The organism is Bacillus sp. FSL R7-0646 (assembly GCF_037969865.1).
GTDB classification, from domain to species: Bacteria; Bacillota; Bacilli; order Bacillales; family Bacillaceae; genus Bacillus; species Bacillus licheniformis.
Genome location: NZ_CP150217.1, coordinates 40,001 through 153,825, shown reverse-complemented (window position 1 = coordinate 153,825; position 113,825 = coordinate 40,001). Strand labels below are relative to the sequence as shown.

At 45.9% G+C, this 113,825-nt stretch carries 120 protein-coding genes, 11 tRNA genes, 6 rRNA genes and 2 other annotated features (1 of these 139 cut by a window edge); of the genes, 1 reads left to right on the top strand and 136 read right to left on the bottom strand.

What is annotated here, in order from left to right; genetic code table 11:
• Positions 1-9: 9 nt before the first annotated feature.
• From rplQ to metG, 124 genes are all read right to left on the bottom strand, one after another.
• Positions 10-372: a 50S ribosomal protein L17 gene (gene rplQ / locus MKY62_RS00885; protein WP_003178384.1), complete on the bottom strand. Its 363-nt coding sequence runs from the start codon at positions 370-372 to the stop codon at positions 10-12.
• A 77-nt stretch (positions 373-449) separates the two neighbouring features.
• Complete coding sequence (locus tag MKY62_RS00880) at positions 450-1,394, bottom strand: DNA-directed RNA polymerase subunit alpha (protein WP_003178382.1); 945 nt, start codon at positions 1,392-1,394, stop codon at positions 450-452.
• A 174-nt stretch (positions 1,395-1,568) separates the two neighbouring features.
• Positions 1,569-1,964 (bottom strand): 30S ribosomal protein S11, encoded by a 396-nt coding sequence (gene rpsK / locus MKY62_RS00875; RefSeq protein WP_003178380.1) that lies wholly within the window; start codon positions 1,962-1,964, stop codon positions 1,569-1,571.
• A gap of 20 nt (positions 1,965-1,984) precedes the next feature.
• Positions 1,985-2,350 carry a 30S ribosomal protein S13 gene (gene rpsM, locus MKY62_RS00870; protein WP_003178378.1) on the bottom strand — a complete coding sequence of 122 codons (366 nt, stop codon included), beginning with the start codon at positions 2,348-2,350 and terminating at the stop codon, positions 1,985-1,987.
• Positions 2,351-2,372: 22 nt separating this feature from the next.
• The gene (rpmJ, locus tag MKY62_RS00865) at positions 2,373-2,486 is read right to left on the bottom strand and encodes a 50S ribosomal protein L36 (RefSeq protein ID WP_003156543.1); all 114 of its coding nucleotides are present in this window, start codon (positions 2,484-2,486) and stop codon (positions 2,373-2,375) included.
• Between the two features lie 33 nt (positions 2,487-2,519).
• Complete coding sequence (gene infA, locus MKY62_RS00860; RefSeq protein WP_003178377.1) at positions 2,520-2,738, bottom strand: translation initiation factor IF-1; 219 nt, start codon at positions 2,736-2,738, stop codon at positions 2,520-2,522.
• A complete protein-coding gene (locus MKY62_RS00855) occupies positions 2,716-3,045 on the bottom strand; it encodes a KOW domain-containing RNA-binding protein (protein WP_003178375.1) in 330 nt (109 codons plus the stop codon). The genes infA and MKY62_RS00855 overlap by 23 nt, the downstream gene beginning before the upstream one ends.
• Before the next feature lie 10 nt (positions 3,046-3,055).
• Positions 3,056-3,802 (bottom strand): type I methionyl aminopeptidase, encoded by a 747-nt coding sequence (gene map, locus MKY62_RS00850; RefSeq protein WP_003178373.1) that lies wholly within the window; start codon positions 3,800-3,802, stop codon positions 3,056-3,058.
• Positions 3,799-4,452, bottom strand: coding sequence for an adenylate kinase (locus tag MKY62_RS00845; protein ID WP_003178371.1), 654 nt, complete (start codon positions 4,450-4,452; stop codon positions 3,799-3,801). Before MKY62_RS00845 ends, map begins: the two co-directional genes overlap by 4 nt.
• Before the next feature lie 53 nt (positions 4,453-4,505).
• Positions 4,506-5,801, bottom strand: coding sequence for a preprotein translocase subunit SecY (gene secY / locus MKY62_RS00840; RefSeq protein WP_003178368.1), 1,296 nt, complete (start codon positions 5,799-5,801; stop codon positions 4,506-4,508).
• Between the two features lies 1 nt (position 5,802).
• On the bottom strand, positions 5,803-6,243 hold the full coding sequence (rplO, locus tag MKY62_RS00835) for a 50S ribosomal protein L15 (protein WP_003178364.1): 441 nt from the start codon (positions 6,241-6,243) through the stop codon (positions 5,803-5,805).
• Between the two features lie 30 nt (positions 6,244-6,273).
• Entirely contained in the window at positions 6,274-6,453 is a 180-nt protein-coding gene (gene rpmD / locus MKY62_RS00830) for a 50S ribosomal protein L30 (RefSeq protein WP_003178363.1), read from the bottom strand.
• Positions 6,454-6,466: 13 nt separating this feature from the next.
• A complete protein-coding gene (gene rpsE, locus MKY62_RS00825; RefSeq protein WP_025805814.1) occupies positions 6,467-6,967 on the bottom strand; it encodes a 30S ribosomal protein S5 in 501 nt (166 codons plus the stop codon).
• A gap of 24 nt (positions 6,968-6,991) precedes the next feature.
• Positions 6,992-7,354: a 50S ribosomal protein L18 gene (rplR, locus tag MKY62_RS00820; RefSeq protein WP_003178358.1), complete on the bottom strand. Its 363-nt coding sequence runs from the start codon at positions 7,352-7,354 to the stop codon at positions 6,992-6,994.
• A gap of 31 nt (positions 7,355-7,385) precedes the next feature.
• Entirely contained in the window at positions 7,386-7,922 is a 537-nt protein-coding gene (gene rplF, locus MKY62_RS00815; RefSeq protein WP_003178356.1) for a 50S ribosomal protein L6, read from the bottom strand.
• A gap of 29 nt (positions 7,923-7,951) precedes the next feature.
• On the bottom strand, positions 7,952-8,350 hold the full coding sequence (gene rpsH, locus MKY62_RS00810; protein WP_003178355.1) for a 30S ribosomal protein S8: 399 nt from the start codon (positions 8,348-8,350) through the stop codon (positions 7,952-7,954).
• Between the two features lie 31 nt (positions 8,351-8,381).
• Entirely contained in the window at positions 8,382-8,567 is a 186-nt protein-coding gene (gene rpsN / locus MKY62_RS00805) for a 30S ribosomal protein S14 (protein WP_003178353.1), read from the bottom strand.
• A gap of 22 nt (positions 8,568-8,589) precedes the next feature.
• Positions 8,590-9,129, bottom strand: coding sequence for a 50S ribosomal protein L5 (gene rplE / locus MKY62_RS00800; protein ID WP_003178352.1), 540 nt, complete (start codon positions 9,127-9,129; stop codon positions 8,590-8,592).
• Between the two features lie 25 nt (positions 9,130-9,154).
• Complete coding sequence (gene rplX, locus MKY62_RS00795) at positions 9,155-9,466, bottom strand: 50S ribosomal protein L24 (protein WP_003178350.1); 312 nt, start codon at positions 9,464-9,466, stop codon at positions 9,155-9,157.
• A 35-nt stretch (positions 9,467-9,501) separates the two neighbouring features.
• Positions 9,502-9,870 carry a 50S ribosomal protein L14 gene (gene rplN, locus MKY62_RS00790; protein ID WP_003178347.1) on the bottom strand — a complete coding sequence of 123 codons (369 nt, stop codon included), beginning with the start codon at positions 9,868-9,870 and terminating at the stop codon, positions 9,502-9,504.
• A 40-nt stretch (positions 9,871-9,910) separates the two neighbouring features.
• Positions 9,911-10,174 (bottom strand): 30S ribosomal protein S17, encoded by a 264-nt coding sequence (gene rpsQ, locus MKY62_RS00785; RefSeq protein WP_003178345.1) that lies wholly within the window; start codon positions 10,172-10,174, stop codon positions 9,911-9,913.
• A 24-nt stretch (positions 10,175-10,198) separates the two neighbouring features.
• Positions 10,199-10,399, bottom strand: a complete 201-nt coding sequence (gene rpmC, locus MKY62_RS00780) for a 50S ribosomal protein L29 (protein ID WP_003178343.1) — start codon at positions 10,397-10,399, stop codon at positions 10,199-10,201.
• Entirely contained in the window at positions 10,389-10,823 is a 435-nt protein-coding gene (rplP, locus tag MKY62_RS00775; RefSeq protein ID WP_003178341.1) for a 50S ribosomal protein L16, read from the bottom strand. Before rplP ends, rpmC begins: the two co-directional genes overlap by 11 nt.
• Position 10,824: 1 nt before the next feature.
• Positions 10,825-11,481 (bottom strand): 30S ribosomal protein S3, encoded by a 657-nt coding sequence (gene rpsC, locus MKY62_RS00770; protein ID WP_003178339.1) that lies wholly within the window; start codon positions 11,479-11,481, stop codon positions 10,825-10,827.
• Positions 11,482-11,484: 3 nt separating this feature from the next.
• Positions 11,485-11,829, bottom strand: coding sequence for a 50S ribosomal protein L22 (gene rplV, locus MKY62_RS00765; protein WP_003178337.1), 345 nt, complete (start codon positions 11,827-11,829; stop codon positions 11,485-11,487).
• A 17-nt stretch (positions 11,830-11,846) separates the two neighbouring features.
• Positions 11,847-12,125, bottom strand: coding sequence for a 30S ribosomal protein S19 (gene rpsS, locus MKY62_RS00760; protein WP_003178334.1), 279 nt, complete (start codon positions 12,123-12,125; stop codon positions 11,847-11,849).
• A 57-nt stretch (positions 12,126-12,182) separates the two neighbouring features.
• Entirely contained in the window at positions 12,183-13,016 is an 834-nt protein-coding gene (gene rplB, locus MKY62_RS00755) for a 50S ribosomal protein L2 (RefSeq protein ID WP_003178332.1), read from the bottom strand.
• Between the two features lie 31 nt (positions 13,017-13,047).
• On the bottom strand, positions 13,048-13,335 hold the full coding sequence (rplW, locus tag MKY62_RS00750; RefSeq protein WP_003178328.1) for a 50S ribosomal protein L23: 288 nt from the start codon (positions 13,333-13,335) through the stop codon (positions 13,048-13,050).
• Positions 13,335-13,958, bottom strand: coding sequence for a 50S ribosomal protein L4 (rplD, locus tag MKY62_RS00745; protein ID WP_003178327.1), 624 nt, complete (start codon positions 13,956-13,958; stop codon positions 13,335-13,337). The genes rplW and rplD overlap by 1 nt, the downstream gene beginning before the upstream one ends.
• Before the next feature lie 27 nt (positions 13,959-13,985).
• Positions 13,986-14,615: a 50S ribosomal protein L3 gene (rplC, locus tag MKY62_RS00740; RefSeq protein WP_003178324.1), complete on the bottom strand. Its 630-nt coding sequence runs from the start codon at positions 14,613-14,615 to the stop codon at positions 13,986-13,988.
• Positions 14,616-14,653: 38 nt separating this feature from the next.
• A complete protein-coding gene (rpsJ, locus tag MKY62_RS00735; protein ID WP_003156464.1) occupies positions 14,654-14,962 on the bottom strand; it encodes a 30S ribosomal protein S10 in 309 nt (102 codons plus the stop codon).
• Positions 14,963-15,283: 321 nt separating this feature from the next.
• Positions 15,284-16,474: an elongation factor Tu gene (gene tuf / locus MKY62_RS00730; RefSeq protein WP_003178321.1), complete on the bottom strand. Its 1,191-nt coding sequence runs from the start codon at positions 16,472-16,474 to the stop codon at positions 15,284-15,286.
• Positions 16,475-16,593: 119 nt separating this feature from the next.
• Positions 16,594-18,672, bottom strand: a complete 2,079-nt coding sequence (gene fusA, locus MKY62_RS00725) for an elongation factor G (RefSeq protein ID WP_003178319.1) — start codon at positions 18,670-18,672, stop codon at positions 16,594-16,596.
• 49 nt (positions 18,673-18,721) lie between these two features.
• Positions 18,722-19,192 (bottom strand): 30S ribosomal protein S7, encoded by a 471-nt coding sequence (rpsG, locus tag MKY62_RS00720; protein ID WP_003178317.1) that lies wholly within the window; start codon positions 19,190-19,192, stop codon positions 18,722-18,724.
• A gap of 165 nt (positions 19,193-19,357) precedes the next feature.
• Complete coding sequence (gene rpsL, locus MKY62_RS00715; protein WP_003178315.1) at positions 19,358-19,774, bottom strand: 30S ribosomal protein S12; 417 nt, start codon at positions 19,772-19,774, stop codon at positions 19,358-19,360.
• 104 nt (positions 19,775-19,878) lie between these two features.
• Positions 19,879-20,127, bottom strand: coding sequence for a 50S ribosomal protein L7ae-like protein (locus tag MKY62_RS00710; protein WP_011197481.1), 249 nt, complete (start codon positions 20,125-20,127; stop codon positions 19,879-19,881).
• Positions 20,128-20,246: 119 nt separating this feature from the next.
• Positions 20,247-23,846, bottom strand: a complete 3,600-nt coding sequence (gene rpoC / locus MKY62_RS00705; protein ID WP_003178311.1) for a DNA-directed RNA polymerase subunit beta' — start codon at positions 23,844-23,846, stop codon at positions 20,247-20,249.
• Between the two features lie 59 nt (positions 23,847-23,905).
• Complete coding sequence (rpoB, locus tag MKY62_RS00700) at positions 23,906-27,487, bottom strand: DNA-directed RNA polymerase subunit beta (protein WP_011197480.1); 3,582 nt, start codon at positions 27,485-27,487, stop codon at positions 23,906-23,908.
• 250 nt (positions 27,488-27,737) lie between these two features.
• Positions 27,738-28,343 carry a class I SAM-dependent methyltransferase gene (locus tag MKY62_RS00695; RefSeq protein ID WP_003178307.1) on the bottom strand — a complete coding sequence of 202 codons (606 nt, stop codon included), beginning with the start codon at positions 28,341-28,343 and terminating at the stop codon, positions 27,738-27,740.
• A 139-nt stretch (positions 28,344-28,482) separates the two neighbouring features.
• Positions 28,483-28,854: a 50S ribosomal protein L7/L12 gene (gene rplL / locus MKY62_RS00690; protein WP_003178305.1), complete on the bottom strand. Its 372-nt coding sequence runs from the start codon at positions 28,852-28,854 to the stop codon at positions 28,483-28,485.
• Between the two features lie 44 nt (positions 28,855-28,898).
• Positions 28,899-29,399 carry a 50S ribosomal protein L10 gene (gene rplJ, locus MKY62_RS00685; RefSeq protein WP_003178304.1) on the bottom strand — a complete coding sequence of 167 codons (501 nt, stop codon included), beginning with the start codon at positions 29,397-29,399 and terminating at the stop codon, positions 28,899-28,901.
• Positions 29,400-29,468: 69 nt separating this feature from the next.
• Positions 29,469-29,610, bottom strand: a sequence feature (ribosomal protein L10 leader region).
• Between the two features lie 50 nt (positions 29,611-29,660).
• A complete protein-coding gene (gene rplA / locus MKY62_RS00680) occupies positions 29,661-30,359 on the bottom strand; it encodes a 50S ribosomal protein L1 (RefSeq protein ID WP_003178302.1) in 699 nt (232 codons plus the stop codon).
• 101 nt (positions 30,360-30,460) lie between these two features.
• Positions 30,461-30,886 carry a 50S ribosomal protein L11 gene (gene rplK / locus MKY62_RS00675; protein WP_003178300.1) on the bottom strand — a complete coding sequence of 142 codons (426 nt, stop codon included), beginning with the start codon at positions 30,884-30,886 and terminating at the stop codon, positions 30,461-30,463.
• Positions 30,887-31,055: 169 nt separating this feature from the next.
• Entirely contained in the window at positions 31,056-31,589 is a 534-nt protein-coding gene (nusG, locus tag MKY62_RS00670) for a transcription termination/antitermination protein NusG (protein ID WP_003178298.1), read from the bottom strand.
• A 177-nt stretch (positions 31,590-31,766) separates the two neighbouring features.
• Positions 31,767-31,946, bottom strand: coding sequence for a preprotein translocase subunit SecE (gene secE / locus MKY62_RS00665; RefSeq protein ID WP_003178291.1), 180 nt, complete (start codon positions 31,944-31,946; stop codon positions 31,767-31,769).
• 35 nt (positions 31,947-31,981) lie between these two features.
• On the bottom strand, positions 31,982-32,131 hold the full coding sequence (gene rpmG / locus MKY62_RS00660; RefSeq protein ID WP_003178289.1) for a 50S ribosomal protein L33: 150 nt from the start codon (positions 32,129-32,131) through the stop codon (positions 31,982-31,984).
• 82 nt (positions 32,132-32,213) lie between these two features.
• Entirely contained in the window at positions 32,214-32,885 is a 672-nt protein-coding gene (gene sigH / locus MKY62_RS00655) for an RNA polymerase sporulation sigma factor SigH (RefSeq protein WP_003178288.1), read from the bottom strand.
• Between the two features lie 63 nt (positions 32,886-32,948).
• Complete coding sequence (gene rae1 / locus MKY62_RS00650; RefSeq protein WP_003178286.1) at positions 32,949-33,461, bottom strand: ribosome-dependent mRNA decay endonuclease Rae1/YacP; 513 nt, start codon at positions 33,459-33,461, stop codon at positions 32,949-32,951.
• 5 nt (positions 33,462-33,466) lie between these two features.
• Complete coding sequence (rlmB, locus tag MKY62_RS00645) at positions 33,467-34,216, bottom strand: 23S rRNA (guanosine(2251)-2'-O)-methyltransferase RlmB (RefSeq protein ID WP_003178285.1); 750 nt, start codon at positions 34,214-34,216, stop codon at positions 33,467-33,469.
• Entirely contained in the window at positions 34,213-34,629 is a 417-nt protein-coding gene (locus MKY62_RS00640; protein ID WP_003178284.1) for a Mini-ribonuclease 3, read from the bottom strand. Before MKY62_RS00640 ends, rlmB begins: the two co-directional genes overlap by 4 nt.
• Positions 34,630-34,631: 2 nt before the next feature.
• Positions 34,632-36,035, bottom strand: a complete 1,404-nt coding sequence (gene cysS, locus MKY62_RS00635) for a cysteine--tRNA ligase (RefSeq protein ID WP_011197476.1) — start codon at positions 36,033-36,035, stop codon at positions 34,632-34,634.
• Entirely contained in the window at positions 36,032-36,682 is a 651-nt protein-coding gene (gene cysE / locus MKY62_RS00630) for a serine O-acetyltransferase (protein ID WP_003178282.1), read from the bottom strand. The genes cysS and cysE overlap by 4 nt, the downstream gene beginning before the upstream one ends.
• 69 nt (positions 36,683-36,751) lie before the next feature.
• Positions 36,752-36,983, bottom strand: a binding site (T-box leader).
• A complete protein-coding gene (gene gltX, locus MKY62_RS00625; RefSeq protein ID WP_003178281.1) occupies positions 36,984-38,441 on the bottom strand; it encodes a glutamate--tRNA ligase in 1,458 nt (485 codons plus the stop codon).
• Between the two features lie 81 nt (positions 38,442-38,522).
• Positions 38,523-38,999: a 2-C-methyl-D-erythritol 2,4-cyclodiphosphate synthase gene (ispF, locus tag MKY62_RS00620; RefSeq protein WP_003178280.1), complete on the bottom strand. Its 477-nt coding sequence runs from the start codon at positions 38,997-38,999 to the stop codon at positions 38,523-38,525.
• A complete protein-coding gene (ispD, locus tag MKY62_RS00615) occupies positions 38,992-39,687 on the bottom strand; it encodes a 2-C-methyl-D-erythritol 4-phosphate cytidylyltransferase (RefSeq protein WP_003178279.1) in 696 nt (231 codons plus the stop codon). Before ispD ends, ispF begins: the two co-directional genes overlap by 8 nt.
• 16 nt (positions 39,688-39,703) lie before the next feature.
• The gene (locus MKY62_RS00610) at positions 39,704-40,792 is read right to left on the bottom strand and encodes a PIN/TRAM domain-containing protein (RefSeq protein ID WP_003178278.1); all 1,089 of its coding nucleotides are present in this window, start codon (positions 40,790-40,792) and stop codon (positions 39,704-39,706) included.
• 131 nt (positions 40,793-40,923) lie between these two features.
• Positions 40,924-42,000, bottom strand: coding sequence for a DNA integrity scanning diadenylate cyclase DisA (gene disA / locus MKY62_RS00605; RefSeq protein ID WP_003178277.1), 1,077 nt, complete (start codon positions 41,998-42,000; stop codon positions 40,924-40,926).
• Between the two features lie 3 nt (positions 42,001-42,003).
• Positions 42,004-43,383, bottom strand: coding sequence for a DNA repair protein RadA (radA, locus tag MKY62_RS00600; protein ID WP_003178276.1), 1,380 nt, complete (start codon positions 43,381-43,383; stop codon positions 42,004-42,006).
• 79 nt (positions 43,384-43,462) lie between these two features.
• Positions 43,463-45,895: an ATP-dependent protease ATP-binding subunit ClpC gene (clpC, locus tag MKY62_RS00595; RefSeq protein ID WP_003178275.1), complete on the bottom strand. Its 2,433-nt coding sequence runs from the start codon at positions 45,893-45,895 to the stop codon at positions 43,463-43,465.
• Entirely contained in the window at positions 45,892-46,983 is a 1,092-nt protein-coding gene (locus MKY62_RS00590; protein ID WP_003178273.1) for a protein arginine kinase, read from the bottom strand. The genes clpC and MKY62_RS00590 overlap by 4 nt, the downstream gene beginning before the upstream one ends.
• Positions 46,983-47,537 (bottom strand): UvrB/UvrC motif-containing protein, encoded by a 555-nt coding sequence (locus MKY62_RS00585; protein ID WP_003178271.1) that lies wholly within the window; start codon positions 47,535-47,537, stop codon positions 46,983-46,985. The genes MKY62_RS00590 and MKY62_RS00585 overlap by 1 nt, the downstream gene beginning before the upstream one ends.
• Positions 47,538-47,551: 14 nt before the next feature.
• Positions 47,552-48,016 carry a CtsR family transcriptional regulator gene (locus MKY62_RS00580; RefSeq protein ID WP_003178269.1) on the bottom strand — a complete coding sequence of 155 codons (465 nt, stop codon included), beginning with the start codon at positions 48,014-48,016 and terminating at the stop codon, positions 47,552-47,554.
• Positions 48,017-48,192: 176 nt separating this feature from the next.
• Positions 48,193-48,308 (bottom strand): 5S ribosomal RNA (gene rrf, locus MKY62_RS00575).
• A gap of 132 nt (positions 48,309-48,440) precedes the next feature.
• Positions 48,441-51,371: ribosomal RNA gene (locus MKY62_RS00570) — 23S ribosomal RNA — on the bottom strand.
• A gap of 174 nt (positions 51,372-51,545) precedes the next feature.
• A 16S ribosomal RNA gene (locus MKY62_RS00565) occupies positions 51,546-53,095 on the bottom strand.
• Positions 53,096-53,251: 156 nt separating this feature from the next.
• A tRNA-Ala gene (locus MKY62_RS00560) sits at positions 53,252-53,327 on the bottom strand.
• Positions 53,328-53,333: 6 nt separating this feature from the next.
• Positions 53,334-53,410: transfer RNA gene (locus MKY62_RS00555), tRNA-Pro, on the bottom strand.
• A gap of 10 nt (positions 53,411-53,420) precedes the next feature.
• Positions 53,421-53,497, bottom strand: a tRNA-Arg gene (locus MKY62_RS00550).
• Positions 53,498-53,506: 9 nt separating this feature from the next.
• A tRNA-Leu gene (locus MKY62_RS00545) sits at positions 53,507-53,592 on the bottom strand.
• Between the two features lie 9 nt (positions 53,593-53,601).
• Positions 53,602-53,676, bottom strand: a tRNA-Gly gene (locus MKY62_RS00540).
• Positions 53,677-53,692: 16 nt separating this feature from the next.
• Positions 53,693-53,775, bottom strand: a tRNA-Leu gene (locus MKY62_RS00535).
• A 6-nt stretch (positions 53,776-53,781) separates the two neighbouring features.
• Positions 53,782-53,857: transfer RNA gene (locus tag MKY62_RS00530), tRNA-Lys, on the bottom strand.
• A 35-nt stretch (positions 53,858-53,892) separates the two neighbouring features.
• Positions 53,893-53,968, bottom strand: a tRNA-Thr gene (locus MKY62_RS00525).
• Between the two features lie 21 nt (positions 53,969-53,989).
• Positions 53,990-54,065, bottom strand: a tRNA-Val gene (locus MKY62_RS00520).
• 20 nt (positions 54,066-54,085) lie between these two features.
• Positions 54,086-54,201, bottom strand: a 5S ribosomal RNA gene (gene rrf, locus MKY62_RS00515).
• A gap of 132 nt (positions 54,202-54,333) precedes the next feature.
• Positions 54,334-57,264 (bottom strand): 23S ribosomal RNA (locus MKY62_RS00510).
• 174 nt (positions 57,265-57,438) lie between these two features.
• A 16S ribosomal RNA gene (locus MKY62_RS00505) occupies positions 57,439-58,988 on the bottom strand.
• The 16S, 23S and 5S rRNA genes sit together here with 9 tRNA genes alongside, the layout of an rRNA operon.
• A 297-nt stretch (positions 58,989-59,285) precedes the next feature.
• Positions 59,286-60,785, bottom strand: coding sequence for a lysine--tRNA ligase (gene lysS / locus MKY62_RS00500; protein WP_011197475.1), 1,500 nt, complete (start codon positions 60,783-60,785; stop codon positions 59,286-59,288).
• 84 nt (positions 60,786-60,869) lie between these two features.
• Complete coding sequence (gene dusB, locus MKY62_RS00495) at positions 60,870-61,871, bottom strand: tRNA dihydrouridine synthase DusB (RefSeq protein ID WP_003178264.1); 1,002 nt, start codon at positions 61,869-61,871, stop codon at positions 60,870-60,872.
• Positions 61,872-61,887: 16 nt separating this feature from the next.
• Positions 61,888-62,097, bottom strand: coding sequence for a helix-turn-helix transcriptional regulator (locus tag MKY62_RS00490; protein WP_003178262.1), 210 nt, complete (start codon positions 62,095-62,097; stop codon positions 61,888-61,890).
• Positions 62,049-62,549 carry a 2-amino-4-hydroxy-6-hydroxymethyldihydropteridine diphosphokinase gene (gene folK, locus MKY62_RS00485; RefSeq protein WP_003178260.1) on the bottom strand — a complete coding sequence of 167 codons (501 nt, stop codon included), beginning with the start codon at positions 62,547-62,549 and terminating at the stop codon, positions 62,049-62,051. Before folK ends, MKY62_RS00490 begins: the two co-directional genes overlap by 49 nt.
• The gene (gene folB, locus MKY62_RS00480; RefSeq protein ID WP_025805876.1) at positions 62,546-62,908 is read right to left on the bottom strand and encodes a dihydroneopterin aldolase; all 363 of its coding nucleotides are present in this window, start codon (positions 62,906-62,908) and stop codon (positions 62,546-62,548) included. The genes folK and folB overlap by 4 nt, the downstream gene beginning before the upstream one ends.
• Complete coding sequence (gene folP / locus MKY62_RS00475; protein WP_003178255.1) at positions 62,901-63,758, bottom strand: dihydropteroate synthase; 858 nt, start codon at positions 63,756-63,758, stop codon at positions 62,901-62,903. The genes folB and folP overlap by 8 nt, the downstream gene beginning before the upstream one ends.
• Before the next feature lie 12 nt (positions 63,759-63,770).
• A complete protein-coding gene (pabC, locus tag MKY62_RS00470; protein ID WP_003178253.1) occupies positions 63,771-64,631 on the bottom strand; it encodes an aminodeoxychorismate lyase in 861 nt (286 codons plus the stop codon).
• Positions 64,628-65,212 (bottom strand): aminodeoxychorismate/anthranilate synthase component II, encoded by a 585-nt coding sequence (gene pabA / locus MKY62_RS00465; protein WP_003178252.1) that lies wholly within the window; start codon positions 65,210-65,212, stop codon positions 64,628-64,630. Before pabA ends, pabC begins: the two co-directional genes overlap by 4 nt.
• A complete protein-coding gene (locus MKY62_RS00460) occupies positions 65,209-66,642 on the bottom strand; it encodes an anthranilate synthase component I family protein (RefSeq protein ID WP_003178250.1) in 1,434 nt (477 codons plus the stop codon). The genes pabA and MKY62_RS00460 overlap by 4 nt, the downstream gene beginning before the upstream one ends.
• 196 nt (positions 66,643-66,838) lie before the next feature.
• Complete coding sequence (gene cysK, locus MKY62_RS00455) at positions 66,839-67,762, bottom strand: cysteine synthase A (protein WP_003178247.1); 924 nt, start codon at positions 67,760-67,762, stop codon at positions 66,839-66,841.
• 75 nt (positions 67,763-67,837) lie between these two features.
• The gene (locus tag MKY62_RS00450; RefSeq protein ID WP_003178246.1) at positions 67,838-68,728 is read right to left on the bottom strand and encodes a peptidyl-prolyl cis-trans isomerase; all 891 of its coding nucleotides are present in this window, start codon (positions 68,726-68,728) and stop codon (positions 67,838-67,840) included.
• A 52-nt stretch (positions 68,729-68,780) separates the two neighbouring features.
• Positions 68,781-69,650, bottom strand: a complete 870-nt coding sequence (gene hslO, locus MKY62_RS00445) for an Hsp33 family molecular chaperone HslO (protein WP_003178244.1) — start codon at positions 69,648-69,650, stop codon at positions 68,781-68,783.
• Between the two features lie 11 nt (positions 69,651-69,661).
• A complete protein-coding gene (locus MKY62_RS00440) occupies positions 69,662-70,438 on the bottom strand; it encodes a type III pantothenate kinase (protein WP_003178242.1) in 777 nt (258 codons plus the stop codon).
• Between the two features lie 202 nt (positions 70,439-70,640).
• The gene (ftsH, locus tag MKY62_RS00435; RefSeq protein ID WP_003178238.1) at positions 70,641-72,560 is read right to left on the bottom strand and encodes an ATP-dependent zinc metalloprotease FtsH; all 1,920 of its coding nucleotides are present in this window, start codon (positions 72,558-72,560) and stop codon (positions 70,641-70,643) included.
• A gap of 96 nt (positions 72,561-72,656) precedes the next feature.
• The gene (gene hpt / locus MKY62_RS00430) at positions 72,657-73,196 is read right to left on the bottom strand and encodes a hypoxanthine phosphoribosyltransferase (RefSeq protein WP_003178236.1); all 540 of its coding nucleotides are present in this window, start codon (positions 73,194-73,196) and stop codon (positions 72,657-72,659) included.
• Positions 73,180-74,610, bottom strand: coding sequence for a tRNA lysidine(34) synthetase TilS (tilS, locus tag MKY62_RS00425; RefSeq protein WP_003178234.1), 1,431 nt, complete (start codon positions 74,608-74,610; stop codon positions 73,180-73,182). Before tilS ends, hpt begins: the two co-directional genes overlap by 17 nt.
• Positions 74,611-74,712: 102 nt before the next feature.
• A complete protein-coding gene (locus MKY62_RS00420; RefSeq protein WP_003178233.1) occupies positions 74,713-75,747 on the bottom strand; it encodes a serine/threonine-protein kinase in 1,035 nt (344 codons plus the stop codon).
• Entirely contained in the window at positions 75,716-76,453 is a 738-nt protein-coding gene (locus tag MKY62_RS00415) for a VWA domain-containing protein (RefSeq protein WP_003178231.1), read from the bottom strand. Before MKY62_RS00415 ends, MKY62_RS00420 begins: the two co-directional genes overlap by 32 nt.
• 76 nt (positions 76,454-76,529) lie before the next feature.
• Positions 76,530-79,019, bottom strand: a complete 2,490-nt coding sequence (spoIIE, locus tag MKY62_RS00410) for a stage II sporulation protein E (RefSeq protein ID WP_003178229.1) — start codon at positions 79,017-79,019, stop codon at positions 76,530-76,532.
• Between the two features lie 209 nt (positions 79,020-79,228).
• Positions 79,229-79,300, bottom strand: a tRNA-Glu gene (locus tag MKY62_RS00405).
• 10 nt (positions 79,301-79,310) lie between these two features.
• Positions 79,311-79,384, bottom strand: a tRNA-Met gene (locus tag MKY62_RS00400).
• Positions 79,385-79,534: 150 nt separating this feature from the next.
• Positions 79,535-79,933 (bottom strand): S1 domain-containing RNA-binding protein, encoded by a 399-nt coding sequence (locus MKY62_RS00395; protein WP_003178226.1) that lies wholly within the window; start codon positions 79,931-79,933, stop codon positions 79,535-79,537.
• A gap of 79 nt (positions 79,934-80,012) precedes the next feature.
• Positions 80,013-80,390, bottom strand: coding sequence for a septum formation initiator family protein (locus tag MKY62_RS00390; RefSeq protein WP_003178224.1), 378 nt, complete (start codon positions 80,388-80,390; stop codon positions 80,013-80,015).
• 16 nt (positions 80,391-80,406) lie between these two features.
• A complete protein-coding gene (gene yabQ / locus MKY62_RS00385) occupies positions 80,407-81,033 on the bottom strand; it encodes a spore cortex biosynthesis protein YabQ (RefSeq protein WP_003178221.1) in 627 nt (208 codons plus the stop codon).
• Positions 81,030-81,338 (bottom strand): sporulation protein YabP, encoded by a 309-nt coding sequence (gene yabP / locus MKY62_RS00380; protein WP_011197470.1) that lies wholly within the window; start codon positions 81,336-81,338, stop codon positions 81,030-81,032. The genes yabQ and yabP overlap by 4 nt, the downstream gene beginning before the upstream one ends.
• 76 nt (positions 81,339-81,414) lie before the next feature.
• Positions 81,415-81,678: an RNA-binding S4 domain-containing protein gene (locus tag MKY62_RS00375; protein WP_003178218.1), complete on the bottom strand. Its 264-nt coding sequence runs from the start codon at positions 81,676-81,678 to the stop codon at positions 81,415-81,417.
• A 6-nt stretch (positions 81,679-81,684) separates the two neighbouring features.
• On the bottom strand, positions 81,685-83,154 hold the full coding sequence (gene mazG / locus MKY62_RS00370; RefSeq protein WP_003178217.1) for a nucleoside triphosphate pyrophosphohydrolase: 1,470 nt from the start codon (positions 83,152-83,154) through the stop codon (positions 81,685-81,687).
• A complete protein-coding gene (locus MKY62_RS00365; RefSeq protein WP_003178215.1) occupies positions 83,144-84,736 on the bottom strand; it encodes a polysaccharide biosynthesis protein in 1,593 nt (530 codons plus the stop codon). The genes mazG and MKY62_RS00365 overlap by 11 nt, the downstream gene beginning before the upstream one ends.
• Before the next feature lie 213 nt (positions 84,737-84,949).
• Positions 84,950-85,486 carry a stage V sporulation protein T gene (gene spoVT, locus MKY62_RS00360; protein ID WP_003178213.1) on the bottom strand — a complete coding sequence of 179 codons (537 nt, stop codon included), beginning with the start codon at positions 85,484-85,486 and terminating at the stop codon, positions 84,950-84,952.
• A gap of 137 nt (positions 85,487-85,623) precedes the next feature.
• The gene (gene mfd / locus MKY62_RS00355) at positions 85,624-89,157 is read right to left on the bottom strand and encodes a transcription-repair coupling factor (RefSeq protein ID WP_003178212.1); all 3,534 of its coding nucleotides are present in this window, start codon (positions 89,155-89,157) and stop codon (positions 85,624-85,626) included.
• Between the two features lie 64 nt (positions 89,158-89,221).
• Positions 89,222-89,452 carry an anti-sigma-F factor Fin family protein gene (locus MKY62_RS00350; RefSeq protein WP_003178210.1) on the bottom strand — a complete coding sequence of 77 codons (231 nt, stop codon included), beginning with the start codon at positions 89,450-89,452 and terminating at the stop codon, positions 89,222-89,224.
• A gap of 56 nt (positions 89,453-89,508) precedes the next feature.
• Positions 89,509-90,075, bottom strand: coding sequence for an aminoacyl-tRNA hydrolase (pth, locus tag MKY62_RS00345; RefSeq protein WP_003178208.1), 567 nt, complete (start codon positions 90,073-90,075; stop codon positions 89,509-89,511).
• Positions 90,076-90,191: 116 nt separating this feature from the next.
• Positions 90,192-90,818: a 50S ribosomal protein L25/general stress protein Ctc gene (locus tag MKY62_RS00340; protein WP_003178205.1), complete on the bottom strand. Its 627-nt coding sequence runs from the start codon at positions 90,816-90,818 to the stop codon at positions 90,192-90,194.
• Positions 90,819-90,898: 80 nt separating this feature from the next.
• A complete protein-coding gene (locus MKY62_RS00335) occupies positions 90,899-91,849 on the bottom strand; it encodes a ribose-phosphate diphosphokinase (protein ID WP_003178203.1) in 951 nt (316 codons plus the stop codon).
• Positions 91,850-91,869: 20 nt separating this feature from the next.
• Complete coding sequence (gene glmU, locus MKY62_RS00330; protein ID WP_003178200.1) at positions 91,870-93,240, bottom strand: bifunctional UDP-N-acetylglucosamine diphosphorylase/glucosamine-1-phosphate N-acetyltransferase GlmU; 1,371 nt, start codon at positions 93,238-93,240, stop codon at positions 91,870-91,872.
• A 304-nt stretch (positions 93,241-93,544) separates the two neighbouring features.
• On the bottom strand, positions 93,545-93,838 hold the full coding sequence (spoVG, locus tag MKY62_RS00325; protein WP_003178198.1) for a septation regulator SpoVG: 294 nt from the start codon (positions 93,836-93,838) through the stop codon (positions 93,545-93,547).
• 179 nt (positions 93,839-94,017) lie between these two features.
• Positions 94,018-94,395 (bottom strand): 2-iminobutanoate/2-iminopropanoate deaminase, encoded by a 378-nt coding sequence (gene ridA, locus MKY62_RS00320; RefSeq protein WP_003178196.1) that lies wholly within the window; start codon positions 94,393-94,395, stop codon positions 94,018-94,020.
• A 17-nt stretch (positions 94,396-94,412) separates the two neighbouring features.
• A complete protein-coding gene (gene purR / locus MKY62_RS00315) occupies positions 94,413-95,246 on the bottom strand; it encodes a pur operon repressor (protein ID WP_003178194.1) in 834 nt (277 codons plus the stop codon).
• Positions 95,247-95,302: 56 nt separating this feature from the next.
• Positions 95,303-96,172 carry a 4-(cytidine 5'-diphospho)-2-C-methyl-D-erythritol kinase gene (ispE, locus tag MKY62_RS00310; RefSeq protein ID WP_003178192.1) on the bottom strand — a complete coding sequence of 290 codons (870 nt, stop codon included), beginning with the start codon at positions 96,170-96,172 and terminating at the stop codon, positions 95,303-95,305.
• A 297-nt stretch (positions 96,173-96,469) separates the two neighbouring features.
• Positions 96,470-96,655 carry a small, acid-soluble spore protein, alpha/beta type gene (locus MKY62_RS00305; RefSeq protein WP_003178189.1) on the bottom strand — a complete coding sequence of 62 codons (186 nt, stop codon included), beginning with the start codon at positions 96,653-96,655 and terminating at the stop codon, positions 96,470-96,472.
• A gap of 156 nt (positions 96,656-96,811) precedes the next feature.
• Positions 96,812-97,072, bottom strand: a complete 261-nt coding sequence (locus MKY62_RS00300; protein WP_003178187.1) for a Veg family protein — start codon at positions 97,070-97,072, stop codon at positions 96,812-96,814.
• A 224-nt stretch (positions 97,073-97,296) separates the two neighbouring features.
• The gene (yabG, locus tag MKY62_RS00295) at positions 97,297-98,178 is read right to left on the bottom strand and encodes a sporulation peptidase YabG (RefSeq protein ID WP_003178184.1); all 882 of its coding nucleotides are present in this window, start codon (positions 98,176-98,178) and stop codon (positions 97,297-97,299) included.
• Positions 98,179-98,337: 159 nt separating this feature from the next.
• A complete protein-coding gene (gene rsmA / locus MKY62_RS00290; protein WP_003178182.1) occupies positions 98,338-99,216 on the bottom strand; it encodes a 16S rRNA (adenine(1518)-N(6)/adenine(1519)-N(6))-dimethyltransferase RsmA in 879 nt (292 codons plus the stop codon).
• Positions 99,209-99,769: a ribonuclease M5 gene (gene rnmV, locus MKY62_RS00285; protein WP_003178180.1), complete on the bottom strand. Its 561-nt coding sequence runs from the start codon at positions 99,767-99,769 to the stop codon at positions 99,209-99,211. The genes rsmA and rnmV overlap by 8 nt, the downstream gene beginning before the upstream one ends.
• 167 nt (positions 99,770-99,936) lie before the next feature.
• Positions 99,937-101,262 carry a G5 and 3D domain-containing protein gene (locus tag MKY62_RS00280; RefSeq protein ID WP_003178178.1) on the bottom strand — a complete coding sequence of 442 codons (1,326 nt, stop codon included), beginning with the start codon at positions 101,260-101,262 and terminating at the stop codon, positions 99,937-99,939.
• A gap of 116 nt (positions 101,263-101,378) precedes the next feature.
• Positions 101,379-102,146 carry a TatD family hydrolase gene (locus MKY62_RS00275; protein WP_003178177.1) on the bottom strand — a complete coding sequence of 256 codons (768 nt, stop codon included), beginning with the start codon at positions 102,144-102,146 and terminating at the stop codon, positions 101,379-101,381.
• Between the two features lie 84 nt (positions 102,147-102,230).
• The gene (gene metG / locus MKY62_RS00270; protein WP_003178175.1) at positions 102,231-104,219 is read right to left on the bottom strand and encodes a methionine--tRNA ligase; all 1,989 of its coding nucleotides are present in this window, start codon (positions 104,217-104,219) and stop codon (positions 102,231-102,233) included.
• 507 nt (positions 104,220-104,726) lie between these two features.
• Between metG and MKY62_RS00265 the strand changes: the two genes are divergently transcribed.
• Positions 104,727-105,017, top strand: a complete 291-nt coding sequence (locus MKY62_RS00265) for an AbrB/MazE/SpoVT family DNA-binding domain-containing protein (RefSeq protein ID WP_085959887.1) — start codon at positions 104,727-104,729, stop codon at positions 105,015-105,017.
• 48 nt (positions 105,018-105,065) lie between these two features.
• On the opposite strand, the gene rsmI is transcribed toward MKY62_RS00265, so the two are convergent.
• The 12 genes from rsmI to MKY62_RS00205 form a co-directional block, all read right to left on the bottom strand.
• Positions 105,066-105,941, bottom strand: a complete 876-nt coding sequence (rsmI, locus tag MKY62_RS00260) for a 16S rRNA (cytidine(1402)-2'-O)-methyltransferase (protein WP_025805862.1) — start codon at positions 105,939-105,941, stop codon at positions 105,066-105,068.
• Positions 105,916-106,209 carry a GIY-YIG nuclease family protein gene (locus MKY62_RS00255; protein WP_003178169.1) on the bottom strand — a complete coding sequence of 98 codons (294 nt, stop codon included), beginning with the start codon at positions 106,207-106,209 and terminating at the stop codon, positions 105,916-105,918. The genes rsmI and MKY62_RS00255 overlap by 26 nt, the downstream gene beginning before the upstream one ends.
• A complete protein-coding gene (locus tag MKY62_RS00250) occupies positions 106,196-106,939 on the bottom strand; it encodes a tRNA1(Val) (adenine(37)-N6)-methyltransferase (RefSeq protein ID WP_003178166.1) in 744 nt (247 codons plus the stop codon). Before MKY62_RS00250 ends, MKY62_RS00255 begins: the two co-directional genes overlap by 14 nt.
• 64 nt (positions 106,940-107,003) lie before the next feature.
• Positions 107,004-107,366 carry a DNA replication initiation control protein YabA gene (gene yabA / locus MKY62_RS00245; RefSeq protein ID WP_003178164.1) on the bottom strand — a complete coding sequence of 121 codons (363 nt, stop codon included), beginning with the start codon at positions 107,364-107,366 and terminating at the stop codon, positions 107,004-107,006.
• Positions 107,367-107,380: 14 nt separating this feature from the next.
• The gene (locus MKY62_RS00240) at positions 107,381-108,208 is read right to left on the bottom strand and encodes a stage 0 sporulation family protein (protein ID WP_003178162.1); all 828 of its coding nucleotides are present in this window, start codon (positions 108,206-108,208) and stop codon (positions 107,381-107,383) included.
• Between the two features lie 2 nt (positions 108,209-108,210).
• A complete protein-coding gene (holB, locus tag MKY62_RS00235; protein ID WP_003178160.1) occupies positions 108,211-109,200 on the bottom strand; it encodes a DNA polymerase III subunit delta' in 990 nt (329 codons plus the stop codon).
• Between the two features lie 11 nt (positions 109,201-109,211).
• Positions 109,212-109,652 carry a YaaR family protein gene (locus MKY62_RS00230; protein ID WP_003178158.1) on the bottom strand — a complete coding sequence of 147 codons (441 nt, stop codon included), beginning with the start codon at positions 109,650-109,652 and terminating at the stop codon, positions 109,212-109,214.
• Positions 109,653-109,663: 11 nt separating this feature from the next.
• A complete protein-coding gene (locus tag MKY62_RS00225; RefSeq protein ID WP_003178156.1) occupies positions 109,664-109,993 on the bottom strand; it encodes a cyclic-di-AMP receptor in 330 nt (109 codons plus the stop codon).
• A gap of 75 nt (positions 109,994-110,068) precedes the next feature.
• Positions 110,069-110,707, bottom strand: coding sequence for a dTMP kinase (tmk, locus tag MKY62_RS00220; RefSeq protein WP_003178154.1), 639 nt, complete (start codon positions 110,705-110,707; stop codon positions 110,069-110,071).
• Positions 110,704-112,146, bottom strand: coding sequence for an aminotransferase class I/II-fold pyridoxal phosphate-dependent enzyme (locus MKY62_RS00215; protein ID WP_025805857.1), 1,443 nt, complete (start codon positions 112,144-112,146; stop codon positions 110,704-110,706). Before MKY62_RS00215 ends, tmk begins: the two co-directional genes overlap by 4 nt.
• A 140-nt stretch (positions 112,147-112,286) precedes the next feature.
• Positions 112,287-113,480: a toxic anion resistance protein gene (locus MKY62_RS00210; protein ID WP_003178150.1), complete on the bottom strand. Its 1,194-nt coding sequence runs from the start codon at positions 113,478-113,480 to the stop codon at positions 112,287-112,289.
• A 15-nt stretch (positions 113,481-113,495) separates the two neighbouring features.
• Positions 113,496-113,825 carry the 3' portion of a 5-bromo-4-chloroindolyl phosphate hydrolysis family protein gene (locus MKY62_RS00205; RefSeq protein WP_003178149.1) on the bottom strand. Its footprint extends 288 nt past the window's final position, so only the last 330 of its 618 coding nucleotides appear in the window; its start codon lies beyond the right edge, outside the window — the gene reads right to left on this strand; the stop codon is at positions 113,496-113,498.

Here is a 113,825-nt window from a genome sequence, read left to right as displayed (position 1 = left end):
AATATGTGATTAAACCAATTCGATGATAGCCATTGGTGCTCCGTCACCACGGCGAGGACCAAGCTTCATAATACGTGTGTATCCGCCTTGGCGCTCTTCATAACGAGGTGCTACATCAGAGAAAAGTTTTTGAAGTGCATCTTGGTTTTTCTCTGCATCTGCAACCTCATTGCGGATGTATGCAGCTGCTTGGCGGCGTGCGTGTAAATCTCCGCGCTTGCCAAGTGTAATCATTTTTTCTACAACAGAGCGAAGTTCTTTCGCGCGAGCTTCTGTTGTTTCAATTCTCTCGTTGATGATCAAGTCTGTTGTAAGATCACGCAGCATTGCTTTACGCTGTGCACTAGTGCGTCCTAGTTTTCTGTATGACATGTGGTGTCCCCTCCTTTATTGAAATACTCTATCTGAAATAAAAAACACACGAAAATCCTAGTTCACATGGAAACTAGTCAATCGTCTTTGCGAAGGCCAAGTCCAAGTTCTTCAAGTTTCGCTTTTACTTCTTCAAGCGACTTGCGGCCCAGGTTGCGAACTTTCATCATATCTTCTTCAGTTTTGTTCGCAAGTTCTTGAACTGTATTGATTCCTGCACGCTTCAAGCAGTTGTAAGAACGGACTGAAAGATCGAGTTCTTCAATAGTCATTTCAAGAACTTTTTCTTTTTGATCCTCTTCTTTTTCTACCATGATTTCAGCGTGCTGAGCTTCGTCGGTCAAACCGACAAAAATATTAAGGTGTTCAGTCAAAATCTTTGAACCAAGTGCAATAGCTTCTTTTGGTCCAGTGCTTCCATCTGTCCATACGTCAAGCGTAAGTTTGTCATAGTTTGTAATCTGACCCACACGAGTATTCTCAACTTGATAAGATACGCGAGAAACAGGTGTAAAGATGGAATCAATCGGGATGACGCCAATCGGCTGATCGTCTCTTTTATTCGCGTCAGCTGGTGTATACCCGCGACCTCTTTGAGCAGTTAAGCGAACTCGAAAACTCGCATTTTGGCCAAGAGTCGCAATGTGAAGATCAGGATTCAAAATCTCAACATCACTGTCGTGGGTAATATCAGCAGCTGTTACAACTCCTTCACCCTGAACATCAATCTCAAGCGTCTTCTCTTCTTCAGAGTAGATTTTCAGTGCAAGTTTTTTAATGTTTAAGATAATCGTTGTAACATCTTCAACAACGCCTTCGATCGTCGAGAATTCATGCAGTACACCATCTATTTGGATCGATGTTACAGCGGCACCAGGGAGTGAGGATAAAAGGATACGACGTAAGGAGTTACCCAAAGTTGTACCATATCCACGCTCAAGTGGCTCTACGACAAATTTACCATACTTGGCATCGTCGCTGATTTCAACCGTTTCGATTTTTGGTTTTTCAATCTCGATCATTTCATAAAACCCTCCTTCAAAACGTCGAAACCCCGGAAAGAATTTCTCTGATTCTATCCGAAATTCCCCATTGTTTAGTCCCGTATGTGCTCAGGCAACGAGTGTGCATTCGTTTTATAAATTAACTGTATCATAACCCATTATTGACAGGGACACAAAATCTATACAAACAAATTACACGCGGCGACGTTTTGGCGGACGGCATCCGTTATGAGGAACAGGCGTTACGTCTCTGATCGCTGTAACTTCTAGTCCAGCAGCTTGAAGTGCACGAATTGCAGCTTCACGGCCGGAACCTGGTCCTTTTACAGTAACTTCAAGAGTTTTAAGTCCATGTTCGATAGAACCTTTAGCAGCTGTTTCAGCAGCCATTTGTGCAGCGAATGGAGTGGATTTTTTAGAACCTTTAAATCCTAAAGCTCCGGCACTTGACCAAGAAAGAGCATTGCCATGAACATCTGTGATAGTAACAATCGTGTTGTTGAAAGTTGAACGGATATGAGCAATTCCAGATTCAATATTCTTTTTCACGCGACGTTTACGCGTGTTTGTTTTACGTGCAGCAGCCATTGTTTAATTACCTCCCTTGCTTATTTTTTCTTGTTAGCTACAGTACGACGCGGACCTTTACGAGTACGCGCGTTATTTTTAGTATTTTGACCGCGAACAGGCAATCCGCGACGATGACGAATTCCGCGGTAGCTTCCGATTTCGATCAGACGTTTGATGTTAAGAGACACTTCACGGCGAAGGTCACCTTCTACTTTCAATTTGTCGATCACGTCACGGATTTTACCAAGTTCTTCTTCAGTCAAATCACGAACGCGAGTATCTTCAGAAACTCCAGCTTCTTTTAAGATTTGCTGAGCCGTTGTACGACCGATTCCAAAGATGTATGTTAATGAAATAACAACACGTTTATCACGTGGGATATCTACACCAGCAATACGAGCCATCTCTCTCGCACCTCCTTAAAAATTATCCTTGTTTTTGTTTATGCTTTGGATTTTCACAGATCACCATTACTTTTCCTTTTCTGCGAATGACCTTGCATTTTTCACAGATCGGTTTAACTGATGGTCTCACTTTCATGTGTTTCCAACCTCCTTCAATTTCCGGAGTGCTTTATTTGTAACGGTACGTAATTCTACCACGAGTTAAGTCATATGGAGATAATTCTACCGTAACTTTGTCTCCAGGTAAAATGCGAATGAAGTGCATGCGGATTTTACCAGATACGTGAGCCAAAACCGTGTGGCCATTCTCAAGTTCAACTTTGAACATTGCGTTTGGCAGCGTTTCGACTACAGTACCTTCCACTTCAATTACATCGTCTTTCGCCATTCAAGTGTTCTCCCTTCTTCAAATCAGTAACTTGCTCTCTGACAAATTTCAAAAGAGAAAATCTCAATTTTCCGTTTGTCACACGCCCTGTTTCGTTTATACTGTTCTGAACTTCCGGAGATACGCAATCATAAAAGGTTAAATGATTGATATTCTTTTTCTTAGGAGAATGAAATTTACGCTTTTCTCCGTCTGCTACCAGCACATGATGATGATCGACTATATCAATAACAACTGCGTATTGGTTCATTTCGCGGCCTCTTGTCATGCGTACGAACTGTCCAATTTCAGGTGTTTTCCGATACATCTCATTTCACCTAGGCTTTTGTCAGTATCTCAAAACCGGCATCCGTAATGGCAATCGTGTGTTCAAAGTGAGCACACTTCTTCCCGTCCACAGTTACAACCGTCCAGTTGTCAGCCAATGTTTTGACATAGCGTGTACCTGCATTGACCATCGGCTCAATGGCCAAGACCATGCCAGGCTTTAAACGCGGGCCTTTGTTCGGCGGACCGTAGTGAGGAATTTGCGGATCCTCATGCAGATCCTGCCCTACCCCGTGTCCTACATATTCCCTGACGACTGAAAATTGTTCGCTTTCGACATACGTTTGTATTGCGTGGGAAATATTCGACAAACGTTCTCCCGGTTTTGCTTCCTTCAAGCCTCTATATAAAGACTCCTCTGTCACATCCAGCAGCTTCTGATCATCATCGCTGATCGTACCCACTGGATAAGTCCAAGCGGAGTCACCATGATAACCGTTTAGCTTCGCACCGATATCGATGCTGATGATGTCCCCGTCGCGAAGGACTCGTTTTCCCGGAATACCGTGCACGAGTTCTTCGTTGACCGAAACGCAAATGCTCCCGCGAAAACCATTATACCCTTTAAAAGATGGGATTGCACCTTGCTTTGTAATAAAACGTTCGGCAATTTGATCCAATTCTTTTGTCGAGATGCCGGGTTTAATGTGCTTTTTTAGCTCCTGATGAGTTAAAGCGACAATTCGTCCGGCCTCCCGCATGATTTCGATTTCTCGGGGAGTTTTACAAATAATCATTTGTCCCGGCCTCCGAGAAGCTCCTTTATATCAGCGTAAACTTCATTGATGTGCTTCTGCCCGTCAATGTTTACGAGATATCCTTTATCTTCATAGAAATCGAGTAAAGGCTGGGTTTGCTTCATGTTGACCTCTAACCGCGTGGATACGGTAGCTTCATTATCGTCTTCACGCTGATAAAGCTCTCCTCCACACTTGTCGCATACATTTTCTTTTGCAGGCGGATTAAAGACTAAATGATAAGTTGCACCGCAGTTTTTGCAGATTCTGCGTCCTGTCAGACGTTCCATCAATGCATCTTTATCGACTTGAATGTTGATGACATGGTCAATCGACTTGCCAAGTCCTTTAAGAATTTCCTCAAGTGCTTCAGCTTGAGCGACTGTTCTCGGAAATCCGTCCAGAAGAAAACCTCCGTCACAATCATTCTTGCCAAGTCTCTCCCTGACAATACCAATTGTCACTTCATCCGGAACAAGCTCACCTTTATCAATGTATGATTTGGCTTCGAGTCCCAGATCCGTTTCTTCTTTCATCGCAGCGCGGAACATGTCTCCTGTTGAGATATGAGGTATCCCAAAATCTTCAACAATCCGTTCAGCCTGTGTCCCTTTACCGGCTCCAGGCAGTCCCATTAAGACTAAGTTCATTTCGGATTCCCCGTCCTCTCTATTTTAGAGGGAATGGGCGCGCCCCATTTCCTCTAGTGCTTCATAAATCCACGATAGTTTCGTTTTACCAGCTGGCTTTCAAGCTGCTTCATTGTTTCAAGTGCAACCCCGATGACAATCAGCAAACTTGTTCCACCAATTTGTGCAGAAGAAGGCAGCCCAGCAATATTAACGAACAAGACAGGAAGAATGGCAATCACGGCCAAGAATATGGAGCCTACAAATGTAAGTCGATACAAAATGCTCGTAATTCTATCTTGAGTCATTTTTCCTGGACGAACTCCCGGAATATAGCCACCTTGTTTTTTAAGATTATCGGCCATTTGCTCAGGGTTAACCTGCACAAATGCATAGAAATAGGTAAAGGCGATGATCAATGCTGCATAAACTCCCATTCCGACCGGATGCGTGTAATCAAACGTTTTTTGAATCCAATTCGTGACGTCATTGGAGCCAAAGAATGTTGCCACGGTCCGCGGAGTGGTGATAAATGCTACGGCAAAGATAACCGGAATAACTCCCGCCGGGTTAACCTTCAGCGGCAAGTGTGTAGACTGGCCGCCAGGAACCGGTGAACGGCCTGAACCTTTCGCATATTGAATTGAGATTTTTCTAACCGCCTGTTGGATGAAAATAACGCCAACGACAATCGCTAAAATCGCAACCAATATAACGACAACCTTTATGATTTGCAAGAATAACTGATCTCCAGCATCTACAAACTGCTGAGCGTAGATCTGATTAATCGTCTGCGGAATACCGGCAACGATACCGGCGAAGATGATAATGGATATTCCGTTACCAACTCCATGAGACGTAATTTGTTCTCCCAGCCACATTAAAAAAGCAGTTCCAGCAGTTAGTACAATCGCAATAAGCAAATAAGTACCGACTCCCGGGTCTGTAATCAACGCGCCGCCGGCCATGTTGTTAAACCCGTAAGACATACCTAAAGCCTGGATAAATCCAAGAACGATCGTGAAGTACCTTGTGAACTGAGCTAGTTTTCGGCGACCAACTTCCCCCTGCTTAGACCATTCGGTAAACTTCGGCACAACATCCATCTGCAGGAGCTGGATGATGATAGAAGCTGTGATGTAAGGCATGATTCCCATCGCAAGAATGGAGAAGTTGAACAATGCACCGCCGCCAAATGTGTTTAGAATCCCAAATACGCTCATTTGATCCTGTGCCTTTAAAACTTCTGTGTTTACGTGCGGCACAGGAATGAACGAACCGAGACGAAAGACGATAAGCATTAAAAGAGTGAAGATAATCTTATTCCGAATATCCTTCACACGCATAAAATTGGAGATTGTCTTAAACAAGTTAGATCACCTCAGCTGTACCGCCAGCAGCCTCAATTGCTTGTTTAGCAGAAGCGGAGAATTTATTGGCTTTAACAGTTAATTTCTTTTCTAATTTACCGTCGCCAAGAATTTTCACTCCAGATTTCAACTTGCTGATTACACCTGTTTCTAAAAGAAGTTCAGGAGTAACTTCCGTCCCTTCTGCAAAGCTGTTGAGTTTGTCTAGGTTGACCACAGCGAATTCCTTGCGGTTGATGTTTGTGAAACCGCGTTTAGGAAGACGTTGGAATAAAGGCATTTGTCCACCCTCGAATCCAGGACGTACACCGCCGCCAGAACGAGCGTTTTGACCTTTATGACCTTTACCAGCTGTTTTACCGTTACCAGAACCAATACCACGACCTACGCGGTTGCGCGTTTTACGTGAACCTTCTGCGGGCTTTAATTCATGAAGTTTCATTTGGACACCTCCTTAGCCTATCGTTTATTTTTAAAGTTCTTTAACAGAAACTAAATGAGATACTTTGTTAATCATACCGCGGATTGCAGCGTTGTCTTCATGAACGACAGTTTGGTTTGTTTTCTTTAAACCAAGCGTTCTTACAGTAATGCGCTGATCTTCCGGGCGTCCGATTACACTGCGTTTGAGGGTAATTTCTAATTTAGCCATTAATGTTCCCTCCTTATCCTAACAGTTCTTCTACAGATTTTCCACGAAGCTTCGCAACGTCCTCAGCGCGTTTCAGCTCGCTTAAACCTTGGACTGTTGCACGGATCATGTTGATCGGTGTGTTAGAACCTAAAGACTTAGAAAGGATATCAGATACACCTGCAAGCTCAAGTACCGCACGTACTGGGCCTCCAGCGATGACTCCCGTACCTTCAGAAGCAGGTTTTAACAAGATGTTTCCTGCACCGAAACGTCCGATGATTTCGTGTGGAATTGTAGTTCCAACCATTGGTACTTCGATCAAATTCTTTTTCGCATCTTCAACAGCTTTGCGAATCGCTTCCGGAACTTCTTGTGCTTTACCAGTTCCGAAACCAACGTGACCGTTTTTGTCACCGACAACGACTAGAGCTGCGAAACGGAAACGACGACCACCTTTAACAACTTTCGCTACGCGGTTAACGGTAACTAAGCGTTCTTCTAACTCTAATTTGCTTGGGTCAATACGACGCATATTCATATGTCCCTCCTTCTTTTATTAAAATTCTAATCCAGCTTCGCGTGCAGCATCAGCCAATGCTTTTACACGTCCATGATAAAGGTAACCGCCACGGTCGAACACGACATTTGTGATACCTTTTTCAGAAGCGCGCTTTGCAACAAGCTCTCCAACTTTTGCAGCCGCAGCCGTATCGCTGCCATTTTCAGCGTTAAAGTCTTTATCAAGAGTAGATGCACTCACAAGTGTAACACCGTTCACGTCATCGATCACTTGTGCGTAAATATGTTTGTTTGAACGGAAAACATTTAGACGAGGTCTTTCAGGGGTTCCTGAAAGCTTCGCACGAACACGAGCGTGTCTTTTAAGACGTGCAGCATTCTTGCTTGTTTTCGTAATCATCTGGGTCACTCCTTTCTCACATTAAGCGGTTTTACTTAGCAGATTTACCTTCTTTACGACGAACCATTTCTCCTTCATAGCGGATCCCTTTGCCTTTGTAAGGCTCTGGAGAACGTACAGCGCGAATGTTTGCAGCAGTAGCTCCAACACGTTCTTTATCTGTACCTTTTACAACCACTTTTGTTTGAGATGGAACTTCGATTTCAATTCCGTTTTCAGGAACGATTTCTACAGGGTGAGAGTATCCAACGTTCAAAACAAGTTTGTTTCCGGATTTAGAAGCACGGTAACCGACACCGACTAATTCCAAACCTCTTTCAAAACCTTTAGATACACCTTCAACCATGTTTCCGATGATGCTGCGAGTTGTGCCATGCAGCGCACGGTGTTCTTTATTATCTGAAGGACGTTCTACAGTAAGTACATTGTCCTCAATTTTAATCTTCATATCAGGATGAAACGTACGAGTTAATTCTCCTTTTGGTCCTTTCACGGTTACAGTGTTGTCGTTCAGAGTAACTGTAACGCCTGAAGGAATCTCAAGTAGCTTCTTACCTACACGAGACATACCAAACACCTCCATTCATGTTAAACTTCTTACCAAACGTATGCTAATACTTCTCCGCCAGCCTGTTTAGCGCGGGCTTCTTTATCCGTTAACACACCTTGTGATGTAGAAAGAATTGCGATTCCAAGTCCGTTAAGCACGCGAGGCACTTCGTTTGACTTAGCGTAAACGCGCAGACCTGGTTTGCTGATTCTTTTAAGGCCAGTGATGACACGCTCGTTGTTTTGTCCGTATTTCAAGAAAACACGGATGATGCCTTGTTTGTTATCTTCAATGAATTCTACGTCACGGATGAAACCTTCTCTTTTCAAGATTTCAGCGATCTCTCTTTTCAACTTAGAAGCAGGAATTTCGAGCTTCTCATGACGTACCATGTTTGCATTACGAATACGAGTCAGCATATCTGCAATCGGATCTGTCATAACCATTATTTAATAACCTCCTTCCCATAAACGGGGATTACCAGCTGGCTTTTTTAACGCCAGGAATTTGTCCTTTATATGCAAGTTCACGGAAACAAATACGGCAAAGTTTAAATTTACGAATAACAGAGTGCGGACGGCCGCAGCGTTCGCAGCGAGTGTACTCTTGTACTTTAAACTTCGGTGTGCGTTTTTGTTTCGCAATCATTGACTTTTTAGCCACGATTTCGCCTCCCTTTCATTGATTATTTCTGGAATGGCATACCTAATTGAGTTAACAGTTCACGAGCTTCTTCATCAGTGTTGGCAGTCGTTACAATAACGATATCCATACCGCGAACTTTAGTTACCTTATCATAGTCAATTTCAGGGAAGATCAGCTGTTCTTTGATTCCTAGTGTGTAGTTTCCGCGACCGTCAAAAGATTTTTTTGAAATTCCGCGGAAGTCACGTACACGCGGTAAAGAAACAGAAATTAGTTTATCAAGGAAATCGTACATGCGCTCTCCGCGAAGAGTTACTTTCGCACCGATTGGCATTCCTTCACGAAGACGGAATCCAGCAATAGATTTCTTCGCACGAGTAACGACAGGTTTCTGACCAGCGATAAACGTTAGTTCTTCAACAGCGCTATCGATAGCTTTAGCGTTTTGAACAGCGTCACCAACACCCATGTTGATTACGATTTTTTCGATTTTAGGCACTTGCATCACAGATTTGTATTCGAACTTTTTCATTAATGCAGGTGTAATTTCTTTATTGTACTTTTCTTTAAGGCGGTTCATGAGATAGACCTCCCTTCCTTTATTACTAGTTATCTAGAACTTGCCCAGATTTTTTTGCAATACGAACTTTTTTGCCATTTTCTACTTTGTATCCTACGCGAGTCACTTCACCTGTTTTAGGATCGAGCGGCATTACGTTTGACACATGAATTGGCGCCTCTTGATTTAAAATTCCGCCTTGAGGGTTTGCTTGAGTCGGCTTTGAGTGCTTCTTCACCATGTTGACACCCTCAACGATTACGCGGTCTTTTTTAGGGAAAGCTGCAAGAATTACACCTTGCTTCCCTTTGTCTTTACCAGAGATAACCATTACTTTATCGCCTTTTTTAACATGCATCCTGATCGCACCTCCTTAGTCCGGCATTGATATCATTAAAGTACTTCTGGAGCTAGAGAAACAATTTTCATGAAGTTGTTATCACGAAGTTCACGTGCTACAGGTCCGAAGATACGAGTTCCGCGCGGGCTTTTGTCGTCACGGATGATAACACATGCATTCTCATCGAATTTGATGTAAGATCCGTCATTTCTGCGTGCACCGCTCTTAGAACGTACGACTACAGCTCTCACGACATCACCTTTTTTGACAACGCCTCCTGGTGTTGCTTGTTTAACCGTGCAAACAATGACATCACCAATGTTAGCTGTTTTGCGTCCAGAACCACCAAGCACCTTGATTGTTAACACTTCACGGGCACCAGAGTTATCAGCTACTTTTAAACGAGTCTCTTGTTGAATCATTATTTGTTACCTCCCTTCGGAAAAAAGTTTCCGAACTTTATTAGATAATAACAGCTTCTTCGACAACTTCAACTAGACGAAAACGTTTAGTCGCAGATAATGGACGAGTTTCCATGATCTTTACGATGTCTCCGATTTTAGCTTGGTTATTTTCATCATGTGCTTTGAATTTTTTAGAGTACTTTACGCGTTTACCGTAGAGTGAATGCTTTTTGTATGTTTCTACAACAACAGTAATGGTTTTATCCATTTTGTCAGAAACAACACGTCCTTGGTAGACTTTGCGCTGATTGCGTTCGCTCATGTTTTAGAGAACCTCCCTCCGGAATTATTTGTTGGCAGCAATTTCTCTTTCCCGAATCACAGTTTTCATGCGCGCGATTGACTTGCGCACTTCACGAATGCGAGCAGTGTTTTCAAGTTGTCCTGTCGCTAATTGAAAGCGAAGATTGAAAAGTTCTTCTTTAAGAGACTTTACTTTTTGTTCAATTTCAGCAGTGGTAAGGTCACGAATTTCATTAGCTTTCATTTGATTCACCACCAATTTCTTCACGTTTTACGAACTTCGTTTTAATTGGCAATTTGTGAGATGCAAGACGAAGAGCTTCGCGAGCGACTTCCTCAGACACACCAGAAATTTCAAATAAAACTTTGCCCGGTTTTACAACAGCTACCCATCCTTCAGGAGCACCTTTACCGGAACCCATCCGAACCTCTAGAGGCTTAGCTGTATAAGGCTTAGAAGGGAAAATTTTGATCCAAACTTTACCGCCACGTTTCATGTAACGAGTCATCGCAATACGTGCTGCTTCGATTTGGCGGTTTGTGATCCAAGAAGATTCTTGAGCTTGGATACCGTATTCACCGAAATGCACTTCAGTGCCGCCTTTCGCACGGCCGCGCATTTTTCCGCGATGCTCTCTGCGATATTTAACGCGTTTTGGCATTAACATATTATTTTCCTCCTTCCTCAGTTTTCTTCTTAGTAGGAAGAACCTCTCCACGATAGATCCAGACTTTTACACCAAGCTTACCGTAAGTTGTGTCAGCTTCAGATGTAGCATAGTCGATGTCTGCACGAAGTGTGTGCAATGGAACAGTTCCTTCACTGTAGTATTCAGAACGAGCGATGTCAGCGCCGCCAAGACGACCGGAAACCATTGTTTTAATTCCTTGTGCACCAGCGCGCATTGTGCGTTGGATTTGTTGCTTTTGCGCACGACGGAAAGAGATACGGTTTTCCAATTGACGAGCAATGTTATCAGCAACTAGCTGAGCATCAAGATCAGCTCTTTTGATTTCAAGAATGTTAATGTGTACACGCTTGCCAGTAAGGCTGTTAAGGGCTTTGCGAAGCGCTTCGACTTCGGAACCGCCTTTACCGATAACCATACCAGGCTTAGCTGTGTGGATCGTAATATTTACACGGTTTGCCGCACGCTCGATTTCTACTTTAGAAACTGAAGCGTCAGACAGGCGTTGATTAATAAATTCACGGATTTTCAGATCTTCGTGAAGGAAGTCAGCGTAATCTTTGCCAGCGTACCACTTAGATTCCCAATCACGTATAACCCCAATACGAAGACCGACTGGATTTACCTTTTGACCCACGAGTTATCCCTCCTTCTTTTCTGATACAACGATAGTAATGTGGCTCGTACGTTTGTTGATTTGGCTTGCACGTCCCATAGCGCGCGGACGGAATCTTTTCAACGTAGGGCCTTCGTTCACGTAAGCTTGAGTAACAACCAGGTTGTTTGCATCCATTTCGTAGTTGTGCTCAGCGTTGGCGATAGCAGATTTTAAAACTTTTTCAATAATCGGGGAAGCAGCTTTTGGCGTATGGTTTAAGATCGATACTGCTTCACCTACTTGCTTGCCTCGAATCAGGTCCATTACTAGACGTGCCTTACGAGGAGCAATACGGACTGTTCTTGCGACAGCTTTAGCTTGTTGCATTTAAAAGCCTCCTCTCATTAGCGTCTTGTTTTCTTGTCATCACTAGCATGACCTTTGTAAGTGCGAGTCGGTGCGAATTCACCCAACTTGTGACCTACCATATCTTCAGAGATGTAAACAGGCACATGTTTGCGTCCATCATAGACTGCGATTGTGTGACCGATAAATTGCGGGAAAATAGTAGAACGGCGAGACCAAGTTTTCACAACTTGTTTCTTATCCGCTTCATTTAATTTCTCGATTTTTGTCATTAGATGATCATCGACAAATGGTCCTTTTTTTAAGCTGCGAGCCATTTTGGAACCTCCCTTCGTGATTGCACTACGGTCCGATATGAACCGTAGACAACCCCGTTATTTATTTTTACGACGACGTACGATGAATTTATCTGATTTGTTCTTTTTCTTACGAGTTTTGAATCCAAGAGTTGGTTTACCCCATGGAGACATAGGTGATTTACGTCCGATTGGAGCGCGTCCTTCACCACCACCGTGCGGGTGATCGTTAGGGTTCATAACAGAACCGCGAACTGTAGGGCGAACGCCTTTCCAGCGAGAACGTCCGGCTTTACCGATGTTGATCAGTTCATGCTGTTCGTTACCCACTTGACCGATTGTTGCGCGGCAAGCAGAAAGAATCATGCGAACTTCACCGGAGTTAAGACGTACAAGAACGTATTTACCTTCTTTACCAAGAACTTGAGCAGATGTACCAGCTGAACGTACAAGCTGTCCGCCTTTTCCAGGTTTTAATTCAATGTTGTGCACAACTGTACCAACAGGGATGTTGATCAGTGGAAGTGCGTTACCTACTTTAATGTCAGCTTCTGGACCTGACATGATTTCAGTGCCTACTTGAAGCCCCTTAGGAGCTAGGATGTAGCGTTTTTCTCCGTCTACATAGTTAATTAGAGCAATGTTAGCTGAACGGTTTGGATCGTACTCAACTGTAGCAACGCGTCCAGGTATACCATCTTTATCGCGCTTGAAGTCGATAATACGGTATTGGCGTTTATGTCCGCCGCCTTGATGACGTACAGTTAATTTACCTTGGTTGTTGCGTCCGCCTTTTTTGTGAAGCGGGGCAAGCAAGGATTTTTCCGGCTGATCTGTCGTGATTTCCGCGAAATCAGAAGAAGTCATGCCGCGACGTCCGTTAGAGGTCGGTTTGTACTTTTTAATCGCCATTTTGAATTTCCCTCCTTCTTTTTACAAGTGATTAAGCTTCAAAAATTTCGATTTCTTTGCTGTCTTCAGTAAGCTTAACAATCGCTTTTCTGCGTTTGTTTGTCATACCAGAGTAGCGGCCGACACGTTTGAATTTCCCTTTGTAGTTCATGATGTTGACTTTTTCAACTTTCACTCCAAAGATTTGTTCAACAGCGTCTTTCACTTCTGTTTTGTTGGCTTTTACGTCAACTTCAAACGTATATTTTTTTTCAGTCATTAAATCAGCAGAACGTTCAGTAATGACGGGGCGCTTTAGAACATCACGAGGATCTTTCATTATGCAAGCACCTCCTCTACTTTTTCAACCGCTGCTTTCGTCATCACAAGCTTCTCGTGACCGACAACATCGAGGACGTTGATTCCGTTAGCTTCAACAACAGTAACTCCTGGAAGGTTGCGAGCAGATAGTTCAACTGTCTCGTTTGCATCCGCAGTTACGATTAAAGCTTTCTTCTCGATAGACAGACCTTTAAGGATAGCTGCCATTTCTTTTGTTTTAACCGCATCAAGATTAAGATCTTCAAGAACGATCAAGTTGTTGTCATTCACTTTAGAAGACAATGCTGATTTGATAGCCAAGCGGCGAACTTTTTTCGGTAATTTATATGCATAGCTGCGTGGTGTAGGACCGAATACGATACCACCTCCGCGCCATTGCGGTGAACGGATAGATCCTTGACGAGCACGGCCGGTACCTTTTTGACGCCAAGGTTTGCGACCTCCGCCACGTACTTCCGAACGATTTTTTACTTTATGAGTTCCTTGACGCAAGGAAGCTCTTTGCATAAGAATAGCGTCGAATACTACGCTCTCATTTGGCTCGATTCCAAATACAGAGTCGTTTAATTCGATATCACCAGCAGTAGAACCGTTTTGGTTATATAAAGCTACTTTTGGCATGATCAATTTCCTCCTTTCCTAAGAGAATTATTTAGATTTAACAGCACTTTTAACAGTGACTAGTGATTTTTTGGCACCAGGAACGTTACCTTTAACTAAAAGAAGGTTGCGCTCTGCATCTACTTTTACGATTTCAAGGTTTTGAACAGTGATTTGCTCTCCGCCCATACGTCCAGGCAACAGCTTTCCTTTGAATACACGGTTAGGGTCTACCGGTCCCATTGAACCAGGACGGCGGTGGTAGCGTGAACCGTGAGACATTGGTCCGCGAGATTGTCCGTGGCGTTTGATAGCGCCTTGGAAACCTTTACCTTTCGATGTTCCTGTTACATCTACGATTTCTCCGTTAGAGAAAATATCAACTTTGACTTCCTGACCAACTTCATACGCATCCATATCCACTCCGCGTAATTCCTTAACGAAGCGCTTAGGAGCAGTTTCCGCTTTTGCAACGTGTCCTTTTTCTGGTTTGTTGGCAAGCTTTTCACGCTTGTCGTCAAAACCGATCTGAATCGCTTCATAGCCGTCGTTTTCAGAAGTTTTCTTCTGAAGCACAACGTTAGGAGCAGCTTCGATAACAGTTACCGGAATAAGATCACCGTTTTCTGCGAAAACTTGCGTCATACCAATTTTTCTTCCTAAGATTCCTTTGGTCATTCGTCACACCTCCTATAAAGATCATTCTATATTTTAGATTAAAGTTTAATTTCGATATCGACACCAGATGGTAAATCTAATCGCATTAGAGCATCAACAGTTTGTGGTGTTGGGTTCACAATGTCGATCAAACGTTTATGTGTACGCATTTCGAATTGCTCACGAGAATCTTTGTATTTGTGCACCGCACGAAGGATTGTGTAAACTGATTTCTCAGTTGGCAACGGAATCGGACCAGAAACGCTGGCTCCGGAACGTTTAGCCGTTTCAACAATCTTCTCAGCAGATTGATCAAGGATTCTATGATCATACGCTTTTAAACGAATACGAATTTTTTGTTTTGCCATTATTTTCCCTCCTTTTCGCCTACTTACATTAGACAATTCTCCGTGAGAAAAACCTGAATCACCTTGCCATGGCAAAGCGGCCGGGTGTGTCAGCAACCTCTCACTTCATCGCAGTCAAAGACCAACATGCACTATTATACAAAATTTATAGGCATGTTGCAAGGTAATATTGAATATTACCGGCTTTTGCACACTTTTTTTATTATACAGATTCAAGCAGTGTTAATCAAGGACTTACAGGCGGAAAATAAATCCCTTTAGCATAGCGGCTCAAAATAAAAAACGAGACCCGGCTGGATCTCGTTTTTTATTTTATAAGTATTATTCGATGATTGAAGAAACAACGCCAGAACCAACTGTACGTCCGCCTTCACGGATAGAGAAGCGAGTTCCGTCTTCGATCGCGATTGTTGAAATCAATTCAACAGTCATTTCGATGTTGTCTCCAGGCATAACCATTTCTACGCCTTCTGGAAGCTGAATGATACCAGTTACGTCAGTTGTACGGAAGTAGAACTGAGGGCGGTAGTTAGAGAAGAATGGAGTGTGACGTCCACCCTCTTCTTTAGAAAGAACGTAAACTTCAGCTTTGAATTTTTTGTGCGGAGTGATTGTACCTGGTTGAGCAAGTACTTGACCGCGTTGGATTTCTTCACGAGATACACCGCGAAGAAGTGCACCGATGTTGTCTCCAGCTTCTGCATAGTCAAGAAGCTTGCGGAACATTTCAACACCTGTAACAGTTGTTTTCTTGTTTTCTTCTTGAAGACCGATGATTTCAACTTCGTCACCGACTTTAACTTGTCCGCGCTCTACGCGTCCAGTAGCAACTGTTCCACGACCTGTGATTGAGAATACGTCCTCAACAGGCATCATGAATGGCTTGTCAGTTTCACGCTCTGGAGTTGGGATGTACTCGTCAACAGCAGCCATCAGTTCAAAGATTTTTTCTTCGTACTGAGCATCTCCTTCAAGAGCTTTAAGAGCAGAACCTTTGATAACTGGTACATCGTCACCAGGGAACTCATACTCAGAAAGAAGATCGCGAACTTCCATTTCAACTAGCTCAAGAAGCTCTTCGTCGTCTACCATGTCGCATTTGTTCAAGAATACTACGATGTAAGGCACACCTACGTTACGAGAAAGAAGGATGTGCTCACGAGTTTGTGGCATTGGGCCGTCAGCAGCAGAAACAACAAGGATCGCACCGTCCATTTGCGCAGCACCAGTGATCATGTTTTTAACATAGTCAGCGTGTCCTGGGCAGTCAACGTGTGCATAGTGACGGTTGTCAGTTTCGTACTCAACGTGTGCAGTAGAAATTGTGATACCGCGCTCGCGCTCTTCTGGAGCACCGTCGATTTGGTCGTATGCCATAGCAGTACCTTTACCAGATTTCTTATGAAGCACAGTAGTGATAGCAGCTGTTAATGTAGTTTTACCATGGTCAACGTGTCCAATTGTACCAATGTTGGCATGTGATTTGGAACGGTCGAATTTTTCTTTAGCCATTCTGAAAATCCTCCTTAAAAAGGTTAGTTTTTGTTATATAGAGTGATAGAAAGTGAAAGCAATGTTTCACTTTCTCATCTTACAATAGTAGTTATACTTTAATGAAGAGGCAAAATCAATTATTCACCTTGATTTTTTTTGATGATCTCATCAGCGATGCTCTTAGGCACTTCTTCATAGTGGTCAAAGACCATTGTGAACGTACCGCGTCCTTGTGTGTTTGAACGGAGAGCCGTAGCGTAACCGAACATTTCAGAAAGTGGAACCATCGCGCGAACGACCTGAGCGTTTCCGCGTCCTTCCATACCTTCTACGCGACCGCGGCGTGACGTAATGTCGCCCATGATGTCTCCCATGTATTCTTCTGGGATAACGACTTCAACTTTGGAGATCGGCTCAAGAATAACTGGGTTACACTTGCTTGCCGCGTTTTTAAGCGCCATGGAAGCAGCGATTTTAAACGCCATTTCGTTAGAGTCGACATCGTGGTAAGAACCGTCAAAAAGTTTCGCTTTGATGTCGATAACAGGGTAACCTGCGACTACACCGTTTTGAAGTGCATCTTCAAGTCCTGCTTGAACAGCCGGAATGTATTCACGAGGAACGACACCACCGACGATTGCGTTTTCGAACTCAAAGCCTTTTCCTTCTTCGTTTGGAGAGAATTCGATCCAAACGTGTCCGAACTGTCCGCGTCCACCAGACTGACGTACGAATTTACCTTCAACTTGCGCGCTCGCACGGAATGTTTCACGATACGCAACTTGAGGAGCACCGACGTTGGCTTCAACTTTAAATTCGCGTTTCATACGGTCAACGATGATATCAAGGTGAAGCTCACCCATACCGCCGATGATCGTTTGACCTGTTTCAGGGTCAGTATGCGCACGGAATGTCGGATCCTCTTCAGCCAATTTAGCCAGTGCAGTAGACATTTTGTCTTGGTCAGCCTTAGATTTAGGCTCGATTGCAACGTGGATAACAGGCTCAGGGAATTCCATTGATTCCAGGATAACAAGGTTTTTCTCGTCGCAAAGCGTGTCCCCTGTAGTCGTGTCTTTCAAACCTACAGCAGCAGCGATATCCCCTGCGTACACAGTAGAGATTTCTTCACGGCTGTTGGCGTGCATTTGCAGGATACGGCCGACGCGCTCACGTTTGCCTTTTGTTGAGTTTCTTACGTATGAACCGGAATCAAGTGTTCCTGAGTACACACGGAAGAACGTCAATTTACCAACGTAAGGGTCAGTCATAACTTTAAATGCAAGCGCTGAGAAAGGTGCATCGTCAGAAGACTCACGAGTAACCTCTTCATCAGAATCAGGCAGAGTACCTTTGATTGCTGGTACGTCAGTTGGAGCTGGCAGGTAGTCAAGAACTGCGTCAAGCACTAATTGAACACCTTTGTTTTTGAAAGCTGAACCACATAGAACCGGATAGAACTCAACGTTACAAGTTCCTTTGCGGATTGCTGCTTTCAGCTCGTCAACTGTGATTTCTTCACCTTCCAAGTACTTCATCATAAGCTCTTCATCAAGCTCAGCAACAGCTTCAATCAAGCTAGCGCGAAGCTCTTCAGCTTTGTCTTTGTACTCAGCAGGGATTTCACGCGCTTCAGAGCGTGTTCCAAGGTCATCTTCATAGTAGTACGCAACGTTTTCTACAAGGTCGATGATCCCTTCGAAATTGTCTTCGGCGCCAATCGGTAATTGGATCGCGTGAGCGTTCGCCTCAAGACGGTCTCTAAGAGTTCCTACAGAGTAAAGGAAGTCCGCACCCGTTTTGTCCATCTTGTTGACAAATACGATACGAGGTACTCCGTAAGTTGTCGCCTGACGCCAAACTGTTTCAGTTTGCGGCTCAACGCCTGATTGTGCGTCAAGAACGGCAACGGCACCATCAAGTACGCGCAGGGAACGTTCAACCTCAACTGTGAAGTCTACGTGTCCTGGTGTGTCGATGATGTTTACGCGGTAGCCTTTCCACTGTGCAGTTGTTGCAGCAGATGTGATTGTGATACCGCGTTCTTGTTCCTGCTCCATCCAGTCCATTTGGGAAGCCCCTTCGTGAGTTTCACCAATTTTATGGATACGGCCTGTGTAGAACAAGATACGTTCAGTTGTTGTCGTTTTACCGGCATCGATGTGAGCCATGATTCCGATATTACGAGTTTTTTCTAAGGAGAACTCTCTTGCCATTGGGTCTTTTCTCCTTCCTTCTTAGGGAATAATATTTTGTCGTGTGAGATTACCAGCGATAGTGAGCGAACGCTTTGTTTGCTTCAGCCATCTTATGAGTATCTTCACGTTTCTTAACAGCAGCACCAGTGTTGTTAGCTGCATCAAGGATTTCGTTAGCTAAACGCTCTTCCATCGTTTTTTCTCCGCGAAGACGAGCGTAGTTTACTAACCAGCGAAGTCCAAGAGTCGTACGGCGTTCAGGACGAACCTCTACAGGTACTTGGTAGTTCGCACCACCTACGCGGCGTGCTTTAACTTCAAGCACTGGCATGATGTTCTTCAATGCTTGTTCGAAAACCTCCATTGCATCGTTGCCGGTACGTTCTTTAATAATATCGAATGACTTGTATAGGATTGTTTGAGCTTTACCTTTTTTACCGTCGATCATCATTTTGTTGATCAAACGAGTAACCAGTTTAGAGTTGTAAAGCGGATCAGGTAAAACGTCTCTTTTTGCTACAGGACCTTTACGTGGCATCTGATTATCCTCCCTTCTCTTGTTACGGGTTTACAGCAAGCAGAGGGATTTCACGGTTCAGCTGCCGGGATCAAACTGACGCTTGGCGCGAAAAGCCCGACGCCCTTAACAGCATTGCCAGAACTCCTTGCTTTTAAAAACCCTTTTATTTGTATTCAAACGGAATTATTTTTTCTTAGGACGTTTTGTACCGTATTTAGAACGGCCTTGTGCACGGTTTTCAACTCCGGCAGTATCAAGTGCGCCACGCACGATGTGGTAGCGTACCCCCGGTAGGTCTTTTACACGTCCACCGCGGATCAATACGACACTGTGCTCTTGCAGGTTGTGTCCGATACCAGGAATGTAGGCTGTAACCTCGATTCCGTTAGTTAAGCGAACACGGGCATATTTACGAAGCGCTGAGTTCGGCTTCTTCGGTGTCATTGTACCAACACGGGTACATACTCCGCGTTTTTGTGGTGAAGATACGTTAGTGTGCTCTTTCTTGAAGCTGTTGTATCCTTTGTTAAGTGCTGGAGACTTAGAAGTTTCAACTTTGCTTACGCGTCCTTTGCGGACTAGCTGATTAATTGTAGGCATTTTGTATTTCCTCCCTTCATTACGTTTTATAACCCACATACCCAGGTGGTTCATTTAAAAGCAAAAAACAATGCCTTTGCATAAAAGCAAAAACAACGAGTACGTTATTGAATAATGGCAACAGCTGCAGCTCCGACTTCAATTCCGCAGGCTTTGCCGAGCTTTTTCATGGACTCTGCCATTGAGACTGGAACCCCTTGTTCATTTGCCAGATTGATAACACCTGACGTCAGACAAGGATCAGCGTCCTTTGCTACGACGACTTCCTTAACAGAATTGCGCTTCAGTGCTTTGACTGTCTGCTTCGTACCGATAATAATAGATTGAGCCTGTGATACTTTATCATAAGACATCATATATCCTCCAAAGTAACAGGTTTAAATTGAGCACCTTGGTTATATTATCATCCTGAAAGAAGGATGTCAACATATGATGACAATTTTTAGTGACATCCTTCTTTAGGATTTTTTATTTATTCAGCCGGAACCATTTCATCAGATGATTGGACTTGCAATACCGGCTTCACTTTACGATAGTTCAGCATACCCGTTCCAGCAGGAACAAGCTTACCGATGATAACATTCTCTTTCAGGCCGAGAAGCTCGTCACGTTTTCCTTTGATCGCTGCATCTGTCAGGACACGTGTTGTTTCCTGGAATGACGCGGCAGACAGGAAGGAATCCGTTTCAAGCGATGCTTTGGTGATACCGAGAAGCACCGGACGGCCAGTTGCAGGGCGTTTGCCTTCAAGCAGAACTTTTTTGTTTGCTTCTGTAAACTGGTGAATATCGAGCAGCGTGCCTGGCAGCACTTCCGTGTCGCCGGCATCGATGACGCGCACTTTGCGAAGCATCTGGCGAACCATAACCTCGACGTGCTTATCTCCGATTTCAACCCCCTGCATACGATAAACCTTCTGCACTTCATGAAGCAGGTATTCTTGGACCGTGGTGATGTCAGTGACTTTCAGAAGCTCTTTCGGATCAACCGAACCTTCTGTCAGCACTTGACCACGAGAAATCTTCTCTCCTTCAGTGACTTTCAAGCGCGCGTTGTAAGGCGCCGTATATGAACGGCTTTCGACTTCGCCCTGAACGACGATTTCCTGCTGTTTATCGCGAACCTCATTGATTTCGGCCACGACACCGTCAATTTCAGAGATCGTCGCTTGACCTTTAGGGTTTCGCGCTTCAAACAATTCCTGGATACGCGGCAAACCTTGTGTAATATCGTCTCCGGCAACCCCGCCCGTATGGAAGGTACGCATCGTTAACTGTGTACCCGGCTCACCAATGGACTGGGCAGCGATGATTCCGACTGCTTCTCCGACTTCGACATCGGTTCCTGTTGCCAGGTTGCGGCCGTAGCATCGTTTACATACACCATGTGACGTATTACATGTAAATGCGGAGCGGATCCACACTTCTTCAATGCCTGCTTCGACAATTTCAATCGCTTTATCTTCGTCGATCAGCTCGTTTTCATTCACGAGCACTTCACCTGTTTCCGGATGTTTAACAGGCTTTCTCGCGAATCGGCCGACAAGACGCTCTTCAAGACGCTCGATCACTTCTGTGCCTTCCGTGATGGCTTTGGCAAGAATGCCTCGGTCTGTGCCGCAGTCAGTCTCACGAATGATGACGTCTTGGGCTACGTCTACGAGACGGCGTGTCAGGTAACCTGAGTCGGCTGTCTTAAGGGCCGTATCCGCAAGACCTTTACGCGCACCGTGAGTAGAGATAAAGTACTCGAGTACCGTTAAACCTTCACGGAAACTTGACTTGATCGGAAGTTCGATGATCCGTCCGGCCGGGTTGGCCATCAGACCGCGCATACCCGCAAGCTGCGTAAAGTTTGATGCGTTACCCCGGGCTCCGGAATCACTCATCATGTAGATCGGGTTGATTTCATCCAAGGATTTCATCAGCTTGCCTTGGATCGTATCCTTAGCTGCACTCCAGATGGAAATGACCCGTTCATAACGCTCTTCTTCAGTAATCAGACCGCGTCTGAACTGCTTCATCACGTTATCGACTTTTCCTTGCGCTTCTTCAAGGATTTCCTGTTTGTCGTCCAATACGACGATATCGGAAACACCGACCGTAATTCCGGCTTTTGTAGAGTATTTAAAGCCGAGGTTTTTCATGCGGTCAAGCATTTTTGATGTTTCTGTAATATGGAACCTTTTGAAGATCTCCGCAATGATTTTACCCAAAATGCCTTTTTTGAACGGCGGGTTGATTTCTTGGTTCTTAATGGCTTCTTTAACATCTGCACCGTAATCCAAGAAGAAACGGTCAGGCGTTTTTTCTTCAATGTTGCTCTTCGTCGGTTCGTTCATGTATGGGAACGACGGCGGAAGAATTTCGTTGAAGATCAGTTTTCCGACAGTTGTAATGAGCAGCTTGGAACGCTGTTCTTCGGTAAACGTTTCATTTTTCAATGAGTTAACCGCGACGGCTACTCTCGTATGCAAATGAACATATCCGTTTTGGTAAGCAAGCAGCGCTTCATCCGTATCTTTGAAAATCATACCTTCGCCGACTGCACCAGGGCGTTCTAGCGTCAGATAGTAGTTTCCAAGTACCATATCCTGAGACGGTGTAACAACCGGTTTTCCGTCTTTAGGGTTCAGGATGTTTTGCGCAGCAAGCATAAGGATGCGCGCCTCAGCTTGCGCTTCTGCTGATAAAGGAACGTGAACCGCCATTTGGTCACCGTCAAAGTCAGCGTTGTATGCCGTACATACAAGCGGATGAAGACGGATGGCACGGCCTTCAACAAGCGTTGGTTCAAACGCTTGAATACCTAATCTGTGAAGCGTAGGTGCACGGTTGAGAAGCACAGGGTGTTCTTTGATAACTGATTCAAGGACATCCCAGACTTCCGGCTGAACGCGCTCAATTTTACGCTTCGCGCTCTTAATATTGTGGGCAAGGCCCTTTTCAACAAGCTCTTTCATGACGAATGGCTTGAACAGTTCCAGCGCCATTTCTTTCGGAAGACCGCATTGATACATTTTCAGGTTCGGACCTACGACGATAACCGAACGTCCTGAGTAGTCAACACGTTTACCGAGAAGGTTTTGACGGAAACGGCCTTGTTTACCTTTCAGCATGTGAGAAAGGGATTTTAACGGTCTGTTTCCTGGACCTGTAACAGGACGTCCTCTGCGTCCGTTATCGATCAATGCGTCCACGGCTTCCTGAAGCATGCGCTTTTCGTTTTGAACGATAATGCTTGGCGCTCCAAGGTCCAGAAGACGTTTTAAACGATTGTTACGGTTGATTACGCGGCGATACAAATCGTTCAGATCGGAAGTTGCAAAACGTCCACCGTCAAGCTGTACCATTGGTCGCAGCTCAGGCGGAATGACCGGAAGAACGTCGAGGATCATCCATGACGGCTTATTTCCGGAATTGCGGAAGGCTTCCAATACTTCCAGACGTTTGATCGCACGTGTGCGGCGCTGTCCTTGTGACGTTTTAAGCTCTTCTTTCAGCATATCCACTTCTTTATCGAGGTCGATATCTTGAAGGAGCTTATGAATCGCTTCAGCACCCATTGACGCTTGGAATTTATTTCCGTATTTATCGAGGTACGCCCGATACTCTTTTTCAGAAAGAAGCTGTTTTTTCTCGAGCGGTGTATTGGCCGGATCTGTTACGACGTAAGAAGCAAAGTAAATGACTTCTTCCAATGCGCGCGGAGACATATCCAGCACAAGACCCATACGGCTCGGAATTCCTTTAAAATACCAGATGTGAGAAACCGGGGCTGCCAGCTCGATATGCCCCATTCTCTCACGACGGACTTTAGCCCGGGTTACTTCAACTCCACAACGGTCGCAGACTACGCCTTTATAACGAACCCGCTTGTACTTTCCGCAGTGGCATTCCCAGTCCTTTTGAGGACCGAAAATGCGCTCGCAGAATAGACCATCTTTTTCAGGTTTCAAAGTACGATAGTTGATTGTTTCAGGCTTTTTCACTTCTCCGTAAGACCATGAACGGATTTTGTCAGGTGAAGCGAGACCGATGTTCATATACTCAAAATTGTTCACATCCAGCAAGGGGCCTACCTCCCTTTTTATCTTCGGGTTATACCCTGTCACTTGCGTATAAAATTCGTTTATTCTTTTGTAACGACATCGCGTTCTGCGTCAGCAGAAACCAACTCTTCGGACTCTTCATCATTCGGCAGAGAAAGCCCTTCGTTTTGTTTCGCGTCTTCGTCGTCTTCCAAGTCTCTCATTTCGATTTCTTCTTCGTCGCTTGATAGAATTTTGACGTCCATACCTAAGCTTTGAAGCTCTTTGATCAATACTTTGAACGATTCCGGAACACCAGGTTCTGGAACATTGTCGCCTTTTACGATGGCTTCATATGTTTTCACACGGCCTACGACATCATCCGATTTAACAGTCAGGATCTCTTGTAGCGTATATGCTGCACCATAAGCTTCAAGCGCCCAAACTTCCATCTCTCCAAAACGCTGTCCGCCGAACTGCGCTTTACCTCCGAGAGGCTGCTGGGTAACGAGTGAGTAAGGACCGGTTGAACGTGCGTGCAATTTGTCGTCAACCATGTGTGCCAGTTTGATCATGTACATGATGCCGACAGAAACCCGGTTGTCAAACGGCTCCCCAGTTCGGCCGTCGTAAAGGACGGTTTTTGCGTCTCTTGACATGCCGGCTTCTTCAAGGGTTTCCCACACATCTTCTTCGCGGGCACCGTCAAATACAGGTGACGCGACATGCAGACCGAGGCGGCGTGCAGCCATACCAAGGTGCAGCTCCAACACCTGCCCGATGTTCATACGCGATGGTACGCCCAGCGGGTTTAACATGATGTCAATCGGCGTTCCGTCAGGCAGATACGGCATATCTTCCTCCGGAAGAATTTTCGAAATAACACCTTTGTTACCGTGGCGTCCGGCCATTTTGTCCCCTTCAGAAATTTTACGCTTCTGAACGATGTAGACGCGGACGAGCTGGTTAACGCCCGGAGGCAGTTCGTCTCCGTCTTCGCGGTTGAACACTTTTACATCAAGGATGATACCGCCGCCTCCGTGAGGTACACGCAGCGACGTATCACGCACTTCACGCGCTTTTTCCCCGAAGATGGCATGAAGCAGGCGTTCTTCCGCCGTAAGCTCTGTAACACCTTTAGGGGTTACTTTACCAACAAGAAGATCTCCGTCTTTTACTTCAGCACCGACACGGATAATTCCGCGTTCATCGAGATTGCGAAGAGCGTCCTCACCGACGTTCGGAATATCGCGAGTGATTTCTTCAGGTCCGAGTTTTGTATCCCGGGCCTCTGATTCGTATTCTTCAATATGAATAGACGTGTATACGTCGTCTTTTACAAGGCGTTCGCTCATGATGATGGCATCCTCATAGTTGTAGCCATCCCATGTCATAAAGCCGACCATGACGTTGCGTCCAAGGGCAAGCTCACCTTTTTCCATGGACGGACCGTCAGCTAAAATTTCACCTTTTTCAACCTCATCACCGACGCTTACGATCGGACGCTGGTTGTAGCAAGTTCCCTGGTTGGAACGGACAAACTTCAGCAGGCTGTATTTATCAAGGTTCCCTTTGACTTTCTGGCCGTCGACTTCTTCATAGCGGCGCACCCAGATGTTCTTCGCTTCCACCCGTTCAACGATTCCAGGGTGGCGGCAAATAACAGCGGCACCGGAGTCTTTCGCAGATACATATTCCATCCCGGTTCCGACGATCGGCGATTCAGGCTGCATAAGAGGTACGGCCTGACGTTGCATGTTCGCTCCCATAAGGGCGCGGTTTGAGTCATCGTTTTCCAAGAAAGGAATACATGCAGTCGCGGCAGAGACAACCTGTTTAGGCGAAACGTCCATATAGTCGACGCGGTCTTTCGGAACAACGGTGTTCTCCCCTCTGAAACGGGCGACGATGCTGTCATCCACAAAAGAACCGTCATCATTCAGGCGTGCGTTTGCCTGGGCAACGACATAGTTGTCTTCTTCATCAGCTGTCAAGTAATCGATTCTCGGCGTTACTTTTCCAGTTTCAGGATCGACGCGGCGATACGGCGTTTCGATGAAGCCGAAACGGTTCACTTTCGCGAATGAAGAAAGCGAGTTGATCAAGCCGATGTTTGGACCCTCAGGGGTTTCAATCGGACACATCCGGCCGTAGTGTGAATAGTGAACGTCACGGACTTCCATTCCGGCGCGCTCACGAGTCAAACCGCCCGGTCCGAGCGCTGACAGACGGCGCTTATGCGTCAGCTCAGCAAGCGGATTCGTCTGATCCATAAACTGAGAAAGCTGCGAGCTTCCGAAAAACTCTTTGATTGATGCGATGACAGGGCGAATATTGATCAGCTGCTGCGGCGTGATCGTGTTTGTATCTTGAATAGACATTCTTTCACGAACAACGCGCTCCATTCTGCTTAAACCAATACGGAATTGGTTTTGCAGAAGCTCTCCCACTGAACGGAGACGGCGGTTTCCTAGATGGTCGATATCGTCGGTATCGCCCACTCCGTGAAGCAGGTTAAAGAAATAGCTGATGGAAGCGATAATATCAGAAGGTGTAATATTCTTAACGCCTTCTTCGATATAAGCATTTCCAATCACATTGATTGTCTGCTCCCCTTCTTGGTCTGTCGGAGCATAGATTTTGATAGACTGAAGCGTTACTTCGTCTTCGACAACTCCGCCGTTCGGATAAAGCTTTTTAAAACCGATTCCGTTTTCAAGGTACGGCAGAACTTTATCAAGCGTTCTTCTGTCTAAAATCGCTCCTTTTTCGGCAAGGATTTCGCCTGTTTCAGGGTCGACTAGCGTTTCAGCAAGCCGCTGATTAAAAAGTCGGTTTTTGATGTGAAGCTTTTTATTAATTTTATAACGTCCTACACTCGCAAGGTCATATCTTTTCGGATCAAAGAACCTTGAATCAAGCAGGCTTTTTGCGTTTTCTACGGTAGGCGGCTCCCCTGGACGAAGACGCTCGTAGATTTCAAGAAGCGCTTTATCGGTGTTTTCCGTATTATCTTTATCAAGCGTATTGCGCAGATACTCGTTTTCACCGATGAGATCAATGATCTCTTGGTCAGATCCGAAGCCAAGAGCACGCAAAAGAACCGTAACCGGCAACTTACGTGTGCGATCGATGCGTACGTAAACAACATCTTTCGCATCAGTCTCGTATTCTAACCATGCGCCACGGTTTGGAATGACAGTCGCGGTAAAACCTTTCTTACCGTTTTTGTCTACTTTACCACTAAAATATACACTTGGAGAACGAACGAGCTGAGATACGATGACCCGTTCTGCACCGTTGATAATGAAGGTTCCAGTGTCTGTCATAATAGGGAAATCGCCCATGAAGACATCCTGATCCTTTACTTCGCCGGTTTCTTTGTTGATTAAGCGGACTTTAACCCGCAGCGGAGCTGAATAGGTCACATCCCGCTCTTTTGATTCTTCTACCGGATACTTAGGCTCGCCCAAGCTGTAGTCGATAAATTCCAGAGAGAGGTTACCAGTGAAATCCTCAATTGGCGATATGTCTTGAAACATCTCTCTAAGACCCTCATCAAGAAACCACTGATAAGAAGAGGTTTGAATTTCAATGAGATTTGGTAATTCTAACACTTCGCTAATGCGTGCATAGCTTCTGCGCTGGCGGTGTCGTCCATACTGAACTAGTTGACCTGTCAACTGATTCACCCCTCAAATCATGCGTAATATATGTGTAACAAGCATTTCTTCCTCAAATATGTAAGAAATACTTTTACAAGACAAAAGAAAAAAGGGTTTCTAATTTAGAAAACCACATCCAAAAACAAAATACCGATTTTATTAGTGTTCCCAATAATGTATATTTTATACAAACCTAGGCGTTTCTTAAAAACGGCAGCAAAATATATACATTGGCATTTTATAATGTTAACATAGCTGAAAATCCGAGTCAAACTTTTTTTGCTTTGATGATATAGTACCCTTTCTTTTTTTGAACGACTTCAACGTCCGCAAAAAGTTCTTTTAATTTTTCAATGGCAGAAGGCCCGCCTTGTTTTTTCTGAATGACGACCCACAGCTCTCCTGAAGGCCGCAAATGTTCAGCGCTTTTTTCAAAGATGGCGTGCACAGTTTTTTTCCCGGCGCGTATGGGGGGATTAGTAATAATAGAAGCGAATTTTTTTGCAGGTTCGACGTTGGCAAACAGATCACTCTGGTAGATCTTTATGTTGTCGATCTGATTATTTAACGCGTTTTCCTTCGAAAGTTCGACAGCTCTTTCATTAACATCGATCATGTGAACCATTCGATCTTCGAAATCCGCAGCAAGCGAAAGACCAATCGGGCCATAGCCGCAGCCTACATCCAAAAAATCACCTTCTGCATCCGGTTCCCGGAAAGCTTCAATCAGCAGCCTTGAGCCAAAGTCCACTTCTCTTTTTGAAAAAACTCCGCTGTCGCTGATAAAAGTAAACGTCCGGTTTCTCAAGCGAAATGCCCACATTGATCTGCTGCTTTTTGCTGAAGGTTTTTCCGAATAATAATGGTCAGTCATCACAGAACCTCCTCAGTTGGTGAACTCTCCAGATATCTTGAAACAAGATGGCTTATCTTATGCGGAAGGGACTACAATTAATTAGCAAAGAAAAAGCCCGCTTTTAAAAGCGAGCTTTCCCCTAAAGATTAGGTGAAGATTACTTAACTTCTACAGAAGCGCCAACTTCTTCAAGTTTAGCTTTAAGCTCTTCAGCTTCTTCTTTCGCAATACCTTCTTTAAGAGGTTTTGGAGTGTTGTCAACAAGTTCTTTAGCTTCTTTCAAGCCAAGACCAGTGATTTCACGAACAACTTTGATAACTTTGATTTTTTGATCTCCTGCACCAGCAAGAACAAGATCAAATTCAGTTTTTTCTTCAGCAGCACCGCCTGCAGCAGCTCCGCCAGCTACAGCTACAGGAGCAGCAGCAGTTACGCCGAATTCTTCTTCGATTGCTTTTACTAAGTCGTTCAGTTCAAGTACAGTTGCTTCTTTAACGGAAGCAATGATTTCTTCGATATTTAAAGCCATTTGTAATTCCTCCATTTTGTTTTATTTTTTAGATACTGATGCTATTAAGCGCCTTGTTCTTCCTTTTGTTCTGCAACAGCTTTAGTTGCAAGAGCAAGATTGCGAACTGGAGCTTGAAGTACGCTAAGCAACATAGAAAGCAAGCCTTCGCGAGATGGAAGTTCAGCAAGAGCTTTCACTTCTTCAACTGTGGACACTTTGCCTTCGATTACGCCCGCTTTGATTTCAAGAGCTTCGTGCTTTTTAGCAAACTCGTTAAGAACTTTAGCTGGAGCGACAACATCTTCAGTGCTGAATGCAATCGCATTCGGTCCTGTTAAGAAATCGTTCAAACCATCAAGTTCAGCTTGTTCAACCGCACGGCGAGTCATCGTGTTTTTGTACACTTTGAACTCAACGTTAGCTTCGCGAAGCTGTTTACGAAGTTCTGTTACTTCAGCTACGTTAAGGCCGCGATAGTCAACGATGATCGTTGATTTACTTTCTTTCAGTTTAGAAGTAATTTCTTCAACAACAACTTTTTTTGTTTCAATTGCGCTGCTCATGGTTACACCTCCTGTAAGATTCATCTGTGTAACACTTATACCGTTCGGTGATCACGTTCTTTAACGACATGTTCCATATAAAAAGCCTCCATTCGACATGGAGGCTGTATATACAAGCATACGTAACGCTAGAGCTGTGATATATATACACCTCGGTAGGAAATTAAGCCTTATCAGCACCTACTGTCTACGGTATAAATGGACATATTTTATTTTTACAACGTTTTGAATTATATCAGAACGTCTTATCAAAAGTCAATATTATTTTACGTTGAAAGTTGAAGGGTCCACTTTGATTCCAGGTCCCATTGTAGATGTAACAGAAACGTTTTTCACGTATACACCTTTAGCAGCAGCAGGCTTCGCTTTCAAAATTGTGTCGTACATTGTCGCGAAGTTCTCTACAAGCTTGCCTTCTTCGAAAGACACTTTTCCGATTGGAACGTGGATGTTTCCTGCTTTATCAACGCGGTATTCAACTTTACCCGCTTTGATTTCGTTGACTGCTTTTTCAACTTCAAATGTAACCGTTCCTGTTTTAGGGTTTGGCATAAGACCTTTTGGTCCAAGCACGCGTCCGATTTTACCGACTTCACCCATCATGTCAGGAGTCGCAACGATCACATCAAAATCAAACCAGCCTTGCTGAATTTTGTTGATGTAATCTGCATCGCCTACGTAGTCTGCACCAGCAGCTTCTGCTTCTTTCGCTTTTTCACCTTTAGCGAAAACAAGAACGCGCTGAGTTTTGCCTGTTCCGTTTGGAAGTACAACTGCACCGCGGATTTGCTGGTCGTTTTTACGAGGGTCAACACCTAAACGAAATGCCGCTTCAACAGTAGCATCGAATTTAGCTGTGTTTGTTTTTTTCACAAGCTCAATCGCTTCGTTTACGTCGTAAGCTTTTGTACGATCTACAAGCTTGGCAGCTTCGACGTATTTTTTACCTTTTTTAGCCATTTTAAAATTTCCTCCTTAGTGGTTTTAGCGGAATAACCTCCCACGAATAAGGGTTGCGAACTTGTCTGATCCAAACTCGCAACCCAGCAAAGAGACAAAAATTAGTCTTCGATCACAATACCCATACTGCGGGCAGTTCCTTCAACCATACGCATAGCCGCTTCAACATCTGCCGCATTTAAGTCAGGCATTTTTGTTTCGGCGATTTCACGTACTTTATCGCGTTTAACGGTTGCGACTTTATTACGGTTAGGCTCACCAGAACCTGACTCAATTCCAGCCGCTTTTTTAAGCAATACAGCAGCAGGCGGAGTTTTTGTGATAAATGTAAATGAACGGTCTTCGTAAACCGAAATTTCTACAGGAATGATCAGACCAGCTTGGTCAGATGTACGAGCGTTAAACTCCTTACAGAATCCCATGATGTTAACACCGGCTTGACCTAACGCAGGACCAACTGGCGGAGCTGGATTCGCTTTTCCAGCAGGAATTTGCAATTTTACAACTTTAACTACTTTTTTAGCCACGAGACACACCTCCTTAAGTCCGTGATGTGGTAATAGGGTGAACCCTCCCACTCAAGGTCTCATTCTTTATATGAATGATGAAAATATCAAGCTAGCTGCCTTGACCTTTTTGCCAAGACGCACCTTTGTATATTACCACTTTTATATAGTGATTTCAAGCGCTTTTCCATTACAATTTGTCAACTTGAGTAAATTCGAGCTCAACCGGGGTCTCTCTTCCGAACATATTAACAAAAACTTTGACTTTATTTTTGTCGTGGTCGATCTCTTCGATCGTCCCTGTGAAATCAGCAAACGGGCCGTCGATAACCTTGACGGTTTCTTTTAATTCAAAGTCGATTTCTGTTTTTCTTTCTTCAAGCCCCATCCGCTTCAGGATTTTTTCCGCTTCGCCCGGAAGCAGTGCAGTCGGCTTTGAACCTGATCCGGCTGAACCGACAAACCCGGTCACACCAGGCGTATTTCGAACAACATACCAGGAATCATCCGTCATGACAAGTTCGACAAGTACATAACCAGGGAAGACTTTCTTTTTAACGACTTTTTTCTTGCCGTTTTTAATATCGGTTTCTTCCTCTTCAGGTACAACGACGCGGAATATCTTATCTTGCATCCCCATCGATTCTACCCGCTTTTCCAAATTCGCCTTTACTTTATTTTCATAGCCGGAGTACGTATGAACCACATACCATTTCTTTTCCATTCTCATTCAGGACCCTTTCAGTCCTTCCCTCCCCACACCTTAAAAGTTTATTGGCCGTACCGGGAAACTGACACTTTCTTTTATACGAGCCTCATATTTTGAAACAATGAAAAAACCCGTTGAACGGGTTTTTTGGCAAGTCATATTTAGATCTATTATAACACGTTATGCTGATCATTATTCAACTATTAAACGAATTAATTGCGTAATACCCGAATCGATGAGTGCAAAAAAGATGGCGAAAAAGATAACGGTGGTGATAACAGTGATCGTATAGCGCGTTAGTTCTTTTCCTTTAGGCCAGGTGACCTTTTTCATTTCTTTTCCGACATTCTTTAAAAATTTGATAATACCCATGGTAAGAAACCTCCACAACCTAAAAACAAAAACATCTATTTTGTTTCCAGATGTACTGTATGTGAATTGCAGTTATTGCAGTATTTCTTTACTTCGAGCCGTTCAGCCAAAGCTGCGGAGCTTTTCATTGTCGTATAATTACGATTTCCGCAATTTTTGCAGGCTAACGTTACTTTTTTCTTCATGTTTACACCTTTTTCTGGACGTTCATTTCCTAAGTAACATATCACAGTCATAAAATGACTGTCAATATGCCATAAGCATCGGCTACAAGCTGATTTCGCGGAGCTCCAGGTACTTTTCAAGCTTCCTTTTGACACGCTGGAGCGCATTATCGATCGATTTTACATGGCGGTTTAATTCTTCGGATATTTCCTGATAGGATCTTCCGTCGAGATAGAGCGCAAGAACTTTTCTTTCTAAATCACTAAGCAATTCTCCCATTTTCAGCTCGATATCATCGAATTCTTCCTGATTGATGATCAGCTCTTCAGGATTCATGACCTTGGCCCCTGAAATCACGTCGAGAAGCGTCCGGTCTGATTCCTCGTCATAAATGGGCTTGTCCAGCGACACATAAGAATTGAGCGGAATATGTTTCTGGCGAGTAGCTGTTTTGATAGCGGTAATAATTTGGCGGGTAATGCATAATTCTGCAAAAGCTTTGAATGAAGTCAGCTTGTCCTCTCTAAAATCACGGATAGATTTGTAGAGTCCAATCATGCCTTCCTGAACGATATCTTCCCGATCAGCCCCGATTAAGAAGTAGGATCTTGCTTTTGCCCTTACAAAATTACGGTACTTTGTAATCAAGTAATCTAACGCATCACTGTCTCCGACATGAACCATTTCAATGACCTGCTCGTCTTCCAACTGGCAAAAACGTTCTTTGCTGAACTGTTCTTTGCTGAATTTTCCCTGGTTGTTTTGTAAGTTCACTCCGATCCCCCCGACCGCACGTAGATAGAAATATTATACAGTAATGGACAAAAAAGCGTCAACCTAATCCAAGTCGCCACGCCGCCATTTTTCGAAGATCCTCAAGACGTCTTCTGACAATGGAATTTTCCCTGCGGGACGCTCTGAGGTGATTTGTTTCACCCTGTTTTCAATTTGCCTTTCGATCGCTTCGACCTCCCTGAGCAGCTCTCTGGCCGATTTGCGCAGGGCCCCCTGGCCAAAAATCGCCCACTGCTCTGTGTAATCGGATGTGGCAACATGGATCTGCGTCTGAATACTATTCAAGTCTGACACCAGTTTCTCGATCCGTTCATCAGCCGTTTCATTTTCCCTTGTGAATATCACTTCTACGCGATGATTGACCTTCTTTTTCTCGATTCCTTTAACGAGATGCGCATCAAAGACAACGATTACCCGAAACCCTGTATACGATTGATATTCCGCCATCTTCTGAATCAACAGGTCCCTTGCTTCTTCAAAACTGTTTTCTTTTAAATCTTTCAGCTGAGGCCAAGCCCCAATCATGTTATAACCGTCGACCAACAGGATGTCCATTCCGTCTATTCTCCCAGAGGGCTTCGTTTCCGGTACACTTCATACATCAGCAGGCCGGCTGCAACTGAGGCGTTCAGGGATGTGACCTTTCCCGCCATCGGCAGGCGAATGAGAAAATCACATTTCTCTTTAACAAGCCTTCCCATGCCTTTTCCTTCGCTGCCGATGACAAGCGCAAGCGGCATATTTCCGTCCAGCGACCTGTAGTCCTGTTGTCCAGACGCATCGGTACCGACGACCCAAATGCCCCGTCCCTTCATTTCTTCCAGGGTCCGCGACAGATTGGTCACCTTGACGACCGGAATATGTTCGATGGCTCCTGTCGAGGCTTTGGCGACAGTCGTTGTAAGGCCGACCGCGCGCCTTTTCGGAATGACGATGCCGTGAGCCCCGACCGCGTCTGCGGTGCGCATAATAGAGCCCAGGTTGTGCGGATCCTCAATTTCGTCTAATACAAGGATAAACGGCTGTTCATTTCTGTCTTCGGCCTTTTGAAAAAGATCATCCAGCTCGGCATACTCGTAAGCCGCTACCTGGGCGACGACGCCTTGATGCTGTCCGGAAACCATTTGATCGAGTTTTTTTCTTGGGACATAATGAATCGTGACGCCTTTTTTGGCGGCGAGATCGACGACTTGCTGAGCCTGTCCCTTCACTGTGTTTTCCGCCATCCACAGCTTATACAATTCCCGGCCGGACTTTAATGTTTCGATGACCGCGTTTTTTCCTATGACGTAATCATGCTGCTGACTCATTTTACTTCCTCCCTGCCATCCCGTTTTTCCAGCGCTGCTTTGATGAGTTCATTAAGCCTATCTTCCCTGTTCTCAAGAAAAAGATACCCGATGACCGCCTCAAAAGCCGTACTGTAACGATATGTTTGGACATCCGTGTTTTTCGGTACCGTTCCGGATTTGGCATTCCGCCCTCTTCTCAGCACAGCCTGTTCTTCCTCGGTGAAAAATTCCTGCTCCTCAAGCGCAAACAGCATGCTTGCCTGCGACTTGGCGGAGACATATCGCCTCGACTGCCGGTGCAGATCATTGGGCCTTGTCATGCCTTGCTTTAAGAGGTGATGCCTCACATATACCTCCAAAACGGCATCACCCATGTAAGCAAGCGCCAAACCATTCAGCTGTTTGGCGTCTTTAATGGTTTCCAAATTCATGTTTATGATTCTCCTCTTTTCCAGCGCGTGCCCTGCGGAGTGTCCTCCAAGATAATATTCATGCTTTTCAACTGGTCGCGAATCTGATCAGATGTTGCAAAGTCGCGGTTTCTCCGGGCCTCATTCCGCTTCTCGATCAGTTCTTCAATGTCTTTATCCAAAAGTTCCTGTTCCTTGAGGGAGAAGCCGAGCACTGAGCAGATCTCGTCAAACAGCTGTATAAACGCCTGAATGACATGTTCTGCAGTATTCTTTTCCTGCAAATAGTAGTTGGCATGTTTGGCCAGGTCAAACAGGACGGAAATGGCATTCGCTGTATTGAAATCATCATCCATAGCCGTTTGGAAGGCTTTTCGCTGCTCTTCGATTTTTTCAAGCCATTCTGAATCGCCCTCTGTTAAATTTGTACTGCTTTTTAGGCGATGCTGCAAATTGCTATAAGCTGTTTTTAGACGTCCAAAAGCGTTTTTTGTGTTCTCGAGAAGTTCGACCGAATAGTTTATCGGATGTCTGTAATGAACAGACAGCATGAAAAACCGCAGCACTTGGGGGTCATGCTCTTTAATAATGTCATGCACAAGAACAAAGTTGCCGAGCGATTTTGACATTTTCTCATTATCGATATTAATGTAGCCGTTATGAAGCCAATATTTCGCGAAAGGCTTCCCTGTTAATGCTTCCGATTGGGCAATTTCGTTTTCATGATGCGGGAAGGCCAGATCCTGACCGCCGGCGTGAATGTCGATCGAATCGCCCAGATATTTTCTCGCCATCGCAGAGCACTCGATATGCCAGCCGGGACGGCCTTTTCCCCAAGGGCTATCCCAGGAGATTTCGTTATCTTTAGCCGCTTTCCATAGTGTGAAATCGAGCGCATCTTCTTTCTTTTCGCCCACTTGAATTCGGGCGCCTGATCTCAGCTCATCGACCGATTGATGCGACAGCTTTCCATAGCCTTCAAACGATCTTGTTTTATAATAAACATCTCCGTCCGCCTCATAGGCATAGCCCTTATCGATCAGCGTCTGAATAAAGTCGATGATCTCATCCATGTTTTCAGTGACGCGCGGATGGCAGTCAGCTTTTGTGCAGCCCAGTGAACCGACATCTTCGAAGTATGCCTTAATAAAGCGTTCGGCGATGACCGGCACTTCCTCTCCAAGTTCATTTGCCGCTTTAATTAATTTGTCATCGACATCTGTAAAATTGGAGACATATTGGACTTCATAGCCTTTATACTCTAAATACTTTCTGACAGTGTCAAACACGATAGCCGGCCTTGCGTTTCCGATATGGATGTAGTTATATACTGTCGGACCGCACACATACATTTTGACCTTGCCTTCTTCAAGAGGCACAAACGGCTCTTTTTTTCGTGTGAGAGTATTATACAATGTTAGTGTCACAGCTCATCTTCCCTTTCTTTTCTCCGGAGCTCTTGTTTCAGCTGCCTGATTTCGTTTTCCAATTCTCTGAAGCGGTCAGCCACCGGATCCGGCAAATCCTGGTGATTCAAGTCGCGTCTGATTTTCTTTCCGTTTTGTACGACGACCCGGCCCGGGATGCCGACAACGGTGGAGCATTCAGGCACATCGTGCAGGACGACGGAGCCTGCACCGATTTTCGCCCCTCTTCCGACTGTAATGGATCCAAGCACTTTGGCCCCTGTTGAGATCAGGGCATCGTCCTCGATTGTCGGATGCCTTTTGCCTTTTTCTTTTCCTGTTCCCCCAAGCGTCACGCCCTGAAAAACCGTGACATTGTTTCCGATCTCACAGGTTTCGCCGATCACAACCCCCATGCCGTGATCAATGAAAAATCTCCTGCCGATCTTGGCACCCGGGTGAATTTCGATTCCCGTAAAGAAGCGGGCGATTTGAGAGATCGCTCTGGCGATGAAAAACCTTTTTCTTTTATATAAAGCATGTGCAATTCGATGTGCCCATATAGCATGCAAACCTGAATAAGTTAAGATGACTTCAATGTAGCTTCTCGCAGCCGGATCTTGGTCAAATACGACATCTACATCTTCTTTCAGCATTTTAAAGAACACATGATTCCCCCCGTTCCCCGCTTCCTTTGTCTCTATTGTCAAACCATATAAAAAACGCCTCTGTCTGATGACAGAGACGCTTTTTGACGCGCGGTTCCACTCTGTTTAGAAAACAGCACAGCTGTTTTCTCAACTCTCATCCATAACGGCGGATACCGCCTTTGAATACTTGTTATAAAAACGTTCTTCAAAGGTCTCAAGAGGTGCATTTCTAAAGCCCGGCGCTTAAGTCTTTTCCAGCCGATGAAGACTCTCTCTTTAAAGGCCCTGGCTTTATACTTATCCCTGTCAACGATTTATCTTATTGAATAATGTTATGCAGCCGTTTTAAAACGGTGTCTTTCCCCAATAATTCAATGGACTGAGGCAGTTCAGGACCGTGGGTCTGGCCTGTCGTCGCTACGCGGATCGGCATAAACAGCTTTTTCCCTTTATGTCCTGTTTCTTTTTGAACGGCTTTGATGGATGCCTTGATCTCATCTGCCGTAAACGAGTCAAGCTGCTCAAGCTTTTCGGCAAATACGCGAAGCACTTCCGGAACCTGCTCTTCTTCTAAAACTGTTCTTGCTTCACGATTATACTGGATATCGTCTTTAAAGAACAACTCTGTTAACTCGACGATTTCAGCGCCGTAGCTCAGCTGTTCCTGATATAGGGAAATCAGCTTGCGCACCCATTCCTGTTCGCTGCCTGAAAGCTCTTCTGAAACCTTGCCCGCTTTTTGCAAATGCGGCACGGTCAATTCGATGACCTGATCAAGATCAAGTTTTTTCACATACTGGTTGTTGACCCATTTCAGTTTATGCGTATCAAACACCGCTGGTGATTTTGACAAACGGTTTACATCAAATATCTCAATAAACTGTTCTTTTGTAAACAGTTCTTCTTCTCCGACCGGCGACCAGCCTAGAAGAGTGATGAAGTTAAACAATGCTTCCGGCAAATAGCCGAGCTCTTCGTACTGCTCGATAAACTGAATGATGGACTCATCACGTTTGCTCAGTTTTTTGCGGCTTTCATTGACGATTAATGTCATATGTCCAAATGCCGGGATATCCCAGCCAAGGGCGTTGTAAATCATGATCTGCTTTGGCGTATTGGAAATGTGGTCTTCGCCGCGCAGGACATGCGTCATTTTCATTAAATAGTCATCGACCGCTACGGCAAAGTTGTAAGTAGGCGTTCCGTCTTTCTTCACGATGACGAAGTCGCCGATTCCGTCTGTTTCAAAAGAAATTTCTCCTTTGACGATGTCATCAAAGCGGATGACTTCACCTTGAGGCACTTTAAAGCGGATGCTCGGCTGTCTTCCTTCAGCTTCGAGCTTTTCCTGCTCTTCTTTTGTTAAATTGCGGCACTTGCCGGAGTAGCGCGGCATTCCTCCGCGGGCAGCCTGTTCCTCACGCTCTTTCTCAAGCTCTTCTTCCGTGCAGTAGCATTTGTAGGCTAGCCCTTTTTCAAGAAGCTCCTCGTAATATGTTTTGTAAATGTCGTTTCTTTCGGATTGGCGGTATGGTCCGTATTCTCCTCCGACATCCACGCTTTCATCCCAGTCGATGCCCAGCCATTTTAAATAGTTCAGCTGGCTTTGCTCCCCGCCTTCAATGTTGCGCTTGCGGTCCGTATCTTCAATGCGGATGATGAATTTTCCGCCTTGGCTCCGGGCAAACAAATAATTAAAAAGAGCGGTTCTGGCATTTCCGATATGTAAATGGCCTGTTGGGCTCGGCGCATAACGAACCCGAACTTCGTTTCCCATCTGTCTAACTTCCTTTCGTCTCTAGCAGAGTTCAAATTTATTTCCTATTCTATCATCAAATGAACCTGTCTTCAAAATGAATTATACCTTTTGGAGCAGAACGGAAGCCTGGGCGGCGATTCCTTCGGCTCTTCCCGTAAATCCGAGCTTTTCGGTTGTGGTCGCTTTTACGTTAATTTGGGAAATTTCCGCCTCTAGCCCTTCGGCAATTCTGGCTCTCATGTCTTCGATATACGGCGCCATTTTAGGCTTTTGGGCGATGATTGTACAATCCAGGTTCCCTAGCGTATAGCCTTTTTCCTTCACGATCATCCAGACGTGGCGAAGGAGTTTGAAGGAGTCGGCATCTTTGAATTCAGGATCGGTATCCGGAAAGTGTTTTCCGATATCGCCCTCGCCGACGGCACCGAGACATGCATCCGCAATCGTGTGCAAAAGCACATCTGCATCTGAATGTCCGAGAAGGCCTTTTTCGTAAGGAATCGTAATTCCCCCGATTATGAGCGGCCTGCCTTCCACTAGTTGATGGACGTCAAATCCTTGGCCTATTCTAAACATGTTCATTCCTCTTTTCCGCTTCTAATATCGCTTCTGCGACAAGCAAGTCATCCGGGGTCGTCAGTTTGATGTTTTGATAATCCCCTTGAATGATTGCAACCGTACCTCCGGCTTCCTCGACAAGACTGGCGTCGTCCGTACCGAGGAAACCTTTTGCTTCAGCCTCAAGGTGAGCATTCATCAGAATAGAAAGACGAAAAGCTTGTGGGGTTTGAGCGGCCCACAAGCTTGAACGTTCAATCGTTCCGGCTATCTCACCGTCTTGAACGCGTTTGATCGTGTCTTTAACAGGAACGGCAACGATGGCTGCCCCTGTTTCCTTTGCTTTCTCGACAAGCTGTTCGATATATTCCCGTTTAATAAAAGGTCTTGCTCCGTCATGGACGAGGACCGTTTCCTCTTTGCCGGCCGCTTTAATGCCCGCAAAAACGCTTTGCTGGCGTTCTCTTCCGCCCGGCACCATCTCGATCGGAGTCGTAAAATGATAGGTTTTTAAAAGGGTGTTGAATTCACCGAATTCCTGTTCATTGATGACAAGAATGATCCTTTTGCAGGCATCATGGTTTTCAAACACCTTTAATGTATGAATAATCACAGGTATTCCTTTCGCCTCGATAAACAGTTTGTTTTTCCCGGCATTCATTCGTTTACCTTGTCCGGCGGCAGGAATGACGACTTCATAATTCATTTTATTTCTCCCTTTTTCAAAGCGCCTTTTCCAGCAGTTTCGGCTTGGCGAATATCATTCTGCCTGCCGCTGTCTGCAGCACGCTGGTCACGAGCACGTCGATATGTTTGCCAATATAATTTCGCCCTTCTTCAACGACAATCATCGTGCCGTCGTCCAGATAAGCCACGCCCTGATTATGTTCTTTTCCGTCTTTGATGACCTGCACCTTCATTTCTTCTCCCGGAAGCACGACAGGCTTGACGGCGTTGGCAAGGTCGTTGATGTTCAATACGGCAACCTTTTGGAGCTCGCATACTTTGTTCAAATTGAAATCGTTTGTGACGACAACGCCCGAGGTCAGCTTCGCCAGTTTGACGAGCTTGCTGTCGACCTCTTGGATGTCTTCAAAATCGCCTTCATAAATTTCAACTTTAATATCAAGCTCTTTCTGGATACGGTTTAAAATATCCAGTCCTCTCCGCCCTCTGTTTCGTTTGAGGACGTCTGAAGAGTCGGCGATATGCTGCAGTTCCTCAAGCACAAACTGAGGAATCACAATGACGCCTTCAAGAAATCCGGTCTGACAAATATCAGCAATTCTCCCATCTATAATAACACTTGTGTCTAAAATTTTCAGCTTTTTGTCTTCTTCCGGACGCTCTTCCTCAGCAGAACCTTTTTTCTTTCTCGATGCAAAAAGTGTCAGCATTTCATCCTTTTTCTTGAAACCCACACGGAATCCGAGATAGCCGAGAAATGCGGCCAACACAATCGGAATGACCGTGCTGATTAACTGATAAGGGATGTCTTTTAACGGAATGACGTTGACGATAAGATAAGCGAGCATAAGTCCGAAGATTAATCCCAAAGAGCCGAACAACAAGTCTGAGACAGGTGCTTTGATCAAGGAATCCTCAATCTGTTTCACCCAGTTGATGACGTGATCCGCACACCAGATGCCCAGAAGAAAAAAGATGATAGCTCCTAAACAAGCGGACGCATACGGGTTTGTTACTAAAGGTATGTCCTGTACATTTAACAGTACAAACAATTCCGGTATGAGAAAAATACCGATAACGCCTCCCAAAATCGCAAAGAACGCTTGAACTATTCGTTTTAACATACCTTCACCTCCTTTAAAATAATCGTTTTAATTTTTATAAATGCAGCTGTTTCCACGTGAAAAAGGGAAAACAAAAAGTAAGAATAATATACCCATAAATTGCAAATTTTAATCACTTCTAGAAAATTTTCTCACAGCTGCCTGTCAGTATAATGTTTCTCCTGAAGTCTCTTTAACCCTTTCTTTATCTTTTGGGCACGAACAGCCCCAATTCCTTCCACTTCATCCAAATCTTTTACATCCGCTTCGATAATGAGCTTTAAATGGCCGAATGCTTCGACAACATTTTCGACGATCGGCATCGGGAGGCGGGGAATTTTGTGGAGAAGCCTGTAGCCTCTCGGAAAAACGTATTCTTCCATGTTCGTAGTTGCTGAATAGCCTAAAAGCTTAAGGAGAATCGCATCATCCAGCAATTCGAAACTCGACATATCCTGAAGCTGTTTCAGCAGAACAAACGGGTCTTTGATTTTTTCTTTCACATAATCTTTGACGAACAGCGCCGCTTCCTGCTCCATATCGGTGATCAGTTCGCTAACCTGGAGTCTGATGAGATGGCCTTCTGTTCCAAGCTCTTTAATATACATATTAATTTCGTTTTTGATTCTGAGCACCATTTCATATCGATGCAGAACGGAGATGACATCCCCAAATGTAACAAGCTCTTCAAATTCCAGCGCGTTCAAATTGGAAATCGCATGGTCCAAAATGAGTTTGTATTTTTCGAGCGTCTGAATCGCCTGATTGGCTTTTGTTAAGATAAAGCCGATATCTTTGAGTATATATTTCATATTTTCCTGATAGAGCGTAATCACATTCCGTCTTTCAGAAATCGCGATGATCAGACAGCCGGTCTGCTTGGCCACACGCTCGGCTGTTCTGTGTCTCATGCCCGTCTCAGAGGAGGGAATCGTCGCCTCAGGCATGAGCTGTGTATTGGCATATAGAATTTTTTGCCCTGAATCGCTGAGAATGATCGCCCCGTCCATTTTAGCCAGCTCGTACAGATGAGCCGGAGAGAAAGAAGAATTTATGTGGAACCCTCCGTCAACCACTTCTTTCACTTTATCGTTGAAGCCGACCACGATTAATCCGCCTGTTTTGGCCCGAAGGACGTTTTCGATTCCTTCGCGAAGAGGCGTGCCGGGGGCGACAAACTGCAATATTTCTGAAAGATCCTGTTTCGCTCCTTTTTTGTCTTTGTCCATATATTATGATCCTCCTAATGAAGCTCGAAGGGCCTCAGCTACATTTTCAACGCCGACGACTTCGATTCCTTTCGGCTTTGTCCATCCTTCTACATTTGCAGAAGGAATAATCATTCTTTTAAAACCAAGCTTCGCCGCTTCCTGCACCCTCTGTTCTATCCTTGATACTCTGCGGACCTCCCCTGTCAATCCGACTTCTCCGATAAAACAATCCGTCGGATGAGGCGGGGTGTCTCTGAAGCTTGAGGCGATGCTCACTGCAACGGCGAGGTCAATCGCTGGCTCGTCCAGCTTGACGCCTCCGGCGACTTTTAAATAGGCGTCTTGATTTTGCAGCAGCAGTCCAACCCTTTTTTCTAAAACTGCCATTAGCAATGAGACGCGGTTATGATCAATCCCGGTTGCCATCCGGCGCGGATTCCCAAAGCTCGTGGGGGAAATCAGCGCCTGAATCTCTACTAAGACTGGCCTCGTGCCTTCCATTGAGGCCACGACACTCGATCCGGCCGCTCCCGCCGAGCGCTCTTCGAGAAAGATTTCTGACGGATTCAGCACCTCTGTCAGGCCCTCTTCCCTCATTTCAAAGATTCCCATTTCATTCGTTGATCCAAACCGGTTTTTGACGGCTCTTAAAATCCGAAATGTATGATGCCGCTCACCTTCAAAGTAAAGGACGGTGTCGACCATATGTTCCAGAAGTCTCGGTCCGGCAATCGAACCTTCTTTTGTGACATGCCCGACGATAAATATTGGAATCCCTTTCGTTTTTGCAATTCTCATCAGCTCAGCGGTGCATTCCCTGACCTGGGAGACGCTGCCCGGAGCGGATGTGATATCACTTTGGTAAACGGTTTGAATCGAATCAACCACTACGAATGATGGGTTCATCTCTTCTATAGAAGACGTAATATACTCCATATCGGTTTCAGATAAAACGTGAAGAGTGGGACTGTTGATACCTAGACGGTCTGCTCTCAGCTTTGTCTGCTTGACCGATTCTTCGCCTGAGATGTACAGGACATTTTCTTTTGAATCAGCGAGCTGGGCAGATACTTGAAGCAGCAAGGTTGATTTCCCGATGCCGGGGTCGCCTCCGATTAAAACAAGTGAACCTTTGACGATGCCGTTTCCCAAGACGCGGTTGAATTCGCCAAGTTTCGTTTTAATTCGCGGCTCTTCTGTTGTTTCAATTGAAGTGAGAGGTGAAGGCTTTTGCACTGTTTGAACGGAATGTGAAAAAGCGGTTCTTCTGTTGGCGGCGGGTTTTTTTATCGTTTCTTCCACCATGGTATTCCATGCACCGCATCCGGGGCATTTCCCCATCCACTTGGCGGATTCGTAGCCGCATGAGTGACAAATGAATTTAGTCTTTGTTTTAGCCATTGATTTTTCAAAACGCTCCCTTTATAAGAAAGTGAGGCATACTGATGAACATCGTATGCCTCTTTCTTTTGTCTCTATATTAGTTCGTTTTAGCTTCGGTTTTTACGACAAATTCTCCGTCTTCTACATCCAAAACAATATGCTGGCCTTTTTGAATATGGCCTTTTAGGAGCTCTTCTGACAGCCGGTCTTCCACGTGTTTTTGGATTGCTCTTCTGAGAGGGCGCGCTCCGTATTCGAGATCCACGCCTTCATCGGCGATTTTTTCTTTAGCCGCTTCAGTCAGCTCAATTGAAAGATCCTGTTCTTTCAGACGCTTGGTCAATTGGTCTGACATGAGGGATACAATATCTTTCAAATGTTTTTTCTCCAAAGAGTGGAAGACGATGATCTCATCAATCCGGTTGATAAATTCAGGTCTAAAGGCGCGTTTTAGTTCACCCATGACTTTGTCTTTCATATCTTTATAATTCTGGGTTTCATCCTGCACATTAAACCCGACGTATTTATTTCTTCTCAGTTCGCTCGCACCGACGTTTGATGTCATGATCAAAATCGTATTCCTAAAGTCAACCGTGCGCCCTTTTGAATCAGTCAGGCGGCCGTCTTCAAGCACCTGCAGCAAAATATTGAAGACATCTGGGTGAGCTTTCTCGATTTCATCAAGCAAGACGACGGAATACGGTTTTCTTCTCACTTTTTCAGTGAGCTGTCCGCCTTCATCATAGCCGACATATCCAGGAGGTGAACCGACGAGTCTTGATGTTGAATGTTTTTCCATGTACTCGGACATATCGATGCGAATCATTGCTTCTTCATCGCCGAAAATGGACTCGGCAAGTGCACGGGCAAGCTCCGTTTTCCCTACGCCTGTTGGGCCAAGGAAAATAAACGAACCGATAGGACGTTTTGGATCTTTTAAGCCGGCACGCGCGCGTCTGACTGCTTTTGCAACTGCAACGACAGCCTCATCCTGGCCGATAACGCGGGAATGAAGAATGCTCTCCATGTTCAGCAATTTGTCTGTTTCGGTCTGCGCAATTTTGGAAACCGGCACTCCGGTCCAGCTTGATACAACCATTGCAATATCGTCGACGGTCACTTCGGAATTTTCTTGACCTTGCTTTTCTTTCCAGGTTTTCTTGGTTTCTTCGACCTGTTCACGCAAGCGCTGCTCCGTATCACGTAAAGACGCTGCTTTTTCGAATTCCTGGCTTTGAACAGCGGCATCTTTTTCTTTCCTTACCTCATCAAGCTTTTGTTCAAGCTCTTTTAAGTTAGGAGGCGTTGTGAATGAACGCAGTCTAACCTTTGAGCCGGCTTCATCGATTAAGTCGATCGCCTTGTCAGGCAGAAAACGGTCCGAAATGTAGCGGTCTGACAGCTTTACTGCCGCTTCGATCGCTTCATCCGTAATCGATACGCGGTGATGGGCTTCATAGCGGTCTCTGAGCCCTTTCAATATTTGAATGCTTTCTTCAGGAGACGGCTGGTCAACCTGAATCGGCTGAAAACGCCGTTCTAGTGCAGCATCTTTTTCAATGTATTTGCGGTATTCATCAAGGGTTGTCGCCCCGATGCATTGCAGCTCTCCGCGCGCCAGCGACGGTTTAAGGATATTGGAGGCATCGATGGCCCCTTCCGCTCCTCCGGCTCCGATGAGAGTATGCAGCTCATCGATGAAGAGGATGATATTTCCCGCTTGACGAATTTCGTCCATCACTTTTTTCAGGCGGTCTTCAAATTCACCGCGATATTTCGTGCCGGCGACAACCGTTCCCATATCAAGTGTCATGACGCGCTTGTCGCGTAAAATCTCCGGTACTTCGTTATTGATGATCTGCTGGGCCAGGCCTTCGGCAATCGCAGTCTTACCGACACCAGGCTCCCCGATTAACACAGGGTTATTTTTCGTTCTGCGGCTCAACACTTCAATCACGCGTTGAATTTCTTTGCTTCTGCCGATCACGGGATCAAGGCTGTCTTCTTTTGCAATCGCCGTGAGATCCCGGGCAAGACTGTCTAAAGTTGGTGTGTTGGCGCTACTGTTGGCGCCTGAAGCAGCGCCTCCGCTCTCATTGCTGCCCAACAGCTGCAATACTTGCTGTCTCGCTTTGTTTAAGCTGACGCCTAAATTATTCAGCACCCTTGCCGCAACACCTTCCCCTTCGCGGATTAAGCCAAGGAGGATGTGTTCAGTTCCAACGTAGGAGTGGCCAAGCTTTCTCGCTTCATCCATCGCCAATTCGGTCACTTTCTTGGCTCTCGGTGTGTAATGGATCGATTGTGACATTTCTTGTCCGCGGCCGATGAGGCTTTCAACTTCTTTTTGAATCTTGTCAGGGCTGAGTCCTAACGCCTGCAGCGCTTTCGCAGCAATTCCTTCTCCCTCGCGGACAAGGCCGAGGAGAATATGTTCTGTTCCAATGTTATTATGGCCCAGACGCAGAGCTTCTTCTTGAGCAAGCGCCAATACTTTTTGTGCTCTTTCTGTGAATCTTCCAAACATCATATCGTTTCATCCTCCTGTCTATTGCCGTTGTTTTCTAATTTCAAGCGCTCCCTGATAAGAGCAGCCCGCCTGATGTCCCTCTCGTTTGGCCTTAAGGCTCCTCCGGAATATTGCTGGAGAAATCCAGGCTGTGTCAGGATCATCAGCTCATTAAGTATATTGCTGGAAAGACCTTTTATTATCCCCAGGTCAATTCCAAGACGAACGTCTGAAAGACATCTTGCTGTTTCTTTCGACTCGATCATCCGGCAATTGGACAGTACGCCGTAAGATCTGTAGACGCGGTCTTCAAGTTCGATTTGCGAAGTCTGATAAAGCGCCTTTCTTGCTGAACGCTCTTGTTCGATCAGCTGGGCAACGACACTGTTCAGATCTTCGACAATGTCGTGTTCCGATTTACCGAGGGTAATTTGGTTGGAAATTTGAAAGATATTCCCTAATGCTTCGCTGCCTTCACCGTAAATTCCTCTAACAACAAGCCCTAATTGATTAATTGCCGGAATAATTCTGTTTATTTGCCTAGTTAACACTAAAGCAGGAAGGTGCATCATGACAGAAGCTCTAAGCCCTGTTCCGACATTTGTAGGGCAGCTGGTCAAGTAGCCTCTTTGTTCGGAAAAAGCGTAGTCGATCCGGTCTTCAATCCAATCGTCCACCTGATTTGCTGCTTTCAATGCTTCTGACAGCTGAAATCCCGGAAATAGACATTGAATGCGAATATGATCTTCCTCATTCAGCATAATACTCACTTCTTCATTTTCAGAAAGAAGGCATGCGCCAAAGGAAGCTTCCGTCAAATGCGGACTGATCAGATGTTTTTCCACAAGAACCCTTTTTTCCAAAGGCTGGACCTGATCCATTTTCACAAGCTCAAACTTCCCGATACCGGGCACTTCATAGCCTGTGAACTGTTCTTCAAACAATGCTATAATCGCTGAAGCCTCTTCATTTGAAAAAAGCGTTGGAAAACGGACTTTATCCAAATTGCGCGCAAGACGGATCCGGCTGCTAAGCACGATGTCACTCTCAGGGCCTTCTTGCCGCATCCAATTGCTTAAAGCATTCTGAATAAAATGCTGCAGTGACATCAGTCCTCCTCCTCCTTGTTTGCATTCAGGTTTTGTTCAAGCGATCTGATCTGATCTCTGATGTTGGCTGCTTTTTCAAACTCCTCCTGCTGAATTAATTCTTTCAGCTCTTTTTTTAATGCTTCAATTTGTCTTCTTACATGCAGATTACCGCCGATCCGCTTTGGTATTTTACCCGCGTGGACCGTGTTCCCGCTGTGAACTTTTCTTAAAACCGGAGTGATATAGGAGTGGAAGGTTTTATAACATTCCGAACATCCAAACCGGCCGGTTTTTCGAAATTCCGGGAACGTCATATTGCATTTTTTGCATCGCAAAACCTGATCCGGCTGTTGAAAAAGCTGCGCCTCGCTGCTGTTTGTAAAAGACGAGTCAAAATTAAGCAGTCCGGATAATAAATTATGGATGGAAAATCCGCCACTTTCATTCATAGAATATGACTCGCTGTTCTCTTTCGCACATTGTTCACAGATGTGCATTTCTTTTTTTTCACCATTAATAACTTTCGTAAAGTGAAAAGTTGCCGGTCTTTCTTTACACTCTTGACATATCACGCTTCTCACCCGCTTTACTTAAATTTAAGTGACGTAAGCATGGCTTTCATCATTCTTGCTCTTAATTCGTCTCGTTCAGGCAAATCAATATATAAAACAGAACGGTCCATGACACTCACCATCAATTTCGCTTCGCTTTCTGTAATGACACCATTTTCTAACAGCCTTAAAATGATGTCATCTGAAGCAGCCTGGGAGAGCCTTGTATAGATTTGATTCATAATATTGTTAATCAAATCAATTTTGTCGTTCATTTTAATTTTAATAATTCGGATATAACCGCCGCCGCCTCTTTTGCTTTCGACAATATATCCGCGCTCGCTCGTAAAACGCGTATTGATTACGTAATTGATCTGAGAAGGAACACACTGAAATTTATCGGCTATTTCGCTCCGTTTAATCTCTAATATTTCTTTCCCGTTCTGTTCTAATATTTGTTTCAAATACTGTTCGATTATGTCAGAAATATTTTTCCCCACTCAGCCCCCTCCTTCACTTGACTTTGACTATATTTGACTTTAACTTTACTATAAGTGGTTTTCGTTTTTTTTTCAACTAATTGCTCTTCGTCCTTTATTATTTCCACTTTTAGCTGTCATAAAACCTTAGGGAAAAGAAAAAAGACCAGCTTTTATATAAGCTGGTCTTTCTAAGCGCTTGGCGGCGTCCTACTCTCACAGGGGGAAGCCCCCAACTACCATCGGCGCTGAAGAGCTTAACTTCCGTGTTCGGCATGGGAACGGGTGTGACCTCTTCGCTATCGCCACCAAACTATGCCTTCAGGACGAAGGTACTGGGCGTTCCTCACAGGATGTGAGGGCCTTTAGCCGAGTTTCCTTGCCTTTGGCTTTCTGAGAGGTGTTCTCTCAAAACTAGATAACGGACAGACGATTCACAAATATTTAGGTTAAGTCCTCGATCGATTAGTATCTGTCAGCTCCATGTGTCGCCACACTTCCACCTCAGACCTATCAACCTGATCATCTTTCAGGGATCTTACTTCCTTATAGGAATGGGAAATCTCATCTTGAGGGGGGCTTCATGCTTAGATGCTTTCAGCACTTATCCCGTCCGCACATAGCTACCCAGCGATGCCCTTGGCAGAACAACTGGTACACCAGCGGTGCGTCCATCCCGGTCCTCTCGTACTAAGGACAGCTCCTCTCAAATTTCCTGCGCCCGCGACGGATAGGGACCGAACTGTCTCACGACGTTCTGAACCCAGCTCGCGTACCGCTTTAATGGGCGAACAGCCCAACCCTTGGGACCGACTACAGCCCCAGGATGCGATGAGCCGACATCGAGGTGCCAAACCTCCCCGTCGATGTGGACTCTTGGGGGAGATAAGCCTGTTATCCCCGGGGTAGCTTTTATCCGTTGAGCGATGGCCCTTCCATGCGGAACCACCGGATCACTAAGCCCGACTTTCGTCCCTGCTCGACTTGTAGGTCTCGCAGTCAAGCTCCCTTGTGCCTTTACACTCTGCGAATGATTTCCAACCATTCTGAGGGAACCTTTGGGCGCCTCCGTTACCTTTTAGGAGGCGACCGCCCCAGTCAAACTGCCCACCTGACACTGTCTCCCTGCCCGATAAGGGCAGCGGGTTAGAAGGTCAATACAGCCAGGGTAGTATCCCACCGATGCCTCCACCGAAGCTGGCGCTCCGGTTTCCAAGGCTCCTACCTATCCTGTACAAGCTGTACCAACATTCAATATCAGGCTGCAGTAAAGCTCCACGGGGTCTTTCCGTCCTGTCGCGGGTAACCTGCATCTTCACAGGTACTATAATTTCACCGAGTCTCTCGTTGAGACAGTGCCCAGATCGTTGCGCCTTTCGTGCGGGTCGGAACTTACCCGACAAGGAATTTCGCTACCTTAGGACCGTTATAGTTACGGCCGCCGTTTACTGGGGCTTCAATTCGCACCTTCGCTTACGCTAAGCGCTCCTCTTAACCTTCCAGCACCGGGCAGGCGTCAGCCCCTATACTTCGCCTTACGGCTTCGCAGAGACCTGTGTTTTTGCTAAACAGTCGCCTGGGCCTATTCACTGCGGCTCTCTCGGGCTTGCACCCTAACAGAGCACCCCTTCTCCCGAAGTTACGGGGTCATTTTGCCGAGTTCCTTAACGAGAGTTCTCTCGATCACCTTAGGATTCTCTCCTCGCCTACCTGTGTCGGTTTGCGGTACGGGCACCTCTCACCTCGCTAGAGGCTTTTCTTGGCAGTGTGGAATCAGGAACTTCGCTACTATATTTCGCTCGCCATCACAGCTCAGCCTTACGGGAAACGGATTTGCCTATTTCCCAGCCTAACTGCTTGGACGCGGATATCCAATACCGCGCTTGCCCTATCCTCCTGCGTCCCCCCATTGCTCAAATGGTGAGGAGGTGGTACAGGAATATCAACCTGTTGTCCATCGCCTACGCCTTTCGGCCTCGGCTTAGGTCCCGACTAACCCTGAGCGGACGAGCCTTCCTCAGGAAACCTTAGGCATTCGGTGGAGGGGATTCTCACCCCTCTTTCGCTACTCATACCGGCATTCTCACTTCTAAGCGCTCCACGAGTCCTTCCGGTCTCGCTTCACAGCCCTTAGAACGCTCTCCTACCACTGTTCGCAAGAACAGTCCGCAGCTTCGGTGATACGTTTAGCCCCGGTACATTTTCGGCGCAGAGTCACTCGACCAGTGAGCTATTACGCACTCTTTAAATGGTGGCTGCTTCTAAGCCAACATCCTGGTTGTCTAAGCAACTCCACATCCTTTTCCACTTAACGTATACTTTGGGACCTTAGCTGGCGGTCTGGGCTGTTTCCCTTTCGACTACGGATCTTATCACTCGCAGTCTGACTCCCAAGGATAAGTCTTTGGCATTCGGAGTTTGACTGAATTCGGTAACCCGGTAGGGGCCCCTAGTCCAATCAGTGCTCTACCTCCAAGACTCTTACCTTGAGGCTAGCCCTAAAGCTATTTCGGAGAGAACCAGCTATCTCCAGGTTCGATTGGCATTTCACCCCTACCCACACCTCATCCCCGCACTTTTCAACGTGCGTGGGTTCGGGCCTCCATTCAGTGTTACCTGAACTTCACCCTGGACATGGGTAGATCACCTGGTTTCGGGTCTACGACCACGTACTCATGCGCCCTATTCAGACTCGCTTTCGCTGCGGCTCCGTCTTTTCAAACTTAACCTTGCACGGGATCGTAACTCGCCGGTTCATTCTACAAAAGGCACGCCATCACCCGTTAACGGGCTCTGACTACTTGTAGGCACACGGTTTCAGGATCTCTTTCACTCCCCTTCCGGGGTGCTTTTCACCTTTCCCTCACGGTACTGGTTCACTATCGGTCACTAGGGAGTATTTAGCCTTGGGAGATGGTCCTCCCGGATTCCGACGGAATTTCACGTGTTCCGCCGTACTCAGGATCCACTCAGGAGAGAACGAAGTTTTGACTACAGGGCTGTTACCTCCTATGGCGGGCCTTTCCAGACCTCTTCATCTACCTCGTTCTTTTGTAACTCCGTACAGAGTGTCCTACAACCCCAAGAGGCAAGCCTCTTGGTTTGGGCTGTTCCCGTTTCGCTCGCCGCTACTCAGGGAATCGCATTTGCTTTCTCTTCCTCCGGGTACTTAGATGTTTCAGTTCCCCGGGTCTGCCTTCTCATATCCTATGAATTCAGATATGGATACTGCTCCATTACGAGCAGTGGGTTTCCCCATTCGGAAATCTCCGGATCAAAGCTTGCTTACAGCTCCCCGAAGCATATCGGTGTTCGTCCCGTCCTTCATCGGCTCCTAGTGCCAAGGCATCCACCGTGCGCCCTTTCTAACTTAACCGTTAAAAAGAATCACTACGTGATATCTTGCATTACAATTGAATGTGAATGTCTACTTTCGTTATCTAGTTTTCAAAGAACACGCTTTGAAGGAATGATCCTTCAAAACTAAACAAGATCCAAACGCACCTGTCTATAAGACCGCAAGGTCTTATATTCCGTATAATATCCTTAGAAAGGAGGTGATCCAGCCGCACCTTCCGATACGGCTACCTTGTTACGACTTCACCCCAATCATCTGTCCCACCTTCGGCGGCTGGCTCCAAAAGGTTACCTCACCGACTTCGGGTGTTACAAACTCTCGTGGTGTGACGGGCGGTGTGTACAAGGCCCGGGAACGTATTCACCGCGGCATGCTGATCCGCGATTACTAGCGATTCCAGCTTCACGCAGTCGAGTTGCAGACTGCGATCCGAACTGAGAACAGATTTGTGGGATTGGCTTAGCCTCGCGGCTTCGCTGCCCTTTGTTCTGCCCATTGTAGCACGTGTGTAGCCCAGGTCATAAGGGGCATGATGATTTGACGTCATCCCCACCTTCCTCCGGTTTGTCACCGGCAGTCACCTTAGAGTGCCCAACTGAATGCTGGCAACTAAGATCAAGGGTTGCGCTCGTTGCGGGACTTAACCCAACATCTCACGACACGAGCTGACGACAACCATGCACCACCTGTCACTCTGCCCCCGAAGGGGAAGCCCTATCTCTAGGGTTGTCAGAGGATGTCAAGACCTGGTAAGGTTCTTCGCGTTGCTTCGAATTAAACCACATGCTCCACCGCTTGTGCGGGCCCCCGTCAATTCCTTTGAGTTTCAGTCTTGCGACCGTACTCCCCAGGCGGAGTGCTTAATGCGTTTGCTGCAGCACTAAAGGGCGGAAACCCTCTAACACTTAGCACTCATCGTTTACGGCGTGGACTACCAGGGTATCTAATCCTGTTCGCTCCCCACGCTTTCGCGCCTCAGCGTCAGTTACAGACCAGAGAGTCGCCTTCGCCACTGGTGTTCCTCCACATCTCTACGCATTTCACCGCTACACGTGGAATTCCACTCTCCTCTTCTGCACTCAAGTTCCCCAGTTTCCAATGACCCTCCCCGGTTGAGCCGGGGGCTTTCACATCAGACTTAAGAAACCGCCTGCGCGCGCTTTACGCCCAATAATTCCGGACAACGCTTGCCACCTACGTATTACCGCGGCTGCTGGCACGTAGTTAGCCGTGGCTTTCTGGTTAGGTACCGTCAAGGTACCGCCCTATTCGAACGGTACTTGTTCTTCCCTAACAACAGAGTTTTACGATCCGAAAACCTTCATCACTCACGCGGCGTTGCTCCGTCAGACTTTCGTCCATTGCGGAAGATTCCCTACTGCTGCCTCCCGTAGGAGTCTGGGCCGTGTCTCAGTCCCAGTGTGGCCGATCACCCTCTCAGGTCGGCTACGCATCGTCGCCTTGGTGAGCCGTTACCTCACCAACTAGCTAATGCGCCGCGGGTCCATCTGTAAGTGGTAGCTAAAAGCCACCTTTTATGATTGAACCATGCGGTTCAATCAAGCATCCGGTATTAGCCCCGGTTTCCCGGAGTTATCCCAGTCTTACAGGCAGGTTACCCACGTGTTACTCACCCGTCCGCCGCTGACCTAAGGGAGCAAGCTCCCGTCGGTCCGCTCGACTTGCATGTATTAGGCACGCCGCCAGCGTTCGTCCTGAGCCAGGATCAAACTCTCCATGAAGTTTGATAATGACTACGCACACTTACATGTGCGATTTATTTAATGAATTAACAGGTACGTTTTGTCTTGTTTAGTTTTCAAAGATCATTATTAAAGCAACTCTATTATTATATCTCTCTTGATATAAATAGTCAAGTGCTTTTTTTCAAAAATAAATGGTGGAGCCTAGCGGGATCGAACCGCTGACCTCCTGCGTGCAAAGCAGGCGCTCTCCCAGCTGAGCTAAGGCCCCGAATAATGGTCGGGAAGACAGGATTCGAACCTGCGACCCCATGGTCCCAAACCATGTGCTCTACCAAGCTGAGCTACTTCCCGTTATATATAATGGCGCGCCCGAGAGGAGTCGAACCCCTAACCTTTTGATCCGTAGTCAAACGCTCTATCCAATTGAGCTACGGGCGCATATATCAATGCCGAGGGCCGGACTTGAACCGGCACGGTAGTCACCTACCGCAGGATTTTAAGTCCTGTGTGTCTGCCAATTCCACCACCCCGGCGTGGATGGTTGGAGCGGAAGACGGGATTCGAACCCGCGACCCCCACCTTGGCAAGGTGGTGTTCTACCACTGAACTACTTCCGCAGATCTTTTTTTATAATGCGGGTGAAGGGACTCGAACCCCCACGCCGTAAAGACACTAGATCCTAAGTCTAGCGCGTCTGCCAATTCCGCCACACCCGCATAAAATGGTGAGCCATGAAGGACTCGAACCTTCGACCCTCTGATTAAAAGTCAGATGCTCTACCAACTGAGCTAATGGCTCTTTAAAAGAGACTTAAACATTATATCATAAAAAAGTGGTGCCGGCAAGAGGACTTGAACCCCCAACCTACTGATTACAAGTCAGTTGCTCTACCAATTGAGCTACACCGGCTTTATCAACAAAATATTATAATGGTGGAGGATGACGGGATCGAACCGCCGACCCTCTGCTTGTAAGGCAGATGCTCTCCCAGCTGAGCTAATCCTCCGTTTGCACTTGCGTGCAACAGCTTGGCGGCGTCCTACTCTCACAGGGGGAAGCCCCCAACTACCATCGGCGCTGAAGAGCTTAACTTCCGTGTTCGGCATGGGAACGGGTGTGACCTCTTCGCTATCGCCACCAAACTATGCCTTCAGGACGAAGGTACTGGGCGTTCCTCACAGGATGTGAGGGCCTTTAGCCGAGTTTCCTTGCCTTTGGCTTTCTGAGAGGTGTTCTCTCAAAACTAGATAACGGACAGACGATTCACAAATATTTAGGTTAAGTCCTCGATCGATTAGTATCTGTCAGCTCCATGTGTCGCCACACTTCCACCTCAGACCTATCAACCTGATCATCTTTCAGGGATCTTACTTCCTTATAGGAATGGGAAATCTCATCTTGAGGGGGGCTTCATGCTTAGATGCTTTCAGCACTTATCCCGTCCGCACATAGCTACCCAGCGATGCCCTTGGCAGAACAACTGGTACACCAGCGGTGCGTCCATCCCGGTCCTCTCGTACTAAGGACAGCTCCTCTCAAATTTCCTGCGCCCGCGACGGATAGGGACCGAACTGTCTCACGACGTTCTGAACCCAGCTCGCGTACCGCTTTAATGGGCGAACAGCCCAACCCTTGGGACCGACTACAGCCCCAGGATGCGATGAGCCGACATCGAGGTGCCAAACCTCCCCGTCGATGTGGACTCTTGGGGGAGATAAGCCTGTTATCCCCGGGGTAGCTTTTATCCGTTGAGCGATGGCCCTTCCATGCGGAACCACCGGATCACTAAGCCCGACTTTCGTCCCTGCTCGACTTGTAGGTCTCGCAGTCAAGCTCCCTTGTGCCTTTACACTCTGCGAATGATTTCCAACCATTCTGAGGGAACCTTTGGGCGCCTCCGTTACCTTTTAGGAGGCGACCGCCCCAGTCAAACTGCCCACCTGACACTGTCTCCCTGCCCGATAAGGGCAGCGGGTTAGAAGGTCAATACAGCCAGGGTAGTATCCCACCGATGCCTCCACCGAAGCTGGCGCTCCGGTTTCCAAGGCTCCTACCTATCCTGTACAAGCTGTACCAACATTCAATATCAGGCTGCAGTAAAGCTCCACGGGGTCTTTCCGTCCTGTCGCGGGTAACCTGCATCTTCACAGGTACTATAATTTCACCGAGTCTCTCGTTGAGACAGTGCCCAGATCGTTGCGCCTTTCGTGCGGGTCGGAACTTACCCGACAAGGAATTTCGCTACCTTAGGACCGTTATAGTTACGGCCGCCGTTTACTGGGGCTTCAATTCGCACCTTCGCTTACGCTAAGCGCTCCTCTTAACCTTCCAGCACCGGGCAGGCGTCAGCCCCTATACTTCGCCTTACGGCTTCGCAGAGACCTGTGTTTTTGCTAAACAGTCGCCTGGGCCTATTCACTGCGGCTCTCTCGGGCTTGCACCCTAACAGAGCACCCCTTCTCCCGAAGTTACGGGGTCATTTTGCCGAGTTCCTTAACGAGAGTTCTCTCGATCACCTTAGGATTCTCTCCTCGCCTACCTGTGTCGGTTTGCGGTACGGGCACCTCTCACCTCGCTAGAGGCTTTTCTTGGCAGTGTGGAATCAGGAACTTCGCTACTATATTTCGCTCGCCATCACAGCTCAGCCTTACGGGAAACGGATTTGCCTATTTCCCAGCCTAACTGCTTGGACGCGGATATCCAATACCGCGCTTACCCTATCCTCCTGCGTCCCCCCATTGCTCAAATGGTGAGGAGGTGGTACAGGAATATCAACCTGTTGTCCATCGCCTACGCCTTTCGGCCTCGGCTTAGGTCCCGACTAACCCTGAGCGGACGAGCCTTCCTCAGGAAACCTTAGGCATTCGGTGGAGGGGATTCTCACCCCTCTTTCGCTACTCATACCGGCATTCTCACTTCTAAGCGCTCCACGAGTCCTTCCGGTCTCGCTTCACAGCCCTTAGAACGCTCTCCTACCACTGTTCGCAAGAACAGTCCGCAGCTTCGGTGATACGTTTAGCCCCGGTACATTTTCGGCGCAGAGTCACTCGACCAGTGAGCTATTACGCACTCTTTAAATGGTGGCTGCTTCTAAGCCAACATCCTGGTTGTCTAAGCAACTCCACATCCTTTTCCACTTAACGTATACTTTGGGACCTTAGCTGGCGGTCTGGGCTGTTTCCCTTTCGACTACGGATCTTATCACTCGCAGTCTGACTCCCAAGGATAAGTCTTTGGCATTCGGAGTTTGACTGAATTCGGTAACCCGGTAGGGGCCCCTAGTCCAATCAGTGCTCTACCTCCAAGACTCTTACCTTGAGGCTAGCCCTAAAGCTATTTCGGAGAGAACCAGCTATCTCCAGGTTCGATTGGCATTTCACCCCTACCCACACCTCATCCCCGCACTTTTCAACGTGCGTGGGTTCGGGCCTCCATTCAGTGTTACCTGAACTTCACCCTGGACATGGGTAGATCACCTGGTTTCGGGTCTACGACCACGTACTCATGCGCCCTATTCAGACTCGCTTTCGCTGCGGCTCCGTCTTTTCAAACTTAACCTTGCACGGGATCGTAACTCGCCGGTTCATTCTACAAAAGGCACGCCATCACCCGTTAACGGGCTCTGACTACTTGTAGGCACACGGTTTCAGGATCTCTTTCACTCCCCTTCCGGGGTGCTTTTCACCTTTCCCTCACGGTACTGGTTCACTATCGGTCACTAGGGAGTATTTAGCCTTGGGAGATGGTCCTCCCGGATTCCGACGGAATTTCACGTGTTCCGCCGTACTCAGGATCCACTCAGGAGAGAACGAAGTTTTGACTACAGGGCTGTTACCTCCTATGGCGGGCCTTTCCAGACCTCTTCATCTACCTCGTTCTTTTGTAACTCCGTACAGAGTGTCCTACAACCCCAAGAGGCAAGCCTCTTGGTTTGGGCTGTTCCCGTTTCGCTCGCCGCTACTCAGGGAATCGCATTTGCTTTCTCTTCCTCCGGGTACTTAGATGTTTCAGTTCCCCGGGTCTGCCTTCTCATATCCTATGAATTCAGATATGGATACTGCTCCATTACGAGCAGTGGGTTTCCCCATTCGGAAATCTCCGGATCAAAGCTTGCTTACAGCTCCCCGAAGCATATCGGTGTTCGTCCCGTCCTTCATCGGCTCCTAGTGCCAAGGCATCCACCGTGCGCCCTTTCTAACTTAACCGTTAAAAAGAATCACTACGTGATATCTTGCATTACAATTGAATGTGAATGTCTACTTTCGTTATCTAGTTTTCAAAGAACACGCTTTGAAGGAATGATCCTTCAAAACTAAACAAGATCCAAACGCACCTGTCTATAAGACCGCAAGGTCTTATATTCCGTATAATATCCTTAGAAAGGAGGTGATCCAGCCGCACCTTCCGATACGGCTACCTTGTTACGACTTCACCCCAATCATCTGTCCCACCTTCGGCGGCTGGCTCCAAAAGGTTACCTCACCGACTTCGGGTGTTACAAACTCTCGTGGTGTGACGGGCGGTGTGTACAAGGCCCGGGAACGTATTCACCGCGGCATGCTGATCCGCGATTACTAGCGATTCCAGCTTCACGCAGTCGAGTTGCAGACTGCGATCCGAACTGAGAACAGATTTGTGGGATTGGCTTAGCCTCGCGGCTTCGCTGCCCTTTGTTCTGCCCATTGTAGCACGTGTGTAGCCCAGGTCATAAGGGGCATGATGATTTGACGTCATCCCCACCTTCCTCCGGTTTGTCACCGGCAGTCACCTTAGAGTGCCCAACTGAATGCTGGCAACTAAGATCAAGGGTTGCGCTCGTTGCGGGACTTAACCCAACATCTCACGACACGAGCTGACGACAACCATGCACCACCTGTCACTCTGCCCCCGAAGGGGAAGCCCTATCTCTAGGGTTGTCAGAGGATGTCAAGACCTGGTAAGGTTCTTCGCGTTGCTTCGAATTAAACCACATGCTCCACCGCTTGTGCGGGCCCCCGTCAATTCCTTTGAGTTTCAGTCTTGCGACCGTACTCCCCAGGCGGAGTGCTTAATGCGTTTGCTGCAGCACTAAAGGGCGGAAACCCTCTAACACTTAGCACTCATCGTTTACGGCGTGGACTACCAGGGTATCTAATCCTGTTCGCTCCCCACGCTTTCGCGCCTCAGCGTCAGTTACAGACCAGAGAGTCGCCTTCGCCACTGGTGTTCCTCCACATCTCTACGCATTTCACCGCTACACGTGGAATTCCACTCTCCTCTTCTGCACTCAAGTTCCCCAGTTTCCAATGACCCTCCCCGGTTGAGCCGGGGGCTTTCACATCAGACTTAAGAAACCGCCTGCGCGCGCTTTACGCCCAATAATTCCGGACAACGCTTGCCACCTACGTATTACCGCGGCTGCTGGCACGTAGTTAGCCGTGGCTTTCTGGTTAGGTACCGTCAAGGTACCGCCCTATTCGAACGGTACTTGTTCTTCCCTAACAACAGAGTTTTACGATCCGAAAACCTTCATCACTCACGCGGCGTTGCTCCGTCAGACTTTCGTCCATTGCGGAAGATTCCCTACTGCTGCCTCCCGTAGGAGTCTGGGCCGTGTCTCAGTCCCAGTGTGGCCGATCACCCTCTCAGGTCGGCTACGCATCGTCGCCTTGGTGAGCCGTTACCTCACCAACTAGCTAATGCGCCGCGGGTCCATCTGTAAGTGGTAGCTAAAAGCCACCTTTTATGATTGAACCATGCGGTTCAATCAAGCATCCGGTATTAGCCCCGGTTTCCCGGAGTTATCCCAGTCTTACAGGCAGGTTACCCACGTGTTACTCACCCGTCCGCCGCTGACCTAAGGGAGCAAGCTCCCGTCGGTCCGCTCGACTTGCATGTATTAGGCACGCCGCCAGCGTTCGTCCTGAGCCAGGATCAAACTCTCCATGAAGTTTGATAATGACTACGCACACTTACATGTGCGATTTATTTAATGAATTAACAGGTACGTTTTGTCTTGTTTAGTTTTCAAAGATCATTATTAAAGCGACTTTTATATTATATCCAATCTCGGATATTAAGTCAAGAACTTTTTTTGAAGTTCTTTTTTTCTTTCGCCGCCGTTTTGCGGCAACGAATAATAATATACCACCGTATTTATGATTGTGCAATACTTTTTTGAGAAAAAATTTAATTTGTTTTAAATGAGCAGCAGCCGCTTGTTACGCGGCTGCTGCACGAAAGTCAACTAACGATGTCTCATTTGCGGGAATAGTAAAACGTCCCTGATTGAAGGAGAATTCGTCAAAAGCATAATCAGTCTGTCGATGCCGATTCCAAGGCCGCCGGTAGGAGGCATTCCGTACTCCAGCGCTTCGACAAAGTCTTCATCCATCATATGCGCTTCATCGTTTCCTTCTTCACGTTCTTTTAATTGCGCTTCAAAGCGTTCTTTTTGGTCGATAGGATCATTTAATTCAGTAAATGCATTCGCGTGCTCACGGCCCACGATAAACAGCTCAAAACGGTCCGTAAATCGAGGGTCTTCAGGATTTTTCTTAGCCAGAGGAGAAATCTCCACAGGGTGTCCGTATATAAAAGTAGGCTGAATCAACGTTTCTTCAACTTTTTGCTCGAAGAATTCATTAATGATATGTCCAACTGACATGCCTTCAGAAATTTCAATTCCGTGTTCTTTGGCATATGCTCTTGCTTCTTCTACCGATACTTCTTTCCAGAAGTCTACACCGGTGGCTTCTTTAACAGCATCGACCATATGGAGTCTCTTCCATTCAGGCTTGAGGTCGACTTCATAATCTCCATATTGAACGGTCGTAGTGCCGAGCACTTCTTGTGCAATATGAGCAATGAGATTTTCCGTCAATCTCATAATATCCTTATAGTCAGCATAAGCTTCGTAAAGTTCGATCATCGTAAATTCAGGATTGTGCCGTGTGGAGACCCCTTCATTTCGGAATACACGTCCGATTTCATAGACTTTTTCCAACCCGCCGACGATCAGCCTTTTCAAATGGAGCTCGATAGCGATCCTCATGTAAAGCGGCATATCCAGCGCATTATGATGTGTAATGAACGGACGGGCAGATGCGCCACCCGGAATCGCGTGCATCGTAGGCGTTTCAACTTCTAAGTATCCGTGGTCATCTAAGTATCTTCTCATGGATTGAATGATTTTGCTTCGTGTAATAAACGTATTTTTGCTTTCCGGATTTACGATCAAATCCAAATAACGCTGACGGTAGCGCTGCTCGATGTCCTTTAATCCATGATATTTGTCCGGAAGCGGACGAAGGGCTTTTGTCAATAAATCAAAAGATGTTGCTTTTACAGACAATTCGCCTACATTCGTTTTAAACATGACGCCTGTAACGCCGACGATGTCCCCGAGGTCAGAGCTTTTAAACCATTCGTACTGCTCTTCACCGACACTGTCTTTTCTGACATAGATCTGAATCTGGCCCTTTAAATCCTGAATATGCGCGAATCCCGCTTTCCCTTTTCCGCGCTTTGTCATCATCCGGCCGGCAATCGTTACTTCAATTGCTTTTTCCTCTAATTCTTCTTTTGAGAATTCATTATACGACTCAATGAGATCAGTTGATTGATGGGTGCGATCAAAACGCTGTCCGAAAGGATCTTTTCCGCTTTCTCTCAACTGATTCATTTTATCGCGTCTGACTTGCAGCTGGTCGTTTAATTCTTCATGGTTATGCTCTTCATGGCTCATCATATATCACTCCGTTACTTTTAGTCTTTCAGGAAAAAAGCAGAAAAACTGCCAGTGAAAACTGGCAGTGAGCAGAGGTCGGATTTATCCTACTTTTGCATCCTGAAGCTCTTTTGCCTCGGCTTCAATCGTAAACGCGTCTAAAAGCTGAACGAGCTCATCTCTCGTTTCGCAATGGTTGATTTCATTCCGGACCTTTGCGTTTCCTCTTATGCCTTTTAGATACCAGGCTGCGTGCTTTCTCATTTCGCGAACCGCAACATTTTCGCCTTTCAGCCCGATTAATCGGTCAAGGTGAAGTTTGCAGACAGAAATTTTCTCACGCACTTTCGGCTCATCTTTCAATTCGCCTGTTTCCAAATAGTGAACCGTACGGTAAATCATCCACGGGTTACCCAGCGCTGCACGGCCGATCATGACGCCGTCCACCCCTGTTTCATCAAGCATGCGTTTTGCATCTTGCGGAGTTTTGACATCACCGTTTCCGATTACAGGGATTGAAACGGACTGCTTCACTTCTTTGATAATATCCCAGTTCGCCGTTCCTTCGTACATTTGCACGCGGGTCCGTCCGTGAAGAGCGACCGCTTTTCCGCCTGCTCGTTCTACAGCTCTCGCATTCTCAACAGCAAAGATATGGTCTTCGTCCCAACCCATTCTCATTTTCACGGTCACAGGCTTGTCAACAGCCTCCACGACAGCTGAAACCATTTCATAAATTTTATTCGGATCAAGCAGCCATTTGGCTCCTGCATCACATTTTGTGATCTTTGGCACTGGACATCCCATGTTTATATCAATAATATCCGCAGTTGTGTTTTGGTCAACAAACTTCGCCGCTTCGACAAGCGTTTCTTTTTCTCCGCCGAAGATCTGCAGGCTGAGCGGTTTTTCACGTTCATCGATATAAAGCATTCCCATCGTTTTCGCATTATTGTAAAGGATCGCCTTATCGCTGACCATTTCGGCGCAGACCAAACCCGCTCCGAATTCCTTAACCGTCAAGCGGAAGGCTGAGTTGCAGACACCGGCCATCGGCGCGAGCACAACCCTGTTTTTTAATTCTATATCACCGATTTTAAACATTTTTAGTCCTCCTTTCTTATTCTTCTGATGGAGATAGTTCCTCCACTGTTATATTTAAAGTATTGGCTACATCCCTGAGCATGCTCTCCGTCGGCATACGATTCCCGCGTTCTACTTCACCAAGCACAGAAACGGATATACCCAATGCTTTGGCAAACCCTTCTTGAGTATAACCCTTCAGCTTTCGATATGCACGAATTCGTCTACCCCAGATTTCTGCTTCCATACTCTTACACCTTCTTGATTTTTTGCATGATTGACAGCTCCCTCAAGATCCGGATAAATCTCCAGCAGCGGGATGAGTACAAACAAACGTTCATGCATTCTAGGATGAGGAACGATAAGTTGCTCTGTCTCAATATTTTCACGATTATACAACAAAATGTCAAGGTCTGCAGTCCTCGGCCCCCATCTAATGTCGCGTTTGCGGCCGAGTTCTTTTTCAATACGCTGAGTCAAATCGAGCAATTCAAACGGTGAAAGAGATGTTTTAACAGCTGCAGCCATGTTTAAAAATAGATCTTGGTCTGTATAACCGACAGGATCAGTTTCGTAAATTGACGAGATGTCTGTCACCTCTACAGACGGATGTTGATGGAGGAGAGAGACAGCTTTTTTTAAATATTCTTCCCGCCGGCCGATATTCGAGCCGAGCGCTATATATGCCGTGTTGTTCATTTTCGCTTTCTCGTCATCTCGATGGCCACCGATTTATAGTGACCAGGTATAGGAGGATCAGGCTTGACGACTTTAACCGTACATTCCTGAACCGCTTCAAAATTCTCCAGCACTTGTGCGGCAATCGTTTCCGCGAGGGTCTCCACAAGGTTGACCGGCTCTCCCTCCACAACCTCTTTGCACAGCTTATACAGCTCTGCATAATTAATGGTGGCCTCAATATTATCCGTTTTCCCGGCTTCGCTTAAATCTAGAAATGCTGTCAGATCAACGCGGAATCTCTGGCCGAGTTTGTTTTCTTCTTTGAAAACACCGTGATATCCGTAAAACTCCATGCCCTCTACATGCACTTTATCGATGATAAACGCCTCCTTTATCAATCATGGCATCCATCATTTTTGCCATCCTGGAGATTTGCTTGACGTCATGCACCCTGACGATATCGCACCCCTTTTGAATACCGAGGCATACTGTCGCCCCCGTGCCTTCCGCTCTTTCTTCAGGCGGCAGATCCAGGACTCGGCCGATAAATTTTTTTCGTGACGTCCCCAATAAAACCGGGTATCCCGGTTCGCTGAACTTCTCGAGCTGATTCATGACCGCCAAATTGTCATGATACGTTTTGGCAAAGCCGATGCCGGGATCAAGTACGATGTGATGATCCTGAACGCCTGCTGATTTTGCAATGCTCACACATTCCATCAAATCAGACAGCATGTCCGGGATCAAATCCTTATAATTCCGTTCCTCGCGGTTATGCATCAAGATAATCGGCACATTATGAGCGGCCGCAACTCGGGCCATGTCAGGATCTGCTTTTGCTCCCCAGACATCATTGATGATGGCTGCACCGGCCTTAATGGCTTCATCTGCCACTTGCGCTTTATAAGTGTCAACGGAAATCGGGACGTCGATTTCCTGAACAAGTTTTTCAATTACAGGTATGACTCTTGACAGCTCTTCATCAAGAGAAACCTTTTCCGCCCCCGGCCTCGTCGATTCTCCTCCGATATCAAGGATATGGGCGCCGTCTTCGATCATTTGTTTTGCATGAATGACGGCGCGATCGATGCTGTTATATTTTCCGCCGTCTGAAAAAGAATCGGGCGTCACATTTAAAATTCCCATGATCAATGTTTTATCTTCATAAGACAACGTGTATTGCTTTGCGATCAGTTGCTTTGAACGCACCGCTGTTTGAAGCGCCATATCCTTCACCCTTTAACTCAAATATTCTTTTGCTGCTTTCCTATCATTAGTGTATGCCTCTTGCAGACGTTTCGACAAATTTCCATCCTTTCCCGGAAATTCAGTGCTGCCGATTCTCCGGAATGGAACGATTTCCTGAACGGAATTGGTCATCCATGCTTCGTCCGCAAAGAGAAGCTCTTCCAAGGGGTATACCCCCTCTATGACTTCGATTCCCATATCTGCAAGGCGCTCGATGACGTAGCGGCGTGTGACACCGCCTAATATGCCGGTATCAAGAGAAGGTGTATACACACAGCTGCCTTTCCGCCAAAAAACGTTGGAAATAATTCCTTCAGCTACAGCTCCGCCTTCGGTAAGAAAAATCCCTTCTTTGGCCGCGCCATGTCCGAGCTCCCTTTTTCCGTACAAATTATTTAAAAAGTGATGCGATTTCAAGCGGAACGGACCCTCTGGCGTATTGCGGCGGACCTGCAAGATGACGCCCTCCTTTTCAGCCGGAACGGATGCAGGCTGAAAAGGATTCATCATCACCATGACGCCGGGATTTTTGTATGAATCAGGAAAAAGGCCGGGGCCGCCGGGACCGGCGGATATATTTAGCCGGACCCTCGCATCCAGATTCTGCGGCTGATTCAACTGAAGCAGCCTGTCAAGAATGACAAGCACTTCGCTTTTTGTCAGCTCAAGCTCAATTTTCAGCTGTTCCAAAGCGTTGTTCAATCTGTCCATATGCCAGTCTAAAAGGAAGGGCTTCCCTTCATAAAGCCGGAACGTTTCGAATACCCCGACTCCGTATAAAAAACCATGGTCAAAAGGAGAAAGTCTTGCTTCCTCCTCCTTTACATATTGACCGTTCAGGTAAATGATCATGCGTTCACTTTCTTTCGGTAAGTCTCAATAAAATTCTTCAGCATCTCTTTTCCGTAAGCGGTCATAATCGACTCTGGATGGAACTGAACGCCTTCAACCGGCAGTTCTTTATGCCTGATGGCCATAATCTCCCCTTCTTCCGTCCAAGCCGATGTCTCAAAACAATCGGGCAGTGTATCCGGTTTGACGATCAAAGAATGATACCTCGTGGCCGTGAGCGGATGTTCCAGGCCTTTAAAAACCGTCAGCCCGTCGTGCGAAATCTCGGAAGTTTTCCCATGCATTAGCCGCTCTGCCCTGACGACATCGCCGCCGAAAACCTGGGCGATCGACTGGTGTCCGAGGCAAACCCCGAAAATCGGTATTTTCCCGGCAAAATGGCGGATCGCTTCAAGGCTGATCCCGGCCTCATCCGGACTGCAAGGCCCGGGAGAAATCATCAAAAAGTCAGGCGACATGTCCTCTATTTCCTGAAGGGTGATCTCATCGTTCCGCTTGACGACCAACTCCTCGCCAAGCTCGCCTAAATACTGAACCAAGTTGTACGTAAACGAATCGTAATTGTCGATCATTAGAATCATATCTCAGCTCTCCTCTGCTCTTTTTTCTCTTCTTCACTCAACTGCAGCGCCTTTTTCATCGCCAGGGCCTTTTTAATTGACTCTTTATATTCATGCCTAGGATTTGAATCGATGACGATTCCCGCTCCCGACTGCATGAACGCCTGGCCCGCTTTCACATAAATCGTTCGGATGACGATATTAAAGTGCATATCCTGATTATATCCGAACCACCCTATAGAACCAGTATAAAGCCCCCGTCTCGTTGGCTCAAGCTCCTCAATAATTTCCATCGTTCTGACTTTCGGCGCTCCGGTGATCGTACCTCCGGGAAACACGGCATGGATGACATCAACGGCATCGCATTCATCCCTTAGTTCACCGCACACATTTGAGACAATATGCATGACGTGGGAATACTTCTCAATCACCATGAATTCATCGACCCGGACCGAACCGTACTTGGAGACCCTGCCGAGGTCATTACGCTCTAAATCAACGAGCATCACATGTTCGGCGCGCTCTTTTTCATTCATGATCAATTCGTTCGCGAGCGCTTCATCCTCCGCTTCATCCGCCCCGCGGGATCGCGTTCCGGCAATCGGCCTTGTTTCAAGCCTGGTGCCCTTTTTCTTAATGAGCAGTTCAGGCGACCCGCAGATGATTTGAAAATCCGGGGTTTCCAAGTAGGCCATGTACGGCGAAGGGTTGATTTCTCTTAACATCTTATACACCTCATAAGGAGGCGCAGAAAGGCGCTCCGACTGGCGAACAGAAAGATTCACCTGAAATACGTCACCGCTTGCGATGTATTGCTTCACTTTCTCAACAGCCTGAGAAAAGCCGGCTTCTGTAAATGAGGCCGCGAATGCCGGGCCTTTGTTATCATTCGGCTGATGACCTCCAGCGGCCTTCGGATGTTCCGTCTTCCACATTTGCTCAAGCCTGTCCAATTTCTCTTCCGCAGCGGCCGGCGTTTCTTCATCAGTGTGGGTAATCACCCAAAGCTGCTGCTGCTCATGGTCATAGACGGCTATATCATCAAATACGAGAAAGAATAAATCCGGCGTTTGCAGATCATCAATAGACAGGATTTTGAATTTCTCAATATACCGGGCATAGTCATAGCTAAGAAAACCGACAGCCCCGCCCTGAAAGTCGGGAAAATCTGCAACTGTCTCCGTTTTCAGCGTTTCAAACCATTGAGAAAACTGCAGAAACGGATCCCCCTCTTTGAATATGACGTCCCCTTTATATTGAATCGTCGTGATACCGTCTTTCCCTTTCGCTATTGCGACAGGGTCGAGTCCGGCTATGCTGTATTCTCCGCCTCTCGCGCTTTCCAGCAGAACGTGGTATTCTTTTCCTTTCGATAGGCTTTCATATTGCTGCAAAAACTGTTGATTGGAAAATGGGAACGCTCTGGCTACAGGCCTTCGTTGTCTCATCATATCATTCCTCTGCCGTTAGTCTAATGTCCTTATTGTAATGCATATCTTTTTTCTAGGAAAAGAGAATTTCATTTCCAATACAGAAAAAAGCCCTTGAGCATGTTCACTCAAGGACACCGAGCTTTTAAAAGGGCTGCGCTCCATGACAAACAAAAGGCCGCCGACATCGTCGGCAGCCTCCTGTTTCAGCTGGAGCCTATTCAAATTGGTAAAGAGGCGTGCTTAAGTATCTCTCTCCGTTACTAGGAAGCACAGCGAGAACTTTTTTGCCTTTTCCAAGCTTTTTAGCAACTTGAAGAGCAGCACAGATGGCTGCGCCTGAAGAAATTCCTCCGAGAATTCCTTCCTCTCTCGCCGCTTTACGGGCAAATTCAAAGGCTTCTTCGTTTTTCACTGTGATGATTTCATCGTAAATTTCCGTATTCAAGATTTTCGGAACGAATCCCGCTCCGATTCCCTGAATTTTGTGCGGCCCTGGTTTTCCTCCGGAAAGAACAGGAGAATCAGTCGGTTCCACCGCGAAAATCTTGATGGACGGATTTTTTTCTTTCAGAACTTCTCCGGCACCCGTTATCGTTCCGCCGGTTCCGATACCTGCAATGAAAGCATCTAAACCGTCTCCGAATTGTTCAGCGATTTCTTTTCCCGTCGTGCGGCGGTGAACTTCTGCGTTCGCAGGGTTGTTAAATTGCTGAGGCATAAAATAGCCGTGTTCCTCAGCCAGTTCTTCCGCTTTTTTAATCGCGCCTTTCATTCCCTCAGCACCTGGAGTCAGCACAAGCTCAGCTCCATATGCACGCAGAAGGTTGCGGCGCTCAGAACTCATTGTATCAGGCATAACAAGAATCGCTTTGATGCCTTTCGCTGCAGCGACCATGGCAAGTCCGATTCCTGTATTTCCGCTTGTCGGTTCAATCAGTGTATCTCCTTCTTTCAGAAGGCCTTTCTCTTCAGCGTCTTCTATCATAGCAAGCGCAATCCGGTCTTTTACGCTGCTTCCAGGGTTCATATACTCCAGTTTCACATATACTTCAGCACTGTCTTCATCAACTAGTCGATTTAATTTAACGACAGGTGTATTTCCGATTAAGTCATAAACAGAGTTTGCAACGCGAACCATTTGAACACCTCAATTTCCGAGTAATTTTATTGGGATTATATCTAATTTATCAATATCAAAATATTTTGTCAATCTTTATTTTTTATCGTCATAAAACCAAGACACTTTCGCATCTTTCCAGAGCGTCTTGACAGAAGCTTTATCGCCTAATTGATCCATCGCGATCTGCCTTCTGATTTGATTTTTCACTTCGCTGTAAGTGAAAGCTTGCCCCGGGAGCTTTTCTTTGAGCTGGATAATCGCATAGCCCTGGCTTGTTTTAATCGGTTCATCCACCCATTGATTTTCCTTTAGTTGTTCAGCTTTCTCCAAATATTCGGCCGGAACGTTTTCATGCTGATCATTGACGAAACCGAGGTCGCCGCCGTAAGGAGCCGTATACCGGTCAGTCGAGTGTTCGGCTGCGGCCGCTTCAAAACTGGACCCTTCCTTCAGTTCTTTAAGAACTTGTTCTGCTTCATCTTTATCTTTGACAACGATATGCTTGAGGCGATAAGAATCATCGAATTTATATAAGTCCTTATTTTTGTTATAGAATGACTTCAATTCGCTGTCAGAAATGACAATGTCTTTTGTCAGGAGCTCTTCAAGAAGAATATTATGCTTGATCTGCTCTTTCCATTCTTTTTCTGTTGTGTTTTCGTCTTCGTAGAAGGAATTGTATACAGCTTTAATCAGCAGAAATTCTCTTTCAATGTCATCATCAGACACTTTGATCTTGTTTTTTTCGGCCATTTGGGTAACTACGCGGTCGTTGATCATATCTTCAAGGGTTGATTTTCCGTAGCGCTCTTCCATTTCGCTCAGCCATTCTTCACGCGTGATGCCGTTTTTTCCGATATGGGCAATGACTTCTTGAGCTGACGATGAAGAAGCGGTCTGCGCTTTCGTCAGAACATACGCGATCACAATGCAATTGACGAAGATCGCACCTAAAATAATCGGCCAAAGTGTTCTCGATTTCAATATGGTGTCTCCCCTTTCCCCATTGTAAAAGACCCGCTACTGGATAGCGGGCTTATATTTCATCTCGAAGCGCTTCAAGCTCTTCCTTTGTAAACAGATACGTTTCATTGCAAAAATGGCATTGAGCCTCGGCTTGGCCATCTTCATCAATCATCTGTTGAATTTCATCCTTGCCAAGACCGATGATGCCTCTTGCGAAACGTTCTTTTGAACAATTGCATGTAAATCGGACAGGAACGGTTTCCAGTACTTCCGGTTCTTCTCCCAATACCGCAGCCAGCACTTCCTCAGGTGTCAAACCTTTCTGAATCAGCTTTGAAATTGGCTCCACTTGTGAAAGGTTTGTTTCAAGCTTCGTGATGGTTTCGTCGTCCGTTCCCGGCAGCAGCTGCAGGATAAATCCGCCTGCAGCTAAAATCGTATTGTCGGGGTTGACGAGCACCCCTACACCCACCGAAGAAGGAACCTGTTCAGAGGACACGAGATAATAAGTAAAATCCTCGCCGATTTCTCCGGAAACGATCTCAACCTGGCCTGTAAATAAATCGCGGAGACCGAGATCTTTTACTACGCTTAGCGTTCCTGACGTACCGACGGCTCTTCTGACGTCAAGTTTGCCGTGTTCATTTAAGTCGAAATGAACGTGCGGATTGGACACGTATCCCCTGACGTCTCCTTTTGCATTTCCGTCAGCGACAATCGCGCCGATCGGTCCGCCTCCTTCAATCTTAACGGTGAGCTTGTCTTCGCCTTTCAGCATGGCGCCGAGCATGACAGCCGCCGTCATCGTTCTTCCTAAAGCGGCGGAAGCGGTAGGCCATGTGTTATGCCTTCTTTGGGCTTCATGAATCGTTTCTGTTGTATTCGCTGCATATGCCCTCACTTTGCCGTCATATGCAATGGCTTTCACTAAATAATCCATACCTCATCCTCCTATACACTTTCAACACGATTCCGTTCATAAATGAGCTCTAGCCCCTTCAACGTAAGGAACGGGTCAACAATATCGATGCAGTCCGATTCGTCTGCAATCAAGGAAGCAAGGCCGCCCGTCGCTATGACTTTCGGATTTTTCTTAGACTGCCATTTCATCCGTTTGACAATGCCTTCAACCTGTCCGACATAGCCGTAAAGAATTCCGGACTGCATCGCGCTGACCGTACTTTTGCCGACTATATGATCAGGCCGTGCAATTTCAATTCTGGGAAGCTTGGCAGCTCTTGAATAAAGCGCTTCAGTTGAAATCGTGATGCCCGGCGCGATCGCACCACCCATATATTCCTTGCGCTCATTAATGTAACAGTACGTCGTAGCGGTTCCAAAATCAACGACAATCAAGGGGCTGCCATAGAGATGAATAGCGGCTACTGCGTTTACAATGCGGTCTGCTCCGACTTCTTTCGGATTATCGTATTTTATGTTTAATCCTGTTTTCATTCCCGGACCGACAATCTGAGGCTCGATCTGAAAATATTTGATACACATTCTTTCGAGGGAGAACATGATCGGTGGTACAACTGATGAAATAATAATCCCCTCGATCTGGTCAAACATCAGTCCGACATAATCAAATAAAGAACGAAGAAGCATGCCGAATTCGTCTTCCGTTTTATGGCGGCTTGTCTCAATCCGCCAATGATATTCGAGCTCTCCTTCGTGGTAGATGCCAAGGACGGTGTTTGTATTTCCTACATCTATAACAAGCAACATTCTGATCACCACTTTTGACTAGTTTCTCTTACTTGGACATAAAACATTCTACCATCATACAATACACGATGCCGATTCTGTTTGTAAACGAATCAAACCGGTGAGGAGAAAGATTTTCCAAAGCGGATTTTTTCAGCCATAAAAAAAGAAAACTGCCAAAAGCAGAGCTTGGCAGTTTTCCTGAAGAGACGAAAAAGCGTCATTACTCTTTTTCATCCTCGTTTTTCTCTTCGTCATCTCGTTTATTGATGTTGACTTTCACATCATCTGTCTTCTCCTGATCATCAGAGTATGTTCGATCAGGAAGTCTTCCGTGCTCAGACAAATGCTTGATTTGCTCAGCGTCGAGCGTTTCAACTTCCAGCAATGTTTGAGCGATCAGCTCAAGTTTGTCGCGATTTTCAGTAAGGATTGTTTTTGCACGTTCATAACATTCCTTAATGAAGCGCTGGATTTCTTTATCGATTTCATACGCAATCGCGTCGCTGTAGTTTTGGTCATTGTTGAAATCTCGACCCAAGAATACTTGCCCGCCTTGCGATTGTCCGAATTGAAGAGGACCGAGCTTTTCAGACATACCGAATTCGGTTACCATTCGTCTGGCAATGCCTGTAGCGCGCTGGAAGTCATTATGGGCGCCCGTGCTGACCTCGCCGAAGATGATTTCCTCAGCTACACGGCCTCCAAGCAAGCCGACAATCTTATCGAGAAGTTCGGGTTTGGTTTGGAAATAACGGTCTTCCTTAGGAAGCATGACGGCATATCCGCCTGCTTGGCCGCGCGGTACAATCGTTACTTTATGCACCATATCCGCCTCATCCAAGACAAGTCCGATAACGGTGTGTCCCGCCTCGTGATAAGCCACGATATTGCGTTCTTTTTTCGAGATCACCCTGCTTTTCTTTGCAGGTCCGGCGATGACGCGGTCTGTCGCTTCATCGATGTCTCGCATATCGATCTTTTTCTTATCTTGACGCGCCGCCACAAGAGCCGCTTCATTTAAAAGGTTTTCAAGGTCTGCACCCGAGAACCCTGGCGTCCGCATCGCGATCGCTTTTAGGTTTACGGATTCATCAAGAGGCTTGTTTCTTGCGTGTACTTGAAGTACAGCTTCACGGCCTTTGACATCCGGGCGGTCAACAGTAATTTGACGGTCAAAACGTCCCGGGCGCAGCAATGCAGGGTCTAAAATATCGGCGCGGTTTGTCGCAGCGATGATGATGATTCCTTCATTGGCGCTGAATCCGTCCATTTCAACAAGAAGCTGGTTGAGCGTCTGTTCACGTTCATCGTGACCTCCGCCAAGGCCTGCTCCCCGCTGGCGTCCGACAGCATCAATCTCATCGATGAAAATCAGACACGGCGCATTTTTCTTGGCGTTTTCAAACAAGTCGCGAACACGTGATGCACCAACCCCGACGAACATTTCAACGAAGTCAGATCCGCTGATGCTGAAGAAAGGCACCCCTGCTTCACCGGCACATGCTTTCGCCAGCAATGTTTTACCGGTACCCGGAGGTCCGACCAAAAGCACGCCTTTCGGAATTCTTGCACCGAGCTCGGCGAATTTGCGGGGATCCTTGAGGAAATCAACGACTTCCACAAGCTCTTGCTTTTCTTCATCCGCTCCTGCCACATCTTTGAATTTGACGCGTTTCTTTTCTTCTGTATAGAGCTTCGCCTTGCTTTTTCCAAAGTTCATAACACGGCTGCCGCCGCCTTGAGCCTGATTAAGCAGGAAGAAGAAAAGAATGAAGATAATAACAAAAGGGATGATGGTGGTAAAGAACGTCATCCATCCATTTGCTTCTTGCGCAGGTTCTATTTGTATCTTCGTTTTTTTCACTTGATCAATGATTTGATCTGCCCCTTTTCCTTCAGGAACATGGGTCAGGAAATACTGATCTTTCTCATAGGTCGTCAGCTGCCCCCGAACCTCGTACACACCCCTGACAGGCTGGATGGAGACATTTTCAACCTTCCCGTTTTCTAGGTTTGAAACAAAGTCACTATACGTCATATTTTCTGTTTTCGGATTTGCGGTTTGGAAGTAGCTCACAACTCCGATCACAACTAATAAAATAAGTAAATAAAAAATGGTATTACGGAAGACCCGATTCATTCCTTACCTCCTCCCACAGTAAGCACAACTATGTTCAATAGTATCATAGAAAATCGTTCCAATACAACAGATATCCCTTTCGCTAACAAGCCCGTATCAGCTCTCATAAACCGCAGGTTTCAGCACTCCGATGTACGGAAGATTACGATAGCGTTCAGCATAATCGAGACCGTATCCGACAACGAAAGCATCGGGAACTTCAAAGCCGACGTAATCCGCTTTGATATCCGCTTTTCGTCCGCTTGGTTTATCAAGAAGGGTTACGATCTTAATCGATTTTGCTTTGCGGTATCGGAAAAGCTCTACAAGATAACTCAAGGTCAGCCCACTGTCGATGATATCCTCAATAATTAAGATGTCACGGCCCTCTACAGATGTGTCCAAATCCTTTATGATTTTCACCTCTCCGGAAGAAACCGTGGAACTGCCGTAGCTTGATACATCCATGAAATCCATTTCCAGATATGTATCAATATGCTTTAAAAGATCAGCCATAAACGGCATGGCTCCTTTTAACACACCGATTGCCAGCGGAAACTTGCCGCTGTACTCTTCTGTCAGAGTCGCGCCCAGCTCCTTGACTTTCTTTTGGATCTCTTCTTCCGAGATCAAGATATTTTCAATATCCTGTTTCATTCTTTGCTAGCCCCCTACACTTTTCATGCTGTCTATATTGTAATACAATGCGATCGTTGTTTGTAACATCAAGTTCCTCAAAAATGGTTTTTTTCAGACCAGGTATCCAGATAATGTTTCCAACCGCGTCTGTTACAATGGGCCAGCTGTCTCTTTTTGAAAGAGGCACTTTTTCATCAATAAATATATCTTTAACCTTTTTTGTGCCGTTCATCCCTTTAAGTTTGACTCGGTCTCCGTTTTGCCTTGTCCGTACGTAAAGGGGAAACTGAACCTGCTTGGGACTTGTTGCAAAAACATCATTTCCTTGCAGCTTCCGGGTTGAACCGGGTCCGCTCACATGAAGGGAGGAGCCGCCGGGAAGTATCAGTTCTTCTTCGCCTGCCCCGCTTATTTCATAATGATAGGAAACATTTTCACATTGTAAACGCTGAAATGTAAACAAACATGTATGATAAGATTTTGCGACTTTTAACCCATTCGGAAAATCAAGGGAACCGGATGGTCCGTCTTGTGAAATCCAATCCAGAAACACTTGAATATGATGGGCTGAAAACGCTGATGGAACGTTTTCATAAAGATAGTTTAATATTAGATGAACTCCCCTTCTTTGTAAAGGCATAGGGAGCGCAAGAAGTCGTTCGATGCTGATTTCCACGCCTGAACTTGACTTGCTTGTGATTACTGTATTCATTTTGTCTTTCGTTAATGCCTGTAAGTATAATTCGTCTTCTGTCAGGAATTCACTGACGGATTGAAACCTTTTATGGACATCTTCCGACTCTTTCTTCAGAAAAGGGAGAACATGGTGCCTGAACCGGTTCCTGGTGTAATCATCCTCACTGTTGCTCGGATCGGTTCTAAACGGTATTCGATTCTCTTTGCAGTAAGCCAAAAGATCATCCTTTGACAGCCTCAGAAACGGCCTGAGCAGCCAGCCGCTGTCAAAACGGCGCTTTGGCTGAATTCCGGCAAGCCCGATTCCGACAGTGCCTTTTGCCATCTTCATCAGCATCGTCTCCACCTGATCATCTCCATGATGACCCAGAACCAGGTATTCGGCCCGGTGCCTTTTCATTAACTCTTGAAAAAACGCATACCGGCATTCTCTCGCAGCAGCCTGTTTATTCAGATTGTTTTCAGCGGCAAATGCCAGGACATCGATTTGCACCGCCTCGCATTGTATGCCTTCCGCCTCGCAGTAGTCCTGAACGAACCGCATATCACGCTCGGACTCTTCGCCTCTGAACATATGATCGACGTGTGCGGCAATCAGCGTTGCAGAAGCGGGAACCGTATGGTGCAGAGCATGCAAAAGCGCCATCGAATCAGGTCCGCCGGAGACACCTGCAATCAGCGTCACTCCATCAAATGACAGTTCGTATTTTTTCATGAAATCTTCAATACTTTTCACAATGTCCTCCCACTAAGAGCAGGGTGTATTTCAAAAGATATAAATATCCTAACACTTTCAATCGGTCCCTGCAAAGAAGAGCTATCCGCCGAGAATGCACAGCTAAATAAAAAAGAGAACGATATACGCAAAGTAAAGGGCAAGAACGCTTACGACGATCAACAGCGTTTCAAAAACACCGCCGGATTTAGAAGGGTTTCTTTGCTTTCTGCGCCCGCTCCTTAACCTTTGCTGCTGAGGCGTCCCCTGCTTATGCCGCAGGCCTTGCGACGGGGCAGATGCCGATGAGGAACGGGCTGTTCTCGACTGGCGGCTGCTTTGCATTCGTGGCGGCCGGCCGATTTCCAGAAGATCTCCCTTCATTTCATCAGCTGTTCGATAGCTTCCTTTTAAAGCAGAAGCAAGAACCGGTTTATACCGTTTTAAAAACGGATGTCCGTCAATGACTGACATGAGCTGCTCCTGAGGCCTTGCTGTCTTCTTGAATTCTTTTTTCACCGCACAGTTCACCATAATCATGGCGACTGAAAACAGGTCATACGACGGCTCAGCCTTACGAGTGCCGAATTCCCAATAGCCTCTGTCAAAAAACTCCGTATATTCCTTAATTGCCCGGCCCTCTTTTGTCGTCCCGCCCACATCAATGCAGCGGATTTGCGGCGGAGGACCCGTCACGATTAAATTCTCGGGCTTTAAATCTCCAAACACCCATCCTTCGCGATGAATCGCCGACAGGCTTGAGAGAAGCTGGCTGATCAGCACCGGAGTCCATTCCTCGCCTTTTTCGTTTACATATCTTAAAAGAAGCGGACCTTCAATATATTCCATGACATAAAATGAAAGTTTTTTGCCGGTGCCTGTAACCATCATGTCATCCACATCAAAAAAAGAAGGCCCCATTGCTTTTGCCTGGGCCTTTGAGAAAGATTTCAGAACATTCACTTCCGAGGTAATGGACAGGCTGTCATCGCTCACTTTTAATGCAACCCGGCCCTTTCTTGAATCGGCCAGATAAACAACCCCATTTGCCCCTTTTCCAAGCTGTCTGATGATCTTGTAGGAATGATTGTTCCACTTTCCAACAACGGCTGCACCCGGCTTTAGACTAGCCGCCAAACTCGTCGAAGCGTTTTTCATCGTCTTCTAACATTCTCCTTCTTGAGCCGATTTTGTTAAAATGCTGAATCGCCTCTCGTATTGCGGGTCCTGTCGGTGTAATGCCACCGGCTGAAAGCTTGGAAAATATTGAAGAAAGAGATTCAAACTTCGGGGTCCAATCGAGCACAAGTTCGACCTCTTGTTTTTTCCCGGGAAATATAAGCATCGCAAATTCGTTTTCGCCGATTCTTGAATTGAGACTGATGGAAAGATCTATCAACGCTTCTTTAACGGTCGGAAGCTTCGGATTCATGCTTGCGCTTGTATCGACAAGAACCAGTACATGAAGATGCACGGTCTCACCAAGCTCGTCAACGACTTCCATGACTTCACCGCGTTTATCAGGAGGCAGTTCATCCATTTCGGTATGCTTGCCGAGAATTTGTTTGAGCTCACTGTTGACCACGCCTTGAATGGTTTGCGTCATCGCCTTTTTTGTCACCATTTGAACGGTCTGCGACAGCTGCGACGTGTAAACCAACTGGTGAACTCCTCCGCCTGCGAGAGCGATCCCTTCGACTTCTTTCATCGCCTCCTGATCCATTTCATGCTCGTCCATAATCCCAATCACATTCACGGTAATTCCCTGCTCTTTCGCAAAGGCAGCCATGGCCTGCGGGTCTTCGCCGCGGTTTGAACAGCCGTCCGTCAAAAGCAGGATTTGATTCAAATGCCCCTTTTTCATCGTTTTTATTCCTCCTGGACAAAGATATCTTGATTTAGTTCCATCATCGCCAGAAGAAATTTGATTTATACGAATGCTAAGAAATCTCTTGATTCTTTTGGAAAAAAGCCGGCGCCGGAATGGAGGCCCACTTTGGCGTATTATGGTCCAGCTTGATGACAATCACCGTCATGTCGTCCTCAATCAGACCCGACCTTGTCCGGATCACTTCTTCCATGATTAAGTCGGCGATTTCCTGCGGCTCCTCGGTTTTCAGCGATTTCAATTTGCGCTTCATCCACAGATCATGATTTTCCACATGTCTCGGCCCTTCAAAGATTCCGTCGCTCATCATGATCAAAAGGTCTCCCGCTTTTAATTGCTCGCTGACAACATCGACATCGAATTCTGTAATGATGCCGATCGGCAGATTGCTGGCCTGCACTTTTATAATTTGATCGCCTCTTTTAATAAAGCTCGGGGTGGAGCCGATTTTCAAAAACTTGCAGCTCGCATCCTGAAGATCGATGACCGATAAATCCAATGTCGAATAAATTTCATCTGTTGTCCTTAATGAAAGAATGCTGTTAATCGTTTTAATCGCCACTTTTTCGTCGATGCCCGACTTAAGAATCTTTTCCAGCAGCTTGATCGTCTCATTGCTTTCAAAATGGGCCCTTGCGCCATTTCCCATACCATCGCTAATGGCGGCGGCATATTTGCCGGTGCCGAGCTCCATCATATTGTAGCTGTCGCCGGAGACAAGCCCTCCGCCTTTTGCTGCATGCGCGGCTCCTGTCACCACCCTGTATGACTTCGCCGAACCGAAGGCAACATGACAATATCCATTCGGATGGCCGGCGCACTGTTCTGCTTTGACGATAATTTGTTCTTCCAAAATATCGGACAGCATCGGAGCGATGATTTTTTCACACTCTCCATGGCCGTTGCAATACGGGATACTCATTTCAATATCGATGTTTCCCTGCTCAAGGCTGTATATTTCGACTTGCTGAATCTCGATGCCGAAGTGCTGCAGCGCATCCCGAATTTGCTCTTCTTGAATAAAATGCTGCTCCCTTTCCCTTTTTATTTCCCGAGAAAAGTCCGCCATAACCTGAGAAACGCCGAGAAGCTGCTCTGCAACGAGACGTCTGCTGTCATGCACCTTTTGTTTTAATGTCTGGTTCGCCCTAAAATGAGTCAGCTCGTCTTCAATCAGCGCTTCTACTTGCTTTGATTTGGAGCAGTGCTGATGAAACTCCTTTTTCAGCTTGCGGTTTTTAAAATATTGCTTTTCTTCCGTTTCCTGCATAACCCGTTTCATCAAATCATATGTTTTATCAAAGTTCTGAACCCAGCACTTGTTTTTCTTATAGCATGACTGACAGGAATGTTCTGTCACCGTGCTCAAAAACAGATCGATCTCTTTTTCTTTTCCTTCATCGTCCGGAGCTGAATGATAAAAGGTAGCGAAGCTTTCGGATAAAGCGTGAAAAACGTTCGAAAACTGATCGACTTTTTGGGCGGTGACATCGCGGATTTTCCTTGCATACTGCTGCTGTTCCTGGGCGTGCTCAGTCGTTCCAGGTATATACTTGGCCACTTTTTTCGTAATCGACTGAGGGGTTAAAAGGAACAGGCCGATTGCAATCAGAGATTCATAAAGCGTCGGCACTAATTCAGCCGAACCTTCTCCGTACAGAGAAATCAATAGAGATCCAATCAATAAGCCGACCGCTGCGCCGAACTTTTTTCCTTCTTTTAGCAAACCGCCGAGAAGGCCTGAGAAAGCCAGCAGGCTCATCTGATATAAATTGCCGATGTTTGAGAGGCTGAGAATCAGCCCGGTCACAACCCCGACTGTACAGCCGATGCTTGCGCCTCCGATGAACGCGAAAGCGAGCACGACATAACGGGCCAATATCAGTTCAGCCTGCATGCCTTGAAATGAAACGCCTGTCAAGCCCGTGAGAACGGAAGCGATTAAAATCATAAAACAAATGATCTCTTCAATTTTCAGCGACTGTTTCGCCCGCTTTGATGTGACAATCGGCAGGCTTTGCAGAAAAATCAATGTGAGGATAAACGATAATCCGGCTTCAACGAAAGCCATAATATAGTGATAACCTGAAACCGTTCCGTATTCGGCATATACGAATCCGCATCTTGTCACAGCCATCGCCAAAAAGACGACGACAGGCAGCGTTCTGACACGGTCTTTTATAATAAGGGACGTCATTTTTGTACATATCGCAAATGCAAACAGAGCCGCAAGCACGAACAGCGAATGCTGAGGCGATATGCTCAGAGCTCCGGCAAGAAGCGCCAGGCATGCAAGGAAAGCTTTATCTTTTTTGATTAAAAGCATCGCTCCGAAAAATGGAAGAGCAAAGGGAATGACCTCTGACAGAATGAAGGCTCGTCCCAATAAAAAACCGATGACCATATAGATCAGCCCTTTATAAAAAAAGAGGGAATATAAATGCTGCATCATAAGCTTCGTCATGCTGCCAAACCATGAATACAATTTTTGAACAGCAGGTCCAGCTATTGGGCTGTTCACTCTTCTTTCCGCTTTTTCCATGCTCTCATCTCCCACTCGTTTATTCGTTGCTTGCCATTATAGCGAAAGATGAAATAGGATTTTGTCAAAAGAAGGTAACGAATTCAAAGAACTGTTCGACGCTTTTTGTAGCATGCTTCAATCACTCTTGATAAGTCGAGTCCATTCCCGTTATTTTGCATATTTTTATGCAGCAAAAAACCGGCTTCAGAAGAAGCCGGTTTCCGGAATGACCCGTACGGGATTCGAACCCGTGTTACCGCCGTGAAAGGGCGGTGTCTTAACCACTTGACCAACGGGCCTTCATATAAGTAGCGGCGGAGGGGATCGAACCCCCGACCTCACGGGTATGAACCGTACGCTCTAGCCAGCTGAGCTACACCGCCATGTTGTTGATTTCTTTTAACGCACAAGTTCTATAATACAAAGGATTGCCCTATCCGTCAATAGAAATTTTAATAAAAATTTTATTAGAAAATAAAAAGGCATCCGTTGGGATAAGACGAATGCCTTTCGTTTATATAGAAAGCAGCAAGTTAACCTCTTCTTGCTCCGCGCCCTCCACGTTTTGATTCCGTGTTGCGTTTTAGAGACGATAAGCGATCTTCACTGTCTTTTAAAAACTTATTCATTTTCTGTTCAAACGTTTCTTTAGAGCGGAAATCATTTTTAGGTCTCGCAGGTCTTGATGATTGAGGACGGTCTACAGCCTTTTTGATCGATAAGCCGATTTTCCCATCTTTCTCAACATTAATAACTTTAACTTCTACTTGATCACCGACCTTCAGATGATCATTAATGTCCTTCACGTAGTTATCGGCTACTTCGCTGATATGAACAAGACCTGTTGATCCTCCAGGCAGTTCAACAAACGCTCCGAAATTTGTAATACCTGTTACTTTCCCTTGCAACTTGCTGCCAACTTCAATCGACATAAAAAAAGTGCTCCTCCTTAGACTTAAAAAAGATCATTTGTTTAATTATACATAAAGAAAAAATTAAGTGTCAACAAGGCTACTTGCTCTTATCTTCAAACTTGAAGATGATTTCGCCATCCTTTGAGAGGTAGTAATCCTTTCTGGCAAGCTCTGCAACGTAGTCCTCGTCCTTTAATTTCACAATCTCATCTTTCAAATCCGATTTTTTTGCTTCCAGCTGTTCCAATTGTTTCAAAAGCTCAGCTTTCTTCTCTTGCTTCGCGCTGATATCCGAAGTCTGCGACCAGAGCGAGCTGACAATCACAATCGCCGACAGCAGCACAACGGCGCCGAAAACCATCAACCGTCTGTATAGACCGCGTCTTTTTCTTTTCAGCTGCTGCTGTTTTCGCTCCATCTGCTCTTTGTATTCGTTCTGTATTTGCGATATGTTGCGTCTTGTGGGATCATTCATTCCAGACGGCCTCCCTTCATTTTTTTAAAAGTTTTGCCTTAATTGTTATGAATAGTTTCTTCCCCTTTTCGAAAAATCCTGCTCCTTTTTGCAAAAAGCGTCTCAACAATCCCCGAACCGGGGCGGGAAGAAGCCTGCAGCATTGATATAGTATAAAATAAATCGGGTATCCTGCAAATTTTAATATCTTATATAAACATACCGCAAAAAAACGAAAAAGAACATAGATATTTCTCATTGTAAAGAGAATGATGGCTAAAATGGCTTGAAACGTCCATACAACAGGCCGAAACACCATCATCCGCATCATCTTTGAGCCCAGCCTGGAGATGAATATAAAAAAGGAAATCATCCATTCCAAAAGCTTGATATAGACCTGCTTAAAAAGGCTCTGATAAGCGGCAAAACCAAGCATGACCGCCAGAAAGATATAAATTCGGAATTCCCCTTCATTCACGCTCAGCAAAACATAGAAAAAAAGGAGGCCTTGTACTACCCAAAACAAAAAGTCATGGAGAAACAACAGCCACCTTGCTGTTTTCGAGCGAACGACAAAACGGGTATAGGTGTCAAGGGAAGCGCCAAGCCATGCCCCCATTCCGGCCATGGCCAGCATCGTATAGAACTGTGTGGTCAGCGTCATTTAAACAACTTGCTAAAAAATCCTTTAGCTTTCTCCCCCTGCTGCTCATCCAAATAGACGAGATCAAGCACTCTTCCCTTGATGGAGACAACGCCTTTTTCCACATCGAGATTCTTCATCTGCAGGTTTTCGCCTCTGACTGCAAGCATGCCCATTACCGTCTCAAGTAAAAATTCCTCGTTGTCAAAGCTCTCGACCTGCTTGACACCGGATATATCCAGAAGCTTGCGGCCCTTCATCGTCACATTATGTTCAGGACCAGATGCCCCGCCGGAAGGGTTGTGCTGATCATAATATACATTCATCGATTCATCCCCCATATCCTCATACTAAAGATTCGATACTGCATTGTATGAGACGGGGGATTTTTTTAGAACAAGCCTATTCTCCTCCCAGCTTCTCCTCTTTGAGAACGGTATACATATCAGCGGCTTCTTCTTTTTTTGTCGTATCCTTCAATTCATTGACTTTGACGGTTACAAGTTTTTGGCCGAAACGCACCGCAAGCTCGTCCCCCGCTTTGACAACAGAGCTTGCTTTCGCCTGCTGGCCATTGATCGAAATTCTTCCCTGGTCAGCCACTTCTTTTGCAAGCGTCCGTCTTTTAATCAGCCTTGATACTTTGAGAAATTTGTCGAGTCTCATCGCTTGTCAGCTCCTTTCAATGCCTTTCGCTTCATTCCACAGTTCGTCCATTTCTTCAAGCGTCATACTTTCCAGATCCTTGCCCATGCGCTTTGCAGATTGTTCAATATATGTGAACCTTCTGTAAAACTTGGCGTTTGTCATCGCGAGGGCTTCTTCCGGTTCAATTTTATAAAACCGGCCGATATTGACGAGCGCGAATAAAAGGTCGCCGAACTCTTCTTTCATTTTTTTGCTGTGCTGTTCGGCTTCGGAAATTTCTGAAGAAAATTCTTTCATTTCCTCCTGGACTTTATCCCAAATATCCTGGACATTCGACCAGTCGAACCCGGTCTTTGCCGCCTTTTTCTGAAGCTTGTTCGCTTTTGACAAAGCAGGAAGCGGCTTTGGAATATCGTCGAGGAGGGATTTATCGTCCGCTTGTTTCTCCTGCTTCTTGATCTCTTCCCAGTTTACCATGACGTCGGCCTCATCACGAACAGAGACCTCTCCGAAGACGTGCGGATGCCTTCTGATCATTTTTGCGGTGATGCCGCGAATCACATCGTCAATTGTAAAAAGGCCGTCATCCTCGCCGATCTGCGCATGCAGAAGAACTTGGAGCATCACATCGCCAAGCTCCTCTACTAAGTGGTCGGGATCTTCTTCATCAATCGCCTCTAGCACCTCATAGCATTCCTCGATTAAGTACTTTTTGAGCGACTCATGGGTTTGTTTTCGGTCCCAAGGGCAACCGTCCGGTCCGCGCAGCTTTCTGATGACACTGCGGAACATCGAAAATTCCTGGTGGAGAATCTCTTCGTCTTTGACAGGCGGCACATAGACGCTCGTTAAATTATTGATGCCCACGCTTCTGTCCAATTCGTAAAGAGGCACTGTCCGAATGTCTTGCATGCTGCTTCCGGCCGCTGTTACAATGACGACTTCATAGTCATCAGGAAGCTTTTCCATTAACGTCAGTTTGACCTCTGAAGCCGTCATTTGATCATATACCTGGCAAATAATCAAATGATGACGGAGCTCGACTTCGTCGGCTGAAAACCGGACGGCATCGACAAACTGAAACCCGTCAATCGGATCGATCTGCAAAGCATTTAACGTCGCATCAATAAAGCTGTGGCCTCCCTCGACGACGACATCGGCCTGATGAGCCCCACGCCTCTCAAGCAAAAGCTGGACCGTTTTTTCAGCGACGAACGGATGGCCTGGAACGGCATAGAGCACATCCCCCTGCTTCGCCTCCTCAAAAAGCCGCTCTACGATCTCCTCGTAAACATCTTCGAATTGATCATGCTTTTCATAGACCTCATCAAAAAAATGAATCTCCGCTATTTCTTTTTTCAGGTCTTCTATTAATGGATGGTCTTTCGTCCTGACATAAAGAACCTCCGCTTGTGTGAGCCGTTTATATACACCGAGGGTTAATTGATTCATATCGCCTGCCCCAAGGCCGACTACCGTGATTTTACCGGCCATGCCTGCCGCCCCTTTCTCTTTTTAATGTCAGGAGCTTGCTGCCAAAAGGCACAAGCTCAAGTTCTTTTTCTGAAAACACGCGCAATGTGAAGATACCGGACAAAAAGACAACGCCGCCGACGAAAACGGCGCTAAGACTTTCCGCCGCTGAGATCCATCTGCTTTTATGTGGTATGGCCGCTTCAAATGCAAAAAGCCACACCGCCAGAGCGGCCGACATGATCACAGCCGACAACAAAACACCCGCTATCCTGTATTCCGACAGCTTAATCCAGCCTTTTCTTTTCAGCTGAAAAAAATTGAGCCCCGCAACAGCGGCAAATGACATCATAGTAGCAAAAGCAGCGCCGGAAATGCCGAAACCGGGGATCAGAAGCTCGTTCAATACGGCTTTCACCAAAATGCCGCAGCAGACGAATACAGCCGGAAGACATGTATTGCCGAGTCCTTGCAAAACAGCAGTCATCGTCATCGCCAGCGATGCAAAGAGAATCGACGCGCTGAAAATTTGGAGCGCAGCCGTTCCATCGCTGTTTTTAAACAGCATGACATTGACCGGCTCCAAAATACAAATCAGACCGGCGGCTGCTCCAGTGCCGATGACAAAGCTCATTTTTAGCGAATACCGGATCTTTTCCTCCAGCACTGCAGTTTCTCCCTTTTTCTTCGCTTTCGTAAGGGACGGGACAAGAGCCGTCGCAATGCTCGCAGCAAAAACGGTTCCCAGCTGCAAAAGCGGCTGCCCCCTGTCATACACTCCTTTTGTATGTTTCGCCTGAAGTTCGCCCATTCCTTGTCCGGCCAGCAATGAATACAAGTGCAATGCGTCGACGAGCTGGATGAGGATCAGCATGAGGCCGGCGGTACAAATCGTAACCGAATACAGACACAGCTGTTTTAAAATATCACCCGTCCCGGCCTCAATTCGGACGGCAGTGGCTTTCTTTTCACGCTTGGCCCAAAACACGGCGAGAATGAAAAACGCCGCAAGGCCGCCGACAAGAGAGCCAAAGGCCGCCCCTGCACCGGCGTCATATAAGGAAAAGCCGCTTTTGACGAGCCACCACGTCAAAACAAGAATCGCCCCAACCCGAAGTATCTGTTCTCCAATTTGAGAAAGTGCCGTCGGCAGCATCCGTTCGCTTCCTTGAAAATAGCCTCTCAGCAAAGACACAAACGGAAGCAGCAAATAAGAAAACGACACGGCGCGGATCACCCCGGCAAGGTCGAGATCGCCCATAAACCCTGCGATGGCTCCAGCTCCGGCAAACAAGAGTAGAAAAAAGCCGAGGCCGACAGCCGATAAAAAGAGCATAGACACGCGGAGAATCTTTGCCCGGTTTGCGGACCCGTAATCATTCAGCAACTTTGAAATGATGACCGGGAACCCGGAGGTGGCAAGCATGACAGATATTCCGATCATCGGGTACACCTGCTGAAAAATATAAAAACCGACATCTCCAACTATATTTTGAAAAGGCACTCTATATACAGCGCTTAATATCTTTGATAATATCCCCGCCAATGAAAGTACAAAGGCGCCTTGCCAAAGCAATTGTCTTTGGCCCTTTAAAAACCCCATTCCTTTAAGCTCCTTCCAATGCGCTTTCTAAAAAGCGCACGAAACGAGCTTATTATACCATATTCAGGGCTTGCACCCCTCCTGCAAGTGTGAATTAAAAAAGAACAGCCCAAAAGGTGCTGTTCCAATGCTGATGCTGATTCAAGCTGAGAAAAAACACTTTCGGCATTCCGGCTCGTTTGAGCAGGAATGTCAAAATAAAAGGAATGAGACCTATTGTTCCATTTGCCGGGCCAAAAAGCCGGCGGCAGTTTCAACCGCTTTATGTTCCACTTCGCCGATTGACTGGTCTTTTGAAAAAATGACAACCGCTCCGATCGGGTCGCCGTTTGCAACAATCGGGCCGACGGTATAAGAAGCAACCTCTTCGTCAATACCATCAATAAGCTGAATCGTCTTCGCGTCTCCGTCCAAAACAGAAGTGCGCTGATCCATCGCCTTTTCGACCATGTCGCTGATCGATTTGTTTAAATAGTCTTTTTTAGACCCCCCGGATACTGCGATATACACATCCCGGTCGCAAATCAGCACGGAATGGCCCATGCTGTCATAAAGCGCATCTGCATACTCTTTTGCAAAGTCGCCGAGCTCGCTGATCGGAGAATACTTTTTTAAAATAACCTCCCCATCCCGGTCCACAAATATTTCCAAAGGGTCTCCTTCACGAATGCGCAAAGTTCTGCGGATTTCCTTCGGGATCACGACCCGGCCTAAATCATCAATTCGACGTACGATACCAGTTGCTTTCATCTCTGCTGCCTCTCTTTCATTTGATGATATATCTGGTGGATATAAACAGAGCTGTGTACTTATGTAACACTCTCCACTCTTGATTGGTTTTAGTATCCTTCACATCAAATGTAATATACGCGAGAAACAACAAATTTTTACGATGAAGCGATCGTTTGCTTTTTAACGTTTTGAAGGCCCTTCAATATGTCGAGAAGCGTTTCCAGCCATTCCTCCGGTTTTCGGTTTTTCACTTGAATCGAGATTTTCAATTTCTTCCCTTCCATTCCAAGGCCGATCTGTCTGCCGTACTTGCTGCCGAGTTCAAACAGTTTTTGACCGTCAATTTCGGCACTAGCTTTTTCGTCAATTGTCAGTCTGACGGCGTCTTTATCCTGTTTGATCAGCTCGACGCGTTCCTTGATGGCATATACCTTCGCCTCAGCGATGGCGAATAAATATTCTACTTCTTTCGGATATTCGCCGAAGCGGTCGATCATCTCGTCTTGAAGCTCGCTCTTTTCTTCAATGGTTGAAATCGCTCTAAACCGTTTATACATATCTATTTTTTGCTTGCCGTCTGTCACATACGTCTGCGGAATATATGCGTCAAGCTCCAAATCGATTTCCGGCTCAAACTTTTCAGCTTGCGGTGCATCTCCCTTGCGCGCCTCTATTGCTTCCTTGAGCATTTGCGAATATAAATCGAAACCGACAGAATCGATGAACCCGTGCTGCTGCGCACCTAAAAGGTTTCCGGCGCCGCGGATCGTCAAATCGCGCATCGCGATTTTAAATCCTGACCCGAGTTCTGTAAATTCTTTAATCGCCTGAAGCCTTTTTTCAGCCACTTCCGTTAGGACTTTGTCCTTCCGGTACGTAAAATAAGCGTAAGCTACACGGTTTGAGCGGCCGACGCGGCCCCTCAGCTGGTACAGCTGGGAAAGCCCCATCTTGTCTGCGTCAAATACGATCAAAGTATTGACGTTTGGAATATCAACGCCCGTCTCAATAATCGTCGTGCTGACTAGTACATCCGATTCTCCCTCTAAGAAGTTCAGCATGACCGATTCGAGTTCGTTTTCTGTCATCTTTCCATGGGCGTACGTCACCTTGGCGTCAGGTACAAGCATCGAGATTTCTTCTGCTTTTCTTTCAATATCCTCCACCCGGTTGTACAGGAAGTAAACCTGACCGCCTCTGGCCAGCTCGCGTTCTATCGCTTCCCTGACCAAGGCCCCGTTGTATTCGACAACGTACGTCTGTACCGGGAAGCGGTTTTCCGGAGGCGTTTCAATGACTGACAAATCTCTGACACCAAGCATGGACATATGAAGGGTTCGAGGTATCGGAGTTGCCGTTAACGTCAAAACGTCGACATTCGCTTTAATGCGTTTAATTTTTTCCTTATGTGTGACACCGAACCTTTGTTCTTCATCGATGATAAGCAGACCAAGATCTTTGTATACGACATCCTTGGACAACAGCCTGTGAGTGCCGATCACGATGTCTACCGTTCCGTTTTTCAAGCCCTTGATCGTTTCATTTGCTTCTTTTCTCGTCCGGAACCGGCTGAGCAAACCGATATTAATCGGGTAGTCCTGAAAGCGCTCCAATATCGTTTCATAGTGCTGCTGTGCGAGGATCGTAGTCGGCACAAGGATGGCGACCTGTTTTCCGTCTGCAATCGCCTTAAAAGCGGCGCGGATCGCCACTTCGGTTTTGCCGTAGCCCACATCGCCGCAAAGGAGCCGGTCCATCGGTCTTTCTTTTTCCATGTCTCTTTTAATCTCATGGATCGATCTCAGCTGATCCTCTGTCTCCTGATAAGGAAATGCGGCTTCAAATTCACGCTGCATTTCATGGTCGGGTGAAAACGCGTAGCCTTTGCTTGCTTCTCTTTCGGCATAGAGCTTGATCAAGTCATCGGCGATATCCTGAACAGAGCTTTCAACCTTTTTCTTAACCCGTTTCCATTCGCTTCCCCCGAGTTTATAAAGCTTCGGCTCTTTACCTTCGGAACCGACGTATTTTTGCACCTGATCAATTTGGTCAACCGGTACGTAAAGCTTGTCGCTTCCCTGGTAGTGAATATTCAGGTAGTCCTTATGAATGCCGTTGATCTCCAACGTTTCAATCCCTAAATACTTTCCGATACCGTGGTTTACATGAACGACATAATCGCCGATCTGAAGCTCCGAGTAGCTTTTAATCCGTTCGGCATTGGTCAGTTTTTGTTTGCGCGCCTGCTTTTTGACACGCTTTTTAAACAGCTCTTCCTCCGTGATAACGGCCAGCTTGATCATCGGAAGCTCAAAACCGGATTGAAGACCGCCTTCCATAATGTAAATCTGGCCTTGGGCGAGCGCTGCATCCTGGTCGGCCTGTGCGGCTTCGATGTCATAGTCGGACAGTACAGATGCTAGTTTTTCGACGCGCTCTTTGCTGTCTCCGAGAAAAACCGTCGTATATTTCGATTTTTTAAACCGTTCGATCTCATTTTTGAGCACATTCATTTGTCCGTGAAAGCTCTGCATTTGCTTGCTTGAAACATTGACGATGTTTTGCGGACTGGTGTGCTGCACATGCCTTAAAAACAGCGAGTAATACAAAATCGGGCGGGACTGTTTTGAAATGAGGCTGTGAAAAGGAAATGACATCGATGTATCATGAAGGATTTTCCCTTCTTCAAGCAGGCTCGTAATCCATTCTGCCTCTTCCTTTTGCAGCTGGTCTTCCATTTCATGAATACGGCTGATTTCATCTAGTATAAGCAAGGTATTTTTCGGGAAATAATCTAGTAAACTAGCAGGCTTCTCATAGAAATAAGAAAGGTATTTGACCATTTCCTGGCCGATATGCCCTTCCTTGAGCCGCTCTTTGTCTTCCGCGATATTTTGGTCGAGAATTTCCTTTTGTTTATCGAGCTTCAGCTTTTTAAGGCTGTTGGCAAGGCCTTGATCGATTTGTTCAAGCGCCCTTTGCCTGTCTTCATCCCGCACGATCAGTTCCTTCGCAGGGCCGATCGTTACTTCATCGCGCGTTTCCAGTGAGCGCTGATCATCCGTATTGAATATACGAATCGAGTCAACTTCTGTATCAAACAATTCAATCCGGACAGGATTTTCTTCAGTCAAAGAGTAGACATCGATAATGCCCCCGCGTATGCTGAATTCGCCTGGCGCCGCCACCATATCTGTACGCTCATACCCCATTTGAACGAGCTTCTGGAGCAGCTGTTCCGGGTCAATGTCGCGCCCCGTCTCAATGTGAATCTGACTGTTTTGCCATACTTCGACAGGAGGCAGCATTCTTCTGACGGCTGCTGCCGGAGCAACAACGATAGGCGTTTCACCGCTTGCAAGCCTATTTAAGACATCAAGCCTTTGCGAGCGCAGCTCAGGGCTTGCCACCGCTATTTCAGAAGAAATCAATTCGTTGACAGGATATAAAAGGACAGGCTGATCTTTTATCAGCCCTGTTAAATCATCTGTAATTTTTTGAGCCTGATAAAGGTTATGCGTAATTAAAAATACCGGCCGTCTCGTTTCTTTTGTAAGAGCGGCTGTAAATAACGACCGGGCAGATCCGGAGAGCCCCGCAAGCAGCTGTTCCTTCAGCCCTTCGTTCAAGCCGTTGACGATGGATTTAAAATCATCGCTTTTTGTTATATAGGATTGAATATTGTTCAAATGAGCCCCTCCTCTCTTCCTCAAATAGAAAAATGCTTTGGTCTAGTCTCTACACCAAAGCTATCTATTGAATAAATGAATGATATTGGTGATAATCCGGGTTTCGCTCAAGCGCTTCTTGACAATCTTCACATATCGTCTTCACGTGTAAATCCCCATTATCCATATAAGAAATCATATCGTTTCTTTCATCATTTGTTAAGTGGTTAAAGCCTAACTGTTCACTGTTTACATAAGAATGGTCAAGACTTCCGACTTTAACGCCGCAATGCCGGCAATAATAATGTAAAGCCATAAAGGAACCTCCATACCGAGTCTTTTTAAGACTAGTATGTTCCGTTCCCTTTTGCCTTATACCTTTGCGTTAAATTCATTCATGACTTCTAAAAAAGGTTTTTCCAAAGAAGCTTCACAGGCCTTGGCCGATTGTCTGACGGCCTCTTTTATCGCCGGCTCTTCTTCATCTGTAAAAGCGCCAAGCACATAATCGACGACTTTCATGCCGTTTACCGGACGGCCTATTCCGATTCTGATCCGGTTAAACTCACTTGTTCCCAGATGCTGAATCGTCGATTTGATGCCGTTATGGCCTCCTGCGCTTCCTTTCGTCCTCAGACGGATTCTTCCGGTCGGAAGATCCAAATCATCGTAAATCACTTTCAAATTGTCAACAGGGATCTCGTAATAGTCCAAAAGCGGCCTCAAACATTCTCCCGATAAATTCATATATGTAAGCGGCTTAACAAGTAGAACCTTTTTGCCGGAAACAAACCCGATTCCGTATTGTCCGTTGAACTTTGTTTTATCAAGCGGAATGTTCCACTCTTTCGAGAGCTCGTCAATCGTCATAAAACCTACATTGTGTCTCGTATTTTCATATGTTTTACCCGGATTGCCCAATCCTGCAAACACAAGCATTATTCTATATCCTCCCTTAAGCAAAACCCTGCCTCAGCATACTGAGGGGGAGCATCCTAATTTCCCCTCATTCTAGCACAAAAGACGTAACCGCGGGCGGATTACGTCTTACGTATTTATTCTTCTTTTTCCTCTTCAGTGCCTTTTTCTGGTTCCTCAACGTCTTGAGCAGCTGATTCGGCTTCTGTTTCTTCCTGCTTTTGAGGAGGAAGAATGGATGCAACAACTTCATCAGGCTCATGGTTGTATGAATAATCGCCTTTGGTCGGAATATCGCCGACGGTTAGAACATCATTGACTTCGAGACTGGAAATATCAACCTCGATCGTCTGCGGAATGTTCTTCGGCTTTGCTGTGACAGACAGCTCGTAAAGCGGCTGCTGAAGAACACCGCCCTGTTTGATGCCCTCTGCTTCACCCGTAAGGTTTACAGGAACCGTCGCCTCCATTTCCGCTTCCATATCAACCACTTTAAAATCGGCATGTACGATTGAATCTTTTAACGGATCCGTCTGCAGCTCAGTCACCATAACAGAGTGTTGGTCACCGTTTATATCCAAGTTGATAATCGTATTTTTGCCCTCAGCGCGCAAGATTTTTAAAAGCTCGATACTGTCTAACGCAACGGATTTGTTCTCCAGATTTCTTCCGTAAATGACACCCGGCACATACCCGGATTGCCGAATTCTTCTTAAAGAAGACCGTCTGGAATCCGTTCTTTCTTCCGCTTTTAAAATTGCCATTTTCAGCACCATCCTATCGTTAGATTGGTCTTTCTAAAACCATTCCCATAACGACAAAACTTTAAACCAGAATCAGCAAATTAATCGAACAGGAAGCTGACAGATTGTTTCTCATGCACACGAATAATTGCTTCTGCCAGAAGCGGTGCGACAGAAAGCTGCTTGAATTTCGCGATTTTCTTTTCTTCAGGAAGCTCAATGCTGTTGGTCACAACGAGCTCTTTAATTTTGGAATTGTCGATTCTTTCGATCGCCGGACCGGAAAGAACCGGATGTGTACAGCATGCATACACTTCCTCTGCGCCGCTTTCAACGAGCGCATTGGCCGCCAGCGTAATCGTTCCTGCAGTATCAATAATATCATCAATTAAAATGGCTGTTTTTCCTTCGATATGCCCGATGATATTCATAACCTCGGCTACATTCGGCTTAGGTCGGCGTTTGTCGATAATCGCAATCGGCGCTTTCAAGCGGTCCGCCAATTTGCGGGCACGGGTCACACCGCCGTGGTCAGGGGACACAATCACGATATCCTTGAAATTTTTCTCTTCAAAATAATTTCCTAAAATCGGAACACCCATTAAATGATCGATCGGTATATCAAAGAAACCTTGGATTTGCGGCGCGTGAAGATCAAGTGCAATCACACGGGTAGCTCCGGCGGTTTCCAGCAGATTTGCCACGAGTTTGGCTGTGATCGGCTCGCGGGAACGCGCTTTACGGTCCTGACGGGCATAGCCGTAGTAAGGCATCACGATATTAATCGTTTTCGCCGACGCGCGTTTCAGCGCATCCACCATGATCAAAAGCTCCATGATATGCTCGTTCACCGGCGCGCTAGTCGATTGGATGACATAGCAGTCGCAGCCGCGGATGCTTTCTTCAATGTTAATTTGGACTTCACCGTCGCTAAAGCGTTTAACAGAACTCTTTCCCAGCTCAACTCCGACGATATCCGCGATTTCCTTCGCAAGACCCGGATTTGAGTTTAAAGAAAAAATCTTCAAATTGTCGTCTTCATATTTAGACATGGTAAACCTCCGATTTAGGATTATTTTTTGTGTATGTTCTCAGCGTAGTCTTCCTTATTGACTTGTCTTGCTCTGGCAATAGACAAAGCCCGGCCTGGCACATCGTCGGTAATCGTTGAACCCGCAGCTACGTATGCGCCTTCGCCGATTGTCACCGGAGCGACCAAATTGGAGTTGCAGCCGATAAATGCCCCATTTTCAATTTTCGTTTTAAACTTATGTTTCCCATCATAATTTACGGTAATCGACCCGCAGCCGAGATTGACATCCGTTCCGATTTCCGCGTCCCCTATGTAGCTTAAATGAGATGCTTTGCTGCGATCACCAAATTCCGATTTTTTCACTTCGACGAAATTCCCGATCCTTACCTCATTGCCGATCTTTGAGTCGGGCCTGATATGAGCAAACGGTCCGATTGTAACATCGTCGCCGACTTCACTGTCCACGATAACGGACTGCTTAATGACCGTTCTGCTGCCGACCGTACTGTTTTCCAGTTCGCTGTTCTGTCCGATGACCGCGTCTTCACCGATAACAACCCGCCCTTTAATGACGGTGCCGGGATAAATCACGGTATCCCTGCCGATCACGGCTTCCGGTGAAATGTATGTGTTGTCGGGATCGATTAAGCTGACGCCGTTCTGCATGTGGCGTTTATTGATCCGCTGCTTCATATAGATTTCCGCTTGTGATAGGGCGACTCTGTCATTGACTCCGAGCGTTTCCTGGAAGTTGCCAGTCTGATAAGCGGCTACAGTTTCACCTTGATTTTTCAAGATCTCAATGACATCCGGAAGATAATATTCCCCCTGTACGTTGTCATTGGAAACCTGCTCGATCGTTTGAAAAAGAGCTTCGTTGTCAAAACAGTAGGTGCCTGTGTTGATTTCTTTGACAAGCCTTTCCTCTTCTGTTGCATCTTTGTGTTCGACAATCTTTGCAACATCGCCGTTTTCATTGCGAATAATGCGTCCGTAGCCTGTCGGATCTTCCGCTACAGCGGTTAAAATCGTCACCTTTGCTGCTTTTTTCTGATGCTCCGTGAGCATGGCTTCCATCGTTTCGGCAGTTAAAAGCGGGGTATCTCCGCAGATGACGATTGTTGTTCCTTTTTCGCTTCCAAGAATCGACTTGGCCTGCTTGACGGCATGGGCCGTGCCGAGCTGTTCAGCCTGCAGGGCATATTCGCTTTTTTCCCCGAGCTGTTTTTTGACATCTTCCGCACCATGTCCAACTATTGTGACAAGTTTTTCTAATGATAGCTTGCGAGCTTCATCGACAACATGCTCGACCATAGGTTTTCCGCAAACAGGATGAAGAACTTTATATAGCTTTGATTTCATTCTTGTTCCTTGACCAGCTGCTAACACAACTGCAAACCGCTTATCCATGTATTGGCCTCCATTATCCCTATTATCCATAGAAAAATATATCCTAAATATGAGTTGATTTCAAGCAAGCCAAAATGAGAAATCGGGAAATCAAGACAGCATATTTTGGATGTTTAGAGCATATTTAGGATTAACTGATCAGGGAGACGGATTGATTCCTTCTGCATGCGCTTTGTTATCCGAGTTCGCATGCTTTACCTTCCTGCTACTGTTATACGCAGACACAAACCATATATTGTCATTTTATTATGATAAGATCATTTTTTTTCAAAACAAAAAGGGCTTATCCATAAGCCCTTCTTTTTTAAGAAGCTCCAGCTTCTTCATATTCTATTTCCTCAACGTCACCCAAACGATGATATTCATTTAACACCGCGTCCTGAATTTTTCCGCGGGTGCTTGAGTTGATTGGATGAGCGATATCACGAAATTCTCCATCAGGTGTACGCTTACTTGGCATCGCAACGAAAAGACCATTGTTTCCATCAATTACACGAATATCATGCACTACAAATTCGTGATCCAGCGTGATGGATGCAATCGCTCTCATGCGACCATCGGTATTCACGCGGCGTAATCTTACGTCGGTAACTTCCACAGTAGTTCACCACCTTTTCCCAATATAAAAACATTAGTGTAACTATTCAACGGCTTTTTTTGTTTTCCTGCATAATTAAAAATATTTTTGTAATATTGGGATAAAAAAACACTGAATTGACAAATTTTCCAAACAAAAAAGATGATTTTGAGACCAAAACCATCTTTTAAGAGTTCTTTCTATTTCACTAATGCGATGACTTCTATTTCAACAAGCGCGTCTTTCGGCAGCCTCGCCACCTCAACGCATGATCTCGCCGGTTTGTGGGTATCGAAGTACTGTCCGTAAACTTCATTCACCTCTGTGAATTGATTCATATCCGCCAGAAACACGGTTGCTTTGACGACAGTCTCCAGAGAGGCGCCCGCTTCTTTCAGCACGGCTTTTAAATTGCGGAAAACCTGGTGCGTCTGTTCTGTGATGTCTCCAGTCACCATTTCACCCGACGGGGTCAGCGGAATTTGCCCTGAACTGTAAAACATATTGTTGACAACAATTCCTTGTGAATACGGTCCGATCGCCGCCGGTGCTTCTTTTGTCTGAACAACCTTTGTCATCTCAAACTCCCCATTTCCTATTCATTTTCTGCAAAAAAACGCTGAAAATTTCCGTTTTGTATTTCCACCTTTTTTTCCTTCATATCAATTTCAGAAAGAGTCAAAAGGGACATATACTCATCGACCAGCCGCTCCTTGACTCCCTGAGCTTCCACAAGAACACCGATGCCCGCTACATGGGCATTGAATTCATCGAGAAGATTGATCATGCCGTTGATCGTTCCTCCCGCTTTCATAAAGTCGTCTATGATCAAAACGTGCGAGCCCGTCTGCAAGCTTCGTTTTGCAAGAGACATCGTCTGAATGCGGTTGGATGATCCGGACACATAGTTGATGCTGACCGTTGACCCTTCAGTTACCTTATTGTCTTTTCTGACGACCACTGTCGGCACATCAAGGTAGCTGGCTACCGCATATGCCAAAGGAATGCCTTTTGTCGCCACCGTCATCACGACATCGATCTCCCTGTCTGAAAAAGCGGAAGCAAAAATTTTGCCGGCCTTCGTTAATACAGAGGGCTTTCCAAGGATATCGGTTAAATACAAATATCCGCCGGGCAATATCCGTTCCGAATCGATCAATGACTCACCGAGCGACTTTACAAATTCCTCCGCTTCATCGCGTTTTACCTTTGGAATGTATTTAACGCCGCCGGCTGCTCCCGGCACGGTCTGAAGCGTTCCGATTCCCTGCTGCTCGAAGGTCTGCTTAATGATGGTTAAATCTTCACTAATGGATGATTTAGCAGATTGATACCGTTCTGAAAAGAAGGTTAATGGCACTAAGACATGCGGATGGGTCAACAAATAATTTGTCAGATCCACCAATCTGCCGCTTCGACGAAACTTCATGCACTTACCTCCAAAATCCGAATATTTTTAAAAACAATATAACTTAACATACGGATTTAATCAAGTTCATTTTGTTCTCCGATCATCCGCACCGCATAAACCTGATCGCAAAACCCTCTTAATCCGTTATAGATTCTTTGCACTTTTGATTCGTATTGAACAAGTCCGAACACAGTGGGGCCGCTCCCGCTCATCAGCACAGCATCGGCGCCGAACCGCTTCATTTGATTTTTGATCATCGCGACTTCGGGGTGCATATTCAATGTAACAGATTCGAGTACATTGCCGAGCTTGTCACACATTTTTTGAAAATTCTTCTCTTCAATCGCAGCAATCATACCTTGAACATCCGGATGTTCAATCTCGTCGACTTTCAGCTGCTTGTACACTTCTGCAGTTGATACGCCGATCGTCGGCTTTGCCAGCACTACCCAGCAGTGCGGCGGAGTCTCGATATGACGGATTTTCTCTCCCCTTCCCGTTGCAAGAGCCGTTCCTCCATGTACGCAAAAGGAGACATCAGATCCGATCTCAGCGCCAAGCTCAGCCAGTTCATTCATCGAAAGCTTCAAATCCCACAGCCGGTTCAATCCTCTGAAGACGGCAGCCGCATCGCTGCTTCCTCCTGCAAGGCCCGCAGCAACGGGAATCACTTTCGTAATAAAAATGGAAACCCCTTTTTTAATGCCGTAGCGTTCTTTCATGAGCATTGCAGCCTGATAAGCAAGGTTTCGCTGATCGTCGGGAACAAAGCGGTTATGCGAAGAAACCGTTACTTTATCTTCTGCCAGCTCTGTTAATTCGACCCGATCCGCCAAATCAATCGTCGTCATGACCATCTCTACTTCATGATACCCATCTGGACGTTTGCGGCGAACGTCGAGCGACAAATTAATTTTAGCCGGCGCCTTCTCTAAAATACGCAATCCATTCACCTACTTCTCCATCTAAACATAAGTATCCACATTGTAACATATTTTGAAGTACAGGACGTACAAATGCATGCGCCTGAGGCAGGACGCCTCGCTCTTAGCATGCGGTCATTCCTCGCAAGTACAAATGCATGCGCCTGCGCAGGATGCCTCGCCTTTGGCATGCGGTCATTCCTTCAGATTGCGAATGCGCCCCTCGCCATGATTCCCAGGTCGCTTACAGCGGCTGAACACTGAAAACGGATCAATGAAAAAAACGGAGGACAGAAGCGTCCCCCGTATGTCACTGTTTTAATGATTTTGCTGATTTTGAGCCATATGCTGTTCGGCTAATTCGATGGCCCTTTTCACCATGTTGCCGGCGTCTCTGGCCCGAATTCCGCCCCAGCCCTCGGTCTTTACCGTATCGTAAAATCCAAGATCTTTAGCCAATTCATTTTTGAATTCCTCTGACATGATGCTTCGACGTCTGCCCATGCGAAACAGCCCCTTTCAAGTATCATACCATCCGTCTGACTCATCATAAAACAAGTGACATGTATTAGCTTTGCTCGATTTGTGCAGAACTTCCCCGAAAAATTTTGGATAAAAAAAGGCAAAACAAAAAGCAGCAAACATAAAGTCCACTGCTTATTAAAGGGCTACTGAGCTGGTTTTATCATCGGAAAACCTCAATTCAACCGTCTCAGTAAGAATATCCGCATAACTGTATGAAACTCTTTCAAACGAATTCTCGTCTTGGTCTAGTTGTATCACAAAAACAGAAGGGTACGTCTCAGCTAAAATGCCCGAACGCTCAATCGTTTTTCGGCGGCCACCGTTTGCTTTTAACGTCAGCCTTTTTCCCAAATGTCCATCAAGCGATCTTTTAATATCGGACAACGTTTTCGCCATTGCATCCACCTCACTATATTCAGTATACACCAGAAGCCCATTTTTGTCAAATAAAATTTAAATTATATCAACGTTCATAAGCCTCTGTCAATAAAATATTTGTGACAAATTATACGCCGACTTTCCCTTATTTTCCTCATTTTTCGTTTCATTATGTATGTTTTTAAAAAAAAGGTAAAAACATTTCGTGTGCATAGCAAAAACCCGCCATCCGGCGGGCTCGTTTAATCGTTTGCTTTTGTTTTATATGGCATTCCAATACGCAATACGCCCCGCGTCTCAATACCTCCGAGCCCCTTTTCTCTCGTCAAGGTATTTCTGAGCACTTCCCAGACGTTAATGCGGTCCATAAACGGAGTGAAGCTGATTTTTGCGACTATATAGACCGGATCAAGCGCATGGATGTTGACTCTGGACGGAGAGCTTGCGAAATTTGCACCGGCTCTGATCAGTGATTCAAAATGGGACTGGCATGCGCCGGCAAAAATGACGAGCTGATCAAGATGGGGAATTTTTCTTCTCGCTTTTTGAACGGTTTCGATAAAATCTTTTGAATGCCTGTAGGCATCCAGATTGTTAATATCGCCCTTCTGCTTAGAATAGGCATCGTGTCCGGTAATGACGAGAAGATCCGGGCGGTATTCATCGATCAGTTCCTCGATGACTGATGACATTTTCTTTTCATAGCAATGAATGCCGTATACAGGAACCCCGATCTTTTCGTAGAGCGCCAGACACTTTTTCAAATAAGCCGAATCCCCGTCTAAATGAAGGACTCTTCCGGGCATATGAAAGTACTGCTGTTGATTGTTATATTGGTTTGTGGCGCGGTACTCATGTTTATCGTGAAGGAGTTTGTAATCCTGGCGGAGAAGATCGAGGGATTCCTTCATTCTCGTTTCTTCTTCCCGCTTTCTCATCTGCCGCTCAGCCTCGCGGACAATCTCAAGATCCCCCAAATGCGCGTCAGCGATTAATCTGACCTCATCTCCGTGCAAAACGGCTACAGGTTCTCCATTTGCCGATTGATCAATTCTTATAATTCGAAATAAAATATCTCTTCGATAAGATTTTCTGACGACCATATCGCCTATTTTAAATTGCATGCTTTTCACTCCACACATAGACTAAGCCCCATCCTGATGAACATCAAGCAACGAAAAAGTAAAGGTGCTTCTTTAGCCTATGTGCCTGCCCTTCAAGTGGTGAACGGATGACAAGCCTGATCAGGCTTAAAGCCCGGCATCAATAAAAAAAGCCCTCCATTAAAGAAGGACTTCTCTCAAGCGGTCAGATAAGACGGCGAACTCTTCAATGCTAAGCGACTCTCCGCGTCGTTTTCCGTCGATATGTGAATCCTGAAGCGCTCTTTCAATTTTTGATTTATTCTCTTTGCCATTCGGCAGATTGTTGACGAGGTTGTTGAAAAGCGTTTTTCGACGCTGTGCAAAGCTTGCTTTTACGACTTGAAAGAAAAAGGCAGCATCTTGAACGGCCACAGCCGGCTCTTTCCTCAGCGTCAGCCTGATGACCGCGGAATCTACGTTAGGCTGAGGGACAAATACGGTCTTTGGTACATTCATGACCGTTTTGGCCTCCGTATAAAACTGCACCGCGATGGAAAGGGACCCGTATTCCTTTGAAGAAGGTTTTGCAGCCATTCGGTCCGCCACCTCTTTTTGAAGCATGACGACGATTCCTTTCAGCGGCAGATTTTCTTCTAAAAGCTTCATGATGATCGGAGTCGTGACGTAATACGGGAGGTTGGCGACAACCATCACCTCATCGCAGTCTTGAAACTGTTCGTCCATTACCGCTCGGACATCGGCCTTCAGGACATCCTGGTGAATGACAGTCACATTATCATACGGAGAAAGCGTATCTTCTAAAATCGGCAGAAGCCGTTGGTCGATCTCAAAGGCCGTTACTTTCTTCGCACGCTTTGCCAGCTGCTCGGTCAATGCCCCGATCCCCGGACCGATTTCAATCACGCCTGTACGCTCCGTCACACCGGCATGGTCGACAATTCTGTCCAATATGTTCGTGTCAATCAAGAAGTTCTGCCCCAGGCTTTTTTTGAATGAAAATCCGTATTTATTGAGAATTTCCTTAGTCCTAATTGGGGTGGCGATATCTTTATTCATGTTCTTCCTCCCGCAGCACAGCATCCAGTGCGCTTAAATAATCACTCTTTTTGATCTGAAACATTTGCAGCCGCTTTTGAAGCTGTTTCCCATTTGTATAGCCGATATTCAATATTTCGCCGAGCCGCTCCCGCCTTTGTTTTGCCAGCGGGCCTCCGATCAGGCCGGCTTCGATTAAATCCCGGGCCTCAATCTCAGGTTCCGTCGCTTCCATTTCCTCCTGAACGGTCATTAAGCATTCGCGGATCGCTTCAAGCGAAGCGTGTTCGACACCGATTCCGCGTTTATTTTTAGGCTTTGCCAAATGCTTGGGCAAAAATGCATGCTTGCAGCCGGGGACCTTTTCTGCAATCGTTTTTCTGATTTTTTCCCCCGGGAAATCGGGATCGGTTAAAATAATAACCCCGCGCGTTTCCTGGGCGAGCCGAATCCGTTTGATGACGTCTTCCCCTATGGCAGATCCGTTCGTTTCGATCGTATCTGCATCAACAGCCGATTTGATTTTAGCGGTGTCATCACGGCCTTCGACAACGATGATTTCTTTAATCTTCATTTCTTCCTCCGTATGTTGAAAAACCTTTTATTACATTTTTAAAATGATTGAAACCTTTTTGTAATAAAACCGTCTAATTTATTAGAAAACAAGATGGATCTATTATAACCAAAAAAACAGAGGGCGCAAAATCCCTCTGCTTATATAAAAAGCATAATAAATGATATTTAGTTCAACACCTTGATTTTAACTCTTTTGTTTCCCCAGCGGTAAGCTGTAGACTTATTCGGAAAGAATACATCGATTTTTCGGCCTTTGATGGCTGAGCCTGTATCGGCCGCAACCGCATAGCCATATCCTTCTACATGTACTTTGGAACCCAGCGGAATAACGCTCGGATCGACAGCGATCACTTTAGCGCCGGGATTATTTTTCAAATTAACGCCGGTCGCAGTGTGGCCTGAGCATCCGTTGCAGCTTGCTGTATAAGCTGTAGAGGATACATAAAATTCCTTTCCTGAGGATTGATTTCCGCGCGATACATTCGCGCTGACTTTAGCCACTGCGGCTTGCTTTGTACCGACAGCGATGATTTTGGCTTTGCTTTCGGCTGCCGTTTCCTCTTTAATCAGTTCTCTGGAAACTTCCTTGCCGTTTTTCATAACAACGGCATAGTGCTTTTTAAGCTTGCCATGTTTACCGTCCTGTACAACTTTTTCTTTCCCCTTTTCAAGTGAATCGTCCTCTTTTTTCCGGACTTCAAAAGGGATGTTCTCTTCCACTACATCGGTGACTTTTTTGATACGAGTAATGTGAATCGCCTGATCTTTCGTCAGCTTTTTATCAAGCGCAGGCTTAACTTCATCATCGCCTTTTATGCTGATCTTATGATGTTTTAAAAAGTCAGCGACCGTAGTCGAAGTCGTCCATAGGTCTTTATCTTTACCGGCATCCTTTACGGTTACTTTAAAAGCCCTTTGCAAAGTCAGCTTCATATCTTTCGTTATTTCTTTATCAACTGAGGGGTCAATTTGATCGTGTTCCGCCAACTCTAAATTTAAGTCTTTCAGAAGTTTGCCGACTGTACCCGCTGTTGTCCAGATTTCCTTTTCCTGTCCGTCGACCGTGAAATGAACAGGTTTTGCGGCAACATATTCAACATTCATGTTCGCCGTTAATTTTGTATCTTCAGCGGGAGAGATGTGATCTTCTTTCCTCGTCTCGATGTCTAAGCTTTTCAGCAGTTCACCTACGGTTTTAGCATTCGTGCGAACATCCTGCTTTTTCCCGTTTATCGAAATGGTGACTTGCTGTTTAGCGAGCTCATGTGCTCCGTAAGCAGTTCCGCTCCCTGCGACAAGCAGTCCAGCAGCAATCAGAATCCATCTGCTTTTGCTAAGCTTTACGGAAAACAGCTTTTTCATTTTTTGTATGATGAAAAACGCCTCCTTCTCCTCGGGGAGATTATATAGAGTATCTACAAGCCTGTCAACCCTCCTCTCTATTTTCTCCGCAAGCCCGCCATCTCTTTTATTATGGGAAAACCACCTCATAAAAGAAAGAAAGACTTGTCGACAAAGATATCCTATGAGCGTAAACAGACATGTAGAACTTTTTAGAACCATCCCCCGAAGAGACAAGCTTGAACAAGGCTCGATATCAAATCGTGTCAGCTGATGCCGAAAAGTTTTTTTGCATTTTCTGTGGTGACGGCCGCTATTTCTTCATAAGTCATTCCTTTTAATTCGGCAATCTGTTCGGCGACAAGTTTGACATAGCTAGGTTCATTCCGCTTTCCTCTGTATGGATGCGGCGTTAAATACGGGCAGTCCGTCTCAATTAAAAGCCGGTCATTTGGTATTTGTTTGACCACTTCCTTCGGTTTTTTGGCGTTTTTAAATGTGACGGGTCCGCCGAAAGATAGGTAGAAATTCATATCGATGCACTCTTGTGCAATTTCAGCGCTTCCTGTATAACAGTGCATGATCCCGCCGACTTCCTCGGCCCCTTCTTCCCGCAAAATAGAAACGACATCCTCCGTTGCATCACGGTTGTGAATCACGATTGGCAAGCCGACTTCTTTTGCCAAAGCGATCTGTTTTCTGAACACCTCTTTTTGAACGTCCTTCGGCGACTTATCCCAATGATAATCAAGTCCCATTTCTCCGATCGCCACAACTTTCTCATGGGCGGACAGGTCTTTGATCCAAGCCAAATCTTCATCGGTCATATCAATTGCGTCAACCGGATGCCACCCGATGGCTGCATAAATAAAATCGTATTCTTCAATCAATTCCATCGCACGCTTGATCGTCGGACGATCGAATCCTACCACGACAATGTGCTCCACTTTTTCTTCCTTTGCCCGAGCAATGACTTCTTCCAAATCCTCGTTAAATTGCTCAGCGTTTAAATGAGCATGTGTATCAAATAACATGAAAATGCCACCTTTTTAAGAAATTGTCGAAAAAACAAAAGGTGTTCGACGAAATGTTACACGTGGAACACCCTTTGCCTGCATTTATTTGATTCGCGTTCCGTTTGCTAATGAACTGTCTACCGCCGCAAGCGAGAGAACGCCGTTGTCCTCTCCAGCCAATATCATGCCTTGAGAAAGTTCTCCTCTTAGTTTGACCGGTTTTAAATTTGTTACACAAATGACTTTCCGGCCGACAAGCTCTTCAGGTTTGTAGTGCTTGGCAATTCCTGAAACGACTTGGCGTTTTTCAAAGCCTAAATCAAGCTGGAGTTTTAACAGACGATCCGCTTTTTTGACGGGTTCAGCATGAATGACTTCAGCCACTCTGAGCTCTGTGCTCATAAAATCGTCTATCGTGATTTCCGGAAGCCGTTCATGTGCTTTTTCCTCTTGCTTTGGTTCTTCTTTTGGAGCCGTTCCCTGCATTTTTGATTTGATATAAGCGACTTCGTCTTCCGCCTCAAGACGCGGGAACAATGGTTCTCCTTTTTGAACTGTCACAGATTTCAGCTGGCCGAAGCTTTGAATGCTGTCCCAGGTTTTCAGTGACGCATCCGTAACGCCAAGCTGTGCGAAAATCTTTTCAGGCGTCTGCGTTAAGAACGGCTGCAGCAATACAGCAGTGATGCGCAATGACTCCGCCAAATGGTACATGACCGATTGAAGCTCTTTTTCTTTATCCTTATCTTTTGCCAGTACCCAAGGGGCTGTCTCGTCGATGTATTTATTCGTTCTGCTGACAAACTGCCACAATGATGAAAGCGCAACGGAAAACTCCATATTTTCGATCGCCTGCTCGTACGCTTCAATTGTCTTTTGCGAGAATGATGACAACGGTTCGTCAAAAGCGGTAACCGGGCCTTCATACGACTGAATCCGGCCGTCAAAGTATTTGTTGACCATGGCGACCGTTCTGTTCAGCAGGTTGCCTAAATCATTCGCTAAATCATAGTTAATCCGCTCGACAAATCCTTCCGGTGTAAATACGCCGTCAGAACCGAACGGCACTTCGCGGAGAAGATAATAACGCAATGCATCTAGTCCGTATCTGTCGATTAATGTGACCGGGTCAACCACATTGCCTTTTGATTTAGACATTTTTCCATCTTTCATCAGCAGCCACCCGTGGGCAAAAACCTTTTTCGGCAGCGGAAGGTCCAATGCCATCAGCATAATCGGCCAGTAAATGGTATGGAAGCGGACGATCTCCTTACCGACAAGATGAACGTCTGCCGGCCAATATTTTTGATAATTTTCATCGTTTTCCGTATTAAAGCCAAGTGCCGTAATGTAATTAAACAGCGCATCTATCCAAACATAGATGACATGCTTCGGATTGCCGGGCACTTTTATCCCCCAGTCGAACGTCGTCCGGGAAACAGCCAAATCTTCAAGACCCGGTTTGATAAAGTTGTTGATCATTTCATTTTTCCGGGATTCAGGCTGGATGAATTCAGGATTTTCTTCATAGAAAGCGAGAAGCCGATCCGCGTATTTTCCCATGCGGAAGAAGTAAGATTCCTCTTTGATTAGCTCAACGGGGTGGCCGCTGTCAGGACTTTTCCCTCCGATAACTTCGCCTTTCTCGTTTCGCTCGACATCAACGAGCTGGGTTTCGGTGTAAAACGTTTCGTCAGGGATGCTGTACCAGCCCTCATATTCATCAAGATATATGTCACCATTGTCAAGCAGCTTCTGAAATACCTTTTCGATCACTTTTTTATGACGTTCCTCTGTCGTCCGAATGAAGTCGTCATTGGATATGTCGAGCTTTTTCCAAAGCTGCTGAATGTCTTCTGCCGCACGATCGACCAATTCCTGCGGAGTGATGTTTTCCTTCTCCGCCGTTTGCTGAATTTTTTGTCCGTGCTCATCTGTACCAGTTAAGTATCTGACATCAAAGCCTCTCAGTCTTTTATAACGAGCCATCGCATCACCTGCAACGGTCGTGTAGGCATGTCCAATATGTAGCTTCCCACTTGGGTAATAAATGGGTGTAGTGATGTAAAACGTATTTTTTTCTTGCGGCATGATGGAACCTCCCAATTAAAATGTCAAAAAACTCCCGCCCAAAGGACGAGAGCGGCATGTGTATTCATTCAGTATATACTCAATATATAATCCCTCTTTATATGATACCATCTTAGCCTTCAAGTTCAAGAAAATATACATTGTCGATCCATCATGAATACGGTCGATTACAAATTTCTTAACAGAAAGAAATATTATACTTCGACAAAAAAATGCTTTCATTGTCGAATAATGTCGTATATAATCGATATGAGGAAAAACCTTAGTTCGAAAGTCTTGATTTAAGGGCTTTTTTTTGATTGATCATACTGTTTTATCATCTTCAATTCCCTTGTTACATCAGTTCTTCCAAGGTCTTTTGACTATATGATCTAATTTTTACAAACAATAGAAAAGAAAATGATTGACGTTTATTGGAAACCTTGTTATGCTAGGACTGTAAGGATTTTGTCGAATAATGACGAAGATAATAAACACCTATAAAAATAACAATCTTTCGGGAGGAGAATGAATATGAAATCTACAGGTATTGTACGTAAAGTTGATGAACTAGGACGCGTGGTGATTCCAATCGAACTTCGCCGTACGCTTGGAATCGCAGAAAAAGACGCTCTTGAAATCTATGTAGATGACGAAAAAATCATCTTGAAAAAATATAAACCAAACATGACTTGCCAAGTTACAGGTGAGGTTTCTGATGACAACCTTAAACTTGCAGGCGGTAAATTGGTTCTTAGCCCTGAAGGCGCTGAGCAAATCATTAACGAAATTCAAGCACAACTTCAATCTCAAAAATAATTATTTTGATTATACAAAAACCGCTCTTGCCGAAGCAAGGGCGGTTTTTTAGTTTTGAATATGGTAAGCGTCATAAATTTTCCGTTTCGGAACGCCGCGGTCAACCGCGGTTTTTTTAATGGCTTCTTTTGAAGGATATCCTTCGCTGATATAATGCTCGACATGTTCTTTTTCTGAAAGATGCTCCCACCAGACCGCCTCTTCAATCGTTTCTTCACGGCTTCCTTCGATCACAAGGCAAAACTCTCCGCGCACCTGTTCCTGTTCAGACCATGTGAGTGCTTCTTCGATCGAACCTCTGATAAATTCTTCGAATTTTTTCGTGAGTTCCCTTGTCAATGCGATTTGCCGATTGCCGAATACCTCTCTGATGGCCGCCAAGGTTTCTTTCAGCCGATGCGGCGACTCGTAAAAAATCATCGTTTCCTGTCTGTTCTTCAAAGCCTCGAGCTGTTTTTTCCTTTCCCGTTTGCTGCGGTCCAAAAAGCCGAAAAAGAAAAACGGCTGCGGCGCAATGCCTGAGGCAATCAGTGCGGTCAAAGCCGCATTTGCACCGGGCAGGGGTACGACATAGCCGCCCATTTCGATAAAATCGCGGACGATTTCAGCCCCGGGGTCAGATATTGTCGGCATTCCGGCGTCACTGACCAATGCGACGTTTTTTCCTTCTTTCAGCCATTCCAAAATTTTATGTCCGCTGCTTTCTTTATTGTGTTCATGGTAGCTGACAAGCTGTGTCTCAATTTCATACACATGGCACAATTTCTTCGTCTGCCTCGTATCCTCCGCCGCGATAATGTCCGCCTCTTTTAACACAGAAACCGCCCGAAATGTCATATCCTCTAAATTGCCGATGGGAGTCGGTACGAGATATAACATACCCATGTCTGATTTTTGGTCAAAACTCTTTTGCCGGTTGATAATCAACACCCTCCCGTCTTTTTTCTTCTATATAACGTTCTTTGTTTTTTCTCGATAATTTTTTGAAATAGTACTCGGCCTGCATCGCTTCTCGTTTCGTTGAAAAGCACTCTGCATAATGGAGTTTAACCGGCAGCCTTGCCCTCGTATACTTGGCGCCCTTCCCGTCATTATGCGTTTTCAGGCGCTTTTCGATATTGTTTGTATAGCCTGCGTACAAGCTGCCGTCCCGGCACGAAAGCACGTAAAAGTAATGGCTATTCGTCTCCATATAAAATCTTCCTTATTTCATGTGTATATTGATCTTGTTCATCATACACAAACAAAGGAGGCAAAATTTTCAGGTCAGGTCGGCCGTCTTTTATTCCTTCTACTAAAATGGTGTTGGCTTCTTTGCTTTTTTTCGGGTAAACAAATTGGACCCGCTTCGGCTCGATTTGAAAGGCCTTCATCAATTCAAAGATTTCGAGCAGCCTCCCCGGCCGGTGAACGAGAGCGAGTTTGCCGCCCTGCTTTAATAGCTTGCTGCTGACGCGAATAACATCTTCAAGCGTGCAGTAGATTTCATGTCTGGCAATGGCCAAATGTTCATTTAGGTTTTGCTCCGTTTTTTGCGGCGTCTTGAAATAAGGAGGATTGCATGTGACGACATCGGCCTTATTGTATCCGAGCACCTGCGGCATATTTTTCAGGTCGTCCCTGATGAGATGAATCTGTTTTTGCAGGTTGTTGTATTCCACGCTGCGGAGGGCCATGTCATACAGCCTTTCCTGAATTTCCACCCCGGTGATGGCGGCTTTTGTGCGGGTGCTGAGAAGCAGCGGAACAATCCCGTTCCCTGTGCACAAATCAATGATGTTTCCTTTTTGTATCGGAACGTAAGCAAATTTCGACAGCAGAACAGCATCTAAGGAAAATGCAAAAACTGTCGGGCTTTGCACGATTTTCATATCTTCCGCCAGTAAATAATCCAGTCGTTCATCATCTTTTAATTGAATCATGTCTTTTCCCTTTCCTAAACACATTGTACCGTTAAAAAGGCTTCCGTTCCGCCGGAAGCCTTTCTTATTTTTTATTTAAAAACGAGAGGCAGAACAGACAGTCTCCTTCTTTGCGAACACTTCCGTAATGGATGTTGCAAATATGGAAGCCCTCCTGATACAGGCGAGCCAAATTATCATGGCCCTCTCCAATATCAGCATGCCCTGTCTTTTCTGCTTTTATCTCTTTTTCATCGGATTTTACGCTTTTTAGCCTTTGATCCGTCTCTTCCAGCCTCTTGCGCAAATGCTCGTTTTCAAGCTGTAAATGATTGTTTTCTTCAATCATTTCCCCGATATGCTGCTTGAGATCTCCAAGCTGGCGGTAAAGGGACCCGATTTGTTCTTCTAAACTTATCACTGTATCAAACAATTCTTTTTTATCCAAGGTTTCACACCTCGTTAATCTGTGGTTTGTGCAGATACGACACCTTCTTGCAACAGCTCATCCCACGTATATTCAACAACTTTGTCGCAGTCTGTCAGTTCAACCTGGAGAATGCGTTCGAGAATATTCAACCCGACGACTTTTGCCGGGCCGCTGGACGTGGCGATCACTTCCCCGATATCCGGAAGCTGTTCTTTGGCTGTTTCGTATTCATCGTTTTCATACTTTAGACAGCACATCAGCCGTCCGCATAGTCCGGAAATCTTCGTCGGATTCAGCGACAGATTTTGATCCTTTGCCATTTTAATAGAAACGGGCTCAAAATCACCTAAAAACGTGGAACAGCAAAGCATTCTTCCACACGGTCCGATACCGCCGAGCATCTTCGCTTCATCTCTGACGCCGATTTGTCTCAGCTCGATTCTCGTTTTAAAGATCGATGCCAAATCTTTGACGAGTTCTCTAAAATCGACTCTTCCATCAGCCGTAAAATAAAAAATGACTTTGTTGCGGTCAAAAGTGAATTCCACATCGACCAGTTTCATCTCAAGGCCGTGCTCGTTAACCTTTTTCTGGCAGACATCAAAGGCGGACAGCGCAGCTTCTTGATTCTCCTCAACGATCAGGCGGTCGCGTTCATCCGCAACTCTGATCACTTTTCTTAAAGGCAGCACGACATCGTTCTCGTCTACTTTCTTGTTGGCAATGACAACCTGCCCGTATTCAACACCGCGAACCGTTTCGACGATCACACAGCTGTCTTTATCTATCTGAAATCCGTTCGGATCGAAATAATATATTTTGCCCGCTTTTTTAAAGCGGACACCAATAACGTTGTACAAGCTTATCCCTCCTGCAGCATTAAAACCAAGTGCTCCATTAATCCTTGAGCATTCACATTGGAATAAAGCCGTTTTTTTGCTTCTAAAACAGCAAGTATCTGGTTTGTCACTCTTTGTTGTGTTGTTTGCAGCGCATGCTGTTTTAATGATTGGAATAAGTCCTGAAATAGTATTTTATCTTCATGTCCCAACTGAATGGACAACACGTCGCGATATATAAATAAAAGCATATCAAGACCCATTTCTTGGTGGTCTTTCTCCTTGAAAAAGGGCATCCACTGATCTTGAATATAGAAAAAAGCATGTCCTTTTCGCTGGTGTAAGACTTCATACAATTTTATCACTTTCGCTCGCGACTCTGCAAACTGATCATTTCGACTCAATTCGAGCGCTTCCGATAAATTGTTGGTCATATTCGACAAAAGGGCTGCAATATTCGGTGAGACCTCTTGTTTGACCAGTTCCTTTTCAATCGATTCGGGCTGCAGCGACTGAAAGGATAAAACCTGGCATCTCGATATGATCGTATCGAGCAATTTTTGCGGCTGTTCCGTTAAAAGAACAGCGATTGTATCGCTGCTCGGTTCCTCTAAAAACTTTAGAAGGCTGTTCGCCGCATTGACCGTCATTTGATCCGCATGGGAAATAATATACAGCTTTTTATGCGATTCCAAACCGGTCTTAGAAAACTCTTCCTGAAGCGCCTGGATTTGTCCCTTTTTAATGGAAAGGCCGTCCGGATGGACGACGTGTACGTCCGGATGGTTTCCAGATTCAATCCGCTGGCAGTTCCTGCATGACTCACATGGCTCTGCTCCATCTTCAAGGCAAAAAAAGCTTTTTGCCAGAAGGGTTGCCGCGTCTAATTTGCCCGTCCCTTTGCGCCCTTCAAATAAATAGGCGTGGGCAAGCCGATTTCTTTCTATACTATTTTGCAAAAGCTTCATAACCCGTGGCTGAAGCTTCTGCATTTCTGTCCAGGTTGTAGCCATACCATCACTCTCTATGTGTAAAGGTTTATCAGTAAACCCTTTATTTCGCCAATGCGTTCCAAAAGTTCGATAGAGGATTTTTCTTGATCCATAAGATCCTCAGTTAATTGCACAAGCTTTTCGTCCAGTTCTTTCACAATGCTTAATGTCCGGCTGTTTCCGTACAGATCGAAGCTTCTTGAATTCTCCACCGTCAGACCGTTTTCAACGGTCTCTTTTACAAATCGTTTGATCAAGCCTTTGAACCTGGCCAAATCTTTGAAGTTTCTCGATTTTGAGAGGCGTTTTCCGAACGCTTCAATATCTGTTAAAAGCATTGTCAGCTGTTCAACTCGAAGCTTGCCGCTTTGTATATTCATCTTCTCTTTAAATGAAGCAGAAACATTTTCTCCTCTTGCAGGCGGAGTCTGCTGTTTCTCTATCATTGTACGCAGTTCTTGACTTATTTTCATATCCTCAACCCTTAAAATTGATGGAATTGCTCGATCGGCAGTACAAAAACGGTTGCTCCGCCCACTTCAACCTCAACAGGATAAGGAACATATGAATCAGCATTTCCGCCCATTGGAGAAACAGGGGCAATCAGCTGATCCCGCTTGCTTCCGTTTTCTTTTATCAAGCTTAAAGCTTTGTCTACTCGAATATCATCTACACCCAACATGAAGGTTGTGTTTCCCGATTTCAGAAAGCCGCCGGTCGACGCCAGTTTGGTCACGCGAAAATTGTGATCGGTCAAAGCCTTTAAAAGCCGGTTGCTGTCTTGGTCTTGAACAACAGCGATAATTAACTTCATATGAAAAGCCCCCTTTTGGATGGAAACACTTTAAGGATACTCTTGTTACCATTATAACAATGAATGGTAAACTGGTCACAACTGATTTTCTTTTAATGCTTCCTCAATGATGTTATTTACCCTTTTTAACACAAGTTCAACACTTTGGCTGGCATCCACAATCCGAAATCGTCCGGGGAACCGGTTCATAACTTCTTCGTAGCCTTTTTGAACAAGCTGATGAAAGTGGAGTTTTTCCAAATCAAGCCGGTTTTTCTCTCTTGCATCATTTAAATCGATTCGTTTGATTCCCTCTTCCGGGTCAATGTCGAAATAAATCGTCACATTCGGCATCAGGCTGCCGATCGCGAATTGATTAACAGAAAATACTTCATCAATGCCGAGTCCCCTGGCATACCCCTGATAAGCAAGCGAGCTGTCGATGAACCGGTCGCATAAGACGATTTTCCCTTCTTCAAGCGCCGGTTTTACTTTTTCGACTAGGTGCTGCCTTCTTGCGGCCGCATACAACAAGGCCTCTGTTTTGGGATCCATTGCTGTATGGCTTGGATTTAAAATAACCTCGCGAATTCGTTCTGATATTTCAATGCCGCCCGGCTCCCTTGTCGCAAGAACAGAATGGCCGTTTTTCGTCAATTGGTCTGCCGCAGCCTGAAGGATTGTCGTTTTCCCCGCACCTTCAGGCCCTTCAAAAGTAATAAATAAACCGTTCATGATTTCTCCTCTTCTATATATACAGTTAATTGCTTTTGTTTGAGCTGATTGCTGCCCTGAATGTGTACATTCAGATCGACGAGCCGCGTCAGCCGGCTGATCGTCTCTTTTGTTATTCTCTCACCCGCCATGATCAACGGAATGCCCGGAGGATAAGGTGTGACCGATTCGGCGCTTATTCTGCCCGCTGCTTCGGTAAAAGGCACCGATTCTTTTTTGAAGGCAGACAACTTGCTTTTCCGGTAAGGCAAAGCCGTGACTTTTTCAGAAGGGATTCCGATTCCGGCAGGAAGATCATTTCGAACTGCTGTATCTTTCATGTCTTTACTGATTGTGCTGATCAGTTCCGGCGCGGGCATATTTTTTCCTTCAAGCGGCAGGATCAACAGGACTTGCCTTTCATCTGCCAATTCAGGATGGATGCCGTTTGCTTCAAATATGGATTTCAGTTCAAAACCGGAGTGGCCGTACGCTGATCTGATACACAGCTTAAGCGGATCTTGCCGGATACGGGCATCAGCCGGCTCGACAATATCAGCTCCGTTTATTTGAGAAAAGACTTCTCTCATATTGATGAGCTCTTTCTCAATATCGGCTGTTCGATTTGTTTTCAAGATATCTTCGGCGTATGCCCTAGCTATATCCAAAGATGCCATGATTGGGTAGGAAGGACTGCTGCTTTGAAGCACGGACAGATAGTATGCCAGTCTGTCCCTGTTGATCCTGCCGCTGTTAAGATGCAGATAGGACCCCATCGTCATCGCCGGGAGCGTTTTATGCGCGGACTGGACGACGGCATCAGCGCCCGCTTTCAACGACGACTGGGGAAATGGATGGCCCAGCACAAAATGGGCGCCGTGAGCCTCGTCGACTAAAACGGGAATATCGTGTTGGTGGGCCTTTTCTATGATCGGCTTCAGATCAACTGCATGGCCGTAGTAATTTGGATATGTCAACACGATCCCTTTTGCGTGCGGATATTGTGAAATTGCATCTTCAACTGTTTCGTACAGTATATGTGTGGGAACAGCCATCGCCTCATCAATTTCCGGTGTCAAAAAAACCGGATGGGCGCCTGAAAGTTCAATCGCATGAAATACAGACTTATGGCAGTTACGCTGAACGAGTATCGTATCAGCCGGCTGACAAACAGCCAGGATCATAGCCAGATTCCCAACGGTCGAACCATTGACGAGAAAAAAGCTTTCTTCCGCTCCGTAAAGCCTCGAAACTAAATCCTGTGCTTCCTTGATGACGCCAGATGGCTCATGTAAATCATCCAGTCCTGTCAGTTCAGTTAGATCCACTTTGAGAATCGTTTCAAAAAAAGTTTTTGCTTCATCAAAAAAGACATCTCCATTGTGATGTCCCGGAACGTGAAAAGAATAATGATGTCCTTCAGCATGGTTCACCAATGCTGTATATAAAGGTGTCTTCATATAAACCGATCCTTTAGTCATCTTCTCTATTTTCTTCGGCATCCAGGCGCTGCCGGATGCCGATATGACATTCTGCATTTATTATACCCTTCAAGGCGGATTACATAAAGGGCGGACCATTTGGTAAATGTTAATCTTGCTTATGATCTACGGTTTTGGTTTTCTTTCATGTCCAGCAGCTTAGCCTTGAGACCATCTTCCATTGCCCTTATTTCTTCTTCTGCCTGCAGCCGCTTTGAACGGCCTTCCTCTTGAATTTTAAGCGTCTCCTCAAGTGTACCGATCAGATTGTCCTGCACTTGTTTCAATGTTTCAATATCAATAAAGCCTCGTTCATTTTCCTTTGCCGTTTCGATCGTATTGGCCTTCAGCATCTCGGCATTTTTCAAGAGCAGTTCGTTTGTTGTGGCCGACACCTGTTTTTGAGCCTCTACTGCTCGGCGCTGCCTCAACAGGGTGAGCGCAATAGCAACCTGGTTTTTCCAAAGAGGGATTGCTGTCATAATCGAAGATTGAATCTTTTCCGCCAGCACTTGATTTGTGTGCTGGATCAAACGGATTTGCGGGGCGCTCTGCAGCGTAATTTGCCTGCTTAACGTTAGATCATAAACCCGCTTTTCCAGCCGGTCGGCAAACTGAATCATATCGTTTACTTCCTGAACGGCCATATGGTGATGTTCAGTTTTCGATTTCTCTTTTAATTCGGGAATGGTTTTATGATTTAATTCTTCCAGCTTCAGCTGACCGGCTGCAATATAGACATTCAGTGCCTCATAATATTCTTTATTTTTTTCATAAAGCCGTTCGAGCATCTTATTATCATTGATCAGTGCGCTTTTGGAATGCTCAAGTTTTACGCTGATTCTGTCTATTTGAGCGCCGGTTTTTTGATACCTTGATAACATTTCTTGAACAGAATGGGATACTCTTCCGAACAAACGGGAAAAGAAGTTCCTTTTTTCAGTTTTCAATTCATCGGGGCTGACCTGTTCAAGCTTTTTCATGAGGTCGCTTAAAACCTGCCCAATTTCACCGACATCTTTTTTTTGGACGTGCTCGAGCATCTCATGTGAGAAGTTCAAGAGTTTGGATTGAGCTTGCGTTCCATACAGAGTAATGCTGTTATGGTTTTTCGGGTCAATCTGTTCGGCCAGTTGAAATGCTTGCCGGCGTTTTTCTTCAGATAACGTATCAACCAGATTCACTTGCTGCCCGCGGAGTTTTTCCTCCACGCCGGAAACAGGCGTTTCTCCTTGTCCAAAAGGATCGGAAAGCAAATCATCAAATTCCAGCTGTGCGCCAGTTTTGTGTAACGATGGTTTATATTCGCTCATTTCAGCTTTCCTCCATCAGCTTTTTTTCATTGAATGCTTCGCGACGTCCAGTTCAAACTCCAAGTGGTCAATGTCTGTTTTCAGCAAGTCATAAAGGTCGTCTTCCAATTGCTTGGCGAGCTTATCGATCATCATACGCGTTTCGCTTAAAGAAACTTCAAGATTCGCATTGCGCTTTGGCTGTGACGCCAAAAACGCATGCTTTTCCGTCAGTTCAACAATTGAATCAAGGCTTTGATAATAAAAGCGTTCAACCTGATAAAAACGCTTTGGTTCGTTCTTTGTGATGCTGTAAATTTTTCTGACGATCCGAAGAATTTCTAGATTCTGTTTAATAGTTTGAAT

What these genes read in the sequence shown, in the direction of transcription:
- rplQ (WP_003178384.1), bottom strand. Translation starts at nt 372, where the DNA reads ATGTCATACAGAAAACTAGGACGCACTAGTGCACAGCGTAAAGCAATG.
- MKY62_RS00880 (WP_003178382.1), bottom strand. Translation starts at nt 1,394, where the DNA reads ATGATCGAGATTGAAAAACCAAAAATCGAAACGGTTGAAATCAGCGAC.
- rpsK (WP_003178380.1), bottom strand. Translation starts at nt 1,964, where the DNA reads ATGGCTGCTGCACGTAAAACAAACACGCGTAAACGTCGCGTGAAAAAG.
- rpsM (WP_003178378.1), bottom strand. Translation starts at nt 2,350, where the DNA reads ATGGCTCGTATTGCTGGTGTAGATATCCCACGTGATAAACGTGTTGTT.
- rpmJ (WP_003156543.1), bottom strand. Translation starts at nt 2,486, where the DNA reads ATGAAAGTGAGACCATCAGTTAAACCGATCTGTGAAAAATGCAAGGTC.
- infA (WP_003178377.1), bottom strand. Translation starts at nt 2,738, where the DNA reads ATGGCGAAAGACGATGTAATTGAAGTGGAAGGTACTGTAGTCGAAACG.
- MKY62_RS00855 (WP_003178375.1), bottom strand. Translation starts at nt 3,045, where the DNA reads ATGTATCGGAAAACACCTGAAATTGGACAGTTCGTACGCATGACAAGA.
- map (WP_003178373.1), bottom strand. Translation starts at nt 3,802, where the DNA reads ATGATTATTTGTAAAACTCCCCGAGAAATCGAAATCATGCGGGAGGCC.
- MKY62_RS00845 (WP_003178371.1), bottom strand. Translation starts at nt 4,452, where the DNA reads ATGAACTTAGTCTTAATGGGACTGCCTGGAGCCGGTAAAGGGACACAG.
- rplO (WP_003178364.1), bottom strand. Translation starts at nt 6,243, where the DNA reads ATGAAACTTCATGAATTAAAGCCCGCAGAAGGTTCACGTAAAACGCGC.
- rpmD (WP_003178363.1), bottom strand. Translation starts at nt 6,453, where the DNA reads ATGGCTAAATTAGAAATTACCCTCAAACGCAGTGTAATCGGACGCCCG.
- rpsE (WP_025805814.1), bottom strand. Translation starts at nt 6,967, where the DNA reads ATGCGTCGTATTGACCCAAGCAAATTAGAGTTAGAAGAACGCTTAGTT.
- rplR (WP_003178358.1), bottom strand. Translation starts at nt 7,354, where the DNA reads ATGATTACGAAAACAAGCAAGAATGCTGCACGTCTTAAAAGACACGCT.
- rplF (WP_003178356.1), bottom strand. Translation starts at nt 7,922, where the DNA reads ATGTCTCGTGTAGGTAAGAAGCTACTTGAGATTCCTTCAGGCGTTACA.
- rpsH (WP_003178355.1), bottom strand. Translation starts at nt 8,350, where the DNA reads ATGGTTATGACAGATCCGATTGCAGATATGCTGACTCGTATTCGTAAT.
- rplE (WP_003178352.1), bottom strand. Translation starts at nt 9,129, where the DNA reads ATGAACCGCCTTAAAGAAAAGTACAATAAAGAAATTACACCTGCATTA.
- rplX (WP_003178350.1), bottom strand. Translation starts at nt 9,466, where the DNA reads ATGCATGTTAAAAAAGGCGATAAAGTAATGGTTATCTCTGGTAAAGAC.
- rplN (WP_003178347.1), bottom strand. Translation starts at nt 9,870, where the DNA reads ATGATTCAACAAGAGACTCGTTTAAAAGTAGCTGATAACTCTGGTGCC.
- rpsQ (WP_003178345.1), bottom strand. Translation starts at nt 10,174, where the DNA reads ATGAGCGAACGCAATCAGCGCAAAGTCTACCAAGGACGTGTTGTTTCT.
- rpmC (WP_003178343.1), bottom strand. Translation starts at nt 10,399, where the DNA reads ATGAAAGCTAATGAAATTCGTGACCTTACCACTGCTGAAATTGAACAA.
- rplP (WP_003178341.1), bottom strand. Translation starts at nt 10,823, where the DNA reads ATGTTAATGCCAAAACGCGTTAAATATCGCAGAGAGCATCGCGGAAAA.
- rplV (WP_003178337.1), bottom strand. Translation starts at nt 11,829, where the DNA reads ATGCAACAAGCTAAAGCTGTCGCAAGAACAGTCCGTATTGCTCCTCGT.
- rpsS (WP_003178334.1), bottom strand. Translation starts at nt 12,125, where the DNA reads ATGGCTCGCAGCTTAAAAAAAGGACCATTTGTCGATGATCATCTAATG.
- rplB (WP_003178332.1), bottom strand. Translation starts at nt 13,016, where the DNA reads ATGGCGATTAAAAAGTACAAACCGACCTCTAACGGACGTCGCGGCATG.
- rplW (WP_003178328.1), bottom strand. Translation starts at nt 13,335, where the DNA reads ATGAAAGATCCTCGTGATGTTCTAAAGCGCCCCGTCATTACTGAACGT.
- rplD (WP_003178327.1), bottom strand. Translation starts at nt 13,958, where the DNA reads ATGCCAAAAGTAGCTTTATATAACCAAAACGGTTCTACTGCTGGTGAT.
- rplC (WP_003178324.1), bottom strand. Translation starts at nt 14,615, where the DNA reads ATGACCAAAGGAATCTTAGGAAGAAAAATTGGTATGACGCAAGTTTTC.
- rpsJ (WP_003156464.1), bottom strand. Translation starts at nt 14,962, where the DNA reads ATGGCAAAACAAAAAATTCGTATTCGTTTAAAAGCGTATGATCATAGA.
- tuf (WP_003178321.1), bottom strand. Translation starts at nt 16,474, where the DNA reads ATGGCTAAAGAAAAATTCGACCGTTCCAAATCACATGCCAACATTGGT.
- fusA (WP_003178319.1), bottom strand. Translation starts at nt 18,672, where the DNA reads ATGGCAAGAGAGTTCTCCTTAGAAAAAACTCGTAATATCGGAATCATG.
- rpsG (WP_003178317.1), bottom strand. Translation starts at nt 19,192, where the DNA reads ATGCCACGTAAAGGTCCTGTAGCAAAAAGAGACGTTTTACCTGATCCG.
- rpsL (WP_003178315.1), bottom strand. Translation starts at nt 19,774, where the DNA reads ATGCCTACAATTAATCAGCTAGTCCGCAAAGGACGCGTAAGCAAAGTT.
- MKY62_RS00710 (WP_011197481.1), bottom strand. Translation starts at nt 20,127, where the DNA reads ATGTCTTATGATAAAGTATCACAGGCTCAATCTATTATTATCGGTACG.
- MKY62_RS00695 (WP_003178307.1), bottom strand. Translation starts at nt 28,343, where the DNA reads ATGACTGACCATTATTATTCGGAAAAACCTTCAGCAAAAAGCAGCAGA.
- rplL (WP_003178305.1), bottom strand. Translation starts at nt 28,854, where the DNA reads ATGGCTTTAAATATCGAAGAAATCATTGCTTCCGTTAAAGAAGCAACT.
- rplJ (WP_003178304.1), bottom strand. Translation starts at nt 29,399, where the DNA reads ATGAGCAGCGCAATTGAAACAAAAAAAGTTGTTGTTGAAGAAATTACT.
- rplA (WP_003178302.1), bottom strand. Translation starts at nt 30,359, where the DNA reads ATGGCTAAAAAAGGTAAAAAATACGTCGAAGCTGCCAAGCTTGTAGAT.
- nusG (WP_003178298.1), bottom strand. Translation starts at nt 31,589, where the DNA reads ATGGAAAAGAAATGGTATGTGGTTCATACGTACTCCGGCTATGAAAAT.
- secE (WP_003178291.1), bottom strand. Translation starts at nt 31,946, where the DNA reads ATGGGTATTATCAAATTTTTAAAGAATGTCGGAAAAGAAATGAAAAAG.
- rpmG (WP_003178289.1), bottom strand. Translation starts at nt 32,131, where the DNA reads ATGAAGAAAAAAGTAACGTTAGCCTGCAAAAATTGCGGAAATCGTAAT.
- rae1 (WP_003178286.1), bottom strand. Translation starts at nt 33,461, where the DNA reads ATGGACATCCTGTTGGTCGACGGTTATAACATGATTGGGGCTTGGCCT.
- rlmB (WP_003178285.1), bottom strand. Translation starts at nt 34,216, where the DNA reads ATGAGTCAGCAGCATGATTACGTCATAGGAAAAAACGCGGTCATCGAA.
- MKY62_RS00640 (WP_003178284.1), bottom strand. Translation starts at nt 34,629, where the DNA reads ATGAATTTGGAAACCATTAAAGACGCCAAACAGCTGAATGGTTTGGCG.
- gltX (WP_003178281.1), bottom strand. Translation starts at nt 38,441, where the DNA reads ATGGGAAACGAAGTTCGGGTTCGTTATGCGCCGAGCCCAACAGGCCAT.
- ispF (WP_003178280.1), bottom strand. Translation starts at nt 38,999, where the DNA reads ATGTTTAGAATAGGCCAAGGATTTGACGTCCATCAACTAGTGGAAGGC.
- ispD (WP_003178279.1), bottom strand. Translation starts at nt 39,687, where the DNA reads ATGAATTATGAAGTCGTCATTCCTGCCGCCGGACAAGGTAAACGAATG.
- MKY62_RS00610 (WP_003178278.1), bottom strand. Translation starts at nt 40,792, where the DNA reads ATGTTAAAACGAATAGTTCAAGCGTTCTTTGCGATTTTGGGAGGCGTT.
- disA (WP_003178277.1), bottom strand. Translation starts at nt 42,000, where the DNA reads ATGGACAAAGACAAAAAAGGAGCGAAACAGGATCTTTCAGAAATATTG.
- radA (WP_003178276.1), bottom strand. Translation starts at nt 43,383, where the DNA reads ATGGCTAAAACAAAGACTAAATTCATTTGTCACTCATGCGGCTACGAA.
- clpC (WP_003178275.1), bottom strand. Translation starts at nt 45,895, where the DNA reads ATGATGTTTGGAAGATTCACAGAAAGAGCACAAAAAGTATTGGCGCTT.
- MKY62_RS00590 (WP_003178273.1), bottom strand. Translation starts at nt 46,983, where the DNA reads ATGTCACTGCAGCATTTTATTCAGAATGCTTTAAGCAATTGGATGCGG.
- lysS (WP_011197475.1), bottom strand. Translation starts at nt 60,785, where the DNA reads ATGAGCCATGAAGAGCATAACCATGAAGAATTAAACGACCAGCTGCAA.
- dusB (WP_003178264.1), bottom strand. Translation starts at nt 61,871, where the DNA reads ATGTTTAAAATCGGTGATATAGAATTAAAAAACAGGGTTGTGCTCGCG.
- MKY62_RS00490 (WP_003178262.1), bottom strand. Translation starts at nt 62,097, where the DNA reads ATGGAAGCAGAAATCTGGGGTAGACGAATTCGTGCATATCGAAAGCTG.
- folK (WP_003178260.1), bottom strand. Translation starts at nt 62,549, where the DNA reads ATGAACAACACGGCATATATAGCGCTCGGCTCGAATATCGGCCGGCGG.
- folP (WP_003178255.1), bottom strand. Translation starts at nt 63,758, where the DNA reads ATGGCGCTTCAAACAGCGGTGCGTTCAAAGCAACTGATCGCAAAGCAA.
- pabC (WP_003178253.1), bottom strand. Translation starts at nt 64,631, where the DNA reads ATGATCATTTACCTGAACGGTCAATATGTAAAGGAGGAGGAAGCAAGA.
- pabA (WP_003178252.1), bottom strand. Translation starts at nt 65,212, where the DNA reads ATGATTCTAATGATCGACAATTACGATTCGTTTACGTACAACTTGGTT.
- MKY62_RS00460 (WP_003178250.1), bottom strand. Translation starts at nt 66,642, where the DNA reads ATGATGAGACAACGAAGGCCTGTAGCCAGAGCGTTCCCATTTTCCAAT.
- cysK (WP_003178247.1), bottom strand. Translation starts at nt 67,762, where the DNA reads ATGGTTCGCGTTGCAAACTCTGTTTATGACTTAATCGGAAATACACCT.
- hslO (WP_003178244.1), bottom strand. Translation starts at nt 69,650, where the DNA reads ATGGATTATTTAGTGAAAGCCATTGCATATGACGGCAAAGTGAGGGCA.
- MKY62_RS00440 (WP_003178242.1), bottom strand. Translation starts at nt 70,438, where the DNA reads ATGTTGCTTGTTATAGATGTAGGAAATACAAACACCGTCCTTGGCATC.
- ftsH (WP_003178238.1), bottom strand. Translation starts at nt 72,560, where the DNA reads ATGAATCGGGTCTTCCGTAATACCATTTTTTATTTACTTATTTTATTA.
- hpt (WP_003178236.1), bottom strand. Translation starts at nt 73,196, where the DNA reads ATGAAACAGGATATTGAAAATATCTTGATCTCGGAAGAAGAGATCCAA.
- MKY62_RS00420 (WP_003178233.1), bottom strand. Translation starts at nt 75,747, where the DNA reads ATGAAAAACGCTTCGACGAGTTTGGCGGCTAGTCTAAAGCCGGGTGCA.
- MKY62_RS00415 (WP_003178231.1), bottom strand. Translation starts at nt 76,453, where the DNA reads ATGAAAAAGGGGCATTTGAATCAAATCCTGCTTTTGACGGACGGCTGT.
- spoIIE (WP_003178229.1), bottom strand. Translation starts at nt 79,019, where the DNA reads ATGGAAAAAGCGGAAAGAAGAGTGAACAGCCCAATAGCTGGACCTGCT.
- MKY62_RS00395 (WP_003178226.1), bottom strand. Translation starts at nt 79,933, where the DNA reads ATGTCGATTGAAGTTGGCAGCAAGTTGCAAGGGAAAGTAACAGGTATT.
- MKY62_RS00390 (WP_003178224.1), bottom strand. Translation starts at nt 80,390, where the DNA reads ATGAATGATCCCACAAGACGCAACATATCGCAAATACAGAACGAATAC.
- yabQ (WP_003178221.1), bottom strand. Translation starts at nt 81,033, where the DNA reads ATGACGCTGACCACACAGTTCTATACGATGCTGGCCATGGCCGGAATG.
- yabP (WP_011197470.1), bottom strand. Translation starts at nt 81,338, where the DNA reads ATGAATGTATATTATGATCAGCACAACCCTTCCGGCGGGGCATCTGGT.
- MKY62_RS00375 (WP_003178218.1), bottom strand. Translation starts at nt 81,678, where the DNA reads ATGAGACTCGACAAATTTCTCAAAGTATCAAGGCTGATTAAAAGACGG.
- mazG (WP_003178217.1), bottom strand. Translation starts at nt 83,154, where the DNA reads ATGGCCGGTAAAATCACGGTAGTCGGCCTTGGGGCAGGCGATATGAAT.
- MKY62_RS00365 (WP_003178215.1), bottom strand. Translation starts at nt 84,736, where the DNA reads ATGGGGTTTTTAAAGGGCCAAAGACAATTGCTTTGGCAAGGCGCCTTT.
- spoVT (WP_003178213.1), bottom strand. Translation starts at nt 85,486, where the DNA reads ATGAAAGCAACTGGTATCGTACGTCGAATTGATGATTTAGGCCGGGTC.
- MKY62_RS00350 (WP_003178210.1), bottom strand. Translation starts at nt 89,452, where the DNA reads ATGGCTTTACATTATTATTGCCGGCATTGCGGCGTTAAAGTCGGAAGT.
- pth (WP_003178208.1), bottom strand. Translation starts at nt 90,075, where the DNA reads ATGCTTGTGTTTGCAGGATTGGGCAATCCGGGTAAAACATATGAAAAT.
- MKY62_RS00340 (WP_003178205.1), bottom strand. Translation starts at nt 90,818, where the DNA reads ATGGCAATTTTAAAAGCGGAAGAAAGAACGGATTCCAGACGGTCTTCT.
- MKY62_RS00335 (WP_003178203.1), bottom strand. Translation starts at nt 91,849, where the DNA reads ATGTCTAAATATGAAGACGACAATTTGAAGATTTTTTCTTTAAACTCA.
- glmU (WP_003178200.1), bottom strand. Translation starts at nt 93,240, where the DNA reads ATGGATAAGCGGTTTGCAGTTGTGTTAGCAGCTGGTCAAGGAACAAGA.
- ridA (WP_003178196.1), bottom strand. Translation starts at nt 94,395, where the DNA reads ATGACAAAGGTTGTTCAGACAAAAGAAGCACCGGCGGCGATCGGACCG.
- purR (WP_003178194.1), bottom strand. Translation starts at nt 95,246, where the DNA reads ATGAAGTTTCGTCGAAGCGGCAGATTGGTGGATCTGACAAATTATTTG.
- MKY62_RS00305 (WP_003178189.1), bottom strand. Translation starts at nt 96,655, where the DNA reads ATGGGCAGACGTCGAAGCATCATGTCAGAGGAATTCAAAAATGAATTG.
- MKY62_RS00300 (WP_003178187.1), bottom strand. Translation starts at nt 97,072, where the DNA reads ATGGCGAAAACGTTGTCCGATATTAAAAGATCGCTTGATGGACATTTG.
- yabG (WP_003178184.1), bottom strand. Translation starts at nt 98,178, where the DNA reads ATGCAATTTAAAATAGGCGATATGGTCGTCAGAAAATCTTATCGAAGA.
- rsmA (WP_003178182.1), bottom strand. Translation starts at nt 99,216, where the DNA reads ATGAATAAAGATATCGCCACCCCAATTAGGACTAAGGAAATTCTCAAT.
- rnmV (WP_003178180.1), bottom strand. Translation starts at nt 99,769, where the DNA reads ATGAAGATTAAAGAAATCATCGTTGTCGAAGGCCGTGATGACACCGCT.
- MKY62_RS00280 (WP_003178178.1), bottom strand. Translation starts at nt 101,262, where the DNA reads ATGAGGTGGTTTTCCCATAATAAAAGAGATGGCGGGCTTGCGGAGAAA.
- MKY62_RS00275 (WP_003178177.1), bottom strand. Translation starts at nt 102,146, where the DNA reads ATGTTATTTGATACACATGCTCATTTAAACGCTGAGCAATTTAACGAG.
- metG (WP_003178175.1), bottom strand. Translation starts at nt 104,219, where the DNA reads ATGCCGCAAGAAAAAAATACGTTTTACATCACTACACCCATTTATTAC.
- MKY62_RS00265 (WP_085959887.1), top strand. Translation starts at nt 104,727, where the DNA reads ATGAATATGAAATCTACAGGTATTGTACGTAAAGTTGATGAACTAGGA.
- MKY62_RS00255 (WP_003178169.1), bottom strand. Translation starts at nt 106,209, where the DNA reads ATGGAGACGAATAGCCATTACTTTTACGTGCTTTCGTGCCGGGACGGC.
- MKY62_RS00250 (WP_003178166.1), bottom strand. Translation starts at nt 106,939, where the DNA reads ATGATTCAATTAAAAGATGATGAACGACTGGATTATTTACTGGCGGAA.
- holB (WP_003178160.1), bottom strand. Translation starts at nt 109,200, where the DNA reads ATGGCTACAACCTGGACAGAAATGCAGAAGCTTCAGCCACGGGTTATG.
- MKY62_RS00230 (WP_003178158.1), bottom strand. Translation starts at nt 109,652, where the DNA reads ATGAAAATAAGTCAAGAACTGCGTACAATGATAGAGAAACAGCAGACT.
- MKY62_RS00225 (WP_003178156.1), bottom strand. Translation starts at nt 109,993, where the DNA reads ATGAAGTTAATTATCGCTGTTGTTCAAGACCAAGACAGCAACCGGCTT.
- tmk (WP_003178154.1), bottom strand. Translation starts at nt 110,707, where the DNA reads ATGAACGGTTTATTTATTACTTTTGAAGGGCCTGAAGGTGCGGGGAAA.
- MKY62_RS00215 (WP_025805857.1), bottom strand. Translation starts at nt 112,146, where the DNA reads ATGAAGACACCTTTATATACAGCATTGGTGAACCATGCTGAAGGACAT.
- MKY62_RS00210 (WP_003178150.1), bottom strand. Translation starts at nt 113,480, where the DNA reads ATGAGCGAATATAAACCATCGTTACACAAAACTGGCGCACAGCTGGAA.